Below are 85580 nucleotides of genomic sequence, written 5' to 3'. Positions count from 1 at the left end.
CGGCGTTGCACGCGGCCTGGATCGTCTTGAAGGCTCGATACCAGGTGAATCCGTTGTAGCTGTCGTTGCCGTTGACGGGGTCGACGTACAACCGCAGGGCGCCGGGGATGGGTCGCTCGAGGTCGGGGGTTCCAACCAGGCTGCTCCACGCACCCCCGGGCAGAGGGAACGATGGGCCAGAGAACACACCACCCAGCTTGAAGCGTGCAAGCCCGGCGCCCACATCCTCGACTGCGGCGACGCGGCCTGCAATGTCGGCGTCAACCACGCCAGGCGCCACAACCTCCGCTGCGGCTTGCGCGGCAGCCTGAGCGATGCTCTCGGGAACAATGTCCGTCAGTGGAACCGGCGCGCCGGTCGGGGTGTCGTCCTCATCCAGCCATTGGTACTTGCCAGCGTTGGGGCCGGACACAATAGGGACGGCGCGCGTGCGGAATTGGGCACGGTTGGCTTCGACATACGTGCCGACCGCCGCGTCCAGCATGTCTTGGCTGGCGTCCGGAGGGTAGGCCACCGCAGCCTCGATCAGTTCCTTGAGCGTTGAGTCCGTGTCCGGTGCGTTGACCCGCCACACCTTGCGGCCGTAGCGCACCTCAGCGAATCCCGGCTCCAGCTCAAACCTCACGCGCCCGGCGACCGACCGCACGACAACCGGCTTCTCGGTGATGACGCTGCCGTCGTCGGCGAAACGAATGACCGACGCGACCTCCAGTGGGATGGCGTTGTCCGGCTGGCCGCTGACATCCTTGAGAGTGCCGGTGATGGTGACTGTCACAGCCCCTCCTCGTTATCCGTTGTCCGCGCCGGCGACGAACGCCGTGAGGTCCATCTGGCGGCCGAGCTTTGTCCAGAGCCGAATGCGAATTGGCAGAGTCGCGCCTCGGATGGCGCCCTTGATCCACATCTGCGTCATGCCTTTGTCTTCGGGATTCACGCCCTCGGAGATCAGCCGGATACCTGGCGACGGCGTGTGCTCGACGCGCACGATCTCGTCGTCGGGGCCGAGGTGGTTGTACCAACGCAGCGTGTAGTCGAGCAGGTCGTCGGGGTCTTTCACCCAGACTGGCATGTCGACACCATTGGCGAGGCGGATGTCGTCGCCGGCGACCACCAGCGGATCGCTCGACCCCAGTGGCGGCACCTCGTAGTCACGATCAGGATGCGGCGTGGCGAAGCGGTAGAGGTCGGCGCCGAACGTGCCGGGGCCGAACGACACCTTGCCCGAGAAGCCCAGCGCGTCGATCGGTGCGGCGTTGGCGTTGAACCCGATCGCCGACCACTGCGCGGTGTTCGCGTTGAACGTCGCCGTGGCATCGACCGAGGCATCACCGCGGGACTCGCCGAGCACCAGCTGCCCGGCGCCCGTCAGCGTCGGTGCGGCGATGCGCGTGCCGGTGAACTGCTTGATGGTGCGCCCCTTGCCGACCAGGTGCGAGCTGTAGACGCGATCGGCCGCGACGTCGGAGGTGACCGTGACGCCACCGCTGGCCACCGAGCCCGAGCCCACCGCTGTCACCACCGAGGCGATGATGGTGTCGATGTCATCCTCGACGCCCGAGATCGCCACGGCGTCGACGTACATGAACTTCGCCAGCAGGCCCGTTGTCACACCGGAATACGCAGCGACAACGGCCGTCGCGCCGCCATCGGGGTCGTCGGCGTCGAGGTCGATGATCCAGCCGCGCTGCATTGACTTGTTCGAGTCGAAGCGCACCGCGGCACTCAGTGGAGTCATCGCGTGGCCGTTCCAGGTGGGCGTGAACGTCGCCGAGGTGGTGTCGACCTCGCCGACCCAGCCGATGAAGACGATGCCGAACTTGTCGACGGCGGTCGGGTCTACCGAGAGGTTCGCCGTGATCGAGCCTGACGCCGATCCGCCGGCGATCCGCTGCGCCTTGTAGCCGACGCCTGCGCGCTGTACTGCCATCTCAGGCGGTCCAGCCTTCGATCGACAGCTCGATGCCGTCACCAATGATCAGGACGTCACCGGCCACGACATCGATCGGGCTACGGGCGGTCAGGTTCCACAACCACGTGCCGCCCTCGAGCGCGGTGTGCAGGCTGCCGAACTTAATCCGGCCGTCGGTGCCGATGATGAACTGCGGGGGCGCGCCGGTCGTGGTGACCTTGCCGTCTGCCGAGATGACGAACAGGCCCAGCTGACGGGCGTCGATGTCGGCCTGGTTCGCAGTGCCGCCAGAGCCCGGGTCTTCGAGGTGCAGATCCAGCCAGGCGCCGGGCAGCACAAAGGTCGACGTGAGCCAGCTGTTGACCAGGCCAACCGACGGTCCAACTCCCATGGTCGTTCCTCTCTAGTTCCGAAATTCGTTGAGCGCGGCGAACAGTGGCGCCATGTCCTCGACGGCTTGGTCCCAGGACTCCCACTGATCGCGCCACTCAGCTGGGCCGTCGAGCAGGTACATATCCGCGGGATCAAGCGGCCCGGGGTTCGGCCCCTCTTCCGGCCCCACGCCGTAGAACGTGCCATCGGGCCGCATGTACCAATAGCGGCCGCCCGCAGCACATTCAGCCATCTCGTCAGGTGTCATCACGCTGCTTCCTCCCCGGTGAGCACACTGACGGACGCCCATGGAATGAACCGCGTCTCGCGGCTGAGCGACGCGAAGCTGATCGACGACGGAATGCCCTGCGAGTAATCCTTGGCGATATAGCAGGCCGCGTCGAGGATCGGCACGGTGCGCCCGATCGTCGGCATGGGCGCCACACCGAAGCGCCGCGGGGTCTGCAGCAGCCCTGGCGCGGTCTGCTGGATCGCCGCGAAGAGGATCTGGCCCGGTGAGCACTGCTGCGCGATGGGCACGCCAGCGATCGTCATGGTGATCGCCACCTCGGCGGGAGGTGCGCTGGTGCTGCCGATGTTGGCGTAGGTGTCCTTGATGTTGCCCGAGCCCCACACCTTCACGAGGTTGGCTGTCGCCGGGTCGTAGATGAACAGCGCGACCTCGTAGTAGTCGATCGAGAAGATGGAAGTATCCGCGCCAGTGAGCCATCGAAAGATGTCGACGGTGCCGCTGCGGTCCACCACGATCGGCGCGAAGTAGATGTGCCCGATTGACGAGCCCTTGGGAGTGCGCGGGACGATCGTCGGAAGCACGCCCTGCCAGAGGTAGCCGGCGGTGTCCTCGCGGTGGTCGCCCTCGTCGATGTCGATGACGTCGGCGTAGCGGGGCTTCGTCGAACCCGAGGCGATGCCAGTGGTGACAACCGACGCTCGCGCCACAGTCGCCATGGCGTCGATGTCGGACACGTAGGCCGCCGTCGCGTTCGTCGCCGCGGCGATCTCATTGAGCGTCGCGATGGCCTCGGTGTGCTCGGTCAGCGTGACGGAAAGATCCGTCGACCAGCCCGACAGCCACTCCAGCGGGTCGCGCTCGCCGTCGTCGAACATGCCGAGCCCGACGGCGACGTCGGCGTTGTAGCGGCGCCGCTGGAACTTCGCATCCTCGATACGGTCCTGCCACGTCTTCTTGGCCGGCTGTTGCTTGGTCTTGCCAGGTACCTGGTGGATCGCCTCGAGTGTCGGCTCCCAGTCGCCCGTCTCGGCGGTCACGGCACAGGTACCGCGATCATCTCGAAGGCCGCATCAGCAGCAGCCGCGCCGTATGTCGCTGTGCCGCTCATCTTCTTGGTACGGAAGTAGAGCGTCGCCGCAGCACCGGCCGCGATGATGTTGGAACCGGCCTCAACGCGCGAGATGATCTGCGGCTGATACGTCTTGACGCCCACGAGGCCCCGGCCGCGACCGATGATGTTGCCGCCGGTCTCGTCGTTGAGCCGCACGATCAGGTCGACGCGCAGGTCAGTGCCAGCGCCGCCCGTGCCACCCGAGCCGATGGTCACCGCACTGCCGCGCACTGCCGGCGTCCAGTCGCGGTTGTACTGGCCAGCCTCGATGTCGATGACGCCCATGGTGTATTCGGCCGTCGTGCCGTCGGGTGCGCTCGACAGCGACGTCGCCAGATGCAGGCCCGGCACCTTCGGGTAGGTCAGCTCGAACGTCTCTTCGCCGGCTGCGATCGAGAGCACCTGGCCGAACTGCGGTGTGCCGTAGTCGGTGGGGCTCAGGATCGCCGCGCCTGGTGCGCCTGGTGCGCCGCGGTGCAGCGTCAGCACGACGCCGTAGACCGGGCCTGAGACCTCTGTCGCGTCGGCAATCGGGATGATCTCGCACGACGCCTCGGTAGGGTCGTCGTGCGCGAGCTCGGTGAAGCCGGTCAACACGAGCGTCGGCGAGAAGCCCGTATCACCCTTGGCCAGTGCGGGATAACGGCCCAGCCCCGTCGGTAGTCCACCCTGCGGCGCGGCGGCGGCGAGGAAGAACCCCGTGCCGATTCCGGTGTCGGTGATCTCGAACGCCAGCTCGGCCATCGAGACAACGAAGTACCGGCGGCCGGTGTTGTTGTAGTTCTCGACGATGCGCCACTCGGTGTTGAATGCCACGTGATCTCCTACGTATTGGGCGCCAGCGTCGCGACGTTGACGGCCGCAATGACCTCGCTGACGTTGCGCTTGAGTTCGACGATGGGGTGCTGGATCGGCTTGCCGTCACCGAGCGTCACGGTGACCTCGCGCTCGTTTCGGGAGAACCGGAACGCCACGAGGTCCATGTGGTCGGTGAACTTCTTGGTGCGCGACGAGTAGATGAGCGTCCCGAGCGCGCCGGGGAACATGTCACGGCCGAGCTTGAGCGGTCCGTTCTGACCACGGAAGGTGACGACTGCGGTGGTGTAACCCCTACTGTCCCAAAGCACTTGGATGAACTGGAACAGGCTTTCGACGTTGTAGGGGCTGCTGTTGGTGGCGGTGAAGACCTCGATGCCGGGGTGATACGGGCCCACCTCGTCGCGGCGGCTGTAGTGCTGGATGAGCTGGAAGGCGAAAAACGCGTCGTTGAGGAACCCGTCGAGCAAATTCGAGGGGACGCCGGTGAATCCGAGGATGATGGACACTGCATCGATCGCGAACGAGTAGGTCGCGTTCATGAGGTCGTTCAATGTTGAGTTGGTCTGTGCCCCACCAGTTTCCCGGTGGGGCACAGACCAACCACTTGGGGCTCTTTCCGCCGATCACGTGTTGCCAACCGAGCGGCGTCGTCCGCTTGATCTTGTAGGTCATCAGCGGCGACTTGACGCGCACCACCTCGCCGTCGACGACGATGGTGTCGGGCGTCTCGAGCTGCACATACGGCGGCACGAACGTCAGGCCCAGGCCCGGCGCGATGTAAACCCCCTCGGGCGCGTACACCCCGTCGGGATTCAGTAGCGGGTCAAGCGTTTTCCCGAGCAGCGACCCCTGCACGTCGACTGCAAACCGCACGGCCGAGTCGAGCACCGTCTGCGTCGGGCCCTGGATCTGGCTGCGGTCGAGCACCCGCATGACATACGTCGGGCGGTCGAGGTTGGCCCACTTGTCGGGCTGCTCCATGCCAGGCAGCCACAGGTAGATCCGCACATCGACGCCGTAGGCCTTGGTGATGTCGGCGATGACCTGGCCGACGGTTTCCATGCGCACCGTGCGGCAGTACAGCGGCGAGGTGTCGGTCAGCAGGCCCGTACGCACCACGTAGAGCGGTGTCTTGAGCGCCGTGCCGATCTTGGCGTCGTTCTTGATCGCCTGCAGCATCGTGCCCAGCCACGCGCGCACGTCGGCATTCAGGCTCAGCGCGTTGTTGATGAACTCGTTGAGGCCGCCCTGGATTCGGAGCGCCTGCTCGGCCGCCATGCCCTCGATCACCGTGCACAGGGGCGAGAAGTAGATGGCGTCGGAAAATGGCTGGGTCTGGATGGGCAGTTTGCTCGACGGCCAGATTGGCAGGTAGTTCAGTATGTCCCAGATGCCCACGAGCTCGGCGGTGAGCGTGACGGTGCCGTCCTTGCCGAGTTCCTCGGTGTAGCCCTTGACGTAGAACGCCTCGTCGAGCCCCTCGGTCTGGATGCGGACGCCGACCATGGTGGTCTCGCACTGCGACAGGTAGGGGTCCAGCCAGTGGTTCTCTTTGAGCTTGAGCGTCGCCTGCGGGGCGGCGTTGCGCGGAATCGAGCCGGTGAGCTCGATGAAGTCGCCGGCCGGGCCGATCTCGCGCCAGAACGAATCGTGGACGGTGACGCGAACCTCGGTGTCGGACAGCGAGAACGCCTCGGCCAGACCCTCGGCAGCCTTGGCCTGGCGGTAGGGCGCGCCCGAGTCGAGCTCCTGCCGCCAGAAGTCAGCCTTCGGGTGGTCGAGGACCGCGGCGGTCACGACTCACTCCGCAGGGGCGCGCCGCAGTCATAGCACTTGCGTACGGTGCCCAGCGTCGACACCCCAGATGACCTCAGCCAGTAGGTCGGCAGGCTATATCCGCTCGGCTTGAGGCAGCGCGGACACCAGAGGCCAGTGGTCGGCTCGCCACACTCGACAGTGATCGTCACCTTGGCGGCCATCTAGTTGGGGTACCGTCTCAGGTTTGTTCCGCTGGCTATGATGCGAGAGTCGCTGTTGCCGTCCGCAATTGACACCGCGACCTGCACCGTCTCGGGCGGTCGGCCGGGCGACTTGGCCGGGATCGGTCGGGTGAAACGACCGGACAGCAGCCGGTGCATGTTGCCCTGCGGCGGCACGACGCCGAACACCGAGGCATTCGACTCCAGCGTGGGCCCGATGTTGCCGATGGGCGCCATGGACTCGAGATCCTTGAGCGCCTCGCGGTACTCGACCAGCTCGTCGGCCGTCGGCGGAACAGACGTCAGGTCGACGACCAGGCGCTTGCGGCCGTCGGTGCGCAGCTGCACGATCTGATTCGGCAGCAGCGGCCCGAACTCGACCATGTCGGTCGACCCGGGCGCCGCGGCGATCTGGAAGGTGCCAGGCCCGTACAGCGTATAGCGGTCGAAGCGGTCGATGTCGCCGATGTTGATCCGCTTGATGAAGCCCGACTGTGTGACGACCGTGGCGTCACCGACGCGGATTGATCGCACCGCCGACGGGGTGCCCTGCGAGATCAGCCGGCCCGCTGCGTATCCGCCGAAGCCCGCGCCCTTGAACGCATCACCGAGCGCCGAGACCTCCTTGTCGTCCTTGGCCGCCAGCACCGTGACGCCAGCACCGAGGCCACGCTTGACGCGGAACATGCGCTCGTCGAACACGCCCTTTGCATCGAGCCCGCCACACTCCAGCCGCCACTTCTCACCGAACAAGGGCGGGGCGGTCGGCAGCACGCGGCGGCGGATCTCGGTCTCGTGGAAGTTGTTGAACGCCACGAGTCGGACCGTCGCGCCCGCGATCTCGACGAGCACGCCGTAGCCGTTCCACGACCCGTCCGAGCGCCGGCCCACGCGACCCGCGATGTAATTCTTGGCGCCGAACTCGAGCATCGTGTCGAACACGACCTCGACGACCTGGTTGTTGGTCTCGGTCTCAAACGTCCGGTGCACAGCGAGGTAGCGGCTGCCCTCGGTGAACAGGAACTTATTCGGGTCGTCGCGGAACCGGGCGGCCCCGTTGCGCGCGTAGAGGTATCCGCGGCCGGGGCTGAACTGGAACACCGACCAGTCAGGCCCGATCGAGTCCTCGTAGTCGGTCTCGAAGCTGTCGACCAGCGAGTCGTAGGCGAACCGGAACTCGCCGACGTCATCGAACGACTTCCAGGCCCCGAGGTCCGAGCGCAGAAGCAGCGTCGTCTCCAGGCTGCGGCGCTGACCGCCGAGACGAAGGCCACCAGGCGGCTTGTCGGCCCAGCGCACGTCGGCCCACCAGAAGCCCGCCTCGGGGGTGAACCACGACAGCTCAGACTTCTTGGCCTTGTCGATCGAGCCGAAGAGGTGATTGACGACCTGGCGCAGCATCGCGGCGTCGCGGGCCACGATCTTGACCGGGATCTCGACGATCGCCGGCTCGGTCACCGAGTCGATGTAGGTCGTGCCGTCCTCATTGGCGCCCTGCTGATCGAGGAACTTCCACGGACCGATGAGCCCCTTGATCGGGCCGTTGACGCGCACACACTCGGGCGCACCGATCGGATCGGGCACCGACGGGCCGCCGAGCAGCTCGATCTCGACCGACCCGTCGTAGGCCTTGAGCTTGACCCGTGGGTGTAACCCCTGCATGAAATGGAATGCGCCATGCGGGGTTATCTGGCCCCGGGGGTAACGCTGCACGTCGAACAAAGTGCTGTTACTCATGCGGCACAATTACCTTTACGGGTACCATTACGGTCATGACCGAGATCTGGGCACCTATCGCCGGCTTTGTCGGATCGTACGAAGTGAGCACCATTGGACGGGTTCGCAGTCTCGACCGAGTGATTCGCGACAGCGCGGGCAGAAATTGCTTCCGAAAGGGCCGGGTCCTGAAGCCGTCCCGAGCCGGCGCGCCCGGTAAGGACTACCCGTCGGTCGCGCTCGGCAAGGGCAACCATCGGACCATTCATCGGCTGGTTCTCGAGACCTTCGTCGGGCCGTGCCCCGATGGAACGGAGGCCTGCCACAACAACGGCGACCGATTCGATAACCGCCTGGACAACCTGCGCTGGGATACACCCTCGAATAACAACCGCGACAAGAGGTCTCACGGCACTGACCACATGGCGCAACGAACCCATTGCAATCGAGGCCACGCATTCACCCCCGAAAACACCGTCTTGCGCGAGGGTGGAGGCCGTCGCTGTCGGACGTGTCGAAATGACGACGCGCGGGACAAAGTTCGGCGGAAGTTGTCCACCACCGAGGGTCGATCGAATGCTGCTGCGTACCAACGTGAGTGGAGAAGAAGGGCTGGCAAGGTTTCCGGCCAGCACAACTTCGGATCTCGAACCCATTGCAACAACGGGCACGAGTTCACCCCCGAGAACACCTACCTTCGCCCCAATGGCGGTCGAAGGTGCCGCACCTGCCAGGCGGCTAGGCGCGCTGAGGCCAATCGAAAGGCGCTGGAGAAACGTCGCGCCGACCCGGCTAAGCGAGCTGCGCACAACGCTTATATGCGGGAATACCGAGCTCGGTCCCGCAATCCCTGAGAGCTTCACCGAACCCCCGGGGCTGCGTACATCGCGCCCATCTCACGCACCGCCGAGTTCGCAGCGATGTCCTGCGTCGGGTAGTGGTTCGTCTGGTTGACGGTGTTGTTGATCGTGTTGCCCGCCTGCGCACCAGCGGCACCACCCGCAGCACCGCCGGCCGCATCCATGGGCCCGGGCGGCTGCTTGCCCTTGCCGCCCGCCGCATTCGGCACAGCAGGCTTCGCGCCGGCGATACCGCCCGCGATCTTGCCGAGCCATGAATTGCCGATCGACGCCTTGGGCTTGTCGCCGGCGGGCAGGAACGTCTCGGCGAGGCCACTGATGCCGATGCCTGCGACCTGGCCCGCGTACTGAACCGTGCGATTGATCAACTGCATTGCCATCTGCGCCGCTGCGCCGCCACCGGGGAATGCCGAGGCCGCCGCGGTGACGGCTCCCATGAGAGAGCCGCTGATGCCGATGCCACCGCCCCCGCCGCCCTGGGACGGATACGCCTGGCCCGTCACACCGAGCGGTGCGCTCTCGCCGGCGCCGACGCTGCCGACGGGTGGGAGGGGTCCGAGGGGGCCGCCGAATGCGCTGGCCGGCGTCGACGTCGTGACGCCAGGAACCCTGCCGTCGGTGATGGCCTGCCATGCGCCGAGGCCCTGCGGTGCCTGGCCGTTGTAGCCCGTGAACGCCGTTCGGTTGGCGATCTCGATCTGCTGCTCGCGCGTGGCGTCGGCAGGGTTGGTGAAGCCTGTGAGGTCCACCCCGCCGAAGTTGCGCCAGGTGTCGGGTGAGAACTGCAGACCGCCGTAGTGGCCATTGCCCCCGGTGTCTTGGTTGCCCCAGTTGCCACTCGACTCAGCCGCCGCGACGGCATCCCAGAGGTTCGTCGCCGCTCCCGCACCAGGGAGCGCACCGCCGCCGCGTCCCGAAGCCGGCGAGCCCACCGCGGCCCCGCCAGCACCCAGGCCCGGGAACCCGCCACCGCCAGGCATGTTGACGACGAAGACCGGCGTCGCACCGCTCGACGACGGCACGCCGCTGGTGACGCCGACGGGTGAGTACGCGCCGTCGCCGCCCATGACGGGGACGCCGCCGGGATTGATGTTGTCCGATCCGCCCGGCTTATAGAAGGCGTGTACGTGGTCTTGGTGATCCTGCGTCGGGTCGCCGGTAAATCCACCGCTGTACGGCCTCGGCGCAGCTCCCTGCCCATATCCAAAGGCCTGGTTGTTGAATATCGCGCCGTAGACGTTGGGGTCTGAAAGCACCTGCTGCAGAACGGCATTTCCGGTCGCGATGTCGGGCACCATGATGTCGAGGGCGCCGTTCTGGTGCTCGCCGTACTGGTCGGCTGCGTGATCGCCGACCGTGAGGCCCTTGCTCTCCCAGTAGGGCATCATCACGCGGTGCGCGAACTCGCGCGGCGACTCGCCAGGCAGCGCGGCACCGAGCGGCATTGCCGCACCACTCGGCAGGCTCGTCGTCACCGATCCCGACACACTCGTGCTGCCGTACCCCGGCATGAACCGCGGCCCAAGCACCCCGTTCGACGCCAGAATGCCCATCAGGCCCGAGCCCTCGTCGCCGCGCGCCTGCGAGATCGCGTTCAGCTGCGCCATCGGGCCGGCGAGCGCGAGGCTGCCGACGAAGCGCACGATGTTGTCGGCGATACCCGAGAGGCCCTTGCTGATACCGAAGTCCGAATCCAGGCCTGCGCCGAGCTCACTGAGCGAATCGGTTGTGCCCTTGAGCTGCTTCGTCTGCTTCTCGATCGCGGCCGTCTGGGCGTCAGTCAGCGCACGCTCGGCCTGCAACTGATCCTGCTGAGCCTTGGCCTGCTCATTCTTCGCCTTCTGGATGTCATCGGCTGTCGCGACGTTGGACTGCTCGAGCTGGTTGACCCGCGCGGTCTTCTCGGCGACATCGTGCTTGACCTCGTCGAGGCGCGTCACCGCGTTGGCGATGGCCGTGGGCAGGCCCGCGGTCGAGGTGTAAGACATCGGCAGCACTGGCGCGTCAGGCAGCGATGTGGACGCACCGCCCGCGCTGCCAGGCGTCAGCGGAACGGGCGTGACACGCTGCGGGCCGCCGTCCTGCGGGCCCGGTGGCGGCACAGGCGGAGGGCCGGGTGTCGCCGCGGTGACGCGGGGGTCGATCAGGACGTTGGCGCCCGGGAACATCGGGCCGGCCGGCGCTGGTGCGCCGCCGCTGAGCAGTCCGTCGTCGGGTGCCGCCGGGGTGAACGCGTCCTTGGGCAGCTTGTCGTTGAAGTCCTTGAGGGGGTCGCCAGGGAAGAGGTTGCTGTTGACGAAGCTCGGCAGCCACTCGGTGAAGAACTTGCCGATCTTGCTGTCGGCGAGCCACGTCTGAAACCTCGTGAACGTGTCGTCGATATTGCGACCTAGGGTCACCCACTGATTCGCGTGTTCGCCGACCGCGTCCGACGCGTTGCGGGTCGCGCCGTCGATTTGCCCGAGGTCGCTCGCGGCCTTGGATAGGTCGGCCGCCTCGATTGCCGTCTTGGCGTCTTCCCACTTCGTCTTGAACAGGTTGAGCCCGATGAGGTTCTTTTGCACCGGATCGTCGATGTTGCGCAGCGCGGTCAGCACCTCGCCGAACGCATCGCGGGCGACCGGGCCGCCCTGGGCGAACCGATTCATCATGTCCTCGGCGTTGAACCCGAGTGCAGTCATGGTGTCGGCGGTGGTCTTCGACCCGTCGGTGAGGTTGATCGACAGCTCTTTGAGCGAGTCCGCAGCGACATCGGTATTACGGATGCCGGCCTGCCACATCTGATCGATCAGGCCCATGGCGTCGGCGCCGGTGAGTCCCACTGCCTGCCAGGCGGTCCCGTATTCCTCGGCGGTGTCCAGCAGATCGCCCGAGATGTCGAGGCCCTTCTGCGACGCCGCGGTCAGCAAGTCGAACGCCTGCTCGTAGTTGTCGACTAGGCCCGTCTTGATGAGGTTGCGACTGCCCTGAGCGACGCGCGCCGTATCCTCGCCGATCACCGTCGAGACCGTCTGGATCTGCTGAATGAGGCCCTGGATCTCAGCGTCGGTGGCGTCACGATCGATCAGGCCCGATTTGATGCCGACCTCGGTGGCGCGCAGGTTGTCCTCGACCGATGCGCCGAACTGGTTGACGTAGGCCTTCGCGGCTGCGTCGCCGTAGCCCGCCATCGTCGTCTCGTCGACACCGAGCTTGGCGCGGAACAGATCGCGCATCTGCAGCGTCTCGAGGCCCGCCATGATCTGGTCGGCCAGCGCCTTGCCGCCGGCATACCCCAGCGCCGCCACGCCTGCGATGGCCAGGCCCACGGGACCACCCGCAGCTCCGAGCCGGAGCAGCGCCGACGAGCCTGCGAAGCCGCTGGCGAACTCGTTGGCCATGTCGCCGCCCGACTGCCCGGCGCCCGCCGTGGCGCCGCGCAGGCCGGCCAGGATGGACGTGCCCGCCTGCTCACCGGCTTGGCCGGCACCGCGCGCAGCCCGCTCGTAGCGTTCATACTCGTCGGCCGCCTCGCGGATCGCGTCCTTCTCGGCCTTGCGGGCGCGGCGAACGCGTTCCATCTGAACCTCGACGCCACGCACGCCCTCTTCGCGCATCTGCTTGAGCTGAGCCTCTTGCTGCCGCAGCTCGTCAGTCGCGTCACCGACCCGCTTGTAGGCAGCGCGTGCCTCGTCGGCCATCCGCTCGACCGCACGACCACCCTCGCGAGCACCGCGCGCGATCCCCTCGGACATGTCTCGCGACATGTCGCGGGCGGCGTCGCTGTAGATGCGCTGCGCCCGACTGGCTGCTGCGGCGGCTGATCGCTCGTCGAGCTCAGACTCGATCCTGAGTGTCAATGGCACGGGCGATCACCACCTTTCGCTACTCACAGCCAGCCGGCCTCGGCCAGTTCGGGTTCGGTCTCTGCGGCTTGCGCGGCCTCGAGCTCCTCGGCCTCGCGGCGCAGTCGCACATCGACGGGATCGACGAAGAACCATGGCTCCGGGTCGAATCGGACGTCGTTCTCTTCGGTGCTGTGCGCCGCGTGATACGAGGCGCGCATTCGGTACTGCTCGTTGACGCTCTCGGCCGCGATCGCGCGGTCTATCGGCCACCGCCCGCCACGTTCGGCGAGGGTCTTGAACTTCGACGTCTCTGGCAGGCCGTGCTCGAGGATGGCCAGCAGACGCCGGCTCGACAGAATGGGCGTGCCGGTCTCGGGGTTGATGGTCAGCTGGTGCCAGTGCGCGATGTCGAGACCGCAGTGGACGAGTAGATCGGCCTCGATCTCGTCGGGCCATTGCAGCCAAAGGCCGAGTGCCTCATCGACTTTTGGGATCGCGCTTGAGGCGTTCCTCCATCTGAATGTTCATCACGCGCCACGCGACCTGGATCTGACCGGGGACGCCGTCAGCCTTGAGGAACTGCTGGTAGGTCTCGGGCAGCGTGCCGTCCTTGAAATAGGCGGCTCGGTCGTCCTTGCCATCACCGGTGCCCATGAGCGCGATGCAGAGCAGCTCGTCCTCATCGATCAGCGCGCCCTTGTACTGCAGCGGCCAAACGGTCTGCTCGCGTTGCTTGCCGGTGATCGGGTCGGCGACCTTCTCTTTGTCGAGATCCTTGTTCACGAAACGCAGGTACTCGAGGTAGCGGCGTTTCATGTCCGGCGGCAGGTAGTTCGGGTTCGGCAGATGCCAGGTGGTACCGCCGAGGTCGAAGTCTTGGCCGGCGAACACGCCGAGGAATTCGGCTGCTTGCTCGCGGGCCTTCTCGGGGCTGGTCTTCTCGTCGTCAGACATGGGCTGTTTCTCTCTTGTCAATTTCGTTGTGGGTGAACAGTTCTAAACGCTTTAGGCGCGCCGCCTCGCCTGCCTCTTCGGCTGTGGCGAAGTAGCCGACGTGGTACTTCCGACTATGGTGGTAGACCTGTGCCCGCCAGCGCCCGTCTTGCAGGTAGACCCCGCGCAGGCCTGCCTTGCAGTTGCGATATGGCCCCGCCAAGTTCTCGTTGTTCTGCTTCACGGTGACTAGGCGCAAATGACTTGGGTTGCAGCAGCTTCGATTTAGACAGGCGTGATCTACAAGCATTGCTCCAGGCGGCCGTCCTGTGGCCAGCTCATACGCGACCCGATGAGCATTGACTACCTGCGAGTTCACCGTATACCGCCCATATCCATGGGTGATTTTTCCGCACCATGACCAGCAATCGTCTGCGCCAGAGATTGACACCATGGCCCAAAAGTGTTTCGGATCGATCATTTCAGTGGCTGTTCCTTTAAGGCATGGGCTGCTCGAACTGGTGAACCCAGCCCCGGGAGCGGAACAGCCCGAACCACTCCCGGGACGGGCGACTAGGTGATGGTGACGGCGTTCGAGTTCGGCGTGGTGGCCGTGGCGCCGTTGGTGCCCTTGACGACCGCGCGGAACTTCTTGCTGCCCGCCGCAACGCCCGAAAGGGTCAGCGTGACAGTGCCACTGGACACCGAGACGCTGTCGGGCTCGATGAGTGAGCCCCACGTGGTGCCTCCGTCGTCCGAGACCTGCACACCGGCGGGTGCCTCGTCGTAGCTCCACGGGTCGCCGGGGCCAGTCGGCTCGGGGAACGCCAGGGTGGCGCCACCGGAGCCCGTCGCGGCTGCCGTCGGAGGTGTGGCCGAGAGCTCGGGCTTGCCGCCGAGTGCCGTCCAGCCAGCGCCGCCCCACCACGTGTAGACGAGCACCGGCTGATACTTGCCGTCCTGCATGGCCATGAACCGACCGTCGGGCAGGGGCAGGTACGTGAGCTTGGCGCCCTCGGAGTCCTTGGTGTCCTGCTTCGAGCTGCCGATGTCATCGAGGCGGCACAGCGCGACGCCGGTGACCGACCAGATCGGCAGGCCGTTCCAGAACCGCTCGCGCAGGAAGAAGAACTGGCGGCCGGGGTTCTGGCCGCTGAGCAGGCGACCGTAGCCGGCGTTGGCCCAGCCCGGGTCTTCGACGAGCGAGTTGCCGTTCTCGTCGGTCAGCGGCAGGTTGTTGCGGAGCCGCTGGTACACCGGATCGGCGGTGTCGACCGGGGTGAAGCTGAACGGCTCGACCTCTTCGGTGAGCTCGGTGTCGTAGGGCTGGCTGGACTGCTCGATCATGAAGCGGTCCTGAGTGATCTTCGGGTCCATCGACGGGCCGTCACCCTGCTTGAACGCGCCCAGGCCGAACAGGCCCAGGTTCGGCGTAGTGACGGTGACGTAGACGCCGTTGACCTTGCGGCGCGCGAACATGTCGGGCCGCAGCTTGCCGTCCTGCGCGAACAGCGAGAACCGCACGGAGCCATCGGGATTGTGCGGGCTGATGTCAGTTGCCGACCCGAGCGCATCGCGCACCGCAGCCGCCTTGGGCTTGCCGCGGCGCAGGAACTCGGGCGCGCGGTCTTCGAGTCCGGCCTCTACCCATGAGACGCCGGTTTCTGGCAACGCCATGAGGGCGCTCCTTTCGGAAGGGGTGAACGCCGAAGGGACTTCCGGCGGTGGGGTGGGCTGTTCAGGTGCGGCGTGGGTGCCGCGTCACCGGCTCAGGCCGGGACGAATGAGAAGCCGAACCGGGCCTCGGACACGAAACGCGTCACGACCGATTCAGCGGAGTAATCCTCTTCGTGTGCTGCAGAGGTGATCTCGCACCACTCGCACGTCGCGATTCGGCCGTCGGGCATCGTCACCGAGTAGCCGGGATAGTCGACGAGCACCTGTAGGCGCGCATCGGTCCGGTCGGCTTCGGTTGCGGCCTCGGTGTAGTCCTTGCCGAACGTGTGCACCCACATGAGCGGGGTGTCGGAGTAGTCCGTGCGCGGGCCCGAGATGCGGCGCACCGTGCGGTAGGGCTTCGGCAGGCCAGTGGCCCACATCTTGGAGCCGATCGACGCCGGCACGGTGATGGGCAGCAGCCACAGGCGCAGGAACACCTCGGCAGGCAGCGCCTTGTACTCGGCCTGCAGCGGGGCGGTCACTGATCCTCCCGCGCGCGCAGGTAGTCCTCGGTCTGCGCGCGCACGGGATTCGGCTCCTGATTCTCGGTGCCGAACTCGATGAAATGTGACTTCCAGTCCGAGAACTCGATCATGACCCCGCTGTTGCCCTCGCGACCAACGCGGATGCCGTCGCGGTAATCGCCCTCGTCGACCGGGGCCTTCGCGCGGGCGTACTCGACACCCTGGCGCGCGACCGCGACCTTGTAGGCGATCACCTCGTCGTCGTTCTCGAGAGCGTCGTCAATGTCGGCCTGCTCGATCAGGTCGGTCAGCTCAGCCATCAGCCCTGCTGCCTCTCGCACACCGCGAACACGTGATCCTCACGGCCACGGATGTCCTGCTCAAGCACTGAGTCGCCGCGCATTGTGTAGCGAAGTCCGTTGTGCCGCAACCACGCATTGGCGTTGATCGTGGGAAGGCCGGTGATCTCGTTCCTGAACGCGATCGGGGCCTCGGTGTCGTCGTCATCGACCGCGGGGATCATGCCGTCGGCGATCGGCAGCATCGCCCAGGCGATCTCCGAGGTCGTCACCGTGAGGTCTTGCAGCTCGGTCGGCGTCTGGATCTCGAAGCACGCGCGATCAACCCAGAGCGTCACATTGTCGGTGATCGGCTCGCCGTAGTCGGTGAACACTGGCTGACCGTCGTCGTCGAGCACCGGCACGACGAGCTCGACGCCGACCCGCTGGTCGCCGATCGGGTAGACGCCCACTCAGTAGTCGCACTTCTTGAAACGGCCACGGGGAGCGACGGATGCGCCTGACGGGAGCTTGAGCAACTTGCGCTGGCGCTTCGTCAGGTAGTCGTCGACCGCCTTGGCCGCCTCGTCGAACGTGCCGCCTTCTTGGCGGCGGCTGGTGATGTTCTGGAAGCTTGAGAGCGGTCCGAGGTGCCCGTACATGACAGAGTCTCGGACCACCTCGAACACGACCTGCTGGGCAGCTCGCTCGTCGACATCAGGCTTGAGCCCGCGGATGCCGTCGGATACCACCTCGAGCAGGCGGCTGGCAGTCGCGGTCTCGCCCGCATCCAAGGTGCCGGGGTACTCGACCTTGAACGCGGTGATGTCGAGGAACGGAGCAGCCACGCGGCGTCAGGCTCCCGTGCGTCGGCCGCGGCGGGGCTTGGGCGACTCGGCGGGCGCCTCGCTGGCGTCGATCGTCGGCGCGACCAACTCGGCGGGGAGCTCAGAAACCACCTGCCGAATGACGCCGTCGAGCTTGGTGCCAGTCTTGCCCGAGATGCCGCCCGGCTCATACGGCTGCAACGAGCCGTCCTCGACCAGCGGCTCGGCCACCGCGTCGTCGACCTCGATGGGTTGTGCCGTGGGCCGCGCGTAGTGGAGCTTGCCCACCACGCACGGCTTCACGACGTCGTAGAAACCCACCGTCACTCCACCGAGTCGATGAGCTCAGACAGCTCCGCCTTGGTCAGCGCGTCCAGCTCTTCGGCCGTGTAGTCCGAGCCGTCTTCCTTGGCCGCGTTCTCGACCAGCCAGGCCACGAGAACTTCCTTCTTGGCCGACGCCGGCGGCTTGTCGGAGCCGTCGTCGTCGCCCTCGTCGGCAGCCGAGTCGCCGAACTTGACGACCAGGCCGGTGCCGAGGAAGTGCGCCGCCTGCTCGTCGGAGAGCCACTGGATGACGCCGCCCTCGTAGACGTGATACGGGCGGCCCTCGTGGTCCTTCGCGATGACCAGCGGGGCGACGACCTGGTAACTCATGCGTTCACCCCGTTGATGAGCCATGCCGCGTTGGGCTCGAGGATGACCGGCGCGGTGATGCGCCGCACGCGGATGCGCCAGCCGTCGACATCCTTGTCGCGGATCGACTGCACCTGCAGGCCGTTCTCGGTCTGCACGTAGTCGGGCGAGGCGAGGCGCTCGTCGACGAAGCCGCCGAACACAGACGGGTCGACCATGAGCGCCTTACCGGTGACCGGCGCGTTCGGACTCGTGACGAAGGTGAACCCGCCGATGGTCCGCATGTACGGGCTGTTCAGGCCCGCGGCGACCGGAGCCATGCCGACGCCGCCGGTCTCGCGCGGCAGCAGCTTCATCAGGTCGTCATCGGACACGACGTTGGCGAACACGTCGGGCTCGACGAAGACCAGAGACGGGTTGTAGCCCTGCTTGAGCTTGAGGATGCTGGTGTGCGCCCGCATCAGGTCGCGCAGGATCTTGACGCCGCTCGACGCCTTCCACGACGCGATCGCGTCGGTGTTCTGCGTGACCGCCGAGACGATCGCCGACAGGGCCACCGAGTCGATGGTCTGGATGTGGCTGTTCATCAGCTTGCGGAACGACCGCTCGACGACGTTGTACCGCTGCCGGCTGATCAGCTCGTCGGTGAGCAACGCGTCGTTGCCCCACTTGACGACGTTGACCGTCGCGGCGGGGCCGGTGCTGATCGGCGTGATGGGGTACTCACCACCGGGCGGCACAGCCTTGGGGGCGCGGTCGGCGTAGATCCCCTCGTTCTGCTCGTAGCCGAGCGAGCCCGACTCCGTCCAGAACTGGCCGGTGAGGATCTTGTCGGAGACGAACTGCTCGTCGCCGACGGTCCGCAGCGCCCGGGCCACCCACGGGGTGTCCTTGAGGAAGCGGTTGATGGACAGCACGTCGCCCGAAAGCGACGGCGCTGCAACGGGATACTGAGGCATGGTGCCCTACTTTCTGGTTGGTTACCCGAGCCTCAGCGGCCCAGCTTGACGAGAACCTTGGAGTTGGCCGCGGCCGACAGTGCGGTGCCGACGACCTGCACGTCGTTCGCTGCGCTGGGGGTGCTCTGGTCAGCCACGGCGCCGTTGGCGGCCGGGATGACCAGTGCGCCGGCTGCGATAGCGCCGGATGCGTTCAGCAGGTGCACGCCCTCGGTGTAGACGACGACCTGCTTGCCGCTCGCGGCGTCGTGGCCGGCAACGCCCAGCCATGCCGAGGTGGCCGCGCTGGTCGGCGCCACGGTGTCGTTGCCCGACACGTAGACGACCTGACCACCCGTCACGTCAGCAGACGTGGTGCGGGGCAGGCGGTCTGCCGGGAGGTAGTGCGGGGTGTGCTCAGCCATGTCAGGCGTCCTTTCCGAAGGTGGTGCCGGTGATCCGTGCGAAGACGGTGCCCATCTCGGCGTCCTGCGCAGAGTCCTCGCGGCTCACGCCGTGGCCGATCTCGTCGACCGGAACGGCCTTGTTCTTGGGCAGCGTGCCGAGCAGCGCCAGGGTGCCCTCGCGGTTCTTGGTCAGCTCGTTGCGCCAGGTGTCCGCGCTGGCGGCGTCGATCCGGCCGTCAGTGAGGGCCGCGGTGATTGCCGACTCGTTCTCGGCCTGGATCGCGGCCTCGTTGCGCGCCTGCAGGTCGGCCACGGTGGCGGCCATCTGATCGAACTGCGCGACGTTGACGAGCTTCTGACCGAACTTCGCAGCGACCTTGGCGGCCTCTTCGATCGTCGGCTCGCCGGCGGGCGCCGGCTCAGGTGCGGCGAACTTCTCGATCGCCTCGTTGATGGCGTCTTCGTCGGCTTCGGCGTCGAGGCCGAGCTTCTGGAGCGCGCTTTCACTCAGTGCCACGGTGGGCTCCTTTCCATCGGCCTCGACCGCTTTGGGCCGAGGGGTCTCGTTGTGCGCCTGGGGAATCTGCGGCGCTGGCGCCTCTGAGCGCCCTGCATGGTTGAACACCGACAGGTTGAATCGGTCGCGAGCCAAGTTCTTGGCGTCGCGCTTCGGCGCTTTGAGCACCTTGTCGGCGATGCCAGCAGTGACCGCCTCATCGGCTGACCACCACGTCTCGGCGGTGAGGATCGCCACCCAGTCGTCGAGCTTGCCGCCGGCGCGCGCCTGGAAGATCGAGGCGATGTTCTTGCCGATGCGGTCGAGGTCGTCGGCCATCTTGCGCATCTCGTCGGCGTCGCCGATCATCACCGCCCACGGCAGATGCGCCATGATCTCGGCGTTCTCGGCCACGATCAGCTCATCGCTGGCGCCGACGGCGATGAATCCCGCTGAGCTGGCGGCGTATCCGTCCACGGTGGTGACCACCGTGGCGTCGTGCTGGCGCAGGGTGTTCATGATCGCGAGCGCCTCGTAGACATCGCCGCCAGGCGAGTTAATGTGCAGGTCGATGGTCGTCACCGAGTCAGGCAGCGCCTTGAGCTGGTCGCGGAAGTCGCGCGAGGTGACGCCCCAGAGCCAGTCGATCTCGTCGTAGATGTCGATCTGCGCGGTGGTGTCGCCCTCGGCGAGATCCTTGAACGTGAACCACGGGCCGCGGGGCTCGTTGTCGGCCTTGGCGGACTTGAACATGCGAGCACCCATGTCGCGCAGGCGCTTCGCGGACTGCTCGGCCAGTGTGCCGAGCTCGGCGTCGATGTTTACCACAGCGGTTGTGCTCCGTCCGGTGTCTTGCGGCGGTCCTTGGGGCTACGTCCGCGAGGGCGCTTGCGGGCGGCGGGTCCGTCGGCTGGCGGCGGCGTCGGCATAGGCTCGGGGGTGGCGCGCTCGGTCTCGGGATCGGCGTCAGGCAGGCCCGTGGTCGTGCGGAGGAACTGCTCGAGGCGAGCGTCGGGCGTGAGCAGGCCGGCGTTGACGAGCATCTGCAGCGCGGCGGCCGTCGCATCCTGCCGCGAGCCGATCTCGTCGAACACCAGCAGTGGCGCGGGCTCGTCGGGCCCCCAGTTGCGGTCAACGATGTCCTCGATGACGTGCGCCTGGGTGACGTCACGGATGTCCTCGGCGACGGTCTGCACACTCTGCACGAAGGTGTCGGCCTGCACGCTGGCGAGGGCGTAGGAACCACCCTTGCCCTCAAGATTCAGGAAGTGAGCGAGCGCAACGACGGCCATCGCGTGGTCGTGCCACTCGATCGCCCGTCGCGGGTCCATCGGTGTGCCCGATGGCGCGGCGATCGTGAACTCTTCGCCCTCTGTCAGTGCGAGGCCGGCCGACTCACCACCGCCGTAGTTCGATGCCGTGTCGAGCAGCTCGTCCATCCGGTCTTCGTCGCCCGAATCGGCCTCGTTGCCCGTGATGACCGGGACGCCGATGCCATGACGACGGACCGCGGCGGCCTCGATGCGCATCATTTCGCACTTCCAGCGCCAGTGGACGTACGCCGGACGCAGCAGCGAATTGCCCACCCACACACCGGGGTCCATGTCGCGGGTGTAGACCACGAGCCGGTCTACGGGGATTGCTGGGCCCATGCTCGACGGCGCCATGACCAGCATGCCGGGGCTGCCGAACGTGCCCGCCGGCCACTGCTGAATCGAGATCAACCCGCCGTCGCGGTCGACATTCCAGTATGCGATCGACGACTGCGGACGCGGTGCGAGCTTGCGGAGCGGAAACAGCCCATTGACAGGCTCTCCGTATACCAGCTCGAACACGGCGTGACCGAAGTGCTGCGAGGTGAGCGCCTGCTGTAGGTGCCGAGCCCACGAGAAACTTCCCCGGGTGCGCGGCGTCGGCAGGTCCTCGCTCGCACCCTCGATCGGCAGCCCCATCGACGTGGCGACGTGCGCGGTGACCGCATCGCTGGCCCCGTTCTGCCGAATACGCCACGGAGTGCGCCGGATTGGCAGGCCGAGAGCCCGCAAAACGGACGCGATTCGGGCATCTTCGCGGACCATTCGGCCGTACGTGAACACCGAATTAGGCCAGGTGAGGTCAGGATTGAGCTCGAACTGATCCGACATCGGCAGGCCCCAGGTCGTGAGGTTGCCGGGAATCGGGTTGACGTAGCCCTTTTCGGTGCGCGGAGCGACGGTCTTTGGTGCCACGACGCTCCTTTCGGGGGCTACATCGGTGCTGTCATCGGGTCAAAATCGCGCGATCGGCGCCGCGTGGCGCGGTGCACGCCGGATCGGGGGGCGACCGTCTTGCGTTTCGGCGCTTCGCTGTTCGCAACGAGCGCACCGTGCGCCAACGTCGCTGCGAACAGTGCCGGGGCCGATACCCCCGCCGCGTCCTCATCCCAGACGAAGCCGCCCGCGGGCATGTCCTTGCGCACCGCACTGCCGGCCGCGTCAGTGAGCACCGACTGGCCACTGTGCGAGAGCCGAGAGTCCAGCGCGGCGTTCAGGAATCCGCCGCACCACTGCGACCACTTGCCGCCGTCGATCATCTCGGGCTCGATGCCGGCCTTGATCAGGTCGTCCTCGATCGCAGCTGCGTCGCCGCGGCGCTTGATCGCCACGGCCACCGGGTCGAGCGCGGTCACCAGGTCGACAAGCGCCCGCACCACCTCGTGGCTCGACGTCGGACCGAGCTTGCCCAGTGGCGGCCGGTACTCGATGTGCACGGGGCCCGCGTCGGTGCGTTGCGCGCCGACGATGGCCCAGATGCCGGAGTCGGGGTCGCAGTGCAGGCCGATTGCGGGGCGGCCGGTGAGCTTGGGCGACGGGTTGCGCATGTCGCGCCACTTCCCCTCGGGGATCTCGGACACCAGCACCTCGGCGTCGGCCGGCCAATCGCCCCAGCCGAGCACGTCGACCTCGAACGAGCGCCGACCCACCGCCGTGCCACCGAGACCCAGCAGCGACTTGGCCACCTTGGCGTCCGAATGGATCACGCCGAACGACGGATTCGCCAGTCGCGCGGTCATCGGATCTTCCCGCAGGCGCTTGCGCTCAGCCTCCGAGCAGTCGCGCGGGGGCTCAGGCGCCATGTACTCGGCGAAATACAGGCCCTTGATCTTGCGCAGGCCGTTGCGTCGGATGCCCGCGAGCACCTGGCCGTTCTGGTGGATGTCGGCGAACACCGCCGACGAGGTGTAGATCGTCTGCGGGTTCTTCGCTGCCGTCTGAGCCAGTGTCGGGCCGGTCATCTCAGCCTCGGTGAGGTTGTAGGCCTCGTCGTAGATGACGCGGTCCACCTTGTCGAGGCCCTTGCCCGTGTCGCCCGAGCGTGTGCAGAAAATGAGCTCGTTGCCCATGGTCGTCGACACAATGCTCTGCCCCTGCGAGAGCGTCGGCGGCCGCGCAAGCATCCGCTTGAGGTCGGGCACTGCCTTGACCATCTCCGAGAACCGCAGTGCGAGCTTGCGTGCGGTCTTCCACTGCTGAGTCGAGAACACGATGTTCTCGCCGCGGACAAACAGCGCATACAGGCAGAGCAGCAGCAGGATCTCGGACTTGCCGTTCTGGCGCGGGCAGATGATGCACGCGTCGGCGTGGGTCCACATCCCGTCGGCATCAGTCCGCAGCAGGGCCAGCAGGTTGTCGACCTGCCAGGGCATCGGCGGCGTACCGATCCGGCTGGCGAGCGTCAGTGCGTTGAGGCCGAGCCGATCGTCACCGTCGAACACCGAGAGATTCTCGGGCTCGCGGCGGCCCTCGAGCTGCGGCCAGTCGTCCTCACTCGAGGCCGGCGAGGACGCTGCTGTCATTCGGACCCTCCGGTGCTGCCGCACGCTGGGCAATGATCGACGAGATGAGCTTGCGCAGCTGCTCGGCGGTCGCGCGCTTCTGTCGGATCACGTCGGTCACCACCACCTCTACCGTCTTGGCGCCGATCTTCACCTCAACCCACGTGCCGCGGTCGCCGCTGAGCACGGTCGCGAACTGCTCGTACTCGTCGGCGATGTCGCCGGCGAGCTGGATCAGGAACGTCAGCGAGTAGGGATCGTTCGGCCGCGAGAGTTCGGCGATGAGCTTCTGGCCTGCCGATTCGCCCGTTTTCATGGGCAAAACCGCTGGTCAGATGGGGTATTTCGGGCGCGAGAACCGTTGTGAGACAGGCGATTTCGCACCCGCGAGGTGCTTGGCCGCCAATTGTTTTCCGGTTCCGTAAAAAAAAAGCTTGATTGGCGGTCCGACCAGGGGATACGCCCCCCCTCGGATATTTCGGGCCGCCCCCGTCTCACCATGGCCATGCCATCGCGAGGGCCTCGGTATCCCCTGCCCCCATCCCAGTACCCCGCCCGGCCATGGCCAGGTGGTCGTTCACCCCATCACCTCGCTGCTGGTTGCACCGCCGATGCAGCAGCCGATCGGGCAGCGGGATCGGCAGGCCGCGACGCACAGCCTCGGCGCGGGTCATGGCGCCGTGGTCAGCCTCGAGCACACCGCTGCGTGGCTGGTCTGGGTCGTAGTCGGGGTTCTTGGTGCGGTCGAGGTACATCGGCTTGCCGCACCAATCGCACGGCGAACCGTCCTGATGCTTGCGCTTGAGCGCGGCGGCCTGCTGCTGATGGCGCTGACCCAGACCCTTCTCGGTCGTGGTCTTGCGTCGAGCTGCAGTCGCGGCCAACTACCGCACCCGCTCATAGCTGGTGACCTTGATGCCGAGCCGTTCCTCGAGCACCTTGAGCATGGCCTTGTCGAGCACCTCGCGCATCTCTGGCGGGATCAGCTCGAGCTTGATGTCCTGCTGGCCAGGTCGCACGGCCGGTTCTTCCCAGCCCTCGATGTTGCCGTTGAACCAGACGTGGCCTGCGATCTCGATGCGAACGTGTGTCACTACTGGACCTCGGCCTCTTCTGCATCCATGCCCCAGCCACGGTCGACATAGGCGTTGGCCTTGTCCTCGCTGTCATAGACGCTGCTGAGGTAGCGGTCGTCACCCTCGTCAGACGAGGCGAGCACCACCCACACCTTCTGCGGATGCTCGGCCTTGAACCTCTCGGCCAGTTCAGCGACCTGATCGCGGCTGAGCGCGTTGTCCATGCCGGTGACCAGCCAGACGCCCTCGCCCTGCCCGATGTCCTGCGTGCGCAGCCACTCGACGAACTCGGTGATGCGATCCTGTGGCGCCGTCATGCGCGTCCATGCTTCCCAGCACACCCCGGGCTCATAGCCCCAAGCCCCTTGATCAGCTCAGGCCCGTTGACCTGTGCCCGCTCGGTGTCGAAGTCCCGCACGCTCAGCCGGCCGAGTGTCTGTCCGCACTGGCATACCAGGTCGATGTGCCTCACGCGCCGATGCTCGACACTGGCGGCCGCAGCGCGCAGCTCGGCCAGCTCGGTGTTGTCGATGACCGTGGCATCGCACACCGTCTCGAGCGTGTGCACCCATGCCTCGCGGTACAGCCGGGCGAAGTCAGGTGTCGGCAGGCCAGCCTTGTCGGCCATGTCCTCGGCCATGCCCTCGGGCAGCGTCGCGGTCTGGAACATGGGCGGCGCGGGCAGCATGAGCGGTTGGCCACCGTCGACGCCGGGGTGCTGGATGGCGCCGGTCATTGCGATGTCGAGCTGGGTGAGGCGGTCGTCCAGGTTACTCATCGCGCATCGCGCCCATCTGATGCCAGACGCCGTAGCCACGCAGTCGCGACAATGCGCGCTTCCACCACGGGTCGGTGCTGAGTGCGATGCGCAGCTTGCCGCGCTTGTTGAACGGGGACCGCTTGCTCATGGGATCACCTCAAGGGGCTGTTTCGGTGAGACGACAAACGCCACCTGGGCGGGCAACCAAGGTGGCGTCGAGGGGTTTTTGGGAACGGCGAACACGCCGAAGTTGCCGCCCAGCGTATACCAGATGTTGGGCTTTCTGCACGTAGCGGCCACTAAATCGGCGTGTTCGGACGTTCATTTCCCCGCCTTGGCACGTTTGCGATGCCCTTTCGGCACACCCCGACTGCGCAGCTGCTCGACATCGACCCAGGCGAACAGCTCAACGTCATCGTCGCTGCGCCGGTGAATCCCGTGTCGCCCACTGGGTCGCAGATACCCACGCACGCGCAGCACGCCGGTCGCTTTCCAGTCGCGCAACGTGCGCTCGGATACTCGCCATCCGTCCGGTTGGCCCCGGTTTGTCTCCAGCAGCTTCGGCCAGGCGATCAGCGCCTTGCGTGCCTCGCTCTGACCCATTCGCCGCACAATGTCGCAGCGCCGCACCGTCCGACAGTTCGGGCATCGCACTTCGATCGCATCCTCGCGGGCCATGAGTGCGGTGTCGCACGCCTTGTTCCCTTCGAGCTGCGTGGCGCAGAGGCCCAGAAGTTCGTATCGCACCGGCCGATCGACAGCCCGCTCGATTGAGCGCACCAGCCGGTCGATGTCGGCGTACCACTGGCCGGCGGATTCGTCGCACGCGATGGCATGCACGGCCGCGGCGAGCCATTCAGCCATCCTCGTCGGCAATAACCCAGCGGGAGTGACGATGCCGCGTGATTCGCAGAGGTCGCGCACGATCGTCGACAGCGTGTTGTTGGCGGTGATCAGCAGGGTCGCCGCTCGCCCCTGTGCCGTCTGTTTGCCCTTCTCGGTGTCGGGCTCAAACGGGTCTGGTCGCTCGTCACCCTTCTTGAGGTGGCCGCTACCGCCGTCGGTCATCCTCGTTTTCTTGAGTGCCACATCGGAGAGAGCGTCGAGCAGGCCAGAGGTGTTGCCATCTCTGCCTTTTGGATCACGGTACAGGCAGGTGAGGTTAGCCTTAAGCTCTTCGATGCAGCGGTTACAGATCGCCAACGACGCTGGGGCAGAACAGCTCTGGCATGGATTGCGTTCGCTCATTGCTGGGGCCACTCCCATTCGCATCGGTTGCACTGGCGCATCACATCGGCGTTATCGGGGTCGAAGTACGAGGGCAGGCCGGTGATCGCCCGCGAGATGTCGATGGCGCGACCGATGGCGCGCTGGGCGTGCTCGAGCGGACTGTCGCCCTTTGGCTCGTGGCGTGGCATGCGGAACGGGTGCACATCGCAGGCCCCGCACTTCGGGCATATCGCCGTCGCGGTGAACTGCTCAACCAGCATGTACCGACTCCCTCCACTTGCACCGCAACCTGGCGTGAATAGCTGACACGTAATCCGCCCTCGCCCAACCCATCGCGTCGATGAGCGTCGTGTCCTTGCCCGCGATCTTGTCGGCGAGCTCGAGCAGCTCGACGTCGATTGCGGGGGGTATGCGGGTCACAGTGCACACCAGTAGCCGTGTGATCCGATGATGTCGGCGTCGATCTGGCCGCAACCGATGCAGCAGCTACAGTCGTCGCAGTAGCAGTTGGTGCACACGCCCATGCCGCAGATGGTTGACCTGAAGATCGGCTCATCTAGGCAGTCGTCGTCATTGGCGGGCAGCACGGCATCGAGCAGCTCGGCAGCGAGCTCATCAATGTCGAGGTTGGGCGGCGGCTCGACGCTGTACGCAGTGAGACACACGCGAATGCGCTCTCGCAGAATGTCGCTCACACCCGCACCCCTTCCGGCCACGCAACCGACTCCAGCCCCTTGACCCGCCACTTGTGCGCCTGGATCGGCAGCGGATCACCCAGCCACAGCGCACCCATGGCCGCGATCGTGAGGGCGTCGGCGACATCGTCGTTGCGGATGTGCGCGCGCACGTCGGTCCACTCGTCCTTGACCGCCGCGAACACCACCGGCTTCTTGCTGTTGCCGTTGCCCTCGACGTCCTTGCCGGTTGCCCACTTGGCGCGCGTTTTCGGGCTCACCACGGCGATAGGCACCTTCTTGGCCGCGAGTGCCGAGAAGATCCCCCACCAGAGGCCGGCGCGATCCCACTGGTCGCCGTATTGCGAGCCGTAGGACGGGCCTTCGATGACGGCTAGGTCGATTGGTTCGCCGTACGCGTCTGGACGGATGTAGGCCGCGGCCAGCACCGAACGCGCCTGGCTGACGATGCGCCGAGACCGCACTAGGTAACTGTCGGCGTCATGGCCCGGGTGCCCGAGTGAGTTGAGCATGCAGGGGATGCCGTCGCGCAGCACGGCGATGCCCGTAGATGTCAATGACGGATCTAGGCCCAAAACGATGGTCACGACGCACACCGCCTCTGCACCGGCTCAGGGTTGCCCTTCTCAATGCGTACCCACTAATTCGCCAGCCACAACTCGCGGCTCGTCATCGGTCGCGACCATGGCGGTGTCAGCGCGGCAGCAATCGAGTTCATCCCCAATTCGCACGCGTGGCACACGCGCACTTTCCACGCCGGGAACTCGGTCATGGTGCCGCAGCGGTCGCAGAATCCCCAGTGGTTCATGGCTTCACGCACCCCACCGCGACGTCGTATGAGCCGCATGCGGTGCACTCCCAGCCCCACGGTCGATCCTCCACGGCCCCACGGTCGCAGGTGATGCACCGCCGCTCAGATGCCTCGATGAACGCGGCGATCGCATCCTCGAATGTCTCGCAGGCCGCGCCGTCCTCGTTTTCGTCGAATCCGGTCGGATAGTCGACGTTCCAGGGCAAGTGGTAGCCGTCGTCGATCTTGTAGATGGTGAACTTGTCGCTCACTCCCCCCACCTCTCCCCACACACGCACTCACACAGCTCGCCGTGCCCCTCGTCCTCGATGCACCGATGCGAGAGCCAGCTACCCGTGCCCTCGATGCCGCAGCGGCCGGGGTGGATGGCCATGCAGACGTAGGGGTCGGGGGTGCCGCTCATGACGTCGCCGACCGCATCGTCAGGACGTACAGACAGCCGCCCATGTCGTCGTCGGGGTCTTCGTAGTCGAAGTCGTAGACGCCGGGCGGGTAGAGCTCGCGGTAATTGATCTGGTCAAACTCAATGTCCCACTCGGGCATCCAGCAGCCCATGTCGCGAATGCAGATCATCCCGGCGACCCAGCGGTGTTCCTCGCCGTGCATTTCGCCGTCTTCGCGATCGAGCCATTCAGTGCATTCCGTCGAATGGTCCTCGTCGCAATCGGGCGGACACAGCACCCCGTCGTCGTGCCCGTGTTCGTCGACGCAGTTACACCGGTGCGTCTGCTGGCACTCGACCCAGCATTCGCAGTTCGCCCCACCGTCGGGGCAGACGATGCGGTAGTGGCGGTCGTCCTCGTCGCCGGCGACCTGGATGTGATGACCGTGATCTCTGATAACGCGGATCGTGTTCACTCGTCCCACCCCCCACACTCATCGATCCGATGGAACCCCAGCCGCTTGGCAACCGCGTCCACGTCAGCCCGCAGCTGTTCGCGTAGGGCGGTGCGCATGCGGTGCCAGAGTGGGGGCGGGGGTGGTGGCGTGTAGGGCGTGCGCATCTCGGCGTCGGCGACGGCGAGGACTGTGCGGCCGTTGATTTCGATGCGCCAGCCCGCGGAACGGAATGGCACATGCGCCGTTGCGACATTCTGACCGTACCCACCTGGCCGCCATTGCAGATCCTTGAGCGCGAACAGGTCATCTATCCGATAGCCACCCTCGTCACGCACCACCTCGACATCCGCACCCTCGGGCACGTGGCACAGTAGGGACTTGATGCGCTCGTCGTTGCGCATCAGCGAGACGATGCGATTCACCGGGCCGAGGGGGTCGGGTTCGATCAGCGCGACCCATTGCGGTGCGGTGAGCGCCTGGAACGCGAGGATGGTGTCGCGGAACATCGGCTCGGGCGGCTCGTAGGTCACGAACGTGCTCAAGTTGGGTGTCAGGTGGACCTTCACATCGCCTCCAGAATCGGATTGGGCCACACGAGCACGCGGCTCAGGTCTTCCATCGACCACCGCCGGACACCCTCGGCGCATCGGTACAGCTGGCCGACCCATCGCGTGCCGTCGGCGTGGTCGATGACGGCGTGCACCCAGTTCGCGATGTGCTGGTATGCGGGCGTTGTCGCGGTGGCCGAGTCCCAGATCAGCCGCCATTGGTTGTCGAACAGGCACATGTGGTCGCGCCCCTGTCCGGCGGGCAGTTGCTTCATTCGTGGCTCCAATTCACCAGGCGGGTAGCAAGGGTCAGCAGTTCCGTGCGTGCGGCATCATCGAGATCGGCGGGTCGGAAGCGATAGGTGATGTCGACGTAGCCTGCGTCGCCGAGTTGGCAGCGGAATCGCCATAGACCCGTTTCGGCGGTCGTGGTCATCTCGCCCAGAAGGTCAGCGAGGGGCATCAGGCGCTCAGCGAGGCCCTCGGTGTGCGCGCTCACCGCCCCCACCCCCAAGCACTCCTGCGCGTGCGTCGTCGGCGGCGGGCGAGAAACGGGCTGAATTGGCCTGTGCCGCGTCGGGCCATCCGTTCCCACGCCGGGAGGGGGGTTCGTTCGTCCTGGGCTCGCTCAGCCTCAGCGCGGGGCATCGTGGCGGTCATGCGATCCGCTCCGAGCGCGAGTAACCGGGCTGGCTCGGATCTCGAGCACCGAAGTGCAGCTGCCAGATCGTGCCGTCCGCGAGTTCAATCGTCGCGTACCAGGCCGACTCGTCAGTGGCCTCGAAGTGCACCATGCGCACGTCGCGAGCCAGGAAGTCGTCGAGGTGGCCGTTGGCATCGTCGACAACTCGCGGCTCAAGGCTCGCCGCGTCGATCGGCTCAGGCTCACGGGTCTGTTCCAGCGCAAGTGCGACCACCGCCGGCACCCATGCCGTCGACAGGCCAGCTGCGAGCTCGTCAGCCGCGCGCTCGGCGAGTTCCCGGGCGCTCATGCCTCGACCCCCCGCGCCCGCTGAGCCTTCCGCTGCTGGATCTTCTCGAGCTCAGCCTTGGCCAGTGCGCGACCGTGCGCCGACTCGGTGGCGTGGTCGACGTGGTCGCACAGGACCAGGCCGCGGTAGCCGTCGTCATCGCACAGGCCGCAGTCGACGATGGCCTGGGCGGGGTCGATGGCGTCGAGGTTGACGGTGCCGTCGGGGTTGAGGCTCACAGCGCATCACCCCGGCGGATCTCGTCTGGCGTGACGTAGCGCCATGGCCCATAACGGACCTCGCGCACGATGATCGCCGCACCGTCGCGGTAGTCGGGCAGATCCTCGATCGCGTTGTAGAGCTCATCGGTGAGGGCCCGCGCGCAGCCACCCCGGTCAGGCTCGATCGCGTATTCGAGGGTTCGCTCGCCGTCGTCATCGGTTCCCCCGATCGCCCAAAACATCGCCTGGGGGTCGTCGATGACGCGCTGGGCTGCGAGTGCGGCGTAGTCGTCGTTGTCCTCGCAGTCGGTGAGGGATGCTCGCGTCTCAGGCATTGCCGACCGCCTTGCCTGGCAGCGCCACCCCAGTGCGCCGGCGGATCTGAGCGAGCACCGCGGCGTCGTTGGACTTCGACTCCCCGAGCGCCTCGAGGTCGCTGCGGTCCGAGCTGCGGTCGCGACGGTCTCGTCGGACCTCCCGAGCGAAGTGGATGATCTCGGCCGGCTCGGGTGCGTCAGCGTGGGTGAGTGCGCGCTTTTTCACGCCCTTGACGAGATCGGGCAGCGTCAGCCGGTATTCGTTGAACAGCTCGGCCCAGATCGTCGCGGTGGCGAGCGTGGCTTCCTCGTCGTCCATGCGTGGCGCGGTGCGGCGGTGGCAAGCCGCGACGACGGTCATGACATCGAGGGCGTCTGCGGTGGTGATCATTCGAGCTCCCTGAGTTGCGTGTCGGTGTGGGCTTTTTCGGCGGCGCGTTGGCGTGCGGCGAGGTTGGCGACGGCGCGGAGCTTGCTGCCGCCGTTCGCGGTCGCGGGTGCTGCGCGCTCTCGGACCACGTCGGCGGCCAGCGATGGCAGCAGGCCCACTCCCGAGCCGGGCTTGCCGAGCCAGCGGCGCAGCGCCTCGGCCACGATGTCGCCGTCGAGCCGGTCGCCGTTGATGAGCTGGCTGGCCTGGATGCGCAGACCGGCGCGCACCGAGTCGGGGATCGTCGGCGGGATCAGCGTCGAGACGAGCCGGGAGGCGCTGGGGGCCACTGGGGCCGACAGGCCGCGCTCGTCGCCGCCTACGTTTGGCGAGCTTTCCTCGGTAGGTGAGTTCTCTTCTGGGTTGGGTTGGGTTGGGTTGGTACCGGGGGTTCGGCGTCCGTCACGCGGTGTGTCACGCCGTGACTCCTGTTGTGACCCTTGACGTGACTTGGCTTTGCGGAGTCGGGCCGCTTCTCGCTCGGCCTCGATCTTCTCGCGGCTGTCCTGGCGGCCCGGGCCGAGGAACTCGTGAAACTGCCACCCCTTCTCACCTGCCTGTTCGGCGGCGTGCCAGAAGCCAGCCTCGACAAGGCGCTTGGCCTTCGCGATCCCCTTGGGCTGTTGCCGAACCCACCATTCGGGGATGAATCCGTCGGTGAGATAGCGCATGCACCAAGAGCCCGCGCGCAGCCACATTCCGAGCGCCTCATCGCCTGCGCGCTGAGCTTTCGGATGCCCATCAAGGCCGTCGTCGACCCGAAAATGCGGCACTAGGTTGACACCTCCGTCGTTGTCATTTCCCCCCGCGCCCAGGCCCCATGACACGTCGCACACCGCGTACGCCCGGCGCTGTGCTCACGCTCGCCGCATTCGACGCACTTGCCGGCCACGTAGCGGGCGGCGCGGGTTTCGCGGTCAGGCATCGAGGGCCTCCCCGAAGTCGAATCCGACCGCCATGGGCTTACTCAGCCGCGCGACGATCAGCGGCAGGTAGTCGGCCTCGCGCTCGATGGTGATGCAGCGCATGTGCTCATGGACGCACGCTTCGGCGGTGGTGCCGCTGCCGGCGAACGGGTCAAGGACGATGCCGCCAGGCGGCGTGACGAGGCGCACGAGCCACCGCATGAGGTCGAGCGGCTTGACGGTCGGGTGCGCGATTCCGTTGACGCTTGGCCGTTCTGAGCTCGCCGCCTTGGCCTCGTAGCGGAACACCGGGAAGAACCGGGATGCCCCACCCTCGTCGGCGCCGCGGTGCGCAACACATTCCTGCTGGCCCGCGAAGTCGCCGTAGGCGTTGCGGAACTTGTCGCTGCTGCGGCGCGTCGGGTTGGCGCCCGACTTGAGCACGCCACTCTGCCTGTCGAGCGCGTCGGCCTGGTCGCCGTCGAGCACGACGTTGGTGGGCCAACGACCCCCGTCGGCGGGCTTAAACACTTCACCCGTGCGCCCGACGCCGGTGCCGGACATGTAGACCCCACGAGCGTCGTTGTGTTGAATCGGTGTCGGCACGCGAGTCTGATCACGGTCGGCCTCGCTGACGTACTGCACCCGGCAGGCGTCGATGTTCAGCGCGCCAGTGCCGTGGGCGAGCACGTTGGCCGCTACCGTGCCCTTGAGGGGCTTGCGTCCGACGACGATCGGCTCGAAGGAAGGCTTGAGAGCGGTGCCCCAGCCTTGCCAGTGGTCAACGTCGGACTGCTCGCCCGCACGCGCGAACCGGCACGGCGTGCGGTGTCCGGCCGGATGGACACACCGGCCGCTGCCGTCGTGCCGCGCCTTGCACCGCTCGAGGTTCAGCGACTTCGGAAACCCCGAGCCGTACAGCCACGCGATGCTGTCGCGCATCTCGAACCCGACGTCCTCAACCGCAGCCGCGAGCCGGTGCCAGGTACGTGAGCCTCCAAAGCTCAGTAGGTGCCCGCCGGGTTTGAGGATGCGCAGGCATTCGCTAGCCCATTGCTCGCACCAGTCTTGGAAGTCGCGCCCGCCGCGCACAGGCCCGGCGATGATGGCTTCGTTCCCGTAGGCAGACTTCGAGCGTGGTTGCGCGCGGCCGGGGCGTGTCGCAGATTCTGGACCGAGCGACTTTCGGGCTTCGCGGTCACGTTGTGCCGCAGCACGAATTGCCGCACCATCCCATTCCTTGCCCATGAACGAGATTCCGTAGGGAGGGTCAGTGATAATCGCATCGACGCTCGCGTCGGGCAGCTCGGCAAGGACGTCGAGGCAGTCACCGTGATACAGCGTCACCGCGTCGTCGGCGTAGTACGGCTCAGGCATCGGCGCTCACCACCACGAACGGCGTGCTGTCGGGCTCCCAATCAGCAACGGCGATGCGGACATTCCGAAGCTGGTAGTAGAGCTTTCCGTCAATCTCCACGAGCCCTTGCCGGTCCAATTCCGCTCGACGCACCGCCGCCTGCACATCCGCCACCCGCACGCTGAATCGGTTGGCACGGTGGGCGCCGCGGTGGAGGTAGGCGCGGATCATGCGGCCGGGTCACCATCCCGCAGCGCGACAGTCGGTTCGGTCGGGTGCTGGCGCCACACTCGCGTCTCAGCACCGAACACCGTCTGCACAGCATCGAGACAGTCGGCCTCGTTGGTGTACGCCTCGCCGCTGGTGGCCATCGTGCGGCCGTTCTGTGCGAATGCCTTCCAGCGCCACCGTTGACCACGAGAACCCCGAGCGCCCGGTGCGCACTTGTAGACCTTGACGGTGAGCACCTTCACGCTGCTGCCCTCGCTGCCCCGTTCGTGCACTCACACCCAGGCCGGCAGTTCCCCGCCTCGGTGTGGTGCTTCCAGGTGTGCGGGCAGTCGGGGCACGTGCCGCGCGGTCGTCCTGTCGGCATGACCGGCGTGCGCACACCGCGGCCATGACCGGCGTCGCGGTAGTAGCTGCCTGTGCGGACCACGCGGTCATCAAGTCCCACCATCACGTTCGGCAGCATCGGCCGGCGACGTTCCTCGCGCTGGGCGGCCTTCGTTGTGTCCCAGGCCTTCTGCTTGGCGGTCAAGGTCATCAGATCGTCCCCATTCGTCCGAAGTTCGGTAGTGCTGGCTGTCCGTCGAGCCGCCCCCAGAGGTGCAGCACGTTGGCCGTGATGTTGACGTGCTCACCCGGTGGCACGAAGCACTGATAGGCGTGACCCTGCTCGAACACCGCGGCGTGCATCTGCTTGAGATCGCCGTAGGTCGGCATGCGCCAGGACTGGTGGTAGGAGATCGACGCGTGAATCCAGTCGACGCCCGGCTCACTGTCGGGGTCGAAGCTGACCAAGGATCGTGCGGCCTGGCCCGGTGAAGCGCCAGCCGTCGTCACCGAACTGTTCACGCGTCCAGCCTGATCCGAGCGCCTTGACGATCCGCTCGGCGTCGATTTGCGACGCACGGGCGTCGATTTGCGACGCTGTCATTCGCCCGCCCCCGAGAACTCTGGCCGATCCACGTCGCTGTCGTCCCACTCGCTGGCGGGGTTGGGGTCTGTGTGGCCCTCGTCGCCTGTCTCATCGAACAACCCGGGCTGTTCCTCGTCAGGGTCCGGCGGTTTCGGCTGCCCCTCCTTGACGCACCACTGGATCTGCAGCTTGCGGCCGTGTCGCATCTCGCCGTCACTGCGCTCGCTGGCCGATGTGCCGACGCAGCGGGCCCGCACCAGGAACACGCCCACCTCGTCGATCTCGAGCGGGTCGGTCATCGGCGCCGGTGTCTGCCCGAAGCTGTAGTAGGCCGGCGCCTTGTCGAGCAGATCGTCGGGCAGGGAGTCGAGCGCATTCGTCGACTCAAGTCCTGTTGGCTTCGTGGTGATCTCGGCCATGTGGTCAGCCCCCGATCCGCACGAGAGCCGAATCGACTGTTGCAGCGTCGATGTCGGATGGATCGTCGAGACTGGCGAGGGTGCGCCAGTGCTCAATGGCCCAGCGTGTGAACTCGACCATGGCTCGCTTGGCGGCTGCGTCTGCGTCTGCGGCTGCGGCTGCGTCTGCGTCTGCGTCTGCGTCTGCGTCTGCGGCTGCGGCTGCGGCTGCGGCTGCGGCTGCGTCTGCGGCTGCGTATGCGTCTGCGTCTGCGGCTGCGGCTGCGGCTGCGTCTGCGGCTGCGTATGCGTCTGCGTCTGCGGCTGCGGCTGCGTCTGCGTCTGCGGCTGCGGCTGCGTCTGCGTCTGCGGCTGCGGCTGCGGCTGCGTATGCGGCTGCGTATGCCCTCGCCTTCCTGGCGGCGGTTCGCGCTGAATTCCACTCAGCCGCAGGAACAGTCTCGCCGCGAGCCTCGCGCAGGCACAGCGCGGCGACCACACGGATAGCCGCAGCACCATCGGGCCGCGCGTGCTTCACCACGCCATGCTCGGGGTCGGTCAGCAGGTCGGCGAGCCACCGCCAGACGACCTCGCGCGGTGCGTCAGCGGTCCCCACAGTGCGCCAGCCGAGTTCGAGGACGATGACGCTATCCTCGGGCGAGAGAAGGTCGTCGCGCCCGGCTAGCTGGTCGTTGACGTTCTGCACCATGCGAGCCAGCGGACGCGCCGAGCACTTGGGATAGTCGGTGATCTTGGTGTCGCCGCTGATGTACGAGATCACATTCATGGCGCAGCCTTTGCCGCTTCCGGGCTGGTGCGATCCTCGTGCGAGACGCAGGGGATGGGTGATGCGGTCGAGGTCGAGGGACATGATGGTTTTCCTTTCAGTGGGTGGGTAGTGGACTGAGCGGCCCGACACACGATTTGTGTCGGTCGGTCGAACAGGGGCCGCAGCATTCGTCGGCGGCGAGGAATGAGCAGCAGCAGGAGGGCTCGCCGTCGCCCACGTCCTCGGCGCGGTCCAGCAACACTTCGGGCGGGCTCGCGATGGCGTGGTGCGCGATGTCGCGCCGCACCTCGACGGGCCAGGTGACGGATTTGACGGTCAGCAGTTCCTCGTCATATTCGCCGCCGTCCTTTCGGGTCTCGACGAGCACGCGGTCGCCGCGCTGGGGGACGCCGGCCATGTGGTTCACGGTCACGACGTCGCCGGGGATGATGCCGGGGGCTATGAGCTTGACGATCATTGGGCGGCCTCTGCTTCCCAGAACCGTTCCGGCGGATCACCTTCGATGTCCCAGTCGACGATCTCGGGCAAGTAGCTCGTGTGATGATCGTCGTCAGCGATGCGAGCCAGTCCGCGAAACCAGACGCCGTCGATCTCTTGGTCAACATGGCCGCGATACCAGTCTGATACGGCGAACTCGTCAGTGACGTCCACGCCGTGCGCCCGCATGACTTCCAGGTGTCGTTCGCCGACCTCGAAGCTGCAGTCGTAGGCGACGGTCAGCGTGCAGTTGATGGTGTAGCTCATCCCAACGTCTCCTGCACACCCTCGGCAGGCTGCTCAACGGGCACCGGCTCGAACTCTTCGTGCGTGGTCGTGTCCCCGTCCTTGATCGCCTTCCCGATCGCGGCCAGCTTGGCGACGTCCTCGGCGGTCCACTTCTCGTGATCGGCGCCGATGCGCAATTCGAGCTGCTCGACCGTGACGCCCATGGCCTCGAACGCCTTGATCACGCCGGCTGCGGTGGGGCCCTTGGGTGCGGCGGGTTGCGGTGGCTCGTCCTTGAGTGGGTCGACGGTGAACACTGCACGCCGGCCGCGAGTCACGGTCAGCGGCAGCGAGATCCGCGTGGGGATGTCGGACATAGCCGAGATGCGGATGCCCCCCACCTTGTCCTTGCCGAACGTGATCTCGGGCTCGCGGTAGATCATCAGCCGACGCCCGACGTAGGACTGCGCGTCGGTCCCCCAGGCTGCGACGAGCACGCGGCGCATCGTCTTGCTCGGCTTGTACGGTCGACCGGGCCCGAACTCGGCGGTCACGATGTTGACCGGCTGCTCATCGTTGCCGCGCTTGACGGCGGTGATGGTGACGATGCGCGGCCCGGTGAGCAGATCCTCAGCGTTGAGTTGATCGCTGCGGGGCTCGATGGATGCGGTCATGTCGACGGCGTCGGTGCTCATGCTGGTTGGCCTTTCCTCTGGGCGGCTCGTCGCAGACGGCGGCGAGCGTTCGCGGCTTCTCGATCTGATTTCTGGTAGTTGCGGGCCGACGTCTCTCGCTTGCAGACCTTGCAAGATCGCTGACTACCCGAGGTATAGATGTTGTCCTCGGTGAGCGCGTGCCCATGAATGCAGTGCGTCCGCTGGGCATTCATTGCGGCCGGGTTCTGGCTGCGCAACACGTTCTCGCGCGGAGTGACGGCCTCGAGGTGTTTCGGATTGACGCACTTGCGATTGCGGCAGAGATGGTCGATCTGCAGCCCCGCGGGGATTGGTCCCACGTGGTGCTCATAGGCCCATCGGTGCGCACCCATGTTCCTGCCCGCGCGGCCGCCGACGTGGAACTGTCCGTAGCCGTATCTGTCTATCTGGCCGGTCCATTCAATGCAGCCGCCCTCGACAGGTTGCATACGCTCGGCAAACCGTTCGGCGGCGGGGCGCGGTGGTCGTCCTGTCCTCGGCATCTAGATCACGATCTCCTGCTCGAACCGGCGCTCGGTCATATGCAGGTCGATGACCGACTCGTTGTAGGTGCGAATGATTGCGCTGGCGTTTTCCTCGAACTCTGCGGTCGCGGCCAGGATCGCGTCGAACCACACCTGCTGTGGCTCAACCCGTTTCACATATAGCGGTGTGCCGCCGCAGTAGCTCACATAATCGAGCCACTGCCGACCCGACACCAGCAAGGCGCACTGACACTGCGCCATGTTCTCGATGGGCACCTGGTCGGCGAGAATCGTCTGTAGTTGCACCTTGGCGCGGCGACTCTTGATTTCTATGAGCCCGTCCTCGCCGACCAAACCGTCTGGCGAATAACCGATCTGATGGCCCCAGCGATCTTCGACCATGAAGCCGACCTCGGTCACTGGCGCGTAGTGCTTCGAGTACAGATCTCGCGCGATCGGTTCGTCAGAGATGCCCCTGAGCATGTCGTCGGATACGTAGGTCGGGTCCGTCCACCCCGTAATCCGCTCAGCCGCCAGCAGGAACGTCAGCGCCCGCGAGGTGTCGTTGTGTGCGACCTCGGGGATCGGCGGCGAATCCTGCTCGCGCGCAAAGTCGACACGTTCGGAGTGGGCCGTCTTGATCGCCCGCCCGGTGCTCTTGCTCAGGCATGGCTCCTGCGCGGGGGCGAGACATGCTGGGCACTGATAGGCGATCGCGCCGAGTCGTCCGATGCTGAGCAGTTGGCCGACCGCCGAGGCTGTGACGATGCCGCGCCGGATGTCGAGCCACTCGTCGCTTCCCTGCGGCATGTCGGGGTGGATTTTCAACATGGAACCGCCCCCTTCTGGTCCATGACGGAATACGGCATATTCACTCGGCGCCAGGCGATTACCGCGGCTTCGGCTTCTGCGCTGCTACTGAAGCTGCCGAGTCGCACCTGCTTGCCGTTGAGCTTTGCGCGAGCCCTCCACTTGCCTGTTGGCGCATGAAATTCGACGCCGCGAATGCCCGACGCACTGTTCGCCCTCGCTCCAGCTAGGTTCTGCTTGTTGAGGCTGCCCGTCGCCAGCCGAAGGTGCGCAGGGTTGACGCAGCCGGGGTTGTGGCAGATGTGATCAATTTCCATGCCCTCCGGAATGGGACCGTTCGCCCACTCGAAAGAGACTCGGTGAGCCAACCGCGACTCGCCGTCGAGGCGAAACTTCCCGTAGCCAGCGGAGTTTTTGTAGGCCGTCCACTCCCAGCAACTTTCAGTCTTGTTCACCTTCTGCCAGAACCGAGCCGGGTCCGAACCACGCAGGCGGACAGGAGCATCCATATCCTTGCCGCGCAACTTCCGTAGATAGTGAGCCCAGCAGTAGACACCGTTGGCGGAGGGCTGGGCGCAGTTGTGATGTCGGCACTCAAGCGTCACTTCTCACCCCCCGCGAACGCAGCCAGAGCCTCGGCCCCGGTCTCAAAGCGCGATGGCGGCGGGCAATCGGTCAGCAGTTGCCCAGAGTTCGACGGCGGGCAGACGTACCAGCGATCACTTCCCGCCTTGTAGATCGCCCACTTGCTTAGGTCATGTCCCACAGCGGCTTTCACATCTCCCCCCTCACGTCATCCCCCCAGTCAGGGCACACAGCTCCCGGTCGCCGGCTGTGCTGGCAGTTGACGACGCGCTCGGCCTCGGTCATCGAACGCACGGCGCTGCGGTGTTCGTCGTGTTCAGCGGCGTGGATCGGGTTGTGGCGCAGCATGTCTTGGTCTGCGGCCCAGATGGCTGATCTCATTCGACACCGCCAATGCCACTCGGCCACGTGCCCCGCCAATTCCCGCTCCCACTGACGGAAGTGCGGCGCGTCCTCGATCGCCTGCTGGCCGAACGGCGTGTCGTCGTAACCGCAGTCGTCGTCGGCCGGTGCGGTGGGCATCGCAGCGAGGTGTTCGGCGACGCTGACTGTGCCGATGAGCAGTAGTCCGATCACTACAGGCACCCACCAGAACGGGATGCCGAACGCGCCGCCGGTCATCCCCCAGCAGATGATGCCGGCGCCGCTGCTGTAGACCATGCCTCTCATGCGGTCGCCCCCTTCGCAACTGGCAGCTCTGTCACCCAGTCCCAGATGTCCTCGACGCGGCGATCGGCGACGGGGATAGCGGCGAGTGCCAGGACGAGCAGCCGTTGCACCTCGGCGGCGGGCAGGCTGGTGAGGTAGTGCCACACGATCGCCGGATCTTGGTCCTGCACCTGGTCGGCGAGGTCGGCGATGAGGTGTGCGCGAGACACGTAGGCGCTCGGCTCATCTCCCACGATCGGCACGTGCTGGCCAGTCAGTGGGCACGTGTCGCGCTGGTCGTCAGGCTTCTTGCCGGGGGTAATCGAATGGCGGCCGTAGCGATTGCCAGCAGTGCGGACGGCGCGGTTGCAGAAGGGGCAGGTCGAGATGCCCAGGATCTCGCGGCTCACGATTCCCCCTGCCGCTCAGTCCACTTCGTCAGCTCGTCGACGAACTGCTCACCGGGGTCGGTCTGTGAGAACGGCGAGCACAAGCGCGACTCGATGCACGCGAGGTCTGCCCAGTTGTCGATGCCGAGCTCCTGGGCCGAGCGTGCGAGCATGGTGATCCCGTTCTCGGCCTGCTCGCGGGTGTCGAACACGACGGGCTCGCGGTCGCACTGGGTGCCGAACAGGTGCGAGTGCTGGCAGCGGGTGTAGAGCTCACCGTTGGGCAGGCGGATGGCGAACTGTGTTGCGAAGTCGCTCACGCGGTCACCCCGCGATCGTGCTCAATCGCCTTGTCGGGATCTTGGTCGCGCCAGTCCGGCCACACGCGGGCCTCGTTCTTCGCCTGCTTCGCCTTGACGGCAGCGATGATCTCCTGGGGGTCTGCGCCGGTCCGCTGTGCACCGTCGAGCGCGAGGATGATGACGTCGGCCCACTCGCTCAGATCATCAGGTGCCGAGCGGATCTCGTCGAGTTCCTTGGCGATGTGATCAAGGACGCCGTTCGTGCGTGCGCCAGGTCCGAAGGTCGCCAGGCTCCACTCGCGCTGGTGGGCGATGTGGGCCGCGTCGATGGCCGGCTTGCCGATTCCGTACTTCTCCACGATGGCCAGGGCGGTAGCGATCGAGGTTCGATGCCCTGGCCAGTAATCACGAATCAGCGCCGCGATGTCCTTGGCAATGTCGTCGCTCACAGGATCACCGCCAGTGCAGCAGCGATGAGCCAGCCGAGGGCGATGAGGTGCAGCGTGCGGTCCCAAGCTCGGGCGCGGGAGGGGCGCATCATTCGTCAGCCTCCGCAGGCCGGGTCATGCTCAGCGGGTGGTGAGTCCGAACGTCCTCGTTGTGCATGAACGCGCGGAAGTCACCTGTGCAGCGGAGGCAAAGGTCGTGACGCACGATCGATCGCGCTGGCAGCGCGATAGTGGACGGGTCTTCTTGGAAGTCCACTCGCGCGAAGTTGGCAATCGACGCGGGGGTAGCACCCTTGCAGCGATCACACTGCGTCAGCGCGCTCACAGCTCAATCCCCTGCTCAGCGCAGACCAGCCTCAGAACCGCCGAGTCGTCCGTCTCGACCGGGAGCGCGGCGAGGTCGGCGCGTAGTCGCTCGCGGTCCTCGGGTGTCAAAGCGGTTATCATCGTGGTGCTCACAGTCAGGTCTCCTGTTCCTGTTGTGGGTTGATGGCCCCCGGTGACGTCGGGGGCCATCGCTATCTCTGGGCGTGCAGAACGTGCTGAGCGGGTGCGCAATTCGTCGACGAGATCGCCGTGCCGCAGTGGGCCGAGGCAGTTCGCGGCGTGCGCCATGAGTAGCCAGTCGGGCCAGTCGCGGATCTCAGACGGATCAGGGAATGTCAGGTTTGGTGACCCAGCAGCCCCGCGGGGATCGAGGCTGCTGGGTCGTTCGGCACTCACAGGGGGGTGAGTGAGTGCCGAGTCCGCGACAGCTGCATCCGCCGCGGAGTCTGGGGTGTGCAGCGCGGCCACCATTCGGTTGTGCGCGCGCATCTGCATCGCGATGTCGACCGCCTGGCCGAGGCATGCCAGGGGAAAACGGATCAGGTTGAGGATCACAGGATCTCCAGTTCCTCGGGCGAGACGTAGATGCGCGTGCGAATCTGCGCGCGGGGGTGACGGCGGCTGCGGGCTTGGTTGCGGCCGAGCCAGATGCCGAGGGTGAAGAGGGCGGTGATGATGACCGCGACGGCTGCGTTGGTCATGGCGCCACCACGTATCCATCGCACTGATCGTTGAGGCCATCGATGTCGTGCTGGGCGGCTGAGCGATTGCAGACGAGGCAAAGTGCTGCACCGGAAACGCTATTGGCATAATTCCGTCCATTCGACCGCGGGTGAACGACGCTGTCCTCGGTGCAAAGAGTCCCCACATGGCCGGTCTCGGGGTGCATCATCCGGCGCTTGATCACCATTCGCGCTTTCGCTCGCTTGTCCGAGGGGAGCTGGCGCACTAGGCCCTCCACCCGGTCGGCTGCTTCACCCGGCGTGGTGGGGCTCTGCTGAATGCCGACCTCCGCGATCTGTCGCAAGCTCTCGACATGGCCGCGGATGACGTTGGGAACGTTGCGCCATCCGTCGTAGATGTTGACTAGTTCGGTCTGCAGTAGATCCAGGTGCGCGAAGGTGCACCGCCGCAACTCGTCGCTCATGCGGCACCTCGGGCGAATGCGGCGAGGGCTTCTGCGCCGGTGGGGAAATTGGTCTCGGTGTACTGCTGGCCTGGAATCCCTGCTGGCGATGACACGTTCCAGCACTCGGCGTCATCGGAGCGGAAGATCCACCACTTGCGGGTGTCCATGAATGCGTCGCGCTTCACGACACCACCGCCAGCTCGGTTGTAATCATGCGGCACTCCTGAGAATCTCAGCCACCTGCGCGTCGAGGTGCCCAGCGGCATCCCACGAGAAGAGGGCACCGGCGACCGCGGTCAGCTCAGCTGCAGACAGGTCATTGGTCGACGCGATTGAGCGGCAAGTGATGAACGAGTAGATCGCTAGTCGTTCGGCGCGAGACACGTTGGCGCGATTGAGGATGGCGAAGATTTGGCCGCGGGGATTGGTGCTCACTTGACCCCCTCTTTCCGCCTGAACGCCGCCGCCCGACCGCACCGCTTGCACTTGGGCCGGCCGCACTTCTCGGCGCCGCAGAGACGCCGCTGGGCGATCAGGCCGTCGAGCACGGCGCGGAAGGGCTTCGTGGGGGCTTGGGCGGGGCCGCGGGAGTAGCCGGTCATCGGAGCGCCGCCTCGAGGTCAGCCTCGAAGCGCGCCAGCTTCACACCGAGCGCGGCCGAGACGTAGCCGAGCACGTAGGCGTCCCAGTTCTCGGCCGGCAGGCTGTCGGCAGACGCTTCGGCCTTGGCGAAGATGTCGGCGACCTGGGCCTGGGTGTAGCGGCGGGCGGTCATGCGGGCACCTCGCCGGTGAGGAGCGCCAGCACATCAGACCGCCAGAAGCGCCGATGACCAGTGGGTGTGCGAACTGCCGTGATGCGCCCGCTCTTTTCCCAACGCTTCAGCGTGTCGACTGACACGCCAATGAGCTGGGCAGATTGGGCGGGCGGCAAGAGTTCGTCGGGAATCGCAGGATGCTTGCCTTGCATGGGGTAGATACAAGCATGCTTGCCCGACAATGGCAAGCATCCTTGCTAAAAGTAAGTGAGCGGCGTGTCTCAGCGCTTTAGTGTGTTAAAGCTACCTATTGCCCCGGTTTGCCTGTGTATGCAATAGTTTGCGCATGATAGTTCAACCGGAACAAGGATCATTCGTTCCCGTGTGGTCATTCGGTGATCGAATTCGCAAGGCGCGCAATGAGGCCGACATGACACAGGCAGAGTTCGCCACTGCGATCGGCGTTAAAGAGGGCTCGCTCGCAGCCTGGGAGACCGACCGCGCGACGCCGCGAGACATCGTAGCGGTCGCGAAGCGCGTGGAGCTACTTACTCGCATTCCGGCGGCATGGTTGCTCGGTCTGCCAATGCCAGATTTGCCGCTCCCCCGGCTGGACTCGAACCAGCAACCCTTCGGTTAACAGCCGAATGCTCTGCCAATTGAGCTACAGGGGATTGCCCTCCCGCAGACTGTGCGCCGCGGGCCAGAGAGCACTCTAGCCTATGGCGGGACGCGGTTGCCAATGCGTTGCCGGCCGGGCGCGCAGCCCCCTACGTGAGGCAGGATGGACGCCAGATGGGTGACGCGGGATCGGGTTGCGTCGCCCCGCGAGAACGCTGTGGAGGACTTCTGTGATCGGGTATGTCGCCGTTGCGGCCGTCGGCTACGTGTTGGGCACCAAGGCCGGACGGCAGCGGTACGAACAGCTCGCCGGCACCTACCGCGCCGTCACCGGCAGCCCGGCCGCGCGCGCGGTGATCGATGCGGGACGACGAAAGATCGCCGAACGGGTGTCACCCGATCCGGCGATGGTGGACGTCACGCCGATAGACCCCGGCACCGAGGTGTACGGGCCGGGGCAGGTCGAGCGACGCGCGGCAGGCGAGAAGCGCTAGCCGAAGTTGGAGTTGAACGATGTGCCGGGCAGCAGCGGCCCGGTGGTGATCCCACCGTTGCCGAACGCGACGCCCGGGGTGCCGACCAGCGCGGGGGTGCCGTTCGAGTAACCCAGGCAGTGTCCGTCTTCGAGGTTGCCGAACCACGCCAGGCACTTCGGGCCCGCCTGCGCGGTGGCATCGGGGCTGCTCAGGGAGGCGTACAACGGAACGGCGACAGCCGCCGCGGCGACCGCACCGACGACGACCCGGGCTGCGTGAGCCCGCATGGTGTGCAGCATCGACAACTCGCCTTCTCCCCGACCGCAGACAACAGCAGACACACCATAACCCGGCGGGCCGGTTCATGCAGTCAGGTCGTCACCACTTGCCTGTTCGAGCAGGCTGCGCCGGTAGGCCTCCATCGCGACCAGGTCACCGAACAGCGCGTGATACTCGTCGCCCTGCTCCACCGGTGACATCCGCTGCAGCTTCGACTTGACCTCGGCGATCTGGCGGCCGATCCACACTTCCTGCAGGCGGGCCAGCACGCCGCCGATGTAGCGGGGCAACCGCTCGTCGTCGGCGTTGATCGCCTCCACGCTGAGCTCGTTGACCAGGCTCGCGGTGGCCGGGCTGGTCGCGTGTTCGCGAACCGCCTCGATCCACTGCGCGCCGGTCAGCCCACCGGCGGTGCCGCCCGCGGCCTCGATCGCGGCCCGCACCGCGGCGTACCCGGGGTGGGTGAAGCTCTCCGCGGCCAGCGAGTCGAACACCGGGCCGGCCAGCGCCGGATACTGCAAACCGCTCTTCAGCGCCTCGCGCTGCGGCCACAGCGTGGGGTCGGCGGGGTTGGGCCGGACGGCGCCGTCGGCCGGACGCGGCCGGCTCGCCGGTGCCTGATCGGCCCGTGTCTCGGTTTTGACCGCCCCGCGGCGGCGTGACCGGTCCGGCATGCCCCGCTTGGCGGCTTCCTCCCGCACCCGGGTGAGGACCTGCGCTTCGTCACGCCAACCCGTCCAGCCCGCCAGCCGTCGCGCGTACTCGTCCCGCAGTGCGTAGTCCCGGATCCGGGCGACCAATGGCACGCATCGACGCAACGCGTCGACCTGCGCCTGCGGATCGTTGTCGAGCACGTCGCCTGCCGGGATCAGGCTGCGGATCGCGAACTCGTACATCGGGATCCGCCGCGCGACCAGGTCGCGCAGCGCGGTGTCACCCGATTTCAGCCGCAGATCGCAGGGGTCCATCCCATCGGAAGCCACTGCGACGAAGGACTTTCCGGAGACCTGCTGGTCCCCGTCGAACGCCTTCAGCGCGGCAGCCTGCCCCGCCGCGTCGCCGTCGAACACGAAGATCAGCTCGCCGCGGTACCAGTTGTCGTCCATCATCAGCCGGCGCAACAGCCCCAGGTGACCGTCGCCGAAGGCCGTGCCGCACGACGCGACCGCGGTGGTCTCTCCGGCCATGTGCATGGCCATCACGTCGGTGTAACCCTCGACCACCACGGCGCGGTGGGATTTCGCGATGTCCCGCTTGGCGAGATCGAGCCCGAACAGCACCGCCGACTTCTTGTAGAGAACGGTCTCGGGGGTGTTGACGTACTTGGCTTCCATCGGGTCGTCGTCGAAGATCCTGCGCGCTCCGAAGCCGATCACCTCGCCACCGCTGGCGCGGATGGGCCAGAGCAGCCGGCGGTGGAACCGGTCCATCGGGCCGCGGCGCCCCTCGCGCGACAGACCGGCGGCCTCGAGTTCCTTGAACTCGAAGCCCTTACGCAGCAGGTGCTTGGTCAGCGTGTCCCACCCCGACGGGGCGAACCCGCACCCGAACCGAGCGGCAGCCTCGGCGTCGAAATTGCGGTCGATCAGGTACTGCCGGGCCGGCGCGGCTTCCGGGCTCTGCAGCGCCTCGGCGTAGAACTCCTGCGCGGCCGCGTTGGCGGCCAGCAGCCTGCTGCGGCTCCCCCGGTCGCGCTGCACGTTGGTGGTCGACGCGCCGGTGTAGGTGACGGTGTAGCCGACCTTGTCCGCGAGCAGCTCGACGGCCTCGACGAAGCTGACGTGCTCGATCTTCTGCAGGAACGCATAGACGTCGCCGCCCTCGCCGCAGCCGAAGCAGTGGAAATGGCCGTGGTTGGGGCGCACGTGGAACGACGGGGATTTCTCGTCGTGGAAGGGGCACAGCCCCTTGAGGGAGTCGGCGCCCGCGCGGCGCAGCTGTACGTAATCGCCGACGACGTCGTCGATGCTGACCCGCTCCCGGATGGCGGCGATGTCGCGATCGGGGATCCTGCCCCGTCCCCGCGTCCCGTCGCCCGCCACGCGGTCAGTCTAGAGGGCGCGGGGTGCGAGCTTCGTGCACTCGTTCCAACCGTCCCTCGGTGTAGGAGGCGATCTGGTCGACCACCACCCGCAGCCGCGCACCGTCGTCGTCGGCGGCGTCGAACTCGGCGGCGAACTGCGGGTCCAGGCTGCCGGGAGCCTGTCCCCACAGCGCCAGCGCGACCTCCTGGATCAGGATGCGCTGATCGGACTGTATCTGCAGATGACGGTGGTCGGACATGATGAACTGCAGGGCAAGAGTCTTCAGCAGCACCACCTCGGCGCGGACGAGGACGGGCACCTCGAGGTCTGCGGAGAAGCGCCGCAGCGGGCCAGGACCCGCGGCCGCCGTCGTGGCCGTGACGGCGGCATTCGCGAACCGGCCGACCAGCTCACTGGTCAAGGTCTTGAGCGCCACCGACGCGCCCAGCGTGCCGTCGAACTTGCCGACCGCCGCCACCACCGGGACCCGGGAGAGACGCTCGGCCGCGGCCATCAGGTCGTCCGGGGTCAGCGTCGGGAAGGACCCCGCCCCGACGTGCGCCAGCGCGGCGGCGGCAGCGGGGTCGGCCAACACCCGCAGGTCGATGCGGCCGCTCATCACGCCGTCCTCGACGTCGTGCACCGAATACGCGACATCGTCGGCCCAGTCCATCACCTGAGCCTCCAGGCAGGGCCGTTCGAACGGTGCGCCCTCGCGCACCCAGTCGGCGGCGGCCATGTCGTCTGCGTAGAAGCCGAACTTGCGGCGCTCCCCGACTCGGGGCCACGGATACTTGGTGACTGCGTCGAGGGCGGCGCGCGTCAGGTTCAAACCCGCGCTACGCCCCTGTGCATCAAGGACTTTGGGTTCCAGCCGGGTCAGTATGCGGAAGTTCTGCGCGTTGCCCTCGAAGCCGCCGAACGTCTTGGTGATCTCGTCGAGGGCGCGCTCGCCGTTGTGCCCGTAGGGCGGATGGCCGATGTCGTGGGCCAATCCGGCCAGGTCGACCAGGTCGGGGTCACAGCCCAGTTCGATCGCCATACCGCGGCCGATCTGTGCGACCTCCAGGGAATGTGTCAGCCGGGTGCGCGGCGTCTCACCCTCGCGGGGACCGACCACCTGGGTCTTGTCGGCCAACCGGCGCAGCGCAGCGCAGTGCAGGACGCGGGCACGGTCTCGGGCGAAATCCGAGCGATGCTCGGCGTCGGTCCCGGGCAACGCGGCGCTCTTCGCGTGCTCGGCCACCCGCCGTTCCCGGTCCGCGGCGTCGTAGCTGTCTGTTCGGTTCACCGGGGCACAGTCTGCCAGCCTCGCGAGCACTAGATTGAGGGCATGCGCATTGCTCGATCGCTCGGCCTGCTCGCCGTCCTGTGGATCGCAGCCGGTCTGCTGGCGCCGGCGGCGACCGCCACCGGACCGCTGCGCCTGCCGACGTATCTGACCGATCAGGCCGGCGCCCTCGATCCGGCGGGTACCGCGCAAGTGCAGAACGCGATCGACAAGCTCTACGACGAACGACGAATCCGGCTCTGGGTGGTCTATGTCGACACCTTCTCGGGCCAGGACGGCCAGAGCTGGGCACAGGCCACGTCCCGGCGCAGCGATCTGGACCTGAGCGGTGAGGACGCCATTCTCGCGGTCGCCACCGTGGACCGCGCGTACGCGCTGCTCGCACCGACCGAGGCGATCGGCAGCGTGGACATCGACACGGTGCGCCGCGACGACGTGGAACCGCTTCTGCGTGACGGGGACTGGGCCGGCGCCGCGGTGGCCGCGGCGAACGGGCTCGCCGCCACGAGCACGTCCAGTGGCAGCTGGCTGGGCCTGGTGATCGCGCTGGGGGTGATCGCGCTGGCGCTCGTGGCGTTGGTGCTCTGGCAGCGCAGGCGACGGGCGAAGCGCCGCGACGCCGAGATCGCGGCGGCGCAGCGCGTCGATCCGGCCGACCCGGCCGCGCTCGCCGGTGTGTCGCTGGAGGCGCTCGACGACCTGTCCCGCCGCATCGTGGTCGAGGTCGACAACGCCGTGCGGACCAGCGAGAGCGAATTGACCCTCGCCGTCGAGGAATTCGGCGAGCAGGACACCGCCGCGTTCACAGCCGCGGTGACCGCAGCCAAGACCACTCTGGCGCAGGCGCTCAACGTACGCCACATCCTGGACGACGCGATCCCCGAGACGCCCCAGCAACGTCGGGATCTGCTGACGCGCGTCGTCGTCGCCGCCGCCAGAGCCGACCGGGAACTGGAGGCGCAGCGCGAGGCGTTCGCGCAGCTGCGCGACCTGGTGATCAACGCGCCCACCCGGCTCGATGCGCTCACCCAGCAGGTGGTCGACCTGACCGCGCGCATCGATCCGGCGAACCAGACGCTGACCCGCCTCAAAACGCAATTCGCCGAGACCGCACTGGTTTCGGTGGCCGACAACATCGACGAGGCCCGCCAGCGGCTGACGTTCGCCGAACAGAACATCGACACCGCGCGCGCCCTGGTGGCCCGGCCCGCGGACCGGCAGGGCGGGCTCGTCGACGCGATCCACGCCGCTGAGGCCGCGCTGGGCCAGGCCCGCACTCTGCTCGACGCGGTGGACAGTGCGGACACCGACATCAACCGGGCGGTGGCGGGGCTGCCCGCGGCGATCGCCGACGCGCAGAACGGCATCACCGCCGCGGGAACCCAGCTGGCGCAGGGCAATATCGCCGTGGCAACGCAGCTGTCCGCGGCCCGCGACGCGGCGGTCTCGGCGGTGGCACACGCCCAGAGCGAGGGGGCCGGTGATCCGCTGGGCACATTCACCCGGCTGACGCAGGCCGACGCCGAACTCGACCGGTTGCTCGCCGATGTGGCCGAGGAGCGGGAGACCACGGCGCGGCTGACTCGCACCTACGATCAGGCGCTGTTCACCGCGCAGTCGCGGGTGCGGGGGGTGTCGGACTACATCGACACCCGACGCGGCGTCATCGGCCCCGAAGCCCGCACGCGGTTGTCGGAGGCGGTGCGTCAACTACAGGCGGCGCAGGACAAGCGTCCGAGCAACCTGAACGAGGCCATCGCGCATGCCAACGGCGCGGGGATGCTGGCCGCGCAGGCACAGCAGTTGGCCAACAACGACGTTCTGGCCGCGCAGCGGCATTTCAACGGGCCCTACGGCGGTGGGGGCGGCGGTCAGATGGGTGCGGTGATCGGCGGCATCATCCTGGGCAACGTGCTCTCCGGCGCGATGCGCGGCGGCTTCGGCGGCGGTTTCGGTGGTGGGGGTTTCGGCGGCGGTTTCGGTGGGGGCGGCTTCGGCGGTGGCGGGGGCGGCATAAGCGGCGGCGGCGGCCGCTTCTAGGGTCACCCCTTTACGCGAGAAGACGCGAACTCGCGCGTGTCGCGCGGCATGTCGCGCGATTTCACGTCTGCTCGCCGGAGGAACTCAGCAGCCCTTGAGGCGGACGGCCAGGTAGTCCGACACCTCGGAGAGCGCCACGCGCTCCTGCGTCATCGCGTCGCGTTCGCGGATCGTCACGGCGTGGTCTTCGAGTGAATCGAAGTCCACGGTCACGCAGTACGGGGTACCGATCTCGTCCTGGCGCCGGTAGCGGCGACCGATGGCACCGGCATCGTCGAACTCGACGTTCCACGAACGCCGCAACTCGGCGGCCAGATCGCGCGCCTTCGGCGAGAGGTCCGCGTGCCGCGACAGCGGCAGCACCGCGACCTTGACCGGCGCCAGCCGCGGGTCGAGCCGCAGCACCGTGCGCTTGTCGACCCCGCCCTTGGCGTTGGGAGCCTCGTCCTCGGTGTAGGCGTCGACGAGGAACGCCATCAGCGAGCGGGTCAGGCCGGCTGCCGGCTCGATGACGTACGGCGTGTACCGGGTGTCACTGGCCTGATCATAGAACGTCAAATCAGCCCCGGAATGCTGTGCGTGCGTGGACAAGTCGAAGTCGGTGCGATTCGCCACGCCCTCCAGCTCGCCCCACGGGTTGCCCGAGAACCCGAACTTGTACTCGATGTCGGTGGTGCCGGCGCTGTAGTGCGACAGCTTCTCCAGCGGGTGCTCGTAGAGGCGCAGGTTCTCCCTCCGGATACCGAGGTCGATGTACCACTGCAGACGGGTCTCGATCCAATACTTGTGCCACTCGGGCGCGGTCGACGGCTCGACGAAGAACTCCATCTCCATCTGCTCGAATTCGCGGGTCCGGAAGATGAAGTTGCCCGGGGTGATCTCGTTGCGAAAGCTCTTGCCGATCTGGCCGATACCGAACGGCGGCTTCTTGCGAGCGGTCGTGACGACGTTGGCGAAATTGACGAAGATGCCCTGCGCGGTCTCCGGGCGCAGATAATGCAGACCCTCCTCGGACTCGATCGGGCCGAGGTAGGTCTTGAGCATCATGTTGAAGTCGCGCGGCTCGGTCCACTGTCCCTTGGTCCCGCAATCGGGGCAGACGATCTCGCTCATCGGCACGTCGTCGGGCGAGCCACCCTTCTTCGCCGCGTACGCCTCCTGGAGATGGTCCTGCCGGTGCCGCTTGTGGCAGTTCATGCATTCCACCAGCGGGTCGTTGAACACCTCGACGTGGCCGGAAGCCACCCACACCTGGCGGGGCAGGATGATCGCGGAGTCCAGCCCCACGACGTCATCACGGCCCGTGACGACCGACTTCCACCACTGCCGCTTGATGTTCTCCTTCAGCTCGACGCCGAGCGGACCGTAGTCCCACGCCGACTTGGTTCCGCCATAGATCTCACCGGACTGGAAGACCAGACCGCGCCGCTTGGCCAGGTTTGCAACAGTGTCGATGATCGAAGTCGGAGCCACGGGTTCACAGCGTAGCGAGGCCGGCATCCCAGGCTGCGCGACGGATCCCGATTGACATGCGCAGCCGCGCATGTATCGTGAGGGCTAATGAAAACGGTTTCCAGTATCGGTGACGAGCAGCATGAGCACAACGCCATGCCGCCCTGCGATCTGCCGTCCCGGCCGGTTCTCGACACCGCCGGGGATCTGCTGCGGGCGTTGGCCGCGCCGGTGCGCATCGCGATCGTGTTGCAGCTGCGCGAACATCCGCGTTGCGTGCACGAGCTGGTCGACGCGCTCGACGTGCCGCAGCCCCTGGTGAGCCAGCACCTGCGCATCCTGAAGGCGGCCGGCGTCGTCGCCGGCGAGCGATCGGGCCGGGAAGTGCTCTACCGCCTGGTCGACGATCATCTCGCCGAGATCGTCGTCGCCGCCGTCACACACGCGGCCGAGGACCCGGGGCCGGCGCAGTGACCGGAGCCGTCCGCTCCACCCGCCAGCGCGCGGCGCTGGCGGCACTGCTGGAGAACCTCGACGACTTCCGGTCGGCCCAGGAGCTGCACGACGAACTGCGCAAGCGGGGTGAGGGCGTCGGCCTCACCACGGTCTATCGCACGCTGCAGCAGATGGCCGCCGCCGGCGCGGTCGACACGCTCCGCACCGACACCGGCGAATCGGTCTACCGGCTGTGCTCGCGGCACCACCACCATCATCTGGTGTGCCGGCAGTGCGGCTCCACCGTGGAGATCTCCGGCGGCGAGGTCGAGACCTGGGCGGCCGACATCGCGCGCACGCACGGCTTCTCCGACGTCACCCACACGATCGAAATCTTCGGAGTGTGCGACCGCTGCCGGGTGGCCGGCAGCTAGCCGCTGCGCCGCCGAACCCCGATCCGGTACGCCGCCACCGCGATCACCAGCACCGCGACCGCGCCGCCCGCCAACCACCAGATCGGCGGACGTTGAGTCTGCGCGGCCGGATCGGTCTCCGGCCCGGTCGGCACCGGACCGAATACGCTCAGCGACGCGCGATCGGGCACCAATTGAGGCTCGCGCCCCTCGAAAGACACCACGACGTTGCCGCGCAGAACCGACCAGCCCCGCGGGTTGTCCTGCAGCCAGCGCAGCAGGTCGTCGAGTCGTTCGGGCGCACCGTTGGACGTCGCGACCAGCAGCGTCCGCTGCCCGTCGAGGACCGTCTGCAATGACCCGAATCGCGCCGCAGGGTCGAGGGTGAGCGTGACCGCTTGTTCGTCACCTCGATCGTCCCCGCCCACTCCGGTGAGAGTGAGCTGGCGATCCTTGCTGGACAACGGCAACGCTATCGAGGAGTCGGTCCAGCCGTCGGGCTCGACCAGGATCGCCGACTGCGTGCTGTCGATGGCCTGCTGCAACGGCATCACCTCGGTGCGCAGCGGAACCGCGCTGAGGCGCTGCAGACCGAGCACGATCTTGGCAGCCCGATCGGTGTCGCCGAAGTCGCCGGGATCGATACCGACCTTCAGCTCGGGCATCAACGCCTGTGGCAGCGAACCGAACCCGCTCGGCATCGGGGGTCGGGCGGGTGTGCTCTGAACGACCGTCCTGCCGTCGACCGTCAGGTCGATCGCCCGGAATTCCCGGCAGCCCCCGGTGTTTCCGCTGGTGTCGATGCCGATCACGACGTTCGTGTAGCGGGCGATCAACCGGTCGGGAACGTCGACCCAGTGGTCGATACCACCGTCGCCGGCCGCAGACCAGGAATCGATGATCTCACCTTCGATCGACGCCGTCATCCGCGCGCCGATGTCGGCGGGCACCGGGGTGTGCGAACCGAGAACGTGGATGCGATACCCCTGCGTCGGACGGCCGAAGCGGGTCTGGTCCAACGCGATACTCACCTGCGGTGCCACCCCGATGTTGCTCAGATCCGGAGAACCCAGCTGCGTCAGCGTCGTGGAATCGCCCACCACCGGCGTGTCCTGGGGGAGCTCACCGGCCACCACGGTGCCTGCCTCGGCCAGGGGCAGGGACGGATCGGTCAGCAGCCGAGCCTGTGCGCTCAGCGCCGTCGGCGCACCCGAGATGAGGAGTTGCCGAGTATCACTGCCGACGAGCGAAAGTCCGTCCGGGCCGCCCTCGTCGATCAGGATGCGACGCTCGAACGGCTGTTCCGGGCCGTCGATGCTCCTCGCCCCGTCGGCCAACGGGACGAGAACGATCTGCGGTGATTGCGAGCGGTACTTCGCTTGCAGATCGGCCGCGACTCGGATCGCCGCATCGGACTCCGATTGTGTTGGTGCCGCTGGTATTCCGATCGTCAGCAGGCGCAACACGGGAGGCAGGAAGTCGGCCACGACAGTGGGAGTGACCTCGGTGCCCTCGAACGCGACCGAGCTGTTGATCAGACCGATCGGGTTCTCCTGATCGAGGCAGTAGCCGGCCGGCGCGAGCGCAGTCAGCTTGAGAGTGATCGTCATCGAATCGTCGACCACCGCGGCGCCGGCGAGTGGGACGACGACGGGCGCCAGATCATCGATCGGTACGCCGACCTTGCTGATCACCTGATCGTTCTGCGTCGCGGTCAGCGTGCCCGAGGTGATCGAGAAGGGAAGGTTCACAACGGTGTTGAGCGCGGTCGGGCGCAGCCCGCGCGGCACCGGAAAGGTCAGCGTGGTCGAACTCGTGTCGCCGTAGAACGACAGGGTCGACTGGTCACCGACATCGGCGAGAGCGACCGTCGTGGTCGCCACCGCGCCATCGGCCGGCTGCGCGAGCACCGGCGGTGCCAGCCCTACCGTGATCGCCGATGTCGCGAGTACGGCCACGATCCGCGAGGCGATCCGGACGCGCGCTCCTGGAGTGCTCAGCAGTCCCCCTCGGCCGTAGTCAACGTCGCTCGACGCGTGTGTCAACTTACAAGATCGGCTCCCCTTTCCGTAGGAAGTCCGAACGCGCGGTCACGCCGGTGTCATACCGCGACGGTGGTCGGTGCCAGTACCCGCAAGGAGCTCCACGGAATGTTGTCCATGCCGTAGTAATCCCAGGCGAATCCGGCGTCGACGTAGGCCGAGCCCGGCGAGCCGGCGGTGGCGTCGTCGAGGAGTTCGAACGCGAACGCCATGCGCGCCGCGCCCTGGTCGACGACGTAGGCGCCGTAGGTCTGCAGGGTCTTGGCGATCACCTTCTCGCCCGCGGTGATCCCCGGGATGGCGTCGACGTCGATGCTGGGATCGAGCTGGATGCGATATCCCTCGGGGATGGGCAGCGCCACACCGGCGAGGTTCTGGCCGTCGGATTTGACTGCCGGAGAGACGAATTGGGATCCTGCGATATCGGTGGAGAACACGAGCGCGTGATTGATGCCGGTGTTGGCCGCGACGGCTGCGCTGAACTCCGCGCCGGTGACCACTCCGGCGTAGCGGGCGATGCCCGCCGCGGTGGCCGATCCGGAGGTGTCCACACCGTTGCCGGTGAGGCTCGTCATGCCGCCCCAGGATCCCGACCACGTGTTGGTGGTGCTGTTGTACTTCGCCTGCCAGATGCCGTAGGCCTTCCCGGTCGCCGGGTCGAGGATCGCGAGGTGCCCGTCGGACCCGGGAGGGATCTTCGTGCCTGTCGGGATCGGCACCGTGTTGGTGCCGAACGGATCGCTGCCCCAGGGCTGGGTGAACGAGACGTCGTAGCGGGGAGTGGTCGAGGTGACCTGCGACGCGGTGATGAGCTTGATCGCGTACTGGTAGAGGTTCGCGATCCGGGACTTCCCCGGGGCCGCCAGATAGCTCACCCACGTCGCGCTGTTGCTGTCGATGGTCGCGTTGGCGGGGATCGGTTTCCACAACCAGTCGGCGGCGCCGAAGAACGGCGCACCACTGGTGGACGGGGGCGTCGGGGTGGTGCCGGTGGCCGCGACCACGCGGACGCTGTCGACGCGCAGGTTGCGATCGCCGGACTTCTTACCACTCAGATCGTTGATGTAGGCGATGGTCAGTGTGTAGGTACCGGGCCCTGCGTCGAGCGGGACGGTGTAGTTCGTCCACGAGGTCGCGGATACGGCGACCGTGGTGATCTCGGTGCCGTTGACGGTCACCTTCATCGTCGGCGCGCCTTGATATTGATCGCCTTTGGCGCGGATCACCACGCTCGACGACTGGGGCAGCGTGACGGTCTTGGAGATCGATGAGTTCTTGTTCAGCACCACCGCCCGGCCGCCCGAGGCGGTGGAGTCGGAGTACACGGCTCCGTTCTTCGCCGACGACAAAGTCATGGCCTCGGCCTCGACGAGCACGTCCTGGCCCGACGTCGTCGCTGCGACGGTCGGCGACGTCTCCGCGGACCCACCGACCTTGGCCGGCCGCCGCGCAGATGTCGACGTCGAGGCCGCGAGCAGGACCGCGCCCGACAGCGGTGCGTCCGGTTCTGCCGGTGTCTTGTCGCGTGCCGCGGTCAGCAGGGTGCGCAGCGGACGGGTGAGGTCGATGTGGCGGCGATCGGGCCGCTCGGGCTGGTCGGACTCGGCAGACCGTGCCGATCTCCGCGCTGAGGACCCGGCGGCCGAGGTGTCTCGACGCGGGGTCCGCGCCGGACGCGCAGAGGCTCCTGCCGATGCCTGGGTTGCGCGCTGCAGTGAATGTGGCGAAGTCGAGTCGCCCTGGTCGGCGTGGGCGACAACCGGAACGCAAGCGATCGCGGCGCCGATACCCAGTGCCACAGCCAGTGCTCCGACTCGGCCGACGTGGGCGATGCGCCCTGCGGCAGGTGGTGGCATCTGACGTCGCTGGACAGTTTCAGCAAACTCATGACCCCCGTCGGCATTTTTGCCGGCGCAGACCTGAGGCGACGACTCGTGAGGATGACCCGCCGACGGCCAGAGATTCGCTGACATTGCCACTCCCCCAACTGTTTTCAAGATCACCGGGCTGCCGCGAACGGCGCGTCAGCACGATGATCACATCTTCTACAGAGGACGATCAAGAGGCAATTTGACGCAGGCGAAACACGCTCAACTTGTTTGCTCAGCGCGGGGCGATCGCGACATTCTCGTCGAGCACCCCGGTCAGCGCGGCAACGGTCGACTGCAGGTCGAACTCGCCGGTCACCAGCGCGCGGCCCGCCTCGGTGAACGCGATCGCCCCCGGCCCACTCTCGATCATCGCGGTCAGCGTCGCGTTGAGGTCACCGACATCCCCGGGTGCGGCCAGCATGCCGGTGGCACCGTCGACGACGATCTCGGGGATGCCGGAGAGTGCGGTGGAGATGGTTGGCACCCCACTGGCCAGCGCCTCCATCAACGCGACGGGCAGCCCCTCCATCTGACCGTCGTCGGCCACGATGCTCGGCAGCACGAACAGGTCGGCGGCGGCCAACGCCGCCCTCACCTGGTCCTCGCTGCAACCACCCAGAAAGCGCACCCGCCTCTGCAGACCCAGGCTCTCCGCGAGAGCCTCGAGTTCAGCTCTCAACACGCCGTCGCCGATCAGATCCAGTGTCATCCGCTCGACAGCGCCGCCGCCCCGCGCCATCGCCTGCAGCAGCACAGCGTGACCCTTGTACTGCTGCAGTGAGGCGACCGTCAGCGCCCTCACCGGGCCGTCAGCGGGGATCCCGCGCGCCCGGAACGGATAGGCGGCCGTATCGATACCCGCATGGATCACGTGGATCGGGGTTCCCCCGGCGTTGTGCTGTTGCAGCAGGTCCCGATTGAATCGCGAGATGGTGACCACATAGCGTGCGTCGGCGATCTTGCGGTCCAGCATCGACGTGTCGACGTAGAGATCGTGGGCGTGCACGGTGAACCCGTACGTCGCGCCGACGAGCCGGTGACACACCCATGCGGCCAGCGCGGGATAGGTCGCGTAATGGGCGTGAACGTGAACTACGCGCCTCTGCGCGGCCAGGTCCCTCGCGTGCGCGCATGCGAGGAGAACCGTCGTCAGCGCACGCAGCAGCAGCGGGGGGCGAGCGGAATAGCCCACGATCACCGTTGCGACCACCGAGGCCACGCGCAGCGGACGGGTGGCCACCGCCCAGCCCAGACCGATCAGCGCGGCGCGGGTCGATGGTCGCACCAGCTGCTGCACCCAGCGTCGCGCGATGTCGTGCACCGCGCTGTCGGGTGCCGGGAACAGCGATCTGATCTGCAGCTCATAGCGATTCGTGCGGGCGATGGCATCGAGCTCGCGCACGATGAACGTCTCCGAGGTGACCGGGAAGCGCGACACCACGTAAGCGACGAGTGGGCGACTCACCGGCCCTCACCCATGGCCTGCAGATACGTCGCACGCAGCCGATCGACCCATGCGTCCGCCGAGAACTCGCGACGGGCCCGCTCGCCTGCGGCAGCGCCCATACGACGGCGCAGCTCGGGATCGTCGAGCAACCGGCCGACAGCCGCGGCGAGCGCCTCCGGCGAGCCCGGCTCGAACAACACCCCGGTCTCCCCGTCGATCACGATGTCGGGGATACCGCCGACCCGGGTCGCCGCGACGGGTCGCTCGGTGGCTCCCGCCTCGATCAGTACGGTCGGTAGATTCTCGTGCGTCGACGGCAACAGCACCACATCAGCCGCCCGGTAGATCTCCGGCATGTCCGTGCGTACGCCGGCGAACACGACCGCGTCCTCGAGCCCCAATTCGGCCACGAGCCGGCGCAACTCGGGTTCCTGCTCGCCGCCGCCCGCCAATGCCAGCACCGCCCGCGGATGCCGCTGCCGGACGGCGGGCCACGCCGCGATCGCCACCGGGATGGCCTTCAGTTCGCGGAACGCCGCGGGCAGAACCACCAGAGGGACGTCGCCGCGATTGCCTGTGAGCTCCGCCCGGATCCGGGGATCGGCCTGTCCCGGCGCGTAATTGGAGACATCGATGCCGTTGTGCATGACCTCCCAGTTGCCGGGCATCCGGCCGGGGCGGTACACCTCGGCGAAGGACCGGCGCGATGCCTCGGAGACGAAGAGCGCGCGGCGCGAGCGGGTCGCGGCCTCCACCGCCAGGCGCATCCGCCCGGCTTCGCGCCCCTCGACCGGGTAGGCCACGTGGTGGAAGGTGCACACCGCGGGCCGGCGGGCGATCGCCGCGGCGGGCACGGCCAGGGTCATCGCCATCTCGAGGTGCGCGTGCACGATGTCATAACCGCCCTGCCGGATCGTCCGCACCAGCCGGGGCAGCGCCACGGGATCGAGCAGACGGCGGATGCCCAACGATCGCGTCGTTATGCCGGCGTCGGCGAGAATCGCCATGGTCTTCTCGGAATTCCATTCCGCCGGTGACACACTCGCGACGTCCATGTGGAGGTCGGTGTTGCGAGAAGCCACGATCATCGGCGCCAGCAGGGTCTCGGCACCCCCCATCCGGAACGCGTCGATCAGGACGAGCGCCTTGATTCCCCGCCTCAGGACAGCACCCTCAGTCTGTTCCACGGAACCCCCTCCATCGCGTCGTAGTCCCAGCGGAACCCGGCGTCGGCGTATGTCGTCCCCACCGTGCCGGCCGACGCCTCGCGGTCCAGTTCGAAGCTGACGCTCAGCGGCGTGTCGGCGACATCCATCAGATAGCCACCGTAACGCTGCATCGCCTTCGCGACGGCCAATTCGCCGGGCCGCAACCCCAGCGCATCCACATCGACCGACGGATCGAGTTGCAGCCGTGCGCCTTCGGGGATGCAGTCCGGACGGGTAGAGGAGCCGTCGCTCTTGAGCGCCGGCGCCCGGAACGTCGGGCAGGCGTTGTCCGATTGCAGCGCCAGTGCGTGTGGGATCTCGCCGTCGGCGATCTCGGCCAGCCGGACCACCCCGCCCAGGCGTGACGCACCGGAACCGGTCGCAGCCCCGCCCCACCCGGACCCGTGCAGACTGTTCACCGCCCCGAACTCTGCCGACCACGCCTCGCCCTCGGTGCGGGCCCGCCAGAGCTCGAAGATCACGCCGCTGCTCTGCGAGATGCTGACCAGTACCCCATCGGAGCCCGAGTTGGGCTGTGCCCCATCGGGAATGGGAACCGGCCACCCAGCGAACGGACAGAGGCCGTAATCGGTGCGGGTGCAGGGCACGGTGTGGGTCGGGGTGTCGGCGCCTGCCTGGTAGATCGGAATGCCGAACTCGACGAGATTGGCGTGCAGCGCCGGTTCACGCTGCACCGCGGCGATCATCGCGGCGCTACCTGGGTCGGGTCGTGCCTGCGGGCCGACGGGTTGTCGCCACGGGCTGGTGTCGGCGAACGGCTGCGGAGGCCGGTCGCTCGACGCGCACGACGGCACGCCGCCCACCGTGACGAGGATCAACGCGGTGACGAGCCGGTGAAAGGATCGAGCCATCGGGTACCGTCAGCGTCCGCCGGCCGCATCGGCCACCGCGTCGGCGACCCGGCCCGCGGCCACCGCCCATGCCTCGGCCACGCTGTCCGCACCCGCCTGGCCCAGTTGTGCTGCCAGCGCGGGATCCTCGAGCAGCTCGACCATCGCGGATGCGAGCGCCTCGGCGTCGTGCGGCGGGCACAACAGTCCGGTCACGCCGTGGGCGATGACATCGGGCAGATCGCCGATCTCGCTGGCGACGACGGGCCTGCCGAATGTGAACGCCAGATGCGCGACACCACTCTGGGTCGCCCGGATGTACGGGGTCACCACCACACGGGCACTGTCGAACAACCCGGCCACGTCGTCGATCGGTACGTAACCGGGCCGGGCGTCGACGTTCCCGAGCGCCCGGGCTCGTGCGAGCACGGTCTCGACATCGATGTCTGCCCCGGCGGCTCCGGCGAGCACCAGCCGAGCGTCGGGACGTCGCCTGCGGACCAGGGCGAAGGCGTCGAGAAGCACTTCGATGCCCTTGTACTTCGACCAGACGCCGAAGAACAACGCAACCGGCTCGGTCTCGGCGACCGGACGCACGACGGCCGTCCCCCGCACGCCCGGTTCGTTGCCGTGGGGGATGACGAGCACGGGACAGTGAGGCTGCCAGTACGACACGGCGAGCTCACGAGTGCGCGGACCGAGCACGAACGCGACATCGATGCGCTGCCATGCGGCGCGGAACGCCCGGGTGAGCACGGTGCCCGATTTCGGCGTGCTGGTGTCCTTGGCGTCAGAGCGCGGCACCGGCTCGTGGGCGATCAACCCGAGCACGCTGCTGCGCAGCGCAGCCGCCAGCATCACCACGAAGAGTGGTTCGAACGCGAATCGCCACTGCGACCACAGCACCGCGCGGGGTCGGGCGACGATCAGGCGCACGCTCAGCACGATCCAGGCGAAGATCAACTGCGCCGCGCGAAAAGCCCTGCGCGCGAGGAGGAACAGCCGCGAATGCACGCCGGTGTCGCCCGGATGCCACGTCGGCAACACGGAGCGCACGACGAACGCCGGCTGCGTGGATCGCAGCTCCGGTCGCGGTCCGGTCCACAGCTCGACGCGCTCACCGCGCGCCGCCAGCGCGCTGCCCAGTTCGAACGCGAACTGGAACAGTCCGCCCGACGGGGACATCTCCACGAGCACGATCGGTTTGCTCACGCCCACGATGCCGCCTTCTCGATCGGTCGGTCAGAGGACACGGGACGCCGGCGCGACGACAGCCGAGCGGCGACCGCGAGTGCGGCGAGCAACCCGAGGCCGAGCGAGGCCGCGGTGGCAGGCAGGGAGCGCTCACGGGTGGGCGTGACGCGCATGCTGCCCACCGGCTGCAGCGCGTACTGCTGGTAGCCGATGGCATCCCGCAGTCGCGTCTCGGCTGCCGTCGCAGCGACCTGGATCTCGTCGCGCGCCTGATCGGTGGTGTCGGCGGTGGTGGTGAACGCCAGCACCCCGCGGACCGGGTCGGCCACGACGTCGACCGGTGAGGCCGGGTCGTCGACGACGGTGGCGATCGTGGGCAGCATCTCCGCGCGCGACCGGACGTCCAACGCATAGGAGTACCAGCCGTCGACCGGCCCGACCGGAACCAAGGTGATCGGCTGCATCGCGGTCACCGCAGTAGAGCTGGTGAACGACAACGACACCCAGCATGTCGCGGCGCCCACCAATGCTGCGGCACCCCAGGTGGCGACACCGCGGGTGAAGCGGCGCACGGCGTCGGCGGCGACGGGCCAGGCGGGCGCGATGCCGCCGACGAGCGCCAGCACCACGCCGAAGCTGCGGAAGTAGGCCATGTGCAGGCCGATGCTCGCGACGGACCAGGCGACCAGCGCGGCACACACCGCGGCAGCCAGCACACGGTCGCGGCTGCGCGGATCGGCGACGATGCGCAACACCGCGATGCCGATGAACCCGGCCATGACCACCCCCCAGCCGAGCAGACCCGTCCAGCCCGACTCGGCCGCCAGCTCGGCATACAGGTTGTGCGGCGCGGCGGCCGGCTCGCGGACGGCCAGCGGGACCCGGCCGGCGAAGTTGATCACCTGCCCACTGAACGTGCCCGGCCCGAATCCGAACAGCGGCCGTTCGTCGAACATCATCCATGCTTCCTGCTGGGCGGCCAGGCGGCCCAGTACGGACGGGTCGATGGAGCTCTGCACCTCGGCCTTGGTCAGATCGTCGAGGGCGACGAGCAGCCGATCACCGACGCCGGGCACCGCGAACGCGACCGCGCCCAGGGGGATCAACACCAGTGCCCAGCGCCGCACCGACCGCTCGACAGCCACGAACCAGACGGCGATCGCGACACCGGCGGCGAGGAACGTGCCGCGCGACTGGGTCAGGTACACCCCGCCCAGCAGGAGCACCAGCGCCAGCACCCAGCCCGCGAACACCGCCCGGCGCTCGTGGCGCAGCGCGCGCGTCATCAGCGCGGCGGCCATCGGCAGCCCCATCACCAGATGCCTGCCCCAGAAGTTGGAATCCGGCAGCGGTCCGCCGTATCGCAGCGTGGTGATGCCTTCGCCGGACGCCGTTGTCACCGTGGACAATCCACCGAAGTCGGCGGTGCCACCGGTGGCGACCTGGCTGATGATCGTCAGCGTGCACAGCGCGGCGAGCGTGACCACGATGGCGGCGGCCACGGGCCACGGCCGCGCCGTGAGCTGCACCAGCAGCAGCACGATCATCACGAAGACACAGTCCACGGTCTGCCGGTAGAGGGTGGCGGCCGATGCAGTGGGGTCGACCGAGCCGAGAAGTGCGATCCCCTGTGTCGCCAGATACGTGGCCAGAAGCGCCCCGCACACCAGCGTCCACCCGTTGATCCGACTGCGGCACAGAGGGTCTCGCAGCGCGAATCCCACCGAGAGCAGTCCGAGCAGCAGCGAGACCTGGAAGACGGGAAGCCCGCTACGGGGAGCGAGCAGACCGGAGAGATTGGTGAACTCGACGATCGCCATGATGCACAGCGCCACCACGGGCCGCCGCGCGGCGACGACCAGGGCCACCGCGCCGATCGGCGCCGCCACCACGATGAGCGGGCTGCGCGAGCCGAGCAGGGTGGCTGCCCCGACGAGGGCGACACCTGCAGCCACCGCCAGCAGCACGATCTCACCGGGTTCGCGTCGTATCCGGACGCGCACGGTCATGAGCGGGCGGGCACGCTGTCGGTCGCATCGTCGAAGGCGGGACGGCCGGCTGCAGCGCCCTCGTGATGCCGCCCCGGCTGCTGCTCGCCCCGACGCCGCCGCTGCAGAAGCCAGCCGACGCCGGCGCCGAGCAGCGCGCCACCGAAGGCTCCCACCGCGGCCACCTGCGTGCGGCCCGCCGCGGGCTCGGGATAGGCGCTGTTCTGCTGCGGCCACAACACTTTGACGTCGAACGGGGTGGCCAACGACGCGGCCTCGGGGGTGGCCACGGTCAGGACACTGCCCAGCGCGGTCTCGGCGGCTTGCGCGGAGGGACCCGTCACCGTCACGGTCAAGATGGTCGTGTCGGGCAGTGCGGCCGCGGTCATCGACAGCTCGCCACGCGGGACCTTCGCGGCGTCGGCCGCCGGCGACAGCCACCGCGGATCGTCGTACACCAGTGCCGCCGTGCGCGTCACCTGCCCCCGGGTCAGCACCTCCCAGAAGCTGGACGCCTCGGCGGTGGTCAATCCTGGGGCCGGCAACAGCGCGACGTTGGCGCTGGCCGAGTAGCGACTCGCACCCGGGACGGCGAGCACCGCGACCAGCGCCCCCAGAACCGCGCCGATCAACGCCAGCACCGCGACAACAAGTCGACGCTTCGTCATGGCCCCTCTTTCACCGTCGTGCCCGGTGCTCCGGCAGAGCGTGAAAGCCGTCGCTGGACTGTTCCGTACGCCGCCTTGACCAGCTGCGGTGCCGTGAATCGTAGTAGCAGAACGTAGGACGTCACGCCCGCAACGACGAGAATCGCGAGTTGCAGCGGTGCGGCGAGAGACTCGGTGCCGTGCAGCAGACCCCACAGCAGCACCGCCATCGGCGCCGCGGCCGCCGCCGGGCGCACCAGCGCATCACCGATCGCCCGCCACCGCACACCGGTCAGCGCGCACAGCACCGACATGCGCACCACGAAATGCACGACCTCGACGGCGAACAACGCGACGGCGACCATCGTCGCGTCGTGACCGGCCGCCCACCAGATCGGTCCGACCAGCACGGCGAGCTTGCCCGCGCTCATCATGGTCAGCAGACCCGGCCGGCCGATCGCCTTGAACACATCTCCGGCATGGAAAGAGGCCGAGTACACCACGGTGTAGACCGCGAGCACCGACAGGATCGCCACCGAGTCCGCATAGTCGGGTCCGTAGAGGGTGGCGACCAGCGGCCGCGCACTCACCGCGAGCCCGACACCGATCGGGAGCGTGAGCGCGAAGACCGCGGTCAACGCCTGCAGGTAGTGCCGGGTCAGCGTGTGACGGTCGTGCTGCAATCCCGACAACGCGCTGAACAGCACCTCGCTGACCACCACGCACAGGCTCAGCACGAGCAGTTCCGGGATGCGGTAGGCCAGCGTGTACAGCCCGAGTGCCGTGGGGCCCAACCGTTCGCCGATGGCGAGATAGTCGACGTTGTAGATGGCGTAGGCGAGCAGCGTGACCGCGGTGACGGGCAAGCCGAACCGGACCAGCTCCCGCGCGACGGCGGAGTCCCAGGAGAATCCGACGCCGCTGCGGGCGACCCGCCAGTAGAGCAGGGTCATGACGACCGCCGCGGCGAGCTGACCGTAGGCGAGGCTCCACACGCCGAGCCCGGCCACCGCGAGCCCGATGGTCAGGCAGGTCTTGATCGCCGCGCCGGCGAACTCCGGCATCAGCCGGGCGGAGAAGTTCATCGAGCGCCGGAGCCATGCGGCCGGGATGGTGCTCAGCGCCGAGATGGCGAGGCCGATGGCGAGCACCCGGATGAGCCCGGTGAGCTCCGGTTGGCCGAGCGCGTCAGCGGCAGGCCCGGCGGTGACCGCCAGCAACCCGCTGGCGACCACGCCGAACACCACCGACAGCGTCAGTCCGGTGGGCGCCAGCACTGCCCAGTCGCGCCGGTTCTGCACCAGAGCCGAAGCGACCCCGAGGTCTTTGACGTAGTCGAAGAGATTCACGACCAGGATCGCCAGCGCGAAGACACCGAACTCGGTCGGGCCCAGGATGCGAGCCACGACGATCGTCATCAGCAGAGTGGAGCTCTTGCTGAGCGCGAAGATCAGATAGTTCCAGAGGGTCTGCCGGCCGGTTGCGGGCATGGCGTTCGACGTGTGGCCATCGGGCTGCTCACCCGTCGATTCGGTAGCCGTGGCAAACCCCCTGATCACGCCGCCGTACCCGTCACCTGATCCGCGCGGTGTTTGCGGTGCGCCGATCATCCAGCAGGAGAGATTACCGGCTTCGTGCCCCCCAACGGCCACTCCGGACAACATTCCGTGTGAAGATGCTCCCGTGTCGGTCGCGCTGATCAGTGCTGTGGACCCCTACCCGACAGACGCCGGCAAGAAGGTCGTGCTGGCCGGGTTCTGCGATTACTTCGCAGAACGCCACGGCGCAGAACAGGTTCACTACATCAAAGTGGGCGCCCCGCCCGGGGACGGCTTCGCTGTCACCGTGCATTCGGTGCCCGGGCCGGGCGGACGTGACGTGCTGCGTGCGGTCGGTAGCCGCACGGCCCTCGGCCGCGCCAGCCTGCAGGAGTCCTTCCTGTACTCCGCGAAGACCGCGGCGGCCATCCGCACACTGCTCGCCGATCTGCAACCGGCACTGCAGGTGTTCGACACCGTGCGCATGGCCCAGTACGCCTCCGATGACGTCGCCGGGCGCCAGATCTGTTACCTCGACGACCTGTTCTCCGAGCGCTACGACCGGATGTTGTCCGCCGCTCAGCGCTATCCCGACGTCGAGATCAGCCCGCTGGGCAACTTCGCCGAACACGTGCCGGCCCGGTTGCGACCCCTGGCGACGCGGCGCGCCAGTCAGACCGCGCTGTTGCGTCTGGAACGCAGCCTGGTGCGCCGCAGCGAGGACAGGACCGCCCGCCGATTCCGGCGGTGTCTGCTGGTCAACGCCGACGAAGCTCGGTCGTTGCAGCAGCGCACCGGCGTCGCCGCGAGCCGTATCTGGTCCGTACCGCCGCTGGTACGCACCGCGTCGGTGACGACGAGGACCTACGCGGGCGCGCCTGCGTTCGTGTTCCTCGGCCTGCTGTCGCTTCCCCACAACGAAGACGGCGTGTATTCGTTCCTGACCACGGTCTGGCCGCTCGTGCTGGCCCGCTTCCCCGACGCTCGTCTGAGGGTGATCGGCCGGGATGTGTCCGACCGATTGCTGACCCTGGCTCGGCGCTACCCGGACACCGTCAGCGTCGACGGCTACGTGCCCGATCTCGGCGATGCCCTCGACAGCGCCACAGCGCTGGTCAACCCGCTTCGGTTCGGGTCAGGGATCAAACTCAAGGTCTTCGAAGCGCTCAGCCGCGCGCTACCGGTCGTCTCCACCACGATCGGCGCCGAAGGGATCGCCAGTGGCCCGGGTACGGGAATCGTCGTCGCCGACGAGCCACGAGCGATGGCCGACGCGCTGTGCGCACTGGTGCCGGTCGACGAGAACCGGCGGTGCTCCCGCGAGGCGCGGGAGCACTTCGCGACGACGTACTCCCGCGAGGCCGTGTTCCGCGCCTACGACGAGGTGTTCTAGAGCGAATCCGGCGGCCGGCAGCTAACCCCTCCTGCGCCAACCGAGGACCGCGACGCCGATCCCGACGATCGCGATGATCGGGCCGAGCACCGACCACGTGGTGGTGTTGCTCATCGGGCTGCCACCGACCACGCCGACACCCTGCAGGGTGAACAGCGCCCCGAACAGCGCGACCACGATGCCGACGAAAATCAGGACGATGCGCACACAGGCGACACTAGGCCACGAGCGCGCGCCGGACATCGGCGCCGGTGGCCAACACCATCAGGATCAGCGTGCGCAGCGCGTCGTCGGTCAACCCGGCCGCCGGGAAGTTGTAGCGCAGGAGCACATCCCCGGTCTTGCGTGCGCCTCCGCCGCCTTTGGCGCCGATCTTCTCGACCAGCGACACGGTCCCGAGCAGCGTGTCCTGGGCGTGCTTGGCCACCTCGGCGCGCACCGCGGCGGTCAGCGGCAAGTCCCAGGCCAGCACCTGCGTCAACGACACCAGCTCGAGATCCTCGGCGATCGTCACCACCCGAAGCGACGCGAACGTCTGCTCGTGCGGCACCGTGATCGCCCCGTCGTCCTCGTGCTGCACCGCCACGACCTCGGCCAACACCAGCGGGAGCCGCTCGCCGAGTTCCATCAGGCCCGTCCGAAGCGGCGGTTGCGCGAGACGTACTCCTCACACGCCGCCCACAGATCGCGGCGGTCGTAGTCCGGCCACAGCTTGTCCTGGAACACGTATTCGGCGTAGGCGGCCTGCCACAGCAGGAAGTTGCTGGCCCGCTGCTCCCCCGAGGTCCGGATGAACAGGTCGACGTCGGGGATGTCGGCCCGGTGCAGATGCTTGGCGAAGCCGGCCTCGGTGATGCGGCTCGGGGTGATCTTGCCGTCGACGGCCTCCTGGGCCAGTTGCCGGGCGGCTTCGACGATCTCGGTGCGCCCGCCGTAGTTGACGCAGTAGTTGATCGTGATGACGTCGTTGTCGACGGTCATCTCCTCGGCGATGTCGAACTCCTTGATGACGCTGCGCCACATCCGGGGCCGCGAACCGACCCAGCGCATCCGCACGCCCATGTCGTTGAGGTTCTCCCGGCGCCGCCGCACCACCTCGCGGTTGAAACCCATCAGGAACCGCACCTCTTCGGTGCTGCGCTTCCAGTTCTCGGTGGAGAACGCGTAGACCGTCAGGTGTTTGATGCCCAGCTCGATCGCCCCGCAGGTGATGTCGATGAGCACCGCCTCACCCATCTTGTGCCCCTCGGTGCGGCCCAGTCCGCGCTGGGTGGCCCACCGGCCGTTGCCGTCCATCACGACCGCGACGTGCTGCGGTACCTGGTCGGCGGGGATCTGCGGGGCGGCCTCCTTGGACGTGTGCTGCGGAGGCCGGGCGAACTTGCCGTTGGTGCGGGGCGGCAACTCGGGGAAGACCACCGGCCAGGTGGACTTGTCCGGGAACGTCGGATAGTCCTCAGGCGCCGGGGGCAGCTGTGGGTAGCTGTTCTTGCCCTTCCGCCTCCCGGTCCGTTCCGTTGCCATGCGCCACATCCTGCCTGATGGTCTGCCCGGTCTTCCGATCCACCCGCTCCACGAGGGGCAACGTCCGCAACTGGCGCTCCAGATGCCACTGCAGGTGCGCGGCCACCAATCCGCTGGCCTGGCTGCGGTGCGCCGCGACGGAGGTCTGCGCGTGCTCCCAGTCGCCCTCGTAGAGCGCGGCCATCAGATCCAGCACACCCTGGGGCGGGGTGACCGAGCCCGACGGCCGGCAGTGCACGCACACGCTGCCGCCGGCGGCGACGTGGAAGGCCCGGTGCGGGCCCGGCGTGGCGCACCGGGCGCATTCGGTCAGCGCGGGCGCCCACCCGGCGACCCCCATCGCGCGCAGGAGATAGGCGTCGAGCACGAGTTCCCGTGGTCGGGCACCGTCGGCCACCGCGCGCAGCGCGGCGACGGTGAGCCGGTGCAGAGCGGGCACCGGCGCGTGCTCCTCCCCGGCGATCCGCTCCGCGGTCTCGAGCATCGCGCAGGCACACGTGTAGCGGCCGTAGTCGCTGACGATGTCGGAGGCGAACGCGTCGATCGCCTGGACCTGGGTGACGATGTCGAGGTTGCGGCCGGGGTAGAGCTGAACGTCGATGTGCGCGAACGGTTCCAGCCGCGCCCCGAACTTGCTGCGGGTGCGCCGCACCCCTTTGGCCACCGCGCGGACCAACCCGTGATCGCGGGTGAGCAGGGTGACGATGCGATCGGCTTCCCCGAGCTTGTGCTGACGGAGCACCACCGCTCGGTCCCGATACAGACGCATCCGTCCAGTCTTCCATTGATCGGGATGGATATCGGGTTCGCAGCGCCGATACTCTTGTCGGTGATGGTCGTCTCTCCCGCCTCCGGTACTCGGTTTCCCACTCTCGGCAACCAGCTCTTCGCCCTTGCCAGCGGCAGCGTGACCTCGGTCGAGCTGGTACGGCGCTCCCTCGACGCGATCGAGGCGAGCCAGCCGACGCTGAACGCCTTCCGGGTGGTGCTGCGCGAGTCCGCGCTCGCCGAGGCCGCCGCCGCTGACCGTAAACGCGCTGCGGGACAAGACCATTCGACCCTCCCCCTGCTCGGCATCCCGATCGCGGTCAAGGACGACGTGGACGTCGCGGGCGTGCCGACCCGGTTCGGCGCCGACGGCGAGGTGCCCGAGGCCACCGCCGACGCGGAGGTGGTCCGCCGGCTGCGGGCGGCCGGCGCGGTGATCGTCGGCAAGACGAACACCTGCGAACTGGGTCAGTGGCCGTTCACCAGCGGCCCGGCGTTCGGGCACACGCGCAATCCGTGGTCGCGCGAGCACACGCCGGGCGGTTCCTCCGGCGGCAGCGCGGCGGCCGTCGCAGCCGGGCTGGTGGCCGCCGCGATCGGCTCGGACGGGGCGGGCAGTGTGCGCATCCCCGCGGCCTGGACCCACCTGGTCGGCATCAAACCCCAGCGCGGACGGATCTCCACGTCACCGCTGGCCGAGGCGTTCAACGGCATCACCGTCAACGGCGTGCTGGCCCGCACGGTCGGCGACGCCGCGCTGGTGCTGGACGCGGCGTCGGGCAACGCCCCCGGCGACCTGCACACCCCGCCGCCGGTGACGGTGTCCGACCACGTGTCGCGGGCCCCCGGACCGCTGCGCGTCGCGCTGTCGACCAAGTTCCCGTACTCGGTTTTCCGGGCCACCCTGCACCCCGAGATCCGCGCGGCGATGGAGTCGGTCGCGCACCAACTCGAAGACCTCGGCCACACGATCATCGCCGCAGACCCCGATTACCACCTGCGCATGTCGTGGAACTTCCTGGCGCGCTCCACCGCGGGCATTCCGCAGTGGATGGATCGGCTGGGGCCGGGCCCGCGCTGGGATCCGCGCACGCGCGCCAACGCGCTGACCGGCCGGGTGCTCAGCGAGCACATCCTGCGTAAGGCCCGAGCCCACGAGGCGGTCACCCGGCAGCGGGTCGGCTGGATCTTCAACCTCGCCGACGTGGTGCTCGCCCCGACCACCGCGCTTCCACCGCCGCGGGTCGACGCGTTCGACGGCCTGAGCGGGCTGGCCACCGACCGGGCGATGATCCGCGCCTGTCCCGCCACCTGGCCGTGGAACCTGCTGGGCTGGCCGTCGATCAACGTGCCTGCGGGGTTCACCTCAGACGGGCTGCCGATCGGCGTGCAGCTGATGGGTCCGGCGAACAGCGAACCGTTGCTGGTGTCACTGGCCGCCGCGCTGGAGGCGATCAACGGGTGGGCCACGGCTCAACCCGACAACTGGTGGGACACCCGGCTGGCGGCCGAGCCGTCGACGAATCTTCCCGCACCGGCTTCGGTGACCGTCGGGGTCGCGTAATCTCACCGGCTGTGACCGCCACCAGGATCGCTTGTGCGCTGCCGACGGCGCTGCTCCTGGGCGCCGTGGGCACCGCGCTGCCGGCTGCGCACGCCGACAACAAGCGCCTCAACGAGAGCGTCGTGGTCAACGTGTACACGATCCAGAAGCAACACGGCTGCGGCACCGACATCGCGATCAACCCGCAGCTGCGGCTGGCCGCCCAGTGGCATGCCAACGACGTCCTCAACAACCGTGCGCTCGACGGCGACATCGGCTCCGACGGCTCGACCGCACAGGACCGCGCCAACCGGGCGGGCTTCGTCGGGACGGTCGCCGAGACCGTCGCGATCAACCCCGCGCTGGCGATCAGCGGGATCGAGATCCTCAACCAGTGGTACTACCGCCCCGACTACATGGCGATCATGAGCAACTGCGCCAACACCCAGATCGGTGTGTGGTCGGAGAACAGCCTCGACCGCACCGTGGTGGTCGCGGTCTACGGGCAACCGGGCTGAGCGCTCGACGCGCTCACGCGGGCAGCCGATTCCAGTATCGGTGCCCCGTCATCGCGCAGACGAGCACCACTGCCGCCGCCGCGTAGACCGGCACCCCGACCCCCAGCTTGGTCAGCAGCGCTCCCGCCAGCGCGCCGGCGAAGATCAGCACCACCGCCCACAGCCGTCGGTGGGCCATCCACCCCAGGCCGCCCGCGAGCAGCGTCTCCCCGGCGAACGAGGTGATGGTCGACGTGACGACGACGGTGGTCATGTCCGGCACGGCGAGGAACCGCGCGATCGCGGCCTGCATGCCCATCACGACAGCAAGCGTTGTGGCGCAGGCGATTCCGCCCGCCGATCGACCGGTCGGAGCGACGACTGTCAACACCGTCGCCACCGCGGCGAGGACCACGGCGTTGGTCCACAGCGTCAGGGTGACGACGCGGTTCCAGCCGGCGGTCCGGCCCCGGGTGAGCAGGCCGGCCACCGCCGCGCCGACGGTGAAGCCACCCAGCGCGATCAGCGGGCCTGCCACCGGCAGACCCTCCTCCGAGGCGATGCCCATGCCCAGGATCACCACGTTGCCGGTCATGTTCCCGGTGAACACCCGGTCCAGGCTCAGGTAGCCCACCGCGTCGAGCGCGCCCGTCACGGCGGTCAGGGTCAGCATCAGGCCGACCCGCAGCTGACCGATCACGGGCGGGCCGGAAGACGCACGTGGTGCACGACGGCCGCCGAACCGTCCGCGCGGGGGTCAGTCGCCGCCACCAGCGAGCCGTCTGCCTGCGCGGCAACGACATTCGCCTGACCGCACGACTCACTGTGGCCGGGGAGCTCGACCACGTCGAGGCCCGAGCGCGCCAGCGCCGCGCGGGCCGGGCCATCGACGCCGTCCTCGACCGAGATCGTGTCGGCACCGGCGAGACGGGTCTGGCGACCGACGATCGCACGGGGGGCCGCCACCGCGTCGGCCGGGGCCGCTCCGTCGAGCATCCGCAGCAGGATCTCGGTGAGGATCTGCGGTTGGCCCTGCCCGCCCATCGTGGCCAGCACGTGCCGGAGCCTACCGTCCTCGGTGGTCAGCGCGGGCATCAACGTGTGGCGCGGCCGCTTGCGCGGAGCCAGCACGTTCGGCGACGCGGGCGTGAGGTCGAAACTGGTTCCGCGGTTGTGGAACAGGATGCCTGTCTGCGGATCGATCAGGCCCGAGCCGAAGGCGTGATAGACGCTCTGGATCAACGACACGGCGAAGCCCTGCCCGTCGGCGGTGGCCACCCCCACGGTGTCGCCGGCGGGCAACGGACCCGTCATGTCCCGGGTGTGCGCGAGCGTCGCACGCGCACCCACGTCACCGTCGACGAGTGCGGCGACGTCCACATCGGCGTGTCGCGGGTCGGCCAGGTGGGCGGTCCGCAGCTGGTTCGCGTGACCGAAGATCTGCATCAGTGTCGGCAGGTCGTCGCCCAGCGGTTGCCCGACACCGAGCGCGTCGAGAGCCCGCAAGGCCCGCACCATCACGAAGCCGTGCGTGTTGGGTGGGCTGGTGTACACGGTGAGGCCGCGGAAGTGCACCGACAGCGGCTCGGTGACCTCGGCGGCGAACTCGGCGAAATCCGCGGCCTGCAGCACCGAGCCGCGCGAGCGCAGGTAAGCGACCGTGCGCTGCCCCAGCGTGCCGGTGTAGAACTCGTCGGGCCCGCCGAACCGCAGGGCGGTGAACGTGTCGGCCAACGCCCGCTGGCGGAAGATCTCGCCCTCTCTCAACGTCCGGCCGCCCGGGCGGAACACGATGTCGAAGTCGACGATGCCCGCCAGATCGGCGTTCTCGGCATCGTCGAGGTGAGCAGCGACCGACGGGGCCACGGGCACCCCGCTGCGGGCGATGCGTTCGGCAGGTTCGAGTAATCTGCTCCAGCGCAGACGGCTGCCGAAGCGCCACAACGCTTCCCATCCGCGCACCCCACCAGGCACCGTCACCGTGTCGACCCCGCGGTCCGGCAACGTGTCCCCGTGCACGGCGCGCATCGCGACCGGGTCGGCCGCGGCGCCGGCCCACCCCGAGGCATTGACACAGGTGACGGCGCCGTCGGGGCTGCGCACCAACGCGACGAGATCGCCACCGAGAGCGACGTTGTGCGGGTAGACGACGGTGAGGACCGCAGCGGCCGCGATCGCCGCGTCGACGGCGGTTCCACCGTGGCGGTAGACCTCGGCGGCGGCGTCGGTGGCCAGCCGGTGCGGCGTGGCGACGGCACCGGTCGACGATGTGTGACCGCTGGGCGTGGGCACGCAGCACTCCTCCCTGTCGCATCTCGGGGTGCCGGGTCGACCCGCCCGTGCTACCTATCGGAGGATAGGGCGCGTGTGGCGGCCGATGTCTTCAGACGGCGCCGGGTCACGGCACGGATGTCGGCCAGGCGGTCCTGGTCGGTCAACAGCGAGCGCACCACGAAGTCGGCAGCCTGGATCGGGCGCTGCCGGCGCACCGGGCCCGCCGGACCCCCCTGTTCCCGCAACGTCTCGAACAGCACACCGTTGGCGGCACGCACCACGAACGACGGCTCGAAGGCCGCGAACTCCCCCGCACGCCTACCGCCGGTGACCACGCGCTCGATCTGCCGGTGGAAGATCTCGATGCCGTGCCGCTCTGCCGCGAACTCGTCGAGCGCCAGCACCGCGTCCTGATACAGACCCCGTGCGTCGAACGGCTGCGCGAGGATCTCCCTGACGTCGCAGGCGATGGCCAGGTGGAGCTTCTCGGCCCAGCTCGACGTCTCCGCAAGCCGCCGGTCCATCCGCGCGATGGACGGGCCGAGATCGAGTTCGACCAGCGTGCGGAAGATCTCGTGCTTCGCCCCGAAATGGTGGAACAACGACGGCTGCCGGATCTGCACGGCCTCGGCGATGTCACGGGTCGACGTGCCGAAATATCCGCGCTGGGCGAACAACACAGACGCCGCCAGCAGAATGCGCCCCCGCGTTGACGACCAGTCCACCGCCGGCGGCTGCCACCCCTGCCCGTACGTCACCGAACCACTCTGACACAACCCGAGTGGACGACCCGGTCAGAACCCCAGCCGCCCCAGCTGTTTCGGATCCCGCTGCCAGTTCTTGGCGATCTTGACCCGCAGATCGAGGTACACCTTGGTGCCGAGCAGTTTCTCGATCTGCGTGCGCGCCGCCGTGCCGACCTCGCGCAACCGGGCGCCGCCCTTGCCGATCACGATGCCCTTCTGGGAATCCCGCTCGACGTAGAGGATCGCGTGCACCGCGATCAGCGGCGGCTGATCGTCACGACTCTCCCGTTCCTCGACCTCATCGATGACGACAGCCAGCGAATGCGGCAATTCATCACGCACCCCTTCGAGCGCCGCCTCGCGGATCAGCTCGGCCATCAGCACCTCTTCGGGCTCATCGGTGAGCTCCCCGTCGGGGTAGAAGGCCGGGCCCGGCGGCAGATGCGAGACGATCACATCGGTCAGCACGTCGAGTTGCTCGGCTTTGGTCGCCGAGACGGGCACGATGTCGGCGTCGGGCCCGACGAGCTCACTGACCGCCACGAGCTGTTGCGCCACAGCGTCTTTGCCGACCTTGTCGATCTTCGTGACGATCGCGATCAACGTGGTCTTGGGCGCCACCGCGCGGATCTGCTCGTAGATGAACCGGTCACCGGGACCGATCTTCTCGTCAGCCGGGATGCAGAGGCCGATGACGTCGACCTCGGAGTAGGTGTCCTTGACCAGATCGTTGAGCCGCTGCCCCAGCAGGGTGCGGGGCCGGTGCAGTCCCGGGGTGTCGACGAGCACGATCTGGAAGCTGTCCCGGTGCACGATCCCGCGGATCGTGTGCCGGGTCGTCTGCGGCCGGTTGGACGTGATGGCCACCTTGGCGCCGACCAGCGCATTGGTCAGTGTCGACTTGCCGGTGTTCGGCCTGCCGACGAAACATGCGAAGCCTGATCGGAATTCGTCGGTCACTGCGGGTTTCCGGCCCGATCGGTGACGATGATCGCGGCGTCGGCGCTCAGTTCACGCACCGCGGCCACTCCCGGATCGTCGGCGTCACCTCCGGTCAGCACCGCGGCCTCCAGACCGGTCGCACCGCTGGACACCGCGGCCGCGACAGCTGCCTGAAGCGCCGTCAACTCCAATGATGCCAACCCCACGGGCGCGCCGGCGTAGGTGCGGCCGTCGGCATCGCGCACCGCGGCGCCGGTGGTGGCCTCGGCACGTGCCATCGCACCGCGGGCGAGCACCACGAGCTTGGCGTCCTCGGCATCGAGCTCACTCACCATCGCTGTCCTCCGTGTCCTCGGGTTCGGGGTCGACGGGACGGACGAGCACGGTGCCGACCCGCACCCGTCCCCGCGGGTCCGGGCCGCCTTCGGCACGCAACAGCAGGCCGTCCCAGGTGATCTCGGCGCCGGGCAGCGGAACCCGGCCCAGCTCCAGAGCCAGCAACCCACCGACCGTGTCGACGTCGAGGTCCTCGGACAACTCGAGATCGTAGAGCTCGCCGAGGTCCTCGATGGGCAGTCGCGCCGATACCCGGTACTGCCGCTCGCCGAGGTCCTCGACGGGCGCGACCTCGTCGACGTCGTACTCGTCGGCGATCTCGCCGACGATCTCCTCCAGCACGTCCTCGATCGTGACCAGGCCGGCGATGGCGCCGTACTCGTCGACCAGCAGCACCATGTGCACACGGTCGAGCTGCATCTCGCGCAGCAGCGCATCAAGGGGCTTGGAATCGGGCACGAACGCCGGTTTGCGCATCACCTCGGCCACCGAGGTGTCCCGGCCGCCGTTGCGCGACGAGTACGTCCGTTGCACAAGGTCTTTGAGGTAGACCACGCCGACGATGTCGTCGACGTTCTCGCCGATCACCGGGATTCGGGAATGCCCGCTGCGTACCGCCAACGACGTCGCTTGACCGGCCGTTTTGTCCGACTCGATCCACACCATCTCGGTACGCGGCACCATCACCTCGCGCGCCGGGGTGTCCCCGAGTTCGAACACCGACTGGATCATCCGGCGTTCGTCGTCGGCCACCACACCCCGCTGCTGGGCGAGGTCGACCACCTCACGCAACTCGATCTCCGAGGAGAACGGTCCGTTGCGGAAGCCGCGGCCCGGTGTCAGCGCGTTACCCAGCAGGACCAGCAGCCGGCTCACCGGGGTGAGTACCACCGAGATGCCCTGCAGCGGCAGCGCCGAGACCAATGCGATCGTGTACGCGTTCTGCCTGCCGACGGTGCGCGGACCCACGCCGATGGCGACGAAGCTGATCACCGTCATGATCGCCGCAGCGGTCATCAGGCCGCCGCTGACGCCCAAGAAGTCGTCGAGGTAGGCGGCCAACAGCACCGTCGCACTCACCTCACACGCAATGCGGAGCAGCACAACGAGATTGATGTACCGCGGCCGGTCGGCCATCAGCTGCAGCAATCGCACCGAACCGGGTCGTTCGTCGCGAACCAACTCCTCGACCCGCGCCATCGACACGGTGCTGACCGCGGCGTCGATCGCGGCGAACAGGCCCGCGGCGGCAATCAGCAGAATCGCCCCGACGAGCTGGCCCAGCCCGGTCACGGAGTGTCGCCGAGGTGGGATTCGTTGAAGTATCGCGACTCGTCGAGCAACCGGCGGTCCTTCTCACTCTGCCGGTCTTGGTGGTAGGCCTCCACCTGCTCGGCCACCCACTCCTCGAGCAGCTGACGCTGCAGCGCGAACATCTCTTTTTCCTCGTCCGGTTCGGCGTGGTCGTAACCCAAGAGATGCAGCACTCCGTGCACGGTGAGCAGCGCCAACTCCTGACCGAGGGTGTGGCCCGCATCGGCTGCCTGGGTCGCGGCGAACTCCGGGCACAACACGATGTCGCCGAGCATCTCGGGGCCCGGCTCGGGGGCGTCGGGGCGCCCACCCGGCTCGAGCTCGTCCATCGGGAAACTCATCACGTCGGTGGGGCCGGGCAGATCCATCCAGCGCATGTGCAGATCGGCCATGGCCGCCGAATCCAGCAGCACCATGGACAGTTCCGCAGCCGGGTTGACGTCCATCTTGCGGATCACGAAGCGCGCGACGCTCACAAGTTCGGTTTCGGAGACGTCGATGCCCGACTCGTTGGACACCTCGATGGTCATGGGTGTCGTTACCGCCTCGGCCTGCCGGTGCCCGAGCGGCGCTGGGCCCGGTTCATCAGGGTCGGCTCCTCGAATTTCGCGTAGGCGTCCACGATCTCGGACACCAGCCGGTGGCGCACCACGTCGGCGCTGGTGAGTTCGGCGAAGTGGATGTCGTCGATGCCGTCGAGGATCCGCATGGCCGCGTTCAGCCCCGACGGCGCCCCGCCGGGCAGGTCCACCTGTGTGATGTCGCCCGTGACAACGATTTTGGAGTTGAACCCCAACCGGGTCAGGAACATCTTCATCTGCTCGGCGGTGGTGTTCTGCGCCTCGTCGAGGATGATGAACGCATCGGAGATCGTCCGGCCACGCATGTAGGCCAGCGGCGCGACCTCGATGACGCCGGCGCTCATCAGCTTGGGGATCAGCTCGGGGTCCATCATGTCGTGCAGCGCGTCGTAAAGCGGGCGCAGGTAGGGATCGATCTTCTCGCTCAGCGTGCCGGGCAGGAAGCCGAGGCGTTCGCCCGCCTCGACCGCCGGCCGGGTCAAGATGATGCGGCTGACCTGTTTGGACTGCAGCGCGCTGACGGCCTTGGCCATCGCCAGATAGGTCTTGCCGGTGCCCGCCGGCCCGATGCCGAAGACGATCGTGTGGGTGTCGATCGCGTCGACGTAGCGCTTCTGGTTCAGCGTCTTGGGGCGGATCGTCTTGCCGCGGCGGCTCAGGATGTCCAGCGTCAGCACGTCGGCCGGCGACTCGTCGCCTGCCCCGGTCAGCATCGCGACGCTGTGCCGCACCGCGTCGGGAGTGAGCCGCTGACCGCTGCCGAGGATCTCGAGGAGCTCGGAGACCACCCGTTCGGCCAGCGCCACGTCGGCCGGTTCACCGGAGACGGTCAGCGCGTTGCCGCGGGCGTGGATGTCGGCGGTGAGCAGGGATTCCAGCGCCCGGAGGTTCTCGTCGGAGCGGCCGAGCAGGCCCACCACGAGGTCGGGCGGAACGGTGATGCTGCTGCGGACGTGCGAACTGTCCGAGCCTGCGTTCGTCTCGCGGGGGGTCACGTGGAGTTGTCTGCCTGCTTCCTGTGCCGGTGAATGCTGACCAGTTTAGCGTCAGGCCCAGCGCGGGGTCAGCACACCGAGCGCGCCCAGCGCAACAGCCGCGGCCGTCGACGTGCGCAGCACCGTGGGGCCGAGTCGCACCGCGACTGCGCCCGCCCCGGTCAGCGTGTCCAGCTCGGCGTCGGAGATGCCCCCTTCGGGACCCACCACGAGCGTCACCGCGGCGGCATCTGCCAGCGGCACGTCGCTCAGCGGGCGATCGGCTGATTCGTGCAACACCAGGACCGGTCCGGGGGCTGCGCGGACGAGATCCGCCAGTTCGGCGCTGGACACCGGGGCGTGCACGGCGGGAATGTGGGGCCGCCGTGACTGGCGGGCCGCCGAGCGCACCACCGCGGCCCACCGGCGCAACCCCTTGTCGACCTTCGCCGCACCCTCCCAGCGGGCGACGCAGCGCGCGGCCTGCCACGGCACGAACGCGTCGGCGCCTGCCTCGGTGGCCAGTTCGACGGCGAGCTCGGCGCGCTCCGACTTGGGCAGCGCCTGCACCACGGTCACCGTCGGCGTCGGCGGCGCGACCACCCGGCGGTCCCTCACCCGCGCGGTCAGCCGGCCTTTGCCCACGTCTTCGACGACGCACTGCGCGACCGTGCCCGCACCGTCGGCGAGGTCGAGTTCCTCACCGACGCGGGTGCGGCGCACCGTGGCCGCGTGGTGGCCCTCGTCGCCGTCGACGAAGGCGACCTCATCGACACCGGGCACCGCGTCGACGTAGAACAGGCTCCGCACTGCGGGTCAGCGGCCGGTGAACGTCTCGCGCAACCGGGAGAACAGGCCGCCGCCGTTGTTCGTGGCGGTGGTCGCCGTGGTGCGCACCTGGGCGGTGTCGTGACTGCGCTCCTTGAACGTGCGCAGCAGTTCGATGTCGTCGTGGTCCAGCCGCGACGGCACCACCACGTCGATGTGGGCGTGCAGATCACCGCGCACCCCGGACCGCAGATGCGGCATGCCGTGGCCCCGCAGGGTCGTCACCGAACCCGGCTGCGTGCCCGCACCGATCGTGATCTCGGTCGGCCCGTCGAGGATCGCGTCCACCGACACCGCGGTGCCCAGGGCCGCGTCGACCATCGGCACCGAGATCGTGCAGTGCAGGTCGTCGCCGTCGCGGACGAACACGTCGTGCGGCTTCTCGTGCACCTCGACGTACAGGTCGCCGGCCGGCCCGCCACCGGGGCCGACCTCGCCCTGGGCGGCCAGCCGCACCCGCATGCCCTCGCCGACCCCGGCGGGGATCTTGACGCTGATCTCGCGCCGGGCCCGCACCCGGCCATCGCCGGCGCACCGGTTGCACGGGTCGGGGATCACCTCACCGACGCCGCCGCACACCGGGCACGGTCGTGACGTCATCACCTGACCGAGCAGCGAGCGCTGCACGGTCTGCACCTCGCCCCGGCCGTGACAGGTGTCGCAGGTGACGGGGGTGGAATTGCCGTGGGTGCCCTTGCCGTGGCAGAGGTCGCACAGCACCGCGGTGTCGACCGTGACCTGCTTGGTCACCCCGGTGGCGCACTCCTCGAGGTCCAGGCGCATCCGGAGCAGCGAATCCGACCCGGGCCGGACGCGGCCGATCGGGCCGCGGGACGCATTGCCGCCGCCGAAGAACGCCTCGAAAACGTCCCCGAGCCCGCCGAAGCCGCCGAAGCCGGCTCCCGCGCCACCCGCGGACTCCAGCGGATCCCCGCCCAAGTCGACGATGCGCCGCTTCTCCGGATCACTGAGCACCTCGTAGGCGGCGCTGACCTCTTTGAAGCGCGCCTGCGCCTCTTCGTCGGGGTTGACGTCGGGGTGCAGCTCTCGGGCCAGCTTGCGATAGGCGCGCTTGATCTCCGTATCGCTGGCGCCTTTGCCCACTCCGAGCAAGCCGTAATAGTCGCGTGCCACGCTCAACCTCTCCCACCCGTCGATCCGTGCTGCATACCCAGCGCAGCACAGATCAGCGGCTACCTAAGACTTCGCCAATATAGAGAGCAACTGCGGCGACGTTGGCGATGGTTCCCGGATAGTCCATCCGTGTGGGACCCAACACACCCATGCCGCCGAACACCTTGCCCGAACTACCGTAGGTGGTACTGACCACCGAGGTGCCCGCCATCTGTTCCGCCTCGGTCTCGTGCCCGATCCGCACGGTCACCTTCCCGGCCTCCTGCTGCTTGGCCAGCAGCCGCAACACCACGACCTGCTCCTCGAGCGCTTCGAGGACCGAGCGCAGCGAGCCGCCGAAATCGGCGGTGTTGCGCGTCAGGTTCGCCGTGCCGCCGAGCAACAACCGCTCCTCGGTGTGCTCGACGAGCGTCTCGACCAGCACGGTCGCCGCGCGGCCGACGGCATTGGCCAGCCCGCCCTGGCCGGTGATGTGCGACGCGAGATCCGACACCGCGACCGAGGCCGCGGCCAGCGGCTTGCCCTCCAGCGCCTGCCCCAGGAGATCGCGTAGCTGGGACAGTTGTGCGTCGTCGATACCGTCGCCGAGCTCGACGATGCGTTGGTCGACGCGCCCGGAGTCGGTGATCACCACCAACAGCAGCCGGGCCGGGGTCAGCGCCACCACCTCCAGGCGGCGCACCGTCGACGTCGACAGCGTCGGGTACTGCACGATCGCGACCTGACGGGTCAGCTGGGCCAGCAATCGCACCGCCCGCCGCAGCACGTCGTCGAGGTCGACGCCCGACTCGAGGAAGGACATGATCGCGCGTCGCTCCGCTCCCGACATCGGCTTCACGTCGTCGAGGCGGTCGACGAATTCGCGGTAGCCCTTCTCGGTGGGAACCCGGCCCGAGCTGGTGTGCGGCTGGGTGATGTATCCCTCGGCTTCCAGCACCGCCATGTCGTTGCGCACGGTCGCGCTGGACACCCCGAGGTTGTGTCGCTCGACCAGGGTCTTGGAGCCGATGGGCTCCTTCGTCGCGACGAAGTCGGCGACGATCGCGCGGAGAACTTCGAATCGGCGCTCATCAGCGCTGCCCATTGCTCACCCCACTTCAGTTCACACGTGACCGACCGGTCCATTTTACGGTCATCAACAGCAGTGATCGTCAGGTGAGCGGTCCGGCGCCGCTGTCGGCGTCGGGTTAACCTTGCGGGGCTGAGCACAAGCGATGGCAGGCAAGCAAAGGCGTGTCGATGATCTTCAAGGGTGTCCGTGACGGCAGGCCGTATCCGGACCACGGTCTGTCCCACCGGCAGTGGGCTCAGATCCCGCCCCGCCAGATCCGCCTCGACGAACTCGTGATGACCACGACGGTGCTGGCGCTGGACCGGCTGCTGTCGGAGGACTCGACCTTCTACGGCGATCTGTTCCCCCACGCGGTGCGCTGGCGCGGCAACGTCTACCTCGAAGACGGGCTGCACCGTGCGGTGCGGGCGGCGCTGCGCAATCGCACCGTGCTGCACGCCCGGGTCTTCGACATGGACATGCCGGCGCCTCAGCCGGGCTGACGGGTCACCCGAGAAGCGGCTTCCTGTCCCGGGTCAGGTCGGTCATCGCGTCCTGCATCGCGGACTCCACCCGGGCCGCGAACTGCTCGGCGGTCTCGTCGTCCCCGGCGGTCATCGGTGCGAGCACGCGGGTCACCAGCTTGGTGGGCAGCGGCAGGTACGGGAGCATGCCCACCGCGCCGACGTTGAGCCCCCACGGCACCGAGACACTCACCGGCAATGCCTTCACGCGCAGGATCTTGTCCAGGCGCAGCGCCCGGGCCAGCCGCTCACCACTGGACAGCACGAGCAGCGACTCCCCCGCGCCTGCGGTGACCAGCGGGACGATCGGCACGTGCTGCTCCATGGCCAGCCGCGCGAAGCCGCTGCGGCCGTCGAACTTGACCAGGTTGCGCTCGTCGAACGTCTTCGCGGCGTCCTTGTCGCCCCCGGGGAAGACCAGCACGTGGTGTCCGGCATCGAAGGCCTCCACCGCGCTGTCCCGGCTGGCCGGGCGGGCCCCGAGAGGCTCGAAAAGCCGGCCGACGCCCAGCGTCCACGCCATCTGATGGGTCAGGATCGTCAGCGGTCGATCGAGATGCATCTCGTCGAGAGCGGCCCGCACGGCGAACACGTTGAGGTCGACGACGCCGCCGAAGCCGTGGTTGGCGACGAACAGCACGGGTTGGTCGGGCGCCTCGATCGAGGAGTCGATGTCGAGCCGGTGGTATCGCCGGACGAACTCACCGCCGACGGCGGCGACCGCCGCCATGGCGCGCGCGATCGCGTCGTCGACGACGGGCTCGCCGCCCAGACTCTCGGCCACCCCGTCGAGTGCCGACAAGATCCCGTCGGCGAAGCTCTCCAGCCGGCCCCGCTCCGCATCGGCCACCATTCATCCCTCCGACGAGCCCACCCCACGTTCGCGGTCATCGAAGCACACCGCCCGCGCTGGCGGACCCGAGGACGCGCACGGTATGACTGGAGCCATGAAATTGACAGGTGTCGGGTTGTGGAGTTCGCAGTTGCGGTACGGCAATGCCGGGGAGGCGGCCGACGCGGCTGCCGAGCTCGACGAGCTCGGTTTCCCGGCGCTGTGGATCCCCGACGTGGGCGGGCCGGTCCTCGACGCGGTCGACAATCTGCTGGCCGCGACCTCGAAGACGGTCATCGCCACCGGCATCCTGAACCTGTGGATGCACGAGCCGGCCGAAGTCGCCTCACGCTATGCCACGCTGACCGAGACCCACGGCGAGCGCTTCCTGCTGGGTATCGGCTGCAGCCACGCCCCGCTGATCGACTCCCAGGAGCCGGGGCGCTACCGCAAACCGCTCGCCGCGACCAAGGCGTTCCTCGACGGTATCGACGCATCGCCCACCCCGGTGCCGACCGGTAACCGCGTGCTCGCGGCACTGGGCCCGAAGATGCTGGAGCTGTCGGCGACTCGGGCCGCCGGCGCGCATCCGTACCTGAGCACGCCCGATCACACCCGCACGGCGCGGGAACTGCTGGGTGACACACCGATGCTGCTGCCCGAGCAGAGCGTGCTGCTCGTCGACAGCCGCGACGAGGCACGCGCGATCGGCACCGACTGGCTGCGCAACTACCTGGGGTTGCCGAACTACGCGAACAACATCCGCCGCAGCGGCTTCACCGAAGAGGACATCAGCACGGTCAGCGACCGGCTGTTCGACGCCCTGATCGCATGGGGCGACGAGGAGACCGTGCTGCGGCGGGTCACCGAGCACCTCGATGCCGGCGCCAACCACGTCTGCGTGCAGGTGCTGACCGCTGATCCACGCGAGTTCCCCCGCGAGCAGTGGCGTCGGCTGGCGGCGGCGCTGGCCTGACCAGCCGGACTGTTCAGCTCAGCAGCTCGCGCACCACGGCGTCGGCCAGCAGCCGGCCCCGGTCGGTGAGCACCACGGCGTCACCCTCGGTGCGTAGCAGGCCGTCGGCGATGATGCGCGCCGCACGGGCACGCTCGTCGTCACCCAGCAGTGCGGTCGGCAGCCCGGCACGCAGCCGGACGCGCAGCATCACGTCCTCGACATGCGAGGTGTCGCCGTCGATGGTCTCGAAATCGGCCACCGGCAGGCGACGGCCGGCCAGCACGGCCGCGTAAGCGCTGGGGTGTTTGACGTTCCACCAGCGGGTGCCGGCCACATAGCCGTGCGCTCCCGGCCCGGCGCCCCACCACTGCCCACCCGCCCAGTAGCCCAGGTTGTGTCGGCACTCGCCGCCGGGCCGTGCCCAGTTCGACACCTCGTACCAGCTCAGCCCGGCTGCTCCGAGGCGCTGGTCGAGGAGTTCGTAGCGACGGGCGAGCACGTCGTCGTCGGGCGCGGGCAGCTCGCGGCGGCGCACCTTGCGGGCCAGCGCGGTGCCGTCCTCGACGATCAGGGCGTAGGCCGACACGTGGTCGACGCCCGCGGCGATCGCCGCGTCGGCCGACCGCGCCAGGTCGTCGTCGCTCTCTCCCGGCGTGCCGTAGATGAGGTCGATGTTGACGTGCTCGAAGCCCGCCCGGCGGGCCTCCTGCGCCGCCTCCAGGGCACGGCCCGGTGAGTGGACCCGGTCCAGCGTCGCGAGCACATGTGGTGCGGTGGACTGCATCCCCAGCGAGACACGGGTGTAACCGGCTGCCCGCAGCCCGTCGAAGAACGCGGGCGACGTCGATTCCGGGTTCGCCTCGGTCGTCACCTCCGCGTCGCGTGCGAGGACGAAATGCTCGCGGATCGCGTCGAGCACCTCGGCGAGGCCGGCGGCGCCCAGCAGTGACGGCGTGCCACCGCCGACGAAGATCGTCGCGACCGGCGGGGCGGTCCCGAGCCGCGCCGCGGCGAGCGCGAGTTCGGTCCGCAGTGCCGCCAGCCAACCCGCCGGTGTCGCGCCGCCCAACTCGGCGGGCGTGTAGGTGTTGAAGTCGCAGTAGCCGCAGCGCGTCGCACAGAACGGCACGTGGATGTACAGCCCGAACGGTGCGCCCGGGGTGAGCGCGAGCTCCGGGAGCTGCGCGGGCATCGAGGACACCGGGTTGGGCAGGACGGGCATGCGACCAGTGTCCCAGGTGGTGTGCGGCAGAGTTCTGCTCGCGGTGAGCACAAATATGTGCCGGTTGGGACCGGTGGGCCAGGTCGTGGCACAATGGCCGGGTGACCGACGCAGGCATGCCCACCCGCGTGATGCTGGTGATCCGTCGGCACGTCGACTTCAAGCGTGTGTGCAGCAGCTGTTGTTGCGCTGTGTGACGACGTAGACCTGCCCACCTGCACTTTCAGCTGGCCGCCGGATCTGCGACGCCGGACAGCCCCCGGTGATCACGCGCAGTGACGAACGCCGGCTCCGATACAGGAGCCACGATGACATCAACGACACCCAAGGCAACACCCAAGCGTCCGCGCGGGGAAGGCCAGTGGGCGCTCGGCTATCGCGAGCCGCTCAACGCCAACGAACAGGCGAAGAAGGACGACAACCCGCTCAACGTGCGAGCGCGCATCGAGAACATCTACGCCAAGAACGGCTTCGAGTCGATCGACAAGGGTGACCTGCGCGGCCGCTTCCGCTGGTGGGGGCTCTACACCCAGCGCAAGCCCGGCTACGACGGCACGTGGACCGGTGACGAGAACACCGACATGCTCGAAGACGAGTACTTCATGCTGCGGGTCCGCAGCGACGGCGGCGCACTGACCGCGGCGGCGCTGCGGACGCTCGGCGGCATCTCGACCGAGTTCGCACGCGACACCGCCGACATCTCCGACCGCCAGAACGTGCAGTACCACTGGATCCGTGTCGAGGACATGCCGGAAATCTGGCGCCGGCTCGACGAGGTCGGCTTGCAGACCACCGAAGCGTGCGGCGACTGCCCGCGCGTCGTGCTCGGCTCGCCGCTTGCGGGCGAGTCGCTCGACGAGGTGATCGACGGCACCCCGGCGGTCGACGAGATCGTCAAGCGCTACATCGGCAAGCCCGAGTACTCGAACCTGCCGCGCAAGTTCAAGACCGCTATCTCCGGCCTGCAGGACGTCGTGCACGAGGTCAACGACGTCGCGTTCATCGGCGTCGAGCATCCCGAGCACGGACCCGGCTTCGACCTGTGGGTCGGCGGGGGTCTCTCGACCAACCCGATGCTGGGACAGCGGGTCGGCGCCTGGGTGCCGCTCGACGAGGTCCCCGATGTGTGGGAGGGCGTGGTCAGCGTCTTCCGCGACTACGGCTACCGGCGCCTGCGTTCGAAGGCCCGCCTCA

Annotated in this window: 113 protein-coding genes and 1 tRNA gene (1 of these 114 running past the window's edge); 12 read left to right on the top strand and 102 right to left on the bottom strand. The window is 67.8% G+C overall.

Annotated elements, in window-relative coordinates:
* From MHN84_RS20475 to MHN84_RS20435, 9 genes are all read right to left on the bottom strand, one after another.
* Positions 1–775 (bottom strand): hypothetical protein (locus MHN84_RS20475; protein ID WP_241206332.1); only part of this gene is annotated, 775 nt, incomplete at its 3' end.
* 12 nt (positions 776–787) lie between these two features.
* Positions 788–1927: a hypothetical protein gene (locus MHN84_RS20470; RefSeq protein ID WP_241206331.1), complete on the bottom strand. Its 1140-nt coding sequence runs from the start codon at positions 1925–1927 to the stop codon at positions 788–790.
* A gap of 1 nt (position 1928) precedes the next feature.
* Complete coding sequence (locus MHN84_RS20465; protein WP_241206330.1) at positions 1929–2300, bottom strand: hypothetical protein; 372 nt, start codon at positions 2298–2300, stop codon at positions 1929–1931.
* 12 nt (positions 2301–2312) lie between these two features.
* Positions 2313–2552: a hypothetical protein gene (locus MHN84_RS20460; protein WP_241206329.1), complete on the bottom strand. Its 240-nt coding sequence runs from the start codon at positions 2550–2552 to the stop codon at positions 2313–2315.
* On the bottom strand, positions 2549–3571 hold the full coding sequence (locus MHN84_RS20455; protein ID WP_241206328.1) for a hypothetical protein: 1023 nt from the start codon (positions 3569–3571) through the stop codon (positions 2549–2551). The genes MHN84_RS20460 and MHN84_RS20455 overlap by 4 nt, the downstream gene beginning before the upstream one ends.
* Positions 3568–4461, bottom strand: a complete 894-nt coding sequence (locus MHN84_RS20450) for a hypothetical protein (protein ID WP_241206327.1) — start codon at positions 4459–4461, stop codon at positions 3568–3570. Before MHN84_RS20450 ends, MHN84_RS20455 begins: the two co-directional genes overlap by 4 nt.
* An 8-nt stretch (positions 4462–4469) precedes the next feature.
* A complete protein-coding gene (locus tag MHN84_RS20445) occupies positions 4470–4772 on the bottom strand; it encodes a hypothetical protein (protein ID WP_241206326.1) in 303 nt (100 codons plus the stop codon).
* A complete protein-coding gene (locus MHN84_RS20440) occupies positions 4756–6261 on the bottom strand; it encodes a hypothetical protein (RefSeq protein ID WP_241206325.1) in 1506 nt (501 codons plus the stop codon). Before MHN84_RS20440 ends, MHN84_RS20445 begins: the two co-directional genes overlap by 17 nt.
* A gap of 182 nt (positions 6262–6443) precedes the next feature.
* Positions 6444–8180 (bottom strand): hypothetical protein, encoded by a 1737-nt coding sequence (locus MHN84_RS20435; RefSeq protein ID WP_241206324.1) that lies wholly within the window; start codon positions 8178–8180, stop codon positions 6444–6446.
* 35 nt (positions 8181–8215) lie between these two features.
* Between MHN84_RS20435 and MHN84_RS20430 the strand changes: the two genes are divergently transcribed.
* A complete protein-coding gene (locus tag MHN84_RS20430; RefSeq protein WP_241206323.1) occupies positions 8216–9013 on the top strand; it encodes an NUMOD4 motif-containing HNH endonuclease in 798 nt (265 codons plus the stop codon).
* A gap of 5 nt (positions 9014–9018) precedes the next feature.
* Here the strand turns inward: MHN84_RS20430 and MHN84_RS29835 are convergent, their stop codons facing one another.
* The 62 genes from MHN84_RS29835 to MHN84_RS20115 all read right to left on the bottom strand — a co-directional run bounded on the left by MHN84_RS29835 (position 9019) and on the right by MHN84_RS20115 (position 43340).
* On the bottom strand, positions 9019–12864 hold the full coding sequence (locus MHN84_RS29835) for a phage tail tape measure protein (protein ID WP_308192970.1): 3846 nt from the start codon (positions 12862–12864) through the stop codon (positions 9019–9021).
* 23 nt (positions 12865–12887) lie between these two features.
* A complete protein-coding gene (locus MHN84_RS20415; RefSeq protein ID WP_241206322.1) occupies positions 12888–13064 on the bottom strand; it encodes a hypothetical protein in 177 nt (58 codons plus the stop codon).
* A 259-nt stretch (positions 13065–13323) separates the two neighbouring features.
* Positions 13324–13800, bottom strand: coding sequence for a hypothetical protein (locus tag MHN84_RS20410; RefSeq protein WP_241206321.1), 477 nt, complete (start codon positions 13798–13800; stop codon positions 13324–13326).
* Positions 13793–14233: an HNH endonuclease signature motif containing protein gene (locus MHN84_RS29730; protein WP_255730699.1), complete on the bottom strand. Its 441-nt coding sequence runs from the start codon at positions 14231–14233 to the stop codon at positions 13793–13795. The genes MHN84_RS20410 and MHN84_RS29730 overlap by 8 nt, the downstream gene beginning before the upstream one ends.
* 119 nt (positions 14234–14352) lie before the next feature.
* On the bottom strand, positions 14353–15456 hold the full coding sequence (locus tag MHN84_RS20400; protein WP_241206319.1) for a hypothetical protein: 1104 nt from the start codon (positions 15454–15456) through the stop codon (positions 14353–14355).
* Between the two features lie 92 nt (positions 15457–15548).
* Positions 15549–15980, bottom strand: a complete 432-nt coding sequence (locus tag MHN84_RS20395) for a hypothetical protein (RefSeq protein ID WP_241206318.1) — start codon at positions 15978–15980, stop codon at positions 15549–15551.
* Positions 15977–16282, bottom strand: a complete 306-nt coding sequence (locus tag MHN84_RS20390) for an HK97 gp10 family phage protein (protein WP_241206317.1) — start codon at positions 16280–16282, stop codon at positions 15977–15979. The genes MHN84_RS20395 and MHN84_RS20390 overlap by 4 nt, the downstream gene beginning before the upstream one ends.
* Positions 16282–16659: a hypothetical protein gene (locus tag MHN84_RS20385; RefSeq protein WP_241206316.1), complete on the bottom strand. Its 378-nt coding sequence runs from the start codon at positions 16657–16659 to the stop codon at positions 16282–16284. The genes MHN84_RS20390 and MHN84_RS20385 overlap by 1 nt, the downstream gene beginning before the upstream one ends.
* Positions 16660–16713: 54 nt before the next feature.
* Positions 16714–17088 carry a hypothetical protein gene (locus MHN84_RS20380; protein WP_241206315.1) on the bottom strand — a complete coding sequence of 125 codons (375 nt, stop codon included), beginning with the start codon at positions 17086–17088 and terminating at the stop codon, positions 16714–16716.
* 6 nt (positions 17089–17094) lie between these two features.
* A complete protein-coding gene (locus tag MHN84_RS20375; RefSeq protein ID WP_241206314.1) occupies positions 17095–17394 on the bottom strand; it encodes a hypothetical protein in 300 nt (99 codons plus the stop codon).
* The gene (locus MHN84_RS20370) at positions 17391–17723 is read right to left on the bottom strand and encodes a hypothetical protein (RefSeq protein WP_241206313.1); all 333 of its coding nucleotides are present in this window, start codon (positions 17721–17723) and stop codon (positions 17391–17393) included. The genes MHN84_RS20375 and MHN84_RS20370 overlap by 4 nt, the downstream gene beginning before the upstream one ends.
* Positions 17720–18661 carry a major capsid protein gene (locus tag MHN84_RS20365; RefSeq protein ID WP_241206312.1) on the bottom strand — a complete coding sequence of 314 codons (942 nt, stop codon included), beginning with the start codon at positions 18659–18661 and terminating at the stop codon, positions 17720–17722. The genes MHN84_RS20370 and MHN84_RS20365 overlap by 4 nt, the downstream gene beginning before the upstream one ends.
* A gap of 32 nt (positions 18662–18693) precedes the next feature.
* On the bottom strand, positions 18694–19065 hold the full coding sequence (locus tag MHN84_RS20360) for a DUF2190 family protein (RefSeq protein ID WP_241206311.1): 372 nt from the start codon (positions 19063–19065) through the stop codon (positions 18694–18696).
* A gap of 1 nt (position 19066) precedes the next feature.
* The gene (locus tag MHN84_RS20355) at positions 19067–20371 is read right to left on the bottom strand and encodes a head maturation protease, ClpP-related (protein WP_241206310.1); all 1305 of its coding nucleotides are present in this window, start codon (positions 20369–20371) and stop codon (positions 19067–19069) included.
* Entirely contained in the window at positions 20365–21771 is a 1407-nt protein-coding gene (locus MHN84_RS20350) for a DUF935 domain-containing protein (RefSeq protein WP_241206309.1), read from the bottom strand. The genes MHN84_RS20355 and MHN84_RS20350 overlap by 7 nt, the downstream gene beginning before the upstream one ends.
* Before the next feature lie 17 nt (positions 21772–21788).
* Positions 21789–23378: a phage terminase family protein gene (locus MHN84_RS20345; protein WP_241206308.1), complete on the bottom strand. Its 1590-nt coding sequence runs from the start codon at positions 23376–23378 to the stop codon at positions 21789–21791.
* Positions 23347–23673, bottom strand: coding sequence for a hypothetical protein (locus MHN84_RS20340; protein WP_241206307.1), 327 nt, complete (start codon positions 23671–23673; stop codon positions 23347–23349). Before MHN84_RS20340 ends, MHN84_RS20345 begins: the two co-directional genes overlap by 32 nt.
* Before the next feature lie 178 nt (positions 23674–23851).
* Positions 23852–24241, bottom strand: coding sequence for a hypothetical protein (locus tag MHN84_RS20335; protein WP_241206306.1), 390 nt, complete (start codon positions 24239–24241; stop codon positions 23852–23854).
* Positions 24242–24451 (bottom strand): hypothetical protein, encoded by a 210-nt coding sequence (locus MHN84_RS20330; RefSeq protein WP_241206305.1) that lies wholly within the window; start codon positions 24449–24451, stop codon positions 24242–24244.
* Positions 24451–24750: a hypothetical protein gene (locus tag MHN84_RS20325; RefSeq protein ID WP_241206304.1), complete on the bottom strand. Its 300-nt coding sequence runs from the start codon at positions 24748–24750 to the stop codon at positions 24451–24453. The genes MHN84_RS20330 and MHN84_RS20325 overlap by 1 nt, the downstream gene beginning before the upstream one ends.
* On the bottom strand, positions 24747–25211 hold the full coding sequence (locus MHN84_RS20320; RefSeq protein WP_241206303.1) for a hypothetical protein: 465 nt from the start codon (positions 25209–25211) through the stop codon (positions 24747–24749). The genes MHN84_RS20325 and MHN84_RS20320 overlap by 4 nt, the downstream gene beginning before the upstream one ends.
* Positions 25204–25341: a hypothetical protein gene (locus MHN84_RS20315; protein ID WP_241206302.1), complete on the bottom strand. Its 138-nt coding sequence runs from the start codon at positions 25339–25341 to the stop codon at positions 25204–25206. The genes MHN84_RS20320 and MHN84_RS20315 overlap by 8 nt, the downstream gene beginning before the upstream one ends.
* 173 nt (positions 25342–25514) lie before the next feature.
* Positions 25515–26441 carry a hypothetical protein gene (locus MHN84_RS20310; protein WP_241206301.1) on the bottom strand — a complete coding sequence of 309 codons (927 nt, stop codon included), beginning with the start codon at positions 26439–26441 and terminating at the stop codon, positions 25515–25517.
* Complete coding sequence (locus MHN84_RS20305; RefSeq protein WP_241206300.1) at positions 26438–26683, bottom strand: hypothetical protein; 246 nt, start codon at positions 26681–26683, stop codon at positions 26438–26440. The genes MHN84_RS20310 and MHN84_RS20305 overlap by 4 nt, the downstream gene beginning before the upstream one ends.
* Positions 26673–26843, bottom strand: a complete 171-nt coding sequence (locus MHN84_RS20300; RefSeq protein ID WP_241206299.1) for a hypothetical protein — start codon at positions 26841–26843, stop codon at positions 26673–26675. The genes MHN84_RS20305 and MHN84_RS20300 overlap by 11 nt, the downstream gene beginning before the upstream one ends.
* Positions 26840–27118: a hypothetical protein gene (locus MHN84_RS20295; protein ID WP_241206298.1), complete on the bottom strand. Its 279-nt coding sequence runs from the start codon at positions 27116–27118 to the stop codon at positions 26840–26842. The genes MHN84_RS20300 and MHN84_RS20295 overlap by 4 nt, the downstream gene beginning before the upstream one ends.
* On the bottom strand, positions 27115–27705 hold the full coding sequence (locus MHN84_RS20290; protein WP_241206297.1) for a hypothetical protein: 591 nt from the start codon (positions 27703–27705) through the stop codon (positions 27115–27117). The genes MHN84_RS20295 and MHN84_RS20290 overlap by 4 nt, the downstream gene beginning before the upstream one ends.
* A 217-nt stretch (positions 27706–27922) precedes the next feature.
* On the bottom strand, positions 27923–28180 hold the full coding sequence (locus tag MHN84_RS20285) for a hypothetical protein (protein ID WP_241206296.1): 258 nt from the start codon (positions 28178–28180) through the stop codon (positions 27923–27925).
* Positions 28177–28332: a hypothetical protein gene (locus tag MHN84_RS20280; RefSeq protein ID WP_241206295.1), complete on the bottom strand. Its 156-nt coding sequence runs from the start codon at positions 28330–28332 to the stop codon at positions 28177–28179. The genes MHN84_RS20285 and MHN84_RS20280 overlap by 4 nt, the downstream gene beginning before the upstream one ends.
* Positions 28329–28787 (bottom strand): hypothetical protein, encoded by a 459-nt coding sequence (locus MHN84_RS20275; RefSeq protein ID WP_241206294.1) that lies wholly within the window; start codon positions 28785–28787, stop codon positions 28329–28331. The genes MHN84_RS20280 and MHN84_RS20275 overlap by 4 nt, the downstream gene beginning before the upstream one ends.
* Complete coding sequence (locus tag MHN84_RS20270) at positions 28784–29335, bottom strand: hypothetical protein (RefSeq protein ID WP_241206293.1); 552 nt, start codon at positions 29333–29335, stop codon at positions 28784–28786. Before MHN84_RS20270 ends, MHN84_RS20275 begins: the two co-directional genes overlap by 4 nt.
* The gene (locus MHN84_RS20265; RefSeq protein WP_241206292.1) at positions 29332–29592 is read right to left on the bottom strand and encodes a hypothetical protein; all 261 of its coding nucleotides are present in this window, start codon (positions 29590–29592) and stop codon (positions 29332–29334) included. Before MHN84_RS20265 ends, MHN84_RS20270 begins: the two co-directional genes overlap by 4 nt.
* The gene (locus MHN84_RS20260) at positions 29589–29816 is read right to left on the bottom strand and encodes a hypothetical protein (RefSeq protein WP_241206291.1); all 228 of its coding nucleotides are present in this window, start codon (positions 29814–29816) and stop codon (positions 29589–29591) included. Before MHN84_RS20260 ends, MHN84_RS20265 begins: the two co-directional genes overlap by 4 nt.
* A gap of 157 nt (positions 29817–29973) precedes the next feature.
* Positions 29974–30309, bottom strand: coding sequence for a hypothetical protein (locus MHN84_RS20255; RefSeq protein WP_241206290.1), 336 nt, complete (start codon positions 30307–30309; stop codon positions 29974–29976).
* Positions 30306–30527 (bottom strand): hypothetical protein, encoded by a 222-nt coding sequence (locus tag MHN84_RS20250; protein WP_241206289.1) that lies wholly within the window; start codon positions 30525–30527, stop codon positions 30306–30308. The genes MHN84_RS20255 and MHN84_RS20250 overlap by 4 nt, the downstream gene beginning before the upstream one ends.
* The gene (locus MHN84_RS20245) at positions 30524–30844 is read right to left on the bottom strand and encodes a hypothetical protein (RefSeq protein WP_241206288.1); all 321 of its coding nucleotides are present in this window, start codon (positions 30842–30844) and stop codon (positions 30524–30526) included. Before MHN84_RS20245 ends, MHN84_RS20250 begins: the two co-directional genes overlap by 4 nt.
* Positions 30837–31217: a hypothetical protein gene (locus MHN84_RS20240; protein ID WP_241206287.1), complete on the bottom strand. Its 381-nt coding sequence runs from the start codon at positions 31215–31217 to the stop codon at positions 30837–30839. Before MHN84_RS20240 ends, MHN84_RS20245 begins: the two co-directional genes overlap by 8 nt.
* Positions 31214–31954: a hypothetical protein gene (locus MHN84_RS20235; RefSeq protein WP_241206286.1), complete on the bottom strand. Its 741-nt coding sequence runs from the start codon at positions 31952–31954 to the stop codon at positions 31214–31216. The genes MHN84_RS20240 and MHN84_RS20235 overlap by 4 nt, the downstream gene beginning before the upstream one ends.
* Positions 31955–32173: 219 nt before the next feature.
* Positions 32174–33538: a site-specific DNA-methyltransferase gene (locus MHN84_RS20230; RefSeq protein WP_241206285.1), complete on the bottom strand. Its 1365-nt coding sequence runs from the start codon at positions 33536–33538 to the stop codon at positions 32174–32176.
* The gene (locus tag MHN84_RS20225; protein WP_241206284.1) at positions 33531–33749 is read right to left on the bottom strand and encodes a hypothetical protein; all 219 of its coding nucleotides are present in this window, start codon (positions 33747–33749) and stop codon (positions 33531–33533) included. The genes MHN84_RS20230 and MHN84_RS20225 overlap by 8 nt, the downstream gene beginning before the upstream one ends.
* Positions 33746–33991 carry a DUF1508 domain-containing protein gene (locus tag MHN84_RS20220; RefSeq protein WP_241206283.1) on the bottom strand — a complete coding sequence of 82 codons (246 nt, stop codon included), beginning with the start codon at positions 33989–33991 and terminating at the stop codon, positions 33746–33748. Before MHN84_RS20220 ends, MHN84_RS20225 begins: the two co-directional genes overlap by 4 nt.
* Positions 33988–34284, bottom strand: a complete 297-nt coding sequence (locus MHN84_RS20215; protein WP_241206282.1) for a hypothetical protein — start codon at positions 34282–34284, stop codon at positions 33988–33990. Before MHN84_RS20215 ends, MHN84_RS20220 begins: the two co-directional genes overlap by 4 nt.
* Positions 34284–34595, bottom strand: a complete 312-nt coding sequence (locus MHN84_RS20210) for a hypothetical protein (protein ID WP_241206281.1) — start codon at positions 34593–34595, stop codon at positions 34284–34286. The genes MHN84_RS20215 and MHN84_RS20210 overlap by 1 nt, the downstream gene beginning before the upstream one ends.
* Positions 34596–34673: 78 nt before the next feature.
* Positions 34674–35078: a hypothetical protein gene (locus MHN84_RS20205; protein WP_241206280.1), complete on the bottom strand. Its 405-nt coding sequence runs from the start codon at positions 35076–35078 to the stop codon at positions 34674–34676.
* Positions 35079–35082: 4 nt separating this feature from the next.
* A complete protein-coding gene (locus MHN84_RS20200) occupies positions 35083–35844 on the bottom strand; it encodes a hypothetical protein (protein ID WP_241206279.1) in 762 nt (253 codons plus the stop codon).
* A 97-nt stretch (positions 35845–35941) separates the two neighbouring features.
* The gene (locus MHN84_RS20195) at positions 35942–36304 is read right to left on the bottom strand and encodes a hypothetical protein (RefSeq protein WP_241206278.1); all 363 of its coding nucleotides are present in this window, start codon (positions 36302–36304) and stop codon (positions 35942–35944) included.
* Complete coding sequence (locus MHN84_RS20190; protein WP_241206277.1) at positions 36301–36591, bottom strand: hypothetical protein; 291 nt, start codon at positions 36589–36591, stop codon at positions 36301–36303. The genes MHN84_RS20195 and MHN84_RS20190 overlap by 4 nt, the downstream gene beginning before the upstream one ends.
* Positions 36588–37247: a hypothetical protein gene (locus MHN84_RS20185; RefSeq protein ID WP_241206276.1), complete on the bottom strand. Its 660-nt coding sequence runs from the start codon at positions 37245–37247 to the stop codon at positions 36588–36590. The genes MHN84_RS20190 and MHN84_RS20185 overlap by 4 nt, the downstream gene beginning before the upstream one ends.
* Positions 37244–37696: an HNH endonuclease signature motif containing protein gene (locus MHN84_RS20180; protein ID WP_241206275.1), complete on the bottom strand. Its 453-nt coding sequence runs from the start codon at positions 37694–37696 to the stop codon at positions 37244–37246. The genes MHN84_RS20185 and MHN84_RS20180 overlap by 4 nt, the downstream gene beginning before the upstream one ends.
* Positions 37697–37750: 54 nt before the next feature.
* Positions 37751–38563: a YqaJ viral recombinase family protein gene (locus MHN84_RS20175; protein WP_241206274.1), complete on the bottom strand. Its 813-nt coding sequence runs from the start codon at positions 38561–38563 to the stop codon at positions 37751–37753.
* Positions 38557–39066: an HNH endonuclease gene (locus MHN84_RS20170; protein WP_241206273.1), complete on the bottom strand. Its 510-nt coding sequence runs from the start codon at positions 39064–39066 to the stop codon at positions 38557–38559. The genes MHN84_RS20175 and MHN84_RS20170 overlap by 7 nt, the downstream gene beginning before the upstream one ends.
* 250 nt (positions 39067–39316) lie before the next feature.
* Positions 39317–39796, bottom strand: a complete 480-nt coding sequence (locus MHN84_RS20165; protein WP_241206272.1) for a hypothetical protein — start codon at positions 39794–39796, stop codon at positions 39317–39319.
* Positions 39793–40185: a hypothetical protein gene (locus tag MHN84_RS20160; RefSeq protein ID WP_241206271.1), complete on the bottom strand. Its 393-nt coding sequence runs from the start codon at positions 40183–40185 to the stop codon at positions 39793–39795. Before MHN84_RS20160 ends, MHN84_RS20165 begins: the two co-directional genes overlap by 4 nt.
* Positions 40182–40484 carry a hypothetical protein gene (locus tag MHN84_RS20155; RefSeq protein WP_241206270.1) on the bottom strand — a complete coding sequence of 101 codons (303 nt, stop codon included), beginning with the start codon at positions 40482–40484 and terminating at the stop codon, positions 40182–40184. Before MHN84_RS20155 ends, MHN84_RS20160 begins: the two co-directional genes overlap by 4 nt.
* Positions 40481–40915 (bottom strand): dATP/dGTP pyrophosphohydrolase domain-containing protein, encoded by a 435-nt coding sequence (locus MHN84_RS20150; protein ID WP_241206269.1) that lies wholly within the window; start codon positions 40913–40915, stop codon positions 40481–40483. The genes MHN84_RS20155 and MHN84_RS20150 overlap by 4 nt, the downstream gene beginning before the upstream one ends.
* Positions 40916–41236: 321 nt before the next feature.
* A complete protein-coding gene (locus MHN84_RS20145) occupies positions 41237–41797 on the bottom strand; it encodes a hypothetical protein (RefSeq protein ID WP_241206268.1) in 561 nt (186 codons plus the stop codon).
* Complete coding sequence (locus MHN84_RS20140) at positions 41794–41943, bottom strand: hypothetical protein (RefSeq protein ID WP_241206267.1); 150 nt, start codon at positions 41941–41943, stop codon at positions 41794–41796. The genes MHN84_RS20145 and MHN84_RS20140 overlap by 4 nt, the downstream gene beginning before the upstream one ends.
* Positions 41940–42389: a hypothetical protein gene (locus MHN84_RS20135; protein ID WP_241206266.1), complete on the bottom strand. Its 450-nt coding sequence runs from the start codon at positions 42387–42389 to the stop codon at positions 41940–41942. Before MHN84_RS20135 ends, MHN84_RS20140 begins: the two co-directional genes overlap by 4 nt.
* Positions 42386–42556 carry a hypothetical protein gene (locus MHN84_RS20130; RefSeq protein ID WP_241206265.1) on the bottom strand — a complete coding sequence of 57 codons (171 nt, stop codon included), beginning with the start codon at positions 42554–42556 and terminating at the stop codon, positions 42386–42388. Before MHN84_RS20130 ends, MHN84_RS20135 begins: the two co-directional genes overlap by 4 nt.
* Positions 42557–42581: 25 nt before the next feature.
* Complete coding sequence (locus MHN84_RS20125) at positions 42582–42806, bottom strand: hypothetical protein (protein WP_241206264.1); 225 nt, start codon at positions 42804–42806, stop codon at positions 42582–42584.
* A gap of 163 nt (positions 42807–42969) precedes the next feature.
* Complete coding sequence (locus tag MHN84_RS20120; RefSeq protein WP_241206263.1) at positions 42970–43146, bottom strand: hypothetical protein; 177 nt, start codon at positions 43144–43146, stop codon at positions 42970–42972.
* Positions 43143–43340: a helix-turn-helix domain-containing protein gene (locus MHN84_RS20115; protein ID WP_241206262.1), complete on the bottom strand. Its 198-nt coding sequence runs from the start codon at positions 43338–43340 to the stop codon at positions 43143–43145. Before MHN84_RS20115 ends, MHN84_RS20120 begins: the two co-directional genes overlap by 4 nt.
* Positions 43341–43474: 134 nt before the next feature.
* Here MHN84_RS20115 and MHN84_RS30010 point away from each other — a divergent pair, with 134 nt between their 5' ends.
* A complete protein-coding gene (locus MHN84_RS30010; RefSeq protein WP_374238396.1) occupies positions 43475–43768 on the top strand; it encodes a multiprotein-bridging factor 1 family protein in 294 nt (97 codons plus the stop codon).
* Here the strand turns inward: MHN84_RS30010 and MHN84_RS20110 are convergent.
* A tRNA-Asn gene (locus tag MHN84_RS20110) sits at positions 43730–43802 on the bottom strand. The two genes, MHN84_RS30010 and MHN84_RS20110, sit on opposite strands and share 39 nt — an antisense overlap.
* 177 nt (positions 43803–43979) lie before the next feature.
* Here MHN84_RS20110 and MHN84_RS20105 point away from each other — a divergent pair.
* Positions 43980–44243 (top strand): hypothetical protein, encoded by a 264-nt coding sequence (locus MHN84_RS20105; protein ID WP_241206261.1) that lies wholly within the window; start codon positions 43980–43982, stop codon positions 44241–44243.
* Here MHN84_RS20105 and MHN84_RS20100 read toward each other — a convergent pair.
* The 3 genes from MHN84_RS20100 to MHN84_RS20090 all read right to left on the bottom strand — a co-directional run bounded on the left by MHN84_RS20100 (position 44240) and on the right by MHN84_RS20090 (position 47819).
* Positions 44240–44512: a hypothetical protein gene (locus MHN84_RS20100; protein ID WP_241206260.1), complete on the bottom strand. Its 273-nt coding sequence runs from the start codon at positions 44510–44512 to the stop codon at positions 44240–44242. The two genes, MHN84_RS20105 and MHN84_RS20100, sit on opposite strands and share 4 nt — an antisense overlap.
* 75 nt (positions 44513–44587) lie before the next feature.
* Positions 44588–46546, bottom strand: coding sequence for a DNA primase (dnaG, locus tag MHN84_RS20095; protein ID WP_241206259.1), 1959 nt, complete (start codon positions 46544–46546; stop codon positions 44588–44590).
* A 4-nt stretch (positions 46547–46550) separates the two neighbouring features.
* Positions 46551–47819 carry a deoxyguanosinetriphosphate triphosphohydrolase gene (locus MHN84_RS20090; protein ID WP_241206258.1) on the bottom strand — a complete coding sequence of 423 codons (1269 nt, stop codon included), beginning with the start codon at positions 47817–47819 and terminating at the stop codon, positions 46551–46553.
* Positions 47820–47861: 42 nt separating this feature from the next.
* Between MHN84_RS20090 and MHN84_RS20085 the strand changes: the two genes are divergently transcribed.
* The gene (locus MHN84_RS20085) at positions 47862–49859 is read left to right on the top strand and encodes a TPM domain-containing protein (RefSeq protein WP_241206257.1); all 1998 of its coding nucleotides are present in this window, start codon (positions 47862–47864) and stop codon (positions 49857–49859) included.
* Positions 49860–49943: 84 nt separating this feature from the next.
* On the opposite strand, the gene MHN84_RS20080 is transcribed toward MHN84_RS20085, so the two are convergent.
* Positions 49944–51359, bottom strand: a complete 1416-nt coding sequence (locus MHN84_RS20080; RefSeq protein WP_241206256.1) for a glycine--tRNA ligase — start codon at positions 51357–51359, stop codon at positions 49944–49946.
* A 108-nt stretch (positions 51360–51467) separates the two neighbouring features.
* On the opposite strand from MHN84_RS20080, the gene MHN84_RS20075 reads away from it, so the two are divergent.
* Both MHN84_RS20075 and MHN84_RS20070 read left to right on the top strand, forming a co-directional pair.
* Positions 51468–51785, top strand: a complete 318-nt coding sequence (locus MHN84_RS20075) for an ArsR/SmtB family transcription factor (protein WP_374238395.1) — start codon at positions 51468–51470, stop codon at positions 51783–51785.
* Positions 51782–52180, top strand: a complete 399-nt coding sequence (locus tag MHN84_RS20070; protein ID WP_241206254.1) for a Fur family transcriptional regulator — start codon at positions 51782–51784, stop codon at positions 52178–52180. Before MHN84_RS20075 ends, MHN84_RS20070 begins: the two co-directional genes overlap by 4 nt.
* Here MHN84_RS20070 and MHN84_RS20065 read toward each other — a convergent pair.
* The 9 genes from MHN84_RS20065 to MHN84_RS20025 form a co-directional block, all read right to left on the bottom strand.
* Positions 52177–54117: a cellulose biosynthesis cyclic di-GMP-binding regulatory protein BcsB gene (locus MHN84_RS20065; RefSeq protein WP_241206253.1), complete on the bottom strand. Its 1941-nt coding sequence runs from the start codon at positions 54115–54117 to the stop codon at positions 52177–52179. The genes MHN84_RS20070 and MHN84_RS20065 overlap by 4 nt on opposite strands.
* Before the next feature lie 143 nt (positions 54118–54260).
* The gene (locus MHN84_RS20060; RefSeq protein ID WP_241206252.1) at positions 54261–56057 is read right to left on the bottom strand and encodes a carbohydrate-binding domain-containing protein; all 1797 of its coding nucleotides are present in this window, start codon (positions 56055–56057) and stop codon (positions 54261–54263) included.
* Between the two features lie 247 nt (positions 56058–56304).
* Positions 56305–57537, bottom strand: a complete 1233-nt coding sequence (locus MHN84_RS20055; protein ID WP_241206251.1) for a glycosyltransferase — start codon at positions 57535–57537, stop codon at positions 56305–56307.
* Positions 57534–58706, bottom strand: a complete 1173-nt coding sequence (locus MHN84_RS20050) for a glycosyltransferase (RefSeq protein WP_308192969.1) — start codon at positions 58704–58706, stop codon at positions 57534–57536. Before MHN84_RS20050 ends, MHN84_RS20055 begins: the two co-directional genes overlap by 4 nt.
* Positions 58679–59599: a hypothetical protein gene (locus MHN84_RS20045; protein WP_241206250.1), complete on the bottom strand. Its 921-nt coding sequence runs from the start codon at positions 59597–59599 to the stop codon at positions 58679–58681. Before MHN84_RS20045 ends, MHN84_RS20050 begins: the two co-directional genes overlap by 28 nt.
* A 9-nt stretch (positions 59600–59608) precedes the next feature.
* Complete coding sequence (locus tag MHN84_RS20040) at positions 59609–60790, bottom strand: glycosyltransferase family 4 protein (RefSeq protein WP_308192968.1); 1182 nt, start codon at positions 60788–60790, stop codon at positions 59609–59611.
* The gene (locus MHN84_RS20035; protein ID WP_241206249.1) at positions 60787–62781 is read right to left on the bottom strand and encodes an O-antigen ligase; all 1995 of its coding nucleotides are present in this window, start codon (positions 62779–62781) and stop codon (positions 60787–60789) included. Before MHN84_RS20035 ends, MHN84_RS20040 begins: the two co-directional genes overlap by 4 nt.
* The gene (locus MHN84_RS20030) at positions 62778–63428 is read right to left on the bottom strand and encodes a hypothetical protein (protein WP_241206248.1); all 651 of its coding nucleotides are present in this window, start codon (positions 63426–63428) and stop codon (positions 62778–62780) included. Before MHN84_RS20030 ends, MHN84_RS20035 begins: the two co-directional genes overlap by 4 nt.
* The gene (locus MHN84_RS20025) at positions 63425–64897 is read right to left on the bottom strand and encodes a lipopolysaccharide biosynthesis protein (protein ID WP_241206247.1); all 1473 of its coding nucleotides are present in this window, start codon (positions 64895–64897) and stop codon (positions 63425–63427) included. The genes MHN84_RS20030 and MHN84_RS20025 overlap by 4 nt, the downstream gene beginning before the upstream one ends.
* A gap of 193 nt (positions 64898–65090) precedes the next feature.
* Between MHN84_RS20025 and MHN84_RS20020 the strand changes: the two genes are divergently transcribed.
* Positions 65091–66338 carry a glycosyltransferase family 4 protein gene (locus MHN84_RS20020; RefSeq protein WP_241206246.1) on the top strand — a complete coding sequence of 416 codons (1248 nt, stop codon included), beginning with the start codon at positions 65091–65093 and terminating at the stop codon, positions 66336–66338.
* Positions 66339–66359: 21 nt separating this feature from the next.
* Here the strand turns inward: MHN84_RS20020 and MHN84_RS20015 are convergent, their stop codons facing one another.
* The 4 genes from MHN84_RS20015 to recO are packed head-to-tail and all read right to left on the bottom strand — an operon-like array spanning position 66360 to position 68631.
* Positions 66360–66581 (bottom strand): hypothetical protein, encoded by a 222-nt coding sequence (locus MHN84_RS20015; RefSeq protein WP_255730671.1) that lies wholly within the window; start codon positions 66579–66581, stop codon positions 66360–66362.
* Positions 66556–66966 (bottom strand): hypothetical protein, encoded by a 411-nt coding sequence (locus MHN84_RS20010; RefSeq protein ID WP_241206244.1) that lies wholly within the window; start codon positions 66964–66966, stop codon positions 66556–66558. Before MHN84_RS20010 ends, MHN84_RS20015 begins: the two co-directional genes overlap by 26 nt.
* Positions 66966–67862: a decaprenyl diphosphate synthase gene (locus tag MHN84_RS20005; RefSeq protein ID WP_241206243.1), complete on the bottom strand. Its 897-nt coding sequence runs from the start codon at positions 67860–67862 to the stop codon at positions 66966–66968. The genes MHN84_RS20010 and MHN84_RS20005 overlap by 1 nt, the downstream gene beginning before the upstream one ends.
* Positions 67795–68631 carry a DNA repair protein RecO gene (gene recO / locus MHN84_RS20000; RefSeq protein WP_241206242.1) on the bottom strand — a complete coding sequence of 279 codons (837 nt, stop codon included), beginning with the start codon at positions 68629–68631 and terminating at the stop codon, positions 67795–67797. Before recO ends, MHN84_RS20005 begins: the two co-directional genes overlap by 68 nt.
* 63 nt (positions 68632–68694) lie before the next feature.
* Here recO and MHN84_RS19995 point away from each other — a divergent pair, with 63 nt between their 5' ends.
* Together MHN84_RS19995 and MHN84_RS19990 are read left to right on the top strand one after the other, a co-directional pair.
* Complete coding sequence (locus tag MHN84_RS19995; protein ID WP_241206241.1) at positions 68695–70194, top strand: amidase; 1500 nt, start codon at positions 68695–68697, stop codon at positions 70192–70194.
* An 11-nt stretch (positions 70195–70205) separates the two neighbouring features.
* Entirely contained in the window at positions 70206–70691 is a 486-nt protein-coding gene (locus MHN84_RS19990; protein WP_374238393.1) for a CAP domain-containing protein, read from the top strand.
* Between the two features lie 13 nt (positions 70692–70704).
* On the opposite strand, the gene MHN84_RS19985 is transcribed toward MHN84_RS19990, so the two are convergent.
* The 11 genes from MHN84_RS19985 to hrcA are packed head-to-tail and all read right to left on the bottom strand — an operon-like array spanning position 70705 to position 80883.
* Positions 70705–71370 (bottom strand): YoaK family protein, encoded by a 666-nt coding sequence (locus MHN84_RS19985; protein WP_241206240.1) that lies wholly within the window; start codon positions 71368–71370, stop codon positions 70705–70707.
* Positions 71367–72962: a gamma-glutamyltransferase family protein gene (locus MHN84_RS19980; RefSeq protein WP_241206239.1), complete on the bottom strand. Its 1596-nt coding sequence runs from the start codon at positions 72960–72962 to the stop codon at positions 71367–71369. The genes MHN84_RS19985 and MHN84_RS19980 overlap by 4 nt, the downstream gene beginning before the upstream one ends.
* Before the next feature lie 50 nt (positions 72963–73012).
* The gene (locus MHN84_RS19975) at positions 73013–73702 is read right to left on the bottom strand and encodes a TetR/AcrR family transcriptional regulator (protein ID WP_241206238.1); all 690 of its coding nucleotides are present in this window, start codon (positions 73700–73702) and stop codon (positions 73013–73015) included.
* 36 nt (positions 73703–73738) lie between these two features.
* Positions 73739–74650: a GTPase Era gene (gene era, locus MHN84_RS19970; protein ID WP_241206237.1), complete on the bottom strand. Its 912-nt coding sequence runs from the start codon at positions 74648–74650 to the stop codon at positions 73739–73741.
* On the bottom strand, positions 74647–74967 hold the full coding sequence (locus MHN84_RS19965) for a cytidine deaminase (protein ID WP_241206236.1): 321 nt from the start codon (positions 74965–74967) through the stop codon (positions 74647–74649). The genes era and MHN84_RS19965 overlap by 4 nt, the downstream gene beginning before the upstream one ends.
* The gene (locus tag MHN84_RS19960) at positions 74957–76261 is read right to left on the bottom strand and encodes a hemolysin family protein (protein WP_241206235.1); all 1305 of its coding nucleotides are present in this window, start codon (positions 76259–76261) and stop codon (positions 74957–74959) included. Before MHN84_RS19960 ends, MHN84_RS19965 begins: the two co-directional genes overlap by 11 nt.
* Positions 76258–76812: an rRNA maturation RNase YbeY gene (gene ybeY / locus MHN84_RS19955; protein ID WP_241206234.1), complete on the bottom strand. Its 555-nt coding sequence runs from the start codon at positions 76810–76812 to the stop codon at positions 76258–76260. Before ybeY ends, MHN84_RS19960 begins: the two co-directional genes overlap by 4 nt.
* An 8-nt stretch (positions 76813–76820) precedes the next feature.
* The gene (locus tag MHN84_RS19950; RefSeq protein WP_241206233.1) at positions 76821–77858 is read right to left on the bottom strand and encodes a PhoH family protein; all 1038 of its coding nucleotides are present in this window, start codon (positions 77856–77858) and stop codon (positions 76821–76823) included.
* Positions 77859–77909: 51 nt separating this feature from the next.
* A complete protein-coding gene (locus MHN84_RS19945; RefSeq protein ID WP_241206232.1) occupies positions 77910–78647 on the bottom strand; it encodes a 16S rRNA (uracil(1498)-N(3))-methyltransferase in 738 nt (245 codons plus the stop codon).
* Positions 78648–78653: 6 nt separating this feature from the next.
* Positions 78654–79799: a molecular chaperone DnaJ gene (gene dnaJ, locus MHN84_RS19940; RefSeq protein WP_241206231.1), complete on the bottom strand. Its 1146-nt coding sequence runs from the start codon at positions 79797–79799 to the stop codon at positions 78654–78656.
* A gap of 52 nt (positions 79800–79851) precedes the next feature.
* The gene (hrcA, locus tag MHN84_RS19935) at positions 79852–80883 is read right to left on the bottom strand and encodes a heat-inducible transcriptional repressor HrcA (RefSeq protein ID WP_241206230.1); all 1032 of its coding nucleotides are present in this window, start codon (positions 80881–80883) and stop codon (positions 79852–79854) included.
* Between the two features lie 155 nt (positions 80884–81038).
* Between hrcA and MHN84_RS19930 the strand changes: the two genes are divergently transcribed.
* On the top strand, positions 81039–81353 hold the full coding sequence (locus tag MHN84_RS19930) for a type II toxin-antitoxin system VapB family antitoxin (RefSeq protein WP_111509409.1): 315 nt from the start codon (positions 81039–81041) through the stop codon (positions 81351–81353).
* 4 nt (positions 81354–81357) lie between these two features.
* Here MHN84_RS19930 and MHN84_RS19925 read toward each other — a convergent pair whose 3' ends face one another.
* Positions 81358–82227, bottom strand: coding sequence for a 1-acyl-sn-glycerol-3-phosphate acyltransferase (locus MHN84_RS19925; protein WP_241206229.1), 870 nt, complete (start codon positions 82225–82227; stop codon positions 81358–81360).
* 94 nt (positions 82228–82321) lie between these two features.
* Here MHN84_RS19925 and MHN84_RS19920 point away from each other — a divergent pair, with 94 nt between their 5' ends.
* Positions 82322–83182, top strand: a complete 861-nt coding sequence (locus MHN84_RS19920) for an LLM class F420-dependent oxidoreductase (RefSeq protein WP_241206228.1) — start codon at positions 82322–82324, stop codon at positions 83180–83182.
* 13 nt (positions 83183–83195) lie between these two features.
* Here the strand turns inward: MHN84_RS19920 and hemW are convergent, their stop codons facing one another.
* Positions 83196–84356, bottom strand: coding sequence for a radical SAM family heme chaperone HemW (gene hemW / locus MHN84_RS19915; protein WP_241206343.1), 1161 nt, complete (start codon positions 84354–84356; stop codon positions 83196–83198).
* 338 nt (positions 84357–84694) lie between these two features.
* On the opposite strand from hemW, the gene MHN84_RS19910 reads away from it, so the two are divergent.
* Positions 84695–85580 carry the 5' portion of a nitrite/sulfite reductase gene (locus MHN84_RS19910; RefSeq protein ID WP_241206227.1) on the top strand. 791 nt of this gene lie beyond the right edge of the window, so 886 of the gene's 1677 nt are visible here — the first part of the coding sequence; its start codon is at positions 84695–84697; the stop codon falls past the right edge of the window.

It is taken from the genome of Mycobacterium sp. PSTR-4-N (assembly GCF_022348085.1).
In the GTDB taxonomy this organism is placed as follows: Bacteria; Actinomycetota; Actinomycetes; order Mycobacteriales; family Mycobacteriaceae; genus Mycobacterium.
Note: the sequence above shows the minus strand (reverse complement) of the source record. Positions and strands in the feature narration are given on the sequence as shown.

Excerpts from the sequence above, each read along its gene's own strand:
- MHN84_RS20470 (WP_241206331.1), bottom strand. The coding sequence starts at position 1,927 with ATGGCAGTACAGCGCGCAGGCGTCGGCTACAAGGCGCAGCGGATCGCC.
- MHN84_RS20465 (WP_241206330.1), bottom strand. The coding sequence starts at position 2,300 with ATGGGAGTTGGACCGTCGGTTGGCCTGGTCAACAGCTGGCTCACGTCG.
- MHN84_RS20435 (WP_241206324.1), bottom strand. The coding sequence starts at position 8,180 with ATGAGTAACAGCACTTTGTTCGACGTGCAGCGTTACCCCCGGGGCCAG.
- MHN84_RS20430 (WP_241206323.1), top strand. The coding sequence starts at position 8,216 with ATGACCGAGATCTGGGCACCTATCGCCGGCTTTGTCGGATCGTACGAA.
- MHN84_RS20415 (WP_241206322.1), bottom strand. The coding sequence starts at position 13,064 with ATGCGCGCCTCGTATCACGCGGCGCACAGCACCGAAGAGAACGACGTC.
- MHN84_RS20410 (WP_241206321.1), bottom strand. The coding sequence starts at position 13,800 with ATGTCTGACGACGAGAAGACCAGCCCCGAGAAGGCCCGCGAGCAAGCA.
- MHN84_RS29730 (WP_255730699.1), bottom strand. The coding sequence starts at position 14,233 with ATGGTGTCAATCTCTGGCGCAGACGATTGCTGGTCATGGTGCGGAAAA.
- MHN84_RS20400 (WP_241206319.1), bottom strand. The coding sequence starts at position 15,456 with ATGGCGTTGCCAGAAACCGGCGTCTCATGGGTAGAGGCCGGACTCGAA.
- MHN84_RS20390 (WP_241206317.1), bottom strand. The coding sequence starts at position 16,282 with ATGGCTGAGCTGACCGACCTGATCGAGCAGGCCGACATTGACGACGCT.
- MHN84_RS20370 (WP_241206313.1), bottom strand. The coding sequence starts at position 17,723 with ATGAGTTACCAGGTCGTCGCCCCGCTGGTCATCGCGAAGGACCACGAG.
- MHN84_RS20365 (WP_241206312.1), bottom strand. The coding sequence starts at position 18,661 with ATGCCTCAGTATCCCGTTGCAGCGCCGTCGCTTTCGGGCGACGTGCTG.
- MHN84_RS20360 (WP_241206311.1), bottom strand. The coding sequence starts at position 19,065 with ATGGCTGAGCACACCCCGCACTACCTCCCGGCAGACCGCCTGCCCCGC.
- MHN84_RS20345 (WP_241206308.1), bottom strand. The coding sequence starts at position 23,378 with ATGACAGCAGCGTCCTCGCCGGCCTCGAGTGAGGACGACTGGCCGCAG.
- MHN84_RS20340 (WP_241206307.1), bottom strand. The coding sequence starts at position 23,673 with ATGAAAACGGGCGAATCGGCAGGCCAGAAGCTCATCGCCGAACTCTCG.
- MHN84_RS20325 (WP_241206304.1), bottom strand. The coding sequence starts at position 24,750 with ATGACGGCGCCACAGGATCGCATCACCGAGTTCGTCGAGTGGCTGCGC.
- MHN84_RS20320 (WP_241206303.1), bottom strand. The coding sequence starts at position 25,211 with ATGAGTAACCTGGACGACCGCCTCACCCAGCTCGACATCGCAATGACC.
- MHN84_RS20315 (WP_241206302.1), bottom strand. The coding sequence starts at position 25,341 with ATGAGCAAGCGGTCCCCGTTCAACAAGCGCGGCAAGCTGCGCATCGCA.
- MHN84_RS20310 (WP_241206301.1), bottom strand. The coding sequence starts at position 26,441 with ATGAGCGAACGCAATCCATGCCAGAGCTGTTCTGCCCCAGCGTCGTTG.
- MHN84_RS20305 (WP_241206300.1), bottom strand. The coding sequence starts at position 26,683 with ATGCTGGTTGAGCAGTTCACCGCGACGGCGATATGCCCGAAGTGCGGG.
- MHN84_RS20280 (WP_241206295.1), bottom strand. The coding sequence starts at position 28,332 with ATGAGCGGCACCCCCGACCCCTACGTCTGCATGGCCATCCACCCCGGC.
- MHN84_RS20265 (WP_241206292.1), bottom strand. The coding sequence starts at position 29,592 with ATGAAGCAACTGCCCGCCGGACAGGGGCGCGACCACATGTGCCTGTTC.
- MHN84_RS20255 (WP_241206290.1), bottom strand. The coding sequence starts at position 30,309 with ATGAGCGCCCGGGAACTCGCCGAGCGCGCGGCTGACGAGCTCGCAGCT.
- MHN84_RS20245 (WP_241206288.1), bottom strand. The coding sequence starts at position 30,844 with ATGCCTGAGACGCGAGCATCCCTCACCGACTGCGAGGACAACGACGAC.
- MHN84_RS20240 (WP_241206287.1), bottom strand. The coding sequence starts at position 31,217 with ATGATCACCACCGCAGACGCCCTCGATGTCATGACCGTCGTCGCGGCT.
- MHN84_RS20235 (WP_241206286.1), bottom strand. The coding sequence starts at position 31,954 with ATGTGGCTGCGCGCGGGCTCTTGGTGCATGCGCTATCTCACCGACGGA.
- MHN84_RS20230 (WP_241206285.1), bottom strand. The coding sequence starts at position 33,538 with ATGCCTGAGCCGTACTACGCCGACGACGCGGTGACGCTGTATCACGGT.
- MHN84_RS20225 (WP_241206284.1), bottom strand. The coding sequence starts at position 33,749 with ATGATCCGCGCCTACCTCCACCGCGGCGCCCACCGTGCCAACCGATTC.
- MHN84_RS20215 (WP_241206282.1), bottom strand. The coding sequence starts at position 34,284 with ATGACCTTGACCGCCAAGCAGAAGGCCTGGGACACAACGAAGGCCGCC.
- MHN84_RS20205 (WP_241206280.1), bottom strand. The coding sequence starts at position 35,078 with ATGGCCGAGATCACCACGAAGCCAACAGGACTTGAGTCGACGAATGCG.
- MHN84_RS20200 (WP_241206279.1), bottom strand. The coding sequence starts at position 35,844 with ATGAATGTGATCTCGTACATCAGCGGCGACACCAAGATCACCGACTAT.
- MHN84_RS20195 (WP_241206278.1), bottom strand. The coding sequence starts at position 36,304 with ATGATCGTCAAGCTCATAGCCCCCGGCATCATCCCCGGCGACGTCGTG.
- MHN84_RS20190 (WP_241206277.1), bottom strand. The coding sequence starts at position 36,591 with ATGAGCTACACCATCAACTGCACGCTGACCGTCGCCTACGACTGCAGC.
- MHN84_RS20185 (WP_241206276.1), bottom strand. The coding sequence starts at position 37,247 with ATGAGCACCGACGCCGTCGACATGACCGCATCCATCGAGCCCCGCAGC.
- MHN84_RS20180 (WP_241206275.1), bottom strand. The coding sequence starts at position 37,696 with ATGCAACCTGTCGAGGGCGGCTGCATTGAATGGACCGGCCAGATAGAC.
- MHN84_RS20175 (WP_241206274.1), bottom strand. The coding sequence starts at position 38,563 with ATGTTGAAAATCCACCCCGACATGCCGCAGGGAAGCGACGAGTGGCTC.
- MHN84_RS20165 (WP_241206272.1), bottom strand. The coding sequence starts at position 39,796 with ATGAGAGGCATGGTCTACAGCAGCGGCGCCGGCATCATCTGCTGGGGG.
- MHN84_RS20140 (WP_241206267.1), bottom strand. The coding sequence starts at position 41,943 with ATGACCAACGCAGCCGTCGCGGTCATCATCACCGCCCTCTTCACCCTC.
- MHN84_RS20135 (WP_241206266.1), bottom strand. The coding sequence starts at position 42,389 with ATGAGCGACGAGTTGCGGCGGTGCACCTTCGCGCACCTGGATCTACTG.
- MHN84_RS20120 (WP_241206263.1), bottom strand. The coding sequence starts at position 43,146 with ATGACCGCCCGCCGCTACACCCAGGCCCAGGTCGCCGACATCTTCGCC.
- MHN84_RS20115 (WP_241206262.1), bottom strand. The coding sequence starts at position 43,340 with ATGCAAGGCAAGCATCCTGCGATTCCCGACGAACTCTTGCCGCCCGCC.
- MHN84_RS30010 (WP_374238396.1), top strand. The coding sequence starts at position 43,475 with ATGATAGTTCAACCGGAACAAGGATCATTCGTTCCCGTGTGGTCATTC.
- MHN84_RS20100 (WP_241206260.1), bottom strand. The coding sequence starts at position 44,512 with ATGCGGGCTCACGCAGCCCGGGTCGTCGTCGGTGCGGTCGCCGCGGCG.
- MHN84_RS20085 (WP_241206257.1), top strand. The coding sequence starts at position 47,862 with ATGCGCATTGCTCGATCGCTCGGCCTGCTCGCCGTCCTGTGGATCGCA.
- MHN84_RS20080 (WP_241206256.1), bottom strand. The coding sequence starts at position 51,359 with ATGCCGGCCTCGCTACGCTGTGAACCCGTGGCTCCGACTTCGATCATC.
- MHN84_RS20075 (WP_374238395.1), top strand. The coding sequence starts at position 51,468 with ATGCCGCCCTGCGATCTGCCGTCCCGGCCGGTTCTCGACACCGCCGGG.
- MHN84_RS20060 (WP_241206252.1), bottom strand. The coding sequence starts at position 56,057 with ATGCCACCACCTGCCGCAGGGCGCATCGCCCACGTCGGCCGAGTCGGA.
- MHN84_RS20045 (WP_241206250.1), bottom strand. The coding sequence starts at position 59,599 with ATGGCTCGATCCTTTCACCGGCTCGTCACCGCGTTGATCCTCGTCACG.
- MHN84_RS20035 (WP_241206249.1), bottom strand. The coding sequence starts at position 62,781 with ATGACCGTGCGCGTCCGGATACGACGCGAACCCGGTGAGATCGTGCTG.
- MHN84_RS20030 (WP_241206248.1), bottom strand. The coding sequence starts at position 63,428 with ATGACGAAGCGTCGACTTGTTGTCGCGGTGCTGGCGTTGATCGGCGCG.
- MHN84_RS20025 (WP_241206247.1), bottom strand. The coding sequence starts at position 64,897 with ATGCCCGCAACCGGCCGGCAGACCCTCTGGAACTATCTGATCTTCGCG.
- MHN84_RS20015 (WP_255730671.1), bottom strand. The coding sequence starts at position 66,581 with ATGTCCGGCGCGCGCTCGTGGCCTAGTGTCGCCTGTGTGCGCATCGTC.
- MHN84_RS20010 (WP_241206244.1), bottom strand. The coding sequence starts at position 66,966 with ATGGAACTCGGCGAGCGGCTCCCGCTGGTGTTGGCCGAGGTCGTGGCG.
- MHN84_RS20005 (WP_241206243.1), bottom strand. The coding sequence starts at position 67,862 with ATGGCAACGGAACGGACCGGGAGGCGGAAGGGCAAGAACAGCTACCCA.
- recO (WP_241206242.1), bottom strand. The coding sequence starts at position 68,631 with ATGCGTCTGTATCGGGACCGAGCGGTGGTGCTCCGTCAGCACAAGCTC.
- MHN84_RS19995 (WP_241206241.1), top strand. The coding sequence starts at position 68,695 with ATGGTCGTCTCTCCCGCCTCCGGTACTCGGTTTCCCACTCTCGGCAAC.
- MHN84_RS19965 (WP_241206236.1), bottom strand. The coding sequence starts at position 74,967 with ATGGTGAGTGAGCTCGATGCCGAGGACGCCAAGCTCGTGGTGCTCGCC.
- ybeY (WP_241206234.1), bottom strand. The coding sequence starts at position 76,812 with ATGACCATCGAGGTGTCCAACGAGTCGGGCATCGACGTCTCCGAAACC.
- hrcA (WP_241206230.1), bottom strand. The coding sequence starts at position 80,883 with ATGGGCAGCGCTGATGAGCGCCGATTCGAAGTTCTCCGCGCGATCGTC.
- MHN84_RS19930 (WP_111509409.1), top strand. The coding sequence starts at position 81,039 with ATGATCTTCAAGGGTGTCCGTGACGGCAGGCCGTATCCGGACCACGGT.
- MHN84_RS19925 (WP_241206229.1), bottom strand. The coding sequence starts at position 82,227 with ATGGTGGCCGATGCGGAGCGGGGCCGGCTGGAGAGCTTCGCCGACGGG.
- MHN84_RS19920 (WP_241206228.1), top strand. The coding sequence starts at position 82,322 with ATGAAATTGACAGGTGTCGGGTTGTGGAGTTCGCAGTTGCGGTACGGC.
- hemW (WP_241206343.1), bottom strand. The coding sequence starts at position 84,356 with ATGCCCGCGCAGCTCCCGGAGCTCGCGCTCACCCCGGGCGCACCGTTC.